The organism is Paraburkholderia monticola (assembly GCF_001580545.1).
GTDB classification, from domain to species: Bacteria; Pseudomonadota; Gammaproteobacteria; order Burkholderiales; family Burkholderiaceae; genus Paraburkholderia; species Paraburkholderia monticola.
Window position 1 is genome coordinate 172061 of record NZ_LRBG01000039.1, and the last position, 115343, is coordinate 287403.

Below are 115343 nucleotides of genomic sequence, written 5' to 3' on the forward strand. Positions count from 1 at the left end.
CCGAACCGACTGGCCCCTGCCACCCTTGAGCCGCCGCCCGACAGGATCAACCGCGCCGATGGACAAAACCACCGAACTGAAGAAGGCCAAGCGTACGCCTCTATTGCTGCTACTCGCGGCCGCCTGTGTTTTCGTCGTCACCGCGTTCCTGCCGCGCGGCCTGTGGGTCGACGGCATCAAGGCCGTCGCCGAGGCCGCGATGGTCGGCGCACTCGCCGACTGGTTCGCGGTCGCCGCGCTGTTTCGCCGGGTGCCGATTCCGCTCGTGTCCGGACACACCGCGATCATCCCGCGCAACAAGCACAAGATCGCCGACAACCTCGCGCACTTCGTGCAGGACAAGTTTCTCGACGTGCCGTCGCTGGTCGGTCTGATCCGCCGGCACGATCCGGCGCAGACCGTCACCGTATGGCTGAGCGAGCCGGCCAACACCGCGCGCCTCGGTGACTACGTCGTGCGGCTCACCGGCGGCATCCTCGACGTGGCCGACGACGCGCGCATCCAGAACTTCATCAGGGACGCATTGCGCGACGTGCTCGCGAAGGTCGATCTGTCGCAATCGCTCGGCGCGATACTCGACACGCTGACGCGCGACGGCCGTCATCAGGAACTGCTCGACACCGCGATCGATCAGGTGATCGCGGTGCTGCGCGAGGCGCCAGCGCGCGAGTTCATCGCCGCGCGCATCGTCGAATGGGTGAAGGGCGAGTATCCGACGATGGAGAAGTTCTTGCCGTCAGCCTGGCTCGGCGACAAGGGCGCCGAAGCGATCGCGAGCGCGGCGAACCGTATGCTCGAACAGGTCGCGCAGAACCCCACGCACGAGTTGCGCGACAAGTTCGACGCGGCGGTGCAGAAGCTGATCGTGCGGCTGAAGACCGATCCGGCTTTCCTGCAGCAAGGCGAAGCGCTCAAGCGCTATCTGGTCGAAGGCGAGGCGTTCAGCGCTTACGTGAAGGACATGTGGGGCGACCTGCGCGCGTGGATCAAGCGCGACCTGACGAGCGCCGACTCGGCGCTGCATGCGCGTGTCGCCGCGATGGGCCAGTGGGTCGGCCGCGAACTCGCGCGCGATCCGGCGCTGCGGCAATCGCTGAACGATCACCTCGAGGAAGCGGCTCGCGCGATGGCGCCGGACTTCGCACAGTTCCTCACGCGCCATATCAGCGATACCGTGAAGAACTGGGACGCACACGAGATGTCGCGGCAGGTCGAGTTGAATATCGGCAAGGATCTGCAGTACATCCGGATCAATGGGACGATCGTCGGCGGATTTATCGGCTTGTTGCTGTATGTGAGTTCGCTGTTGATGGAGATGGTGCGGGTGAAGGTGGGGTAGCGTGCTTGAGTTGTATTAGTCGAGACGCGACTCGACGGTCATCGTCACATCGGGGAGCGAGCGGGTATTCTCGGGGCGAAGGGGGTAATCGACCCTTTGCTGCCGATCGCTATGTTGCGACCCGTGCGGCGTGTTTCGAATATACAGCGACCGCTCAAGCGTCGGTCAACGTGTCGGCCGCCACCAACGTTCCGGCCAAGGACTCGTAAGCACCAAGGAATTCCGGTCCTGCCCCAGTTGCGTCGGAAGCGGATCTTCAAGCCATCGATTTCGATGAATTCCACACTCTCGATGCCTGGCGGTTCAGTCACATCAGGTCCTGGCATCCGATGTTGTCGTGAAGGGGGCACTCTGTTTCATTCGATCCCATCTTCCGCCGAGCGCTCAGAACATCGTATTCGTGTTGTTGGCCGTTTCCGGCACCGGCTGCAAAACATCCCAGTGCTCGACGATCTTTCCGTCAGCATCGAAACGGAAGATGTCAACGCCCGCAGTTTCCTTGCCGCCCCAGTCCAGATAGCGCACGTGAATGAAAGCGAGGTCACCGTCGATCGCAGTGCGCTTGACCTCGCATGACACCTTGCCGACCTGCTTGATATAGCTGGAGATGAAATCGGTGCCATCCGGAAACATCGGGTTGTGCTGAATATATGGTCCAGCGACCAGGCCCGGTAGCAACTCGGACTCGCCCTTGTTGAAAACGCGCGCGTAGATGGTATTGATTGCGGCTTGAATCTGTTCTCTGTTCATGGTCTCGCCTCTGGAGGTTGCCTCTCTTCCATTGAAGTCGCTCTGATGAAGACGATCAATATCAATCCATCCAGAATGCATGTCGATTCGTCTCATTCTGCTATGATGAAGTCATGGAAGCATTGAACGGGTGGTTGAAAGCGGTTCGCGCTGATGGCCTGGTGCTGGTACGGACGCGCGTGGCTGGCCCGTGGGGATTCGCGGTGAAATCTCGCGATGCCGTGGTATTCCATTTCGCGGCGGAAGGTCATGCATTCGTTCGTCAATCTGGCGCCGAAGCGATGGAATTACGCGCAGGTGAATTGGTCCTATTCCCGCGTGGCAGTGCGCATGAAGTCGTGCATTCGAAGCGAGGCAAGGCCATTCCGCTCGATACCTTTCTGGCCAGGCACGATGGTGTCGTTGACCCTGATCCCAAAGCCACCACGCTCATTTGCGGCCAGTTCAACCTGGATCAGCATTTGGCGCTCCCCGCATTGCGGGCGCTTCCGCAGGCCGTGTTGCTCCGCGCCGGGATGGAACCCGGCTATTCCCCACTGAGCGATACGCTGCGCATGCTACGTAATGAAGTTGAGACACCGAACTTTGGCAACCATATCGTCGTGCGGAATCTGCTCTCTTCCCTGTTCGTCTACTTGATGCGCGAATGGGCGGATGCTGCTTCCCCTGCAGATAATGATTGGTTTTCGGCCTTGCGGTCGCCGCAAATGACGAGGGTCCTTGCGCGGATACACGAATCACCCGAACGTGCCTGGACACTGGAGGAACTTGCCAAAGAAGCCACGTTGTCGCGTGCTGCTTTCGCCCGCAATTTCTGCGCCCTGGTGGGCGAACCACCTCATCAGTATCTGACGCGTTGGCGCATGGGCATTGCTGCACAGTTGCTGGAGGAAACCGAGCTACGCCTTGGTGAAATCGCGTCGCGCGTTGGCTATGGGTCGGAATTCTCTTTCAGCCGCGCATTCAAGTCGGCACGTGGCGTCTCGCCGATTCAATACCGCCGTGAACGGCAAGGCTACATGGCAACCGGCGGGCACGAGCTTTGATCGGTTGCGCCGTAGTTTGCTTCAAAGCGGCCGTTCAGCGCCGAAACCGCCGGCGCTATCTAGCATCCCGAGTCACGTATCGGATTCACAGATTTTTCAAACAGTGAATCGACATACTCGCCAAGCTCAGGCATTGGCTTCACTCCTACCCGGACGAAGCCAAGCGACTCATAGTAAGCACAGAGCTTGGTGTTTCTCGCGTCGCAGCCGAGCCGGACAAAACGTCGGTTCAGAATGCTGACCTGGTTGGCGCACCAATCGATCATGAAACTGCCAAGTCCACGGCCGTTGAAGCCCTTTCTCACGGAAAGTCCATGCACATAGCCGGCGATTGGTTCTTGAGGTCCCCAAAAAGCTTCATCATCCAAATCCAGAGAAAACGTCCCCACCGGCATGCAGTCGTGTTCGACAACGTACACCGCTCTTCGCGAAAGACTGTTCAGCACCCATCTTTCGGAAAAGCCGTCTCCGTCCTTGCCCCATGCATAATCGCCATGGGCCACCTTGTTCGCATGCGCGTCGTTTCGGATCTGCGTAATAAGCTGGACGTCTTCTGCTGTTGCGCGGCGAATGCTTGTTGAGATCATCGCTTGTGGCTCCATTAGTTCGCGATGCTATCCCCCAGTTCTAAATCAGCTCGGCGACGCGTACGATAATCAGCGCGGCCGGTACGAGCATTATTTGCGCACACAGGGTCCCGAGAACACGCGCCCCAGCAAGCGTGGTAATAGCTCGCCGAAAGCTATTCTCGGAGATCCGGCCTTCGATAACGTCGTCCGTCATGACGGAAACCTGCGGGTCTATGACCACTGCTAACACGACAGTCGCAAAAGCGTTAAGCGCTATCACCATGCCGGAGACCCCGGCACCGCTCGCTAGCTGGGAAATGTTTTGCCGTGACGGCACCCGCGCGCCGTCCCGCAGATAGTTGATACCGCCGCGGCTGAAAATGTGGAGCACAAGGCGCGGCAATGAACGATTGGTCTGAAAGTGCTCCACAGCACGACTGAAATATCGCTGAAACGTTGGGATCAGCAGTGCGCCGACCACGCTCGCCGCAGAGGCTGTAACCAGAAAGAGACGAAAATCATCGAGCAGGCCACCCTCAAGATGCTGGGTGATATCAAGTTCTACGCGCTTAGCTATGAATGGCCCTTGCTAACTGATCATTTCCAGCCACGGGTACCTGTTTCATCGGCACCAGCGGAGCGAGGAATTGCTCGAAGTGTGGCAACCAAATAGGAATTGAAGTGGCGACGGCAAACATGCCGTGGCCGTTCTTTCCGAAGGGCGGTTCGACAATCATTTGTCCTTTACCGCCTGCCGCCTGAAACGCCGCGAACCAGCTCGCTACGACTTCGGGCGCAAAGTACATATCGTTTTGAACGTAGTGCCATAGTACGGGCACTCGGGTTGTCGACGCGAATTGACCGATCGTGTTCGCCATCTGCTGCGGGTCACACGGCATGCCCGGATGTTTCGATGGGTTGCCGCCGCGACCACCCGAAAAATTGACGACCGCGACGAGACCCTTTGGTGCATAGCTTGCTGCCGCCAGAGATGCGAATCCGCCGGCTGATTGCCCTACCAGAACAACGTGGTCCCGATCCACTTGGGGCAAGGTCTGCGCATAAGCGACAGCGGCGAGCACATCCTGCGCTGCCTGCTTACCCGCAGCGGCGTAATCAGGATGCCGACAAGACCCTGCGTCCTCCTCGTCTGTGCCTCCTGTGGCTCCGTAGCCTCGGCGGATCGGCACAATTACTGCGAAACCGAGTTCGACAAATGTCCGAATCTGCGGCAACTCGCGATAGCGGCCGACCTTCGGGCGGTCAAGCGGATCAGGTGGACTACCGTGACTCAAAACAATCAAAGGAAACGGTCCGGGGCCATCAGGCATATAGGTTGTCGCGATGATGTCACGTTCGTGATCACCAAAGAATCCATGCTCGGTCATCGGCACCTTGACGACCGTCTCGTGGAGATCCGTTGCGATAGGTTGGGACTCGTCGGCAGCCTGCACAAGACTGAAAACAGAAGTGATCAATGCGCCTGAGATCATTAATTTGGTCAGACGGACGAGAATCTGATTTCGGCGAGTGACTGGTCTCATGTGTTATTTCTAATTAACCTTGCGTTAAAATTTTCTTTTCTCGCGGCGTGGTCGATTTCAGCAAACATTGTGGACGATTTGACCGATGATGTCGATTGACCGCTTGTGGCTGATCTGCGCCTGACGCGGTCGGCCCTGAACGCCCCGTTGCCGACGCTCAAGCCGCTTACAGCGCTAACGGCAGGTACGAGAGAACAACGGTTCCCTGTCACTCCTGGCACCGTAACTCCGGACCGGAAACTCCGCCGCGCGGCACGCTCCGCCTAGACTAAGCATTCGCTCTGTGACAACTCACCGCACGCGGCCATTCGTCAGGCTCTCATACTGAAAGCGTTCCGAAAGACCAGCAATAAGACCTACCAAAACTCAGCGAGCTTCTCGGGCAATAGGAATGTTTATTGATCTCGTATGTGAAGGCCTCGCCATGAAACCATTTGAACCGCTGGGACTTACCGTCACTCTCGCTCGCCCTGGTCCTTCCGCCGCGCACGCAGCGGTCGATATCGCCACGACGCCGAACGACGCAGGAGGCTTCATCGAACTTTTCGACGGAACCTGGGACGCCAGGAACGCCGCGATGTTCAGCAGGATCTCTAAGGCGGGCAGCCTACTTCACTAACTTGTAGATGTTGATGTCGCGCAGCGTGTGCTATGAAGGGGCGAAGAGTGGTCAGCAGGAAAAGGAAGCCGTCGGTCGATCACGGACTGCTGGATGCGCCGTGGTGGGTTTCGGCGTTGCTGGCACTGGCGAGCTACGTCATCTTTAACGCGGCTCTACCGGCAGCTATGGCCTCGAATTCCGTCCTGCGCGGCGAGGTCACGATGAGTCTCTTTGCATGGGCTCCGGTAACGATGTTTGCCTTTCTTGGGCTGCTGGCCTATCTGCGTGCCCGGAAGCGTCAGGTGGCGCCCGATTCTGCGCCGGGCGCCGTATGGCCCTTGCGCAAGGAGCCTACTCTCCGTGGTGTCCGCACGCGCGTACTCTTCACGAGGCTCAATTCGAATACAGCAGGCCAAATCGATGAAGCCAGCTCGGCGTCGCGTGCGAAGCCCACAGAATGGACCATCGACGCTATCAGACAACTCGAATGGAAACGATTTGAGATGCTGTGCGTCTGGTACTACGAGGCCATGGGATTCACCGTCAAGAGGGTGCCGTATGGTGCTGATGGCGGTATCGACGCCACCCTATACAGGGATGGGCGGGAAGCGCCGATTGCGGTCGTCCAGTGCAAAGCATGGCGGACCCCTGTGAAGGTGGACCCAGTGCGGGCTCTTGGCGGGGTCATGCATTCGAAAAAGGTGAAGCACGGCGTCTTTTGGTCACTAGCAGGATTCATCGGCCGACCAGTTCGGGACTATGCCTCTCAGGCTGACATTCTACTGGTGGATGGCGCAGGCATTGTCGACCGTATTCGTGCCCTGGAAGCCGGCAAACAAGCAAAGCTGCTTACGCTGGCGTTTGAAGGCGACTACCAGACGCCAACTTGTGTGGCCTGCGGCGTGAAGATGGTAGAACGACAGGGAAAGGCCGGATCGTTCTGGGGCTGTCGCAACTATCCCAAATGCAAGGTCACTATGGGGCGTGCGGCGCAAGTTCCAGGTCAGGGGCGGATTTAGTTCAAGCGAATCACTGACTCCTGAGTGGGCCGGACACTTGAATGTTCACGCGACGGTGCAAACGAATGACACCTCCTGGCCGGCTGCGGAAGAACACTCACTTATCGGTCGTAAGTATCAGGCGTCAGATCCAGCCATCAGAAGCGTCTTTCTGAAATGCGTTCCTATGGCAGATCCATCCGCGGCGCGTCGTTCACGTCCCCGACTCGGGCAAGGACGCGCGCATAGTCCTCCGGCGTGTCCATATCGAGCGCGAAACGATCATGGGCGGCGGCATGGATGAAGACCTCGTCCGGATGCTCCGCGATCAGCTTGCGGCATCCCGGATTCACGTGACCGCTCGCGACTTCGGCCGCAAAGCTTGCGGAAAACACCACCGGGTTGCCGCGTCGCCCGTCGACGAATGGCACCAGGATCGAGCCGCGCGGCATCGCGGCGAACGCGTCGATCAACTCGCGATAGTCGGCGGTCTCCAGCAGCACCTGATCGGCCAGACACACCATCACGAGATCGCAGGGCGCGCTGAGCGAGGCCACGCCGACGGCGACCGAGCTCATCTGCCCTTCCTCGTAGCGTGGATTGCCGCGGAACGTCACCGGCAGCCCGTCGAGCGCGTCCATGACCGCCCGGCCGCCGTAGCCGGTGACGACCACGATTTCGACTGGCCCCGCTGCCGCCAGCGCGCTCACGGTGCGCCGGACGGCCGGCTGACCGCCGACCGGCAGCAGCAGCTTATGCCGGCCCTGCATCCGCGACGACAGCCCGGCGGCAAGCACGACCGCCGAAAATGTCGGCGACGCGCGCTGCACGTCATGCGTCCCTGCGTCGTTCACGTTTTCTCCAGATGGGCTTGGCCCCGCACGATCGCCAGATACCTGGCGGGCAGGCGGTCGAACTCGAGCTTGCAGCCGTCACAGCAGAAATAGAAGCGCTCGCCGCCATAGTCGACCACATGCTTTGCCGACGCGATGTCGATCGCCATCCCGCACACGGGGTTCAGGTAACGCGCGGGCGACGCGCCAGCCGGATCGGCGGCTTCGCACGGCGACAAGGGCGGCACCGTTTCGCCACGGACATCGGCCAACGAATCGGCCAATCCATCGGCTCCGGCAGCGGCGGCCTCCTCCAGTTCGCCGCGCAACGCAACGAGGCCCGCGACCGCACCCAACGCGATCTCTTGCGGCGTGTGCGCGTGAATGTGCGGCCCCGCGGGCGCATGCAACGCCGCCATTCGCTCCGCCGCGATGCCGCGCAAACGCATGGTGTCGCGCAGCCGGTCCGCTTTGCGCTGGCTCGCGACCAGCAGGACCGCGGCGGCCGTGCTGCGCAACGCGGCTTCGAGCGCCTCTTCGTCGCCGTCGCCCTGCGTCGCGACCAGAATCAACAAGGGCTTGAGCGCATCGAACGCGGCCACGTCGAAACCTTGCAGGACGCGCGGCAGGCTCAACGCCGCCAATGGCGCGGTCAGATTCGCCGCCGCGTACACGCGCAAGCCCACCCGCTGCACCAGCACACACGCTTCGAGCGCGGTGGGCGCCGAGCCCAGCACCAACACCGCCGGCGCGGGCAGCGTCGGTTGAATGAATAGTTCGAGCGCGCCATTGCTCGCACACGGCATCGCATGCGCTTCGACGTCGGCTTCCGCCCGGCCGGGCTCGTTGCTGATGCGTATGCGCTTCGGCCGGCCCGCGCGGATCGTCCGTTGCGCGGCCTCGATCACGATCGCGCGCGAGCAGCCGCCGCCGATCCAGCCGTGCAGCGCGCCATCGTCTTCGACCAGCGCCTGGGCGCCCACCCATGTCGAAGTCGGCGGCGCCGCGCGTATCACGGTCACGACGGCGAATGGCCGCGCCTGTTCGATCAGCCGTTGTTCGAGTTGGAGAAGGGTCTCGGTGCTCATCGTAGAACGCTCATTGCAAGACCGTCAGCACTTGGGGCAGCACCCGCTCGAGGCTCGCCAGATCACGCGCGCCGGCCAGCAGGTCGATATAAGGCAGCGCCGCCTGCATTCCGGCACTGGCCGGCGTAAAGTCGGCACGGCTCGCGAGCGGATTGAGCCATACGAGACAGCGGCAACGGCGCCGCAACGCGGCGAGCGCTTGCCGCAGGCGTTCGGGCTCGCCGGCGTCATAGCCATCACTGACCATCACGACCGCCGTGCGCGAATGGAGCAGCCGCCTCGCGTGCTGCTGGTTGAATTCATCGACACTGTCGCCGATGCGCGTACCGCCCGCCCAACCCGCCGACAGCAACTGCAGCCGCTCCTGCGAACGCCACGGGTCGGGGTCGCGCAACGCCTGCCCGATGCCCACCAGCCGCGTGTGGAAGATGAAGCAGTGCACGTCGGAAACCCGCGCGCTCAGTATGCGGGCGAGTCGCAGATAGAAAAAACTGTACAGGCTCATTGAGCGGCTCACGTCCAGCAGCAGCACGATGCGCGGCCGCAGCCGCCGCTTGCGGCGCCAGCCGAGATCGAGCGGCAGGCCGCCATGCGACACGCTGCGGCGGATCGTCCACGCGATATCGATCGTGCGTCCGCTGTTCGCGCGCCGTTCGCGGCGTACCGAGATGCCCTGCAGGCGCTGGACGAAACGACGGATCGCCGCGTCGATCGCGAACAGTTCGTCGGGCTGATGCAACTGGCGGAAATCCGCATGCGCCAGCGACTCTTCCAACGCGGCACCCTGCTCGGCCGTCTTGCCGTTGGGCTGCGCCGCGCTGTCCGCGTGCCTCTGCGCGAGTGAAAGCGGCGTGCCTTCGCTATCGTCGAGCGCTCCCGCGTGCCTTGCCGCGTCGATGCGGCCCGCGCCGCCGGTCCGCGTTTCGACCAGACTGCGCCGGTTCGGCACGAAAAAGTAAGCGTCAAACAGTGCGTCGAAGCGCCGCCACTGCTGCGCATTCGAGCACAGCAACGCGCGCAGGCTCCAGCGCAGCACCTCGCTGTCCAGTTGACCCATGCGCAGCGCAACGTCCATCGACGCAGCCACGTCGCTGCTGGTGACGCGGAAATCATTCGCGCGCAGCCAGCCGGCAAAACCCGTGTAGCGGGCTACCAACGCCTCCTCGAGGGTCGCGGGCGAGCGGCGTCGCGCGGCGGCGCAGTCGATGCCGGTCAGCATGACGCCACCAGTCTTTCGACGACGGGCCGGGCGAGGCCCGCCTGATCCTCACGGGTTTTGACCAGCGCGGCGAGCGAATCCATGATCCGATCGACGCCGTCCGCATCGATCGAACTGACGCCGAGGCGCAGCAATGCGGCCACCCAGTCGAGCGTTTCGGCGAGCCCCGGCTTCTTCTGCAAATCCATTTGCCGTACCGACTGGACGAATTCGACGATCTGCCGCGCGAGCTTCTCGGGCACGTCGGGAACCTGGCTGCGCACGATCAGCAACTCCTTTTCGAAGCCCGGATAGTCGACGTACTGATAAAGACAGCGACGCCGCAACGCATCGGAGATCTCACGCGTACCGTTGGAGGTCAGCACGACGAACGGCCGCTCGACGGCACGGATCACGCCCAGTTCCGGTATCGACATCTGGAAGTCGGACAGCAACTCGAGCAGGTAGGCTTCGAACGCCTCGTCGGTGCGGTCGATCTCGTCGATCAGCAGCACGGGCGCTGGGGTCGTCGTGATTGCTTCGAGCAGCGGACGCTTGAGCAGATAGCGCTCGGAGAAAATATCCTGTTCCTTGTCCGGAATCGGCCGCTCGTCCTGTTCCAGCAGTTTGATCGCAAGCAACTGGTGCTGGTAGTTCCATTCGTAGAGCGCGGCGTGCGAGTCGAGACCTTCGTAGCATTGCAGGCGAATCAGCCGCGTATCCAGCAGCCGCGCGAGCGCCTTGGCGACCTCGGTCTTGCCGACGCCGGCCTCGCCTTCGAGCAGCAACGGCCGGCGCATTTCCATCGTCAGCAGCAGGGTCGCGGCAAAGCTGCGCTCGCAGATGAAGCCTTGCTGCGCAAGCTGGCCCTGCAGCTTGACGACGTCTTCCATGCGGTCGCTGGCCATGATCGTCGTGCGGGCTCAAGCCGTCTTGCGGGAGAACAGTCCGCGCAACCAGTCGCGCACGACGGCCCACGCGAGCGCGAGGCCATTCAGTTCGGGAGGCGGCGGGCTGGGGTCCGGCGCGACTGCATGCGGCTGCGGTTGCGGTTGCGAGCCCGTCTCGCCCGGCGCGGCGCTCGCCGGCACCGCGCCGGGCTGTGGCTGCATGCCTTGCAGCCGCGTCGCGAAGTTCGCCACGAATTGCTTGAGCATCTGCTCCGACACGGGGCCCATCAGCCGGCCACCGAGCGAAGCGGCCTTGCCGCTCATCGTGACCTCGCTCTTGCCTACCAGCTCGCAGGCCTCGCCGCTGGCTTGCACGGCGGCGACCAGATCCATCGACGCCGCCGAGGTGCCGGACGTATCCGCGCCCTTGCCGATCAGATGCAGGCTGCGCGCCGCGGCGTCGAGATCGACCACCTCGATATCGCCTTTGAACGACATCACAGCCGGCCCGAGCCGGACCGTGATGGTCCCTTTGTAGTGCGTCGCGTCGACGCGTTCGGTAATTTTCGCGCCAGGCATGCAGCCGGCCACGGCCTCGATGTCCTGCATCAGTTGCCACGCGTTATCCACGGTGGCAGCCAGCGGAAACACCTTTTCGAGTACGACTTTCATCGAGCCACCCATTGCATCCAGGTACGTGCGCCCCTGCTTCGGGGACCCTCGGCACCGCGGCTTTCGCGTCGCCGGCGCACTGTTGCGATCACTGCCGCGCAAGCCCCAACGCGCGGCATTGCTGCCAGACGCGATAGGCGTTGTGCGGCATGTTCATATGCGTGACGCCCAGATGGGCGAACGCATCGACCATGGCCGCCGTAAAGCACGGAATGGAGCCGACGTGCGGTGACTCCGCCACGCCCTTCGCGCCGATCGGATGGTGCGGCGACGGCGTCACGGTGAAGTCGGTCTCCCAGTGCGGCGTTTCGACCGCCGTCGGCACGAAGTAGTCGAGCAGCGTGCCGCCCAGCAGATTGCCGGATTCGTCATAGGGCAGCTCCTGCCCCATCGCGACCGCGAATCCCTCGGTCAGGCCGCCGTGGATCTGGCCTTCGATGATCATCGGATTGATCCGGGTGCCGCAATCGTCGAGCGCGTAGAAACGGCGTACCTTCGTTTCGCCGGTAAAGCGGTTCACCTCCAGCACGCACACGTACGCGCCGAATGGGAAGGTGAAGTTAGGCGGGTCGTAATAGTCGACCGCTTCGAGGCCCATTTCCATGCCTTCGGGTACGTTGTTGTAGGCCGCCCACGCGACTTCCTTGAGGGTCTTGAACTGGCCCGGCGAACCTTTGAGCACGAAGCGGTCGAGATCGAACTCGACGTCGCCGGGACTCGCTTCGAGCAGATGCGCGGCGATCTGCCGGGCCTTCTCGCGAATCTTGCGCGACGCGCGCGCGACCGCGGCGCCCGCGACCGGTGTCGAGCGCGACCCGTAGGTGCCGAGCCCGTAGGGCGCGGTCGACGTGTCGCCTTCTTCGACGGTGATCACCGAGGCCGGAATGCCCGCCTCGGATGCGATGATCTGCGCGTAGGTAGTCTGGTGGCCCTGGCCTTGCGTGATCGTGCCCATTCTCGCGATCGCCGAGCCGTCGGGATGCACGCGGATTTCGCAGGAGTCGAACATGCCCACGCCGAGGATGTCGCACATCTTCGAGGGCCCGGCGCCGACGATCTCCGTAAAGTTCACGACGCCGATGCCGAGCAGCCATTCGGCATCCGGGTCCGCGCGCCGCGCCGCCTGCTCGGCCCGCAGCGCCGGATAGTCGACCGCCGCGAGGACTTTCTTTAACGCCGGCTCGTAGTCGCCGGAATCGTATTCGAGCCCGAGCGGCGTCGTATACGGAAACTGTTCCTTGCGGATGAAGTTGCGCAGGCGGATTTCGGCCTTGTCGATGCCGAGCTTTTGCGCCAGCACGTCGATCATCCGTTCGATCAGATAGACGGCCTCCGTGACTCGGAACGAGCATCGGTACGCGACACCGCCCGGAAACTTGTTGGTATAGACCCCGTCGACCGACACGAACGCATTCGGAATCGCGTAGGACCCTGTACAAACATGGAACATGCCCGCGGGCCATTTGGTCGGGTCGGCGCAGGCGTCGAACGCGCCGTGATCGGCGGTCACGTGCACGCGCAGCGCCTTGATGCGGCCGTCGCGATCGGCCGCGAGTTCGCCGGTCATGTGATAGTCGCGCGCGAATGCGGTGCTGCTGAGGTTCTCGGCGCGCGACTCGATCCACTTGACCGGCCGCCCCAGCACGATCGACGCGACGATCGACGTCACGTAGCCCGGATACACACCGACCTTGTTGCCGAAGCCGCCGCCGATATCCGGCGAGATGATGCGGATCTTCGATTCGGGGATCGTCGAGAGCAAACCCACCACCGTACGCACGACGTGCGGCGCCTGCGAGGTGATATACACCGTCAGATCGCCGCGCGCCTTGTCGAACGACGCGACGCAGCCGCACGTTTCGAGCGGGCACGGATGCACGCGCGGGTACAGCATGGTCTGCTCGACCGTGACCTCGGCGTTCTCGAAAACGCGGTCGGTCTTGTCCCGGTCGCCGATCTGCCAGGTGAAGATGTGATTCGGATGTTTGCGCGCACCATGCGCGCCGGCCTGCTTGTCCTGAATGTCTTCGCGAATCACCGGCGCGTCGGCGGCCAGCGCCGCGAGCGGATCGACCACCGCCGGCAATTCCTCGTACTCGACTTCCACCAGTTCCGCGGCATCGGCGGCCACATAGCGGTCGTCGGCGACGACGAACGCGACCTCCTGATTCTGGAAGCAGACCTTTTCGTCGGCCAGCACGGCTTGCACGTCGCCGGCGAGCGTCGGCATCCAGTGCAGCTTGAGCGGCTTCAGGTCGTCTGCGGTCAGCACCGCGTGCACGCCCGGATGCGCGAGCGCGCGGGACTTGTCGATCTTCTTCACACGTGCATGCGCATAGGGACTGCGCACCATGACGCCGAACAGCATGCCAGGCATTTTCACGTCGTCGACGTAGGTGCCCTTGCCCTGGATGAAGCGCGGATCCTCGCGGCGTTTGCGCGAACAGCCCATGCCCTCCAGCGCGGCGAGACGGTCGAGATTGGTGTCGAGGTTGCCCATCACGTTCTCCCGGTCGTCAGTGAGTATCTGCTGTCATCAGCGGATGCGATGTTTCCACCGCTTCGCCCCGCAGCTTGCGCGCCGCGTATTGCACCGCCTTCACGATGTTCTGATAGCCCGTACAGCGGCATAGATTGCCGGCCATCCAATAGCGGATCTCTTCGTCGCTCGGCGAGGGGTTTTCATGCAACAGGCGATAGGCGCGCATCAGCATGCCCGGCGTACAGAACCCGCATTGCAGCCCGTGCTCCTGCATGAAGCCCTCCTGCAGCGCATGCAGTTCGCCGCCTTGCGCGAGGCCTTCGACGGTCTGCACCTCGGCGCCTTCGGCCTGCACGGTCAGCAACGTGCAAGACTTGACCGACATGCCATTGAAATCGACGGTGCAGGCGCCGCAATGAGACGTCTCGCAGCCGATATGCGGTCCGGTGTGCAAACACTTTTCGCGCAACGTATGGATCAGCAGTTCGCGCGGCTCGACGATCACATCGGTCTGCTTGCCGTTCAGGTTGAACGACACGACGGTTTTATTGCTCATCTCACTGTCTCCAGCAACAGATTTCAGTGTGCGGCCCGCGCGTAAGCGGTCGTCAGGGCGCGGCGCGTCATCTCGCCCGCCATCGCCGTCTTGTAGTCGATGTCGCCGCGCAGATCGGCGACCGGCGCGCAGGCCGCCATCGCGAGACGCGCGGCTTCGGCGAGCGCCGGTTCGTCGAGCGGCTTGCCCTGCAGGTACTGCTCCGCGTCGCGCGCTCGCAGGGCCGTGTCGGCGACATTGGTCAGCGCGATTCGCACGGCGCTGAGCGTTCCCGCGCTCGTGCGCAGCGTGACAGCCGCCGCCGCCGTCGCGAAGTCGCCGGTCTTGCGCTTGAGCTTCGCGTAGCAGGAACCGGTGCCCGCCGCCGGCGTCGGAATGCGGATTTCCGTCATGATTTCGCCAGGCTCGAGCAGCGTCGCGTAGGTGCCGAGAAAAAAGTCGTCGGCCGACACGATGCGCTCGCCGTGTTCGCCCATCAGCACGAACGATGCGTCGAGCGCCATCATCAGCGCGGGGTGGTCGTTGCCTGGATCGCCATGCGACAGGTCACCGCCCAACGTGCCGCGGTAACGCACCTGGGGATCGGAAATCTGCCGGGCGCCTTCCACGATCAACGGACAGTGGGTCTGCAGTAGTTCAGACCAGATCAACTCGTTTTCGGTGGTCATCGCGCCGATGCGGATCTCGCCGCCGGCTTCCCGAATGCCTTTGAGTTCCGCCAGTTTGCCCAGATCGATCAGATGAGCGGGCTCGGCGAAACGCAGCTTCATCATCGGCAGCAGACTATGGCCGCCAGCCAGCACCTTCGCCTCCGCGCCGTATTCGTTGAGCAGCGCGATGGCTTCCGGCAAGGTCTTTGGAGCGTGGTATTCGAACGGGCGCGGGATCACACTGGCCTCCTTGTCGTCATGCGCCAGCGAGCGGGCGCCTCAGCAACGTGATCAAGGATTTCACAATGCATCGCAGCAATTCAACGCGATTTCCCGAACGGTGGCTCATGTGCGTCAATCACCGGAAAACGTACATGAAACCCGGCCTCGCGCCACCGTCCCGAGCCGTGAGCGGCGCGCTGATTTCGACGGGTGCCGCGGGATTTCCATGCCGGTTGCCCGAATGGCGGGTTTACCTGCGTGAAGGCCCTGGAAATTTGCGCGAAAATCGGTAAAGGTCTACCCGCAACGCCCCTCCGCCATAGAGCATGGACAGCCCATGAAGACAGGAGACGCAACGTGAAACCTTCCGAGCCCCTGGCCACGCCGGCGCCCGAACGCCGCGCGGAAACGTTCCAGCACAAGCTCGAGCAGTTCAACCCGGGGATTGTCTGGCTCGATCTGCAGGGCCGGGTGACGGCGTTCAACGACGTCGCGTTGCAGATTCTGGGGCCGGCCGGCGAACAATCGCTAGGGGTCACGCAGGACAGTCTGTTCGGCATCGACGTCGTGCAACTGCACCCGGAAAAGAGCCGCGACAAGCTGCGCTTCCTGCTGCAGTCGAAGGACGCGGGAGGCTGTCCGGTCAGGTCGCCACCGCCGGTGGCGATGATGATCAACATCCCCGACCGGATCCTGATGATCAAGGTATCCAAAATGACGGGGGCCAGGGGCGCCTGTGGCACCTGCATGATCTTCTACGACGTCACCGATCTGACCACCGAGCCGTCTCGTCAGCCGGCGGGCGGCAACACGGCTTTGCCGCGCCGCCTCTTCAAGATTCCCGTGTACCGGAAAAACCGCGTGATCCTGATCGATCTGAAGGACGTGGTGCGTTTCCAGGGTGACGGTCACTACACGACGATCGTCACGAAAGACGAGCGCTATCTGTCCAATCTCTCGCTGGCCGATCTCGAACTGCGCCTCGACAGCAGCGTCTATCTGCGGGTTCATCGCAGCCACATCGTGAGCCTTCAGTACGCGGTCGAGCTGGTGAAGCTGGACGAAAGCGTCAATCTCGTGATGGACGATGCGGAACAGAGCCAGGTGCCGGTCAGCCGTTCGAAAACCGCGCAACTGAAGGAACTCCTCGGCGTGGCGTGAGATGCCGGGTGCCACATCTGCCAGGCTATGCGCCCAACCCGGCTATCCAGCCTTTGATGGCGTCGCCGGAAAGGCCGCTACTCCTCCATCCGATATGGCCGTCTGGTCTGACGATCCATAGGGAGCCACCGTCCGCTCGAAACGCGGCAGCGAATTCGCCCGACGTGTCGGTTAGTACCGTCAAGAAATCGGATGTTGGTACTTCGCAGCCGGATGCCGTGATGAGAACGGCGGTCGAGGCTTCAGGCAACGAAGTTGATAGAGCGTGGTAATTTTCGATGCAGTCATCGTATTGCTCTTTCCTGTCGATATAACCGACGAGCGTATGTTTGCCACGACCGACGAACTCATGCAGTCGCCTCGGATGCCCAACGAAGCGTTGTGCCAATGCATGCACGTCCGGCAATCGGTCTCCTGGCGCTGGTAAGGCCGGATCGGTGTCAGGGCTGAGATCGCAAACGACTGAACTATCCCGATAGGAAATCAGCAATTGCGTCTCACGCATCGCTGGATTCGCTGCTTGCCGCGCCAGCACCGCATTGAGTGCCGCACTTGTCGACTTGACCACGTCAACGCCAACCGGATGCCGCTCTTCGTGATAGCTGTCCAGCAATGCAGAACCCGCGAGCCCTTTAGCGACGTACGCCAGCTTCCAGGCGAGATTGTGCGCGTCCTGCAGGCCGGTATTCATGCCCTGTCCGCCCACTGGCGGATGAATATGCGCGGCGTCGCCAGCAATGAACAACCGGCCGCGCCCATAGGCCGACGCGATACGATGACTTACGCGGTAGACCGACGACCAGCGCATCGACGACAGGCGCGTTCCCTCCGGCAAAGAAGGCAGCAGCAGGCTGCGCATGGTTTCGAAGTCCGGCGCCCCAACGCTGGCAAGTGACGACGCGCGTCCCTCGGGTACGATCATCGAGAGCCGATAGCGCCTGGCGGAACCATGCACGGGCACGGCCGCGACGCTCACCTTGGCCCGCTCCGAATCGGTCCATTCGAACCGATACATGGGCCCACGAGGACACGACCAGTCGACATCCACATCGGCGAGAGCAAAGGTCTGCGGATATTGTTCGCCGTCGAAACCCAGGCCCAATCCTGATCGAACCTTGCTGTGCGCGCCGTCGCAGCCAACCAGCCATTTACACCGCACAGTGAGTGGTTCACCCCGCGCTCCTTTCACAAGCGCCGAGACCGCGTCGCTCTCCTCGATGAAGCTATCCAGCTCATATTCGTAGTTTACCTGACCGCCGTGGGTTGCGAATACGGCTTCGAGCAAACGCTCCGTCTCGTGTTGCGCGAGCGAAAGAGAGCCGTAGGGCAACCCCTCCTGCGGCACCTTTACAGAGCGCGTGGGGACCATCATGCCGTCGACCCAGGTTTCCACGCCGGTCAACCATGTGCCCGCCTCGATGGCACGATCAATGATGCCGAGATCGTCGAAGATTTCGAGCGTGCGCGCTGTAATGCCGAGGGCCTTGCAGAAAAATCCTCGACTCGCCATCTTGTCGATCACCATCACCGAGATTCCATCACGTCTCAATTCGGTGCCAAGCAGCAAGCCAACCGGGCCAGCGCCAACGACGAGCACGTCTACATCTTCCATGTCTTGCTCCTGATCGTCCGTTATGGATCTGGCGAGACGGACACACGTGGAGATGGAACTGCGAGGTCTGTAGAACGAAATGCTAGCGGCCGACTTCACCGATCGCATTCGCGATCCGCGAACGACCCGCATCCGAGAACGCACATCAACGGATCGGGGCGCGGAGATAGCTTCCGGATTGTCGACGATTCAGAACTCGATGTCGACTGGCCGCTCATGGCCGAACCCGCCCCAACGCGTCATGCCCGGCTCAGCCTCGCGCGCGGCACCTCGATCACAGCAGAGGAAGCATTAACCTGATGTGCTCCGCAAATGCAGCCGTCAGCAGCGACGGACGCTCGCGCAAGAACTTCAGGGAGATGCCGACCGTGGGTAACGGCGGAAGCCCCGAATCGGCATTGAGTACGCGGAGATCCGGCGGGACGGCAGTCTCTGTCATGACGGCAAAAGCCTGCCCTGAACGAACCAGCGCAGTGAGGCCAGAAAGACTGCTGCTCGCGTAGGCGATGCGGTATGCCCTGCCGGCGCGTTGCAGCGCTTCGCAAGCGGCCATGTGGTCAAGCGTGTCCGGATCGGAGAGCGCCAGCGGCAGTGGATCGAAATGAGCGGAATCCATCCCCGGATAGCCGATCCAGACCAACTGCTCGCGGCGGATGATATCGTCGTTCGCATCGCCTTCGGGCAGCGAGATCATCGCGAGGTCCACTGCACGCTTCTTCAGTTGTTCGAGCAACCGTGGCGTGGGGCCGCAAACGACTTCCACGATCGCTTGTGGGTGCTGGCTCGAGAACTGCCGCAGCAACGCAGGGAGGAACACGGCAGCGTAGTCGTCGGGACAGCCGAAGCGTACGCTGCCGGACAGCCCCTTCCCGCACAGGTCAGCCATCGCTTCATCATGCAGCCGCAGAATGCGTTGAGCGTGGATCAGCAGGCGCTCGCCGGGCTCCGTCAGCACCACGCCGCGACCGGTGCGCTGAAACAGCGGCTGATCGACGATTTCTTCGAGCCGCTTCATCTGCTGACTGAGCGCGGACTGGGTCCGGCCGATCCGGCTGGCCGCGCGACTCAGCGCCCGCACGTCGGCGATGACGGCAAATGAACGCAACAGATCGATCTCGAGCGAAAGACTCAAGGTATTAGCCCCCCTTCTATCTCGCATCAGAACTATTCGATTCTATAAAATCAGAGCGCCGTCTAGACTGCAAGTCATTCCCGTCACTTGCCAGGAGATGCACCGTGTCCCGAAACAACGACGCAACGTTTTGGCACAACGCCAGACAGCACCTCATCCGTTATGGCGGCACGTTCGCGCCGATGATCATCGAGCGCGCCCAGGGCAGCTTCGTCTACGATGCGGACGGCCGGGCAATCCTGGATTTCACCTCGGGGCAGATGAGCGCGGTGCTCGGACATAGCCACCCTGAAATCGTGTCGGTCATCAACGAATACGCCGGCAAGCTGGACCATCTCTTCAGCGGGATGCTCTCGCGACCGGTCGTCGAACTGGCGACGCGCCTTGCCGACATCACGCCCGACGGGCTCGACCGGGCGCTGTTGCTCAGCACCGGTGCGGAGTCGAACGAAGCCGCCATCCGGATGGCGAAGCTGGTCACCGGCAAATATGAAATCGTCGGCTTTGCACAGTCCTGGCATGGCATGACGGGGGCGGCAGCGTCGGCGACCTACAGCGCGGGACGCAAGGGCGTCGGGCCCGCTGCCGTCGGCTCGTTCGCGATCCCCGCCCCGTTCACGTACCGGCCGCGTTTCGGAAGCAATGGCGCGTACGACTACCTGGCGGAACTGGACTATGCGTTCGACCTCATCGATCGTCAGTCCAGCGGCAGCCTCGCAGCCTTTATCGCGGAGCCGATTCTCAGTTCCGGCGGCATCATCGAACTTCCGGAAGGCTACATGGCGGCGCTCAAGCGCAAATGCGAGGAGCGCGGCATGCTCCTGATCCTCGACGAGGCGCAAACCGGAGTCGGGCGCACGGGCACGATGTTCGCGTGCCAGCGCGACGGCGTGACGCCCGACATCCTCACGTTGTCGAAGACGCTCGGTGCCGGCTTGCCGCTGGCGGCGGTCGTAACTTCTGCCGAGATCGAGGAGCGGGCCCATGAACTGGGCTACCTGTTCTACACGACCCACGTGTCCGATCCGCTGCCCGCCGCGGTCGGTCTACGGGTGCTGGACGTGGTTCAGCGCGAAGGACTGGTCGAACGTGCGAACGTTATGGGCGAGCGGCTCAAACGGGGCCTGCTGGATCTGATGGAGCGCTTCGGCTGCATCGGCGACATTCGCGGGCGAGGATTGCTGCTGGGTATGGAGATCGTCAAGGACCGCCATACGAAGGAGCCCGCCGATGAGCTTGGCGCAAAGATCACCCGGGAGTGCATGAACCTCGGGCTCAGCATGAACATCGTGCAGTTGCCCGGCATGGGCGGTGTTTTCCGCATTGCGCCTCCGCTGACCGTACTCGAAAGTGAGATCGACCTTGGTCTGGAGTTGCTGGGGCATGCGATTCAGCATTCGGTCTAGCCGGTTTGGGAGCCGTCTTTCATTGAGGCGGCGCTGGCACCAGTCCGTACCTGGACATGATAGCGATCAGCATTGCGACGTCGGTTGCCTTGCCTGCATCGATTGCTGCAGCGACCTCGCGGAAATACTGAGCCCCGATATCAGGGGTATTAACGATAAGCGCGCGGGTCGTCTGAACATGAGGGTTGCTGAAGTGATGGACCGATCCGCGCGGAGTGTGCATCCATTCTTCTGGCGTCAGATCCCGGACGACTCCATCCACGGAGTACCGAAGAACGCCTTCCAGAACATAGACGCACTCTTCGTTGTTTGTGTGGCTGTGAGGTGGCGGAACACGTGAGCCTGGCGGCACTGTCAACTCGAACACGCCCATCCCTCCTGTGCTGGCTCCGTCGATCAGGTATCGGATAGTCAACTCGCCAATTCGGATCGGCTCAATTGCCCCTGCTGTATCTACAGTCATTGCCGTCCCCTCGTGGTGGAAGATTTGCGGGCTTCCGGACACCGCAAGTGTATGTCACGAACGTGCTACTCGCGATCGGCGCATCAACGCAGGCGCGGGTATCCGGCAGAGGTCGAATCGTCTGTCGATAGAGTGAACCCGCAAGAGCGATGAACCCCCGGTCTCGTTGGATCCAACAGGAAACCGGATCCACGTTGCACTGTGCGTTAGCGCACGTTTGAAATCAATCTGAAAGCCTACCCTACTACGCGTTCCGTTGGTTCGTCGCGGGTCCGTTTCGGGAGCAATGATGCCAAGCACACCACGCATGGAGCCGCAGGCGTCGGCGGCTGTCGACACTCAGCGAGTCGAGCCGACCCCCGAGCGGCTGCTCCAGTTGGGCATGGGCTTCTGGGCTTCCAGGACGCTGCTGTCCGCAGTCGAGCTCGACATGTTCACGCGCCTCGCGAGCGGGCCCCTCGATGCCGCGCAAATGGCCGGCGCCCTCGGACTTCATCCACGGGGCGCCCTCGATTTTTTCGATGCTCTGGTCGCGTTGAATGTGCTGCAACGCGAGGGCGGAATGTACGCGAATACACCGGACGCCGAACTGTTTCTGGACAAGTCGAAGCCCAGTTATGTCGGCGGATTGCTGGAGATGGCCGCCACGCGCTTGTACCCGTTCTGGGGTTCGCTGACCGAAGCCCTTCGCACCGGGCAGCCGCAAAATGAAGCGAAAGCGGGAGGAAATCCGTTCGACGCGATCTATCGCGACGAACAGACTCTACGCGGCTTCCTCAAGGCGATGAGCGGAGTCAGTCTGGGCGCGGCGAAAGCGATGGCGCAGAAGTTTCCGTGGAAAGACTATGGCACGTTCATCGACATCGGCGCCGCACAAGGCGGCTTGCCTGTGCAGATAGCGCTCGCCCATCCGCACCTGACGGGTGGCGGCTTCGACCTGCCGATCGTGGGCCCGGTGTTCGACGAGTACGTGAGGTCGTACGGACTGCAGGATCGGCTGACTTTCTACCCAGGCGACTTCTTCAAGGACCCGTGCCCGACAGCGGATGTGCTAGTGATGGGGCATATCCTCCATGACTGGGACCTTGGGCAGAAGCGCAAACTCCTCGCGAAGTGCCATGCGGCGCTGCCTCCCGGTGGGTGCCTGATCGTCTATGACGCGGTTATCGACGATGAGCGCAGGCAGAATGCGTTCGGCCTTCTGATGAGTCTGAACATGCTGATCGAAACACCCGGCGGATTCGACTATACCGGCGCACAGTGTCGTGAATGGATGAGCGAAGCCGGCTTCACGCAGGTGCGCGTCGAGTCGCTTACGGGCCCGGATTCGATGGTGATCGGAATCAGGTAGAAGCGCGCAGCGCATCGGCCGCGTTGGCTCGGCGAAGCCATTTCTCCCCCGGGGCTTCTGCGCGTTCTCCTCCCCGCATCAGCTCGCGGGCCCCGCCTCCATCAGCTTGCTGACGTGCTGCTTGAAGCTTGGCAACAGAAGCCTGTTTGCATAGCCGCTGAGGTGATCGCCATCGAAGACGAGCGGCCGGCCGTCGGCTGTGTGCGTCAAGCAGACCGAATCTGGGCACAGTGGTGGCAACGGGTCCCATACGCTAACTTCGGGGACCGCCTGCTTGATGTGCGCATAGGATTCGAGCACCGGCGCCCGCAAGGCTTCCAGATCCGCACGGGCGATGTGGTCGCCGCCGGAACAGATGGGATTGTCGCGATTGAACCAGTCCGAGCATCGGAACGGCTGGCTCCGAAACTCGGGTGTCGGCCCCTCCAGGATGACCTTCGCCCCTTTGGCTGCCAGTTTCTGCAGGATCGGAATGGCCTCTCGCACGCCGTCTACCCGGCTTTTCACGGCCTCTGGACCAAACATGTAGCTCCAGGCGCTCGAGTCGTCGAAGCGGGCCCACTCGTCGGACAAACGTGGCAGCCGCAGCGAAGGCATGAAGACCACGTCACCGGGCCTGACATGCTCCTCGATTTCAGCGATTGCCGCATCCATCGCCGGCGCACAGTTCGCCACCTCCTGTTGTTTGCGCGGCAGCAGAACAATGAACGGACAGCCTCCATTGTTGTACGCGACGACCTTCACGCCGGTATCCCGGGCGAATTCACGCAACATCCTGTTGTAGGCCATCGCGTGCGAATCGCCGATCACGTACAGGCGCCCGTGATAGGTTGCCGGAAGCGAACATCCCGCGCGGGTATATGTCCATACGGGCTCCCCGTTCAGCTTCGACCTGTTCCACGTGTCCAGACATCCGTCATTGCTGGGCTCGAGGGGGCGGCTCGGATACCAGTCGTCGGCACGTTGTGCCACCACGCTCAGCGACATATCCAGCTTCAGCTGGGCTACCTGAATGCCGCCCCACAACAGCGCTCCGCCCGTCAGCGTAGCCAGGCCCACACCGACGACAGCGGGACGCCGCATGCCTTTCAGGACCGCCGAGCGTCGCACAGGATTCTCGACGTAGTACCAGGACGCTGTCGCCAGCACGAAGGTCAGTACGGCCGCGAGCACGCGCCAGACAGTCGCATCGATCCCGGTCGTCCACCGCAGCAGCACGATCACAGGCCAGTGCCAGAGATAAAGCGAATAGGAGATCTTGCCGACGAAAGTCACCGCTGGTGAAATGAGCAGCCTGTGCAGCCAATCCCCCGGCGCTCTTCCATGCAGCGCGTACAGGACGCCAAGTGTGCCGGCAACCGGCAGCAGCGCTCCCGGAAAAGGAAGCAGCTCCGCGCGCAAGACCATGAAGCCGACCGCAAGCAGCACCAGCGAACCAACGAGCAACGCCGTCGAACCCAGCGTCCGATTGCGGTCGATCACACCGAGCGGGCGCTTCGCGAGCGCGAGCAACTGGTATAGCAGGATACCGGATGCCAATTCCCAGAATCGCCCTGGAATCAGGTAAAAGTTGAGCCCGTCATTTCGCTTCGAAAGCCACCATGCGGCCAACACGGACAGCGCGAGCGCGCCGGCGAACAGCGCAACGCAAAGCGTCTTTCTCGGACGTTTGCTCACCCACATGAAGAAAAGCAACGGAAAGATCAGATAGAACTGCTCTTCTACGCCAAGCGACCAGGTATGCAGGTACGGGTTGAATTCGACGCGTGGCGAAAAATAGTCATCACCGGTCACCGCGAGCACCACATTGCTCAACCCAAAGAAAGCAGCCAAGCCGGTGTATTTGTTGGTATCGCTCAGCCACGCGTTCGGGATGAACAGTGCTGAAAACAAGCCGGTGACCAGCAGGCACACCACGAGCGCTGGCACGATCCGCTGCACTCGACGCGCATAGAAATAGAACACGAAGCGCGAAAACTGCATCGATTCGAGGTTTCCAACGGATGCGCTGACGACGAACCCGGAAACCACGAAAAAGATGTCGACCCCTGTAAGCCCGCCGGGTAACCACCGCGCACCCAGGTGATAAACGATGACCGACAGCACCGCGACCGCACGCAAACCGTCGATGTATCCCGCGTGCACGGGACGGGTGAGTTGCGGCGCAGTAGTAGCCTTATCGCGTGAATTCATGGCATGAGAGCTAATGAGGTCGGTCGGAATCCGTGGACGCCTACGGGCTTGGCAGCGATCCTGTTCAAGTAGAAACGCTGCGTGAAAACCGCGAGAACAAGATTCTGGTAAGCGTGCGCGCAATATCGGCTGCCGCAGTCTGTGGGGTGAATCAGACCGGCCAGCGGTCGGTGCGACTCGACCGCCCGAAACACCGCCTGCATCACCTCTCGATCAATAACCAGAAAAAGCGAAGGTGTCGTTGCCCTTTCTCTCGTTTGTTTTTGCGTTCGATTGTGACGTAAAAAAATTTAGGGAAATGTAAGGCCCGCGATGTATTTGGTGCGCTACCCCTCAGAAGCGATAAGAACCGATCTCGCCCTCGCGTGCAGCAGCTTTCAAAACTCCAAGGCGATGCTTTCGAAACGCCACCGTACAGCCTTCTATAAGCGCGACACTACGTGCTATGGCATGACAGCTCTGTTCGAAATCACACAAACGCCCGCTCTTCGATGTCTACTCGAAAGTGTTATGGCGCAATGTCCCGCGTTTTCGACTGATCCTCCAAACCGCCTACAATTCCGGCATATGTCTTGCTGACGACCCATGCTCCGCTCGGCCGTCAACACGCCCCAACCGGAATTCTCTCTTCACATGAAAATATCGCTACCGCCGCCGCATGGACGGCCCAACCGCGTCTACCCGCCGGGCACGCCGGGCCTGCATGGGCTCGTCTCCCTGATCACCGGCGTCGTGGTCGTGTGCGGGCTGTACTTCGGCCGCGAGGTGCTGATTCCGATCACCTTGTCGGTGCTGCTGAGCTTCCTGCTCGCGCCGCTCGTGCAGATGCTGCGGCGTCTGCACATGGGCCAGTTGCCGTCGATCTTCATCGCGGTGCTGTTCGCTCTCGCCTCGCTGCTCGCGGTCGGCGCGCTGATCGGCGCGCAGCTCGTGCAGCTCGCGGGCGCGCTGCCGCAGTACCAGGAAGCGATCGAGCAGAAGATCGAAACCGTGCAGGAAAAGACCGTGGGCCGCGCCGATTCGCTGATGAGCAGCGCGGCCTCGGCGCTGCAGCGCATGGCGCCGGTGCGCCCCGCGCCGCCACGCCCGACCGGTCGAGCCGCGCGCAATGCGCCGCAGGTGCCGCAACAGGTCGAGGTGCACGAACCCGCGCCGACGCCGGTGCAACTCGCGCAGCGCGCCCTGACGCCCGCCATCGCGCCGATCGAGACGACCTTCATCGTGCTGGTCGTGACGATCTTCATCCTGTTGCAGCGTGAGGATTTGCGCGACCGTCTGATCAGCCTGTTCGGCTCGCGCGACCTGCACCGCACGACCACCGCGATCAACGACGCCGCCGGCCGCCTGTCACGCTATTTCGTCGCCCAGCTCGGCGTGAATCTGAGCGCGGGCGCCCTCATCGCGATCGGGCTCGCGATCATCGGCGTGCCGGGCGCGCTGCTGTTCGGCGTGATCGCCGCGTTACTGCGCTTCGTGCCGTACATCGGCATCTGGATCGCGGCGATCCTCGCGGTGTTTCTCGCGGCCGCGATCCAGCCGCAATGGACCATGGCCGTCCTCACGCTGATCCTGTTCATCGTCGTCGACGTGGTCGCCGGGCAGATCGCCGAGCCGCTGCTGTATGGTCATCGCTCCGGCCTGTCGCCGCTCGCGGTGGTCGTCGCGGCGATTTTCTGGAGCTGGCTGTGGGGGCCGATCGGCCTCGTGCTGTCGACCCCGCTCACGCTGTGCGTCGTCACGCTCGGACGCTACGCGGACCGGCTCAACTTCCTCACCGTGCTGCTCGGCGATCAACCGGCGCTGACGCCCGCGCAGAATTTCTATCAGCGCCTGCTCGCCGACGATACCCACGAGGCGATCGTGCAGGGCGAGCGGCTGTTGCGCGAGATGTCGCTGATCGACTACTACGACAAGGTCGTGCTCGAAGGCCTGCGGCTCGCGCGCAACGACGCGCTGCGCGGCGTGCTGATACCCGACCAGTTGCAACGGATCAACGACTCGCTCGTCGATATCGTCGAGAACCTCGAAATCGCCGACGGCCTGCGCGATACGCTGTCGCCTGTCGAACCGGCGGACACCGGTGGCGCGCTGCTTGCGGGCGCGCCGGACCCGGCTGCACCGGGCACGGAGCGCTACGGCAGTGATGCCCTCACACGCTCGCCAGCGCCGGATGAGACGGGCAAGGCGGCGGTGCTGTGCGTGCCGGGCCGCGGCTCGTTCGACGAAGTGACGACCGCGATCGCGGTGCAACTGCTGAACCGCCAGGGCTTCGCGCCGCTGATGGCGACCCACTCGGGTTATCGCAGCGCGCACCCCGACGAGCCGAGCTTCAAGGACGCGTCGATCATCTGCATCGTGTCGCTCGACGCACCCGAGTCGCCGCCGTATCTGCGCAACATGCTGCGGCGCACGCGCGAATGGCGGCCGCGCGCGACGCTGGTCGTGGGCGTCGGCGAAACGCTGGAAAACAACATCGAACTCGATGCGGCCGGCGCACTGCATGCGTCGCCGACGTTCCGGGCGATGATCGAGGCATGCCGCGCGGCGACGAGCGTGCAGGCCATGCGCCAGCCGTCGCAAACGGCCGGCGCGAACTGAGGCCGCGAACTGACGCCGCGGACTGACGCCGCGATAGCCTGAGCTGGGCCGGTTCAAGAAACCGCGAGGTTGCGTAAGCGCCTCGCGGTTTTTTTCGCGCTCGTGCACGGCGTTGTACCCAAAATGAGGACAGCCGTGCGCGCACGCTGCCGCATACTGCGCCGACAACGCAAGAAAACCGGAGACACGCATGACCCGCTCGTTCAAACCCTATCCGTTTGCGCCACGCCGCTATCCGGCCGCGGTGCCGCCGCTCGTCGACGGACGCGATCGCGAGACGCGCGCCGTCGCGATCGTCGGCGGCGGCCCGGTCGGCATGACGCTCGCGCTTGCGCTCGCGCGCCAGGGCGTGCGCTCGGTGCTGATCGAAGCCGACGACAGCGTCTGCACCGGCAGCCGCGCGATCTGCATCTCGCGACGCAGCCTCGAGATTTTCAAGCGGCTCGGTGTCGTCGAAGGCTTTCTGCAAAAGGGCCTGGCGTGGACCGGCGGGCGCAGTTTCTACCGCGACACGGAGGTGTTCCGCTTCGCGATGCATCAGGACGACGAGCAGTCGCTGCCGCCGATGATCAACATCGCGCAGTATCAGATCGAACAGTTGCTGCTCGACGAGATCGAACGGCACGCGGAGCTGATCGACGTGCGCTGGCAAACGCGGGTGACCGGCATCGAACAACGGCCGCAAGGCGGCGCGACGCTGACGCTGCGCAGCGCCGCGGCTGCCGATCCCGACGGCACGACCTGGAACATGGACGCGCAGTGGGTCGTCGCCTGCGACGGCGGACGCAGCACGATCCGCGACCTGCTCGGGCTCAAACTCACCGGCACGACCTACGAAGGCCGCTACGTGATCGTCGATATCGAGCTCGACACCACGCGCGCGACCGAACGGCTAGCGTACTTCGATCCGCCGTCGAATCCGGGCTCGACCGTGCTCGTGCACAAGCAGCCCGACAACGTGTGGCGCATCGACTACCAGCTGCGCGACGACGAAGACCCGGACGCCGCCGTGCTGCCGGAAAACGTGATGCCGCGCGTGCAAAGCGTGCTCGACTCGATGGGCGAAACCGGCGCGTGGTCGCCGATCTGGATCACGATCTACAAGGCCAATGCCTTGACGCTCGAACGTTATCGGCACGGCAACGTGCTGTTCGCGGGCGACGCCGCGCATCTGGTGCCGATCTTCGGCGTGCGCGGCGCGAATTCCGGCATCGACGACGCCGACAATCTCGGCTGGAAGCTCGCTTGTGTGATCAAGGGGAACGCGTCGCCGGCGCTGCTCGATAGCTATAGCGACGAACGCGTGTACGCGGCGCGCGAGAACCTGAGCTACGGCATGAAAAGCACCGAATTCATGGCACCGCCGACCTTCGCGTTCGATCTGCTGCGCACTGCCGTGCTCGGGCTCGCCGAGCGGCATGCGGCGGTGCGGCCGCTGATCAATCCAAGGCAGACGCATGCGATCGCGTATCGGCAATCGCCGCTGAACTTCGTCAGCGACAGCGCCGATGCGTTCGAGCGCGGTCCCGCACCTGGCACGGTGCTACCCGAATGCCGGCTGCACAGGCAAGCGGACGATGGCGCGCGCACCGGCATTCATCTCACCGATCTGCTCGGGCCGTGCTTCACGGCGTTGCTCTTCGACGCCGAGCGCGCTACCGACGCCGACGCGTGGCAGCAACTGCAACACACGCTGACCAGCAAGGGCATTCCGTTCAACGTGATCGAAATCGTCACGGCCGAAACGCGATCCGCCACCAGCCTCGATGCAATCGACCCAACCGGCCGCTTGCATCAGATGCTCGATGCACAACCCGGGACCGTCTATCTGATCCGACCGGACGGCCACGTGCTGGCACGCTGGCGCAACGGCAGCGCGGCGGCCGTACAGCACGCGCTCGACGCCACACTGACGAAGCAGAATTAACGCGCAAGGACCACTCACATCATGACCGATAGCGATCTCGACCTCGTCTATACGACGCTGTGCAACACGCTGACCCTGGAAGGCGAAGCGCAGGCGTCGTTATATCTGGCGCGTCTCGCGTTGCTGTGCCTGACCGAACTCGATGACCCGCGGCGCGCGTTGTCGTTGATCGAAGCGGCGAAGCTGCCGGTTGCCGCCGCGGCCTAGCCCAGCTGTGGGGAAACGGGATTCGGTGGGCTTGCGCGGGGTTCCTGCCTGAACCCAAACGCCAGCGAACATTGCACACAGCAGTTTTTTTGCGCTGTTATGCTTGAGAACTTTCCATCGATATCGGGCCGGCCCCCGCGCTTGCGCACTGCGCAAGGCGCTTCGATCGCAAGCGGGTTACGCGGCATGTTTCACTCTTCTGAATCGCATGGAGTATCGCGATGCTACGCACGTTCACCCAACTCTGCCAGCCAGCCAACAAGGCGCTGCTAGTGGCCGCCGACGAAGGACACGCGACGCTCACCGGCAGCGGCACCTATGCGATGCCGTGGCACTGGCACGACTGCCTGATGTTCATTCTGCCGAGTCACGGCGCCGTCGAGCTTTGTCACGAAGACCGTCGCGCAGGCACGTGGGTGTCGCAGGATCGCTTCGCAGTCGTACCCCAGGGGCGCGCGCATCAGACTCGCGCCGGGTGCGCCACTCACACCCATGTTGCCCTGTACGTGACGGGTGACGCCTTGCACAAACTCGATACAGGAGTGGGCTCACTCAGCGAATTCCGACGCCGCACGCGCACGCCCGTTCTCGTGCGCCGGACCGCGGCAATCCGCTCGCTGCAAGAACTCTCGCTGCGCAACGACATGGGCCCATACGGCGGCGCGGCCACGCGCCAGGCGCTGTCGGCGGCGTTGCTGATGCAATGCATCGGGAAAGTCATCTCCGGCAAAACGGAGCCGGGGGCCTCGCCGCGCGAGCACGGCATGGCGCTCGTCGCCGATCTGAAAGCCTTCGTGACTCAACATGCCGACCAGGACATTCCGCTCGACGCCCTGGAAGAGCGCTTCGGCATTTCCCGCCGTCACATCACCCGGCTGTTCCGTGAAGGCACCGGTGTCTCGATCGGCGAATTGCAGCAGCGCACGCGCTACGAAAACGCCTGCCGGCTGCTCACCGACACGGACCTGCCGATCGGCGAAGTGGCATTCCGCGTCGGCTTTGAAAGCGGCGCGGCGCTCGCCCGCGCGATGCGCCGCATCGGCGGCCATTCGCCCTCCGAGGTGCGCTCGAAGATGGCCCGTTCGGTCAAAAGTTAAGGCCCGCTCGAACGCGCGGCGCGGCGTCGATCCCCGTAAATTGACCGGATGGAAACACATCCCCGGTCAAGCGGGGCTCACACCGCCATGTCTTCACGACACCAGGTCGAACTCGTCAGCGTTTTCGCCGCCGGTCCCGGCGGCGGCAACCCGGCGCCTATCGTCGTCGATGCCGCCGGCATGTCAGACGCCGAAATGCATGCCGTAGCACGGCGCTACGGCCACGAAAGCGGCTTCGTTCTGCCCGCCCCGCCCGGCTCCAACTGCGATTACGAATTTCGCTTCTGGGTCCCGAATCACGAGATGTCGATGTGCGGCCATGCCACCGTCGGCGCAGCGTGGTTGCTTCATCAGAGCGGGCGCGTGCATCGTGACCAGTTGACCGTCCAGACGCGCAGTGGCCAGGTCGGGATCCGCATCGCGGACTGCACGGCCGAGAGCGCCGCCGTCGAAATTTCTCAACCCGTGGGCCGCATCGAGCCACTGCCGCAGCCGCAAGCAGGCCGCGACGAGATTCTCGACGCGCTCGGCATCACCGAGGCGCAACTTGCGCCGCTGCCGATCCAGAATGCCTGCACCAGCCGCGTCAAGACGCTGATTCCGCTCGCCAGCCCCGCCGATCTCGACGCGCTTCGGCCGCGCTTCGAGAAAATCGAGGCGTTGTGCGAGAAGATCGGCTCCACCGGTCTCTACCCCTACGCAAGCTTCGACGCCAGCAGGCAAATCTTCGATGCCCGGCAGTTTCCGCGCGCCTCCGGCTATCCAGAAGACGCGGCCACGGGAATCGCGGCCTCCGCGTTGTCGTTCGGTCTGCTCGCCAATGGCATGGTGGAAGCGTCCACGCGAACCATCACGATCCGCCAGGGACGCGCGATGAAACGCCCGTCGCAAATCTCGGTGCGCTTCAGCTTCGAGGCCGGTGCCGCGTCCGGCCACCCGAACGGCTGCTGGCTCGGCGGACCGGTTCGATTCGAGACGCACGTCGGGGCGCCATCATGACGACCGATATCGCTGATCGGATCGCGCAACTGGGCATGACGCTGCCGCCCCCGCCATCGCCGCGTGGCGCTTACATGGGCGTCGTGATCCACGCCGGCATCGCCTACGTCAGCGGCCAGGTCAGCCGTGTCGGCGAGCAAATCATCGCCGGGCCAATCGATCACGGCACCTCACCCGGCCTGATCCGCGATGCCGCGCGGACCTGCGTGCTGCGTGCGCTCAGCGCGCTTGTCGCGGCGCTGCCGCCCCAGACCACGGTCGAACGTGTTCTGTTCCTGCGCGGCTTCGTCAATGCCGTGCCTGAGTTCGTGAACCACAGCAAGGTGATGGACGAAGCCTCGTCGCTGCTGCATGAAGTCTTCGGCGAAAGCGGGCGGCATGCGCGATCGGCGCTCGGCGTTGCCGGCCTGCCCGGCGGCGGACTCCTCGAAATCGAACTCACTGTCGCGCTCGCCCACGAGTCTCCGTCACGCGGACAAGAGCGCATTGGGAGCGCCGACGAAGCCGGCCCATAGCGCCACGACGCACGTCAAAACAGGACGCTGGGCCGGCGCTGAAGCCGCCTCCGTCCGCACGATCATTCACCGTGGAGGAAACCATGAATCGCCGTGAACTGCTGCAACTCGGCCTCGCGGCCGGCCCTGCTGTCCTGTTGTCCCGCTCCGTCTGGGCGGCCGACGCCGAACTGGTGGTCGGCTCCAACGTGGGCGCCCCGCCGTTCGCATTCAAGCAGGGTGACGGTTACTCGGGCTTCGACGTCGAGGTTTGGGCTGAAGTCGCCAAGGGACTGAACCGGAAATGGCGTTTGCAACCGATGGAGTTCGGCGCGCTGATCCCGGCACTTCAGACGCACAATCTCGACGTGATCGTCTCGCAGCTCTTTATCAAACCGGAGCGCCAGCAGGTGATCGATTTTTCCACGCCGTACTATAAAAGCGGCCTGATTGCGCTGACACGTATCGACAACACCACCATCCACACACCTGCCGATCTCGCTGGCAAACACATCGGCACCGAAACGGGCACGGTTGCGGTGGCGTACATCAAGGATCACATCAAGGACGCCACGCTCGAGCAATTGCCGAGTATCAACAATGCCCTGCTGGCACTGGAAGCGGGCCGCACGGATGTGGTGGTCTACGACAAGCCACAGTTGCTGTATTACGCCAACACCGCCGGGAAAAGCAAAGTCAGGGTGATCCTGCCGCCGCTGGAGGGGCTCGATGTCGGCATGGGCTTCCAGAAGGGCAGCCCGCTGGTCGCAGCGGCCAATCTTCAGCTCGCCGCCATGAAGGCCGACGGCCGCCTTCAGGCGATCAACAAGAAATGGTTCGGCGAGGGGTCGGCATGAGCTTTGACTGGGCGGCTGTCGTCGCCGCACTGCCGGACCTCCTGGAGGGTCTCAGGCTCACGCTCCTGATCGCTCTGGCCGGGCTGGCGGGAGGCATCGTGCTCGGCATCCTGGCCGGCGTGACGCTGACCTACGGCAGCCGGCTCGCAGCGGCGCCGGCGCAGGTCTATGTGGCCTTGATTCGCGGCACACCGATCGTGGTGCAGGTGATGTTCGTCTATTTCGCGCTGCCGATCATGATGAATATACGCATCAGCGCAACCAGCGCCGCCATCATCACCTTGATCGTCAATTCCGGCGCGTATAACGCGGAAGTCATCCGCGGCGCGCTCGACAGTGTGCCGGGCGGATTGCGCGAGGCCGGGCTGGCGATGGGCCTGCGCTTTCACAGTGTGCTGGCGCATGTCATCACACCCATCGCCTACCGGCGCGCGCTTCCGGCGATGGGCAACCAGTTCGTCAACCTGGTCAAGGACACCTCGATCTTTCTCGTCATCGGCGTTGGAGAACTGACCCGTCGGGGCCAGGAAATCATGGCGGAGAACTTTCGGGCGGTGGAAATCTGGACTGCGGTGGCGCTCATCTATCTGCTCGTGATCAGCTTGCTCGCGCTGAGTCTGCGAGTGCTCGAACGGAGAGTCCGTCTGCCATGAGCATGATCGAATTCAAGCAAGCCACTAAACGTTTCGGCCAGCATGTCGTCCTGCAACCCCTCGATCTCGCCATCGAACGCGGTGAAGTGGCCGTCATCGTCGGGCCTTCCGGGTCCGGCAAATCGACGATGCTCCGCTGCATCAACGGACTGGAAACCATCAGTTCCGGCGACCTGCGCGTCGATGACATCAGCGTGCTGGGTTCCAAACGCGACGTCAGGCGCATCAGGCTCGAAGCGGGCATGGTATTCCAGCAGTTCAATCTGTTTCCGCATCTGACGGCGATGCAGAACGTCATGTTCGGCCCGATCCGCGCACGCGGTCAGAGCAAGTCCGAAGCACGCGAGATCGCCGGCGCGCTGTTGCAGAAAGTGGGGCTTTCGGAGCGCATGCATCACTACCCGTCACAGCTTTCGGGCGGTCAGCAGCAACGCGTGGCGATCGCGCGGGCGCTTGCCGTCCAGCCGAAGCTGATGCTGTTCGACGAACCGACTTCGGCACTCGATCCGGAATTGCGCCAGGAAGTCCTCAAGGTCATGCAGACGCTCGCCGGCGAGGGCATGACGATGGTCGTCGTCACGCATGAAATGGGCTTCGCGCAGCGCGTGGGTTCGCGTCTGCTCTTTATGGAAGCCGGCCACGTCGTACACGACGGCAAGCCCGTGGAGATGCTGTCCACGCCGCCGGGCGAGCGCTTCCGCGAGTTTCTTCAGCATGTTCATTGATGTGCGTGCAATTCACGCTCGTACGCCATAGGAGTCTGCAGTCAACATGATTTCGTCGCACTTTGAAAACGACTACGGCTTTCGCCGGGACAGTGTCCGGCACGACAACTGGCGAGAAGCACCATGGAATGTCTGGGCCTTTCGCCATGTCCACGAGATCATCCCCACCGCGCGAATCGCTGCCACGCAGGGTCTTGCCGAAGAACCCAAAGCCAGTGCCGACGCGCTGACCGAGCATCAGTTCGTGATCCACGGTGAACGCCGTACGGTCGCGTCGATCCTGCGGCAGACCTCGACCGATGCCATCACTGTGATGCGCTCCGGACGTTTCATCGCCGATTTTCATGCGCCGCACTTTACGCTGCAAAGCCGCCATATTCTGTTTTCGGCCAGCAAATCAGTCGCGGGGCTGCTCGCCGGGATGCTCGTCGGTGACGGGCTTCTTGACCCGGACGCGCCAGTGGCGCAATACGTGCCGGAACTCGCGCGATCGGCCTTCGGCGATGCCAGCGTCAGGCACGTACTGGATATGCGGACCAGCCTCGAGTTCAACGAGGACTACCTCGATCCGAATGGTCTCTATGCGCGCTATCGGCGGGCCGGACTGCTCGATCCGCGCCGCGTAGGGGAGCCGCCGGAGACGGTGATCGACCTGCTCGCCTCGCTGCCCAAAGGCGCGGGCGAGCATGGTGGCCCGTTCCATTACTGCTCGCCGAACTCGGACGTGCTAGGCCTCGTGATCGAGCGTGCCTCCGGCCAGCGCTACGCCGATTTCGCGGCCACGCGTTTATGGCAACCGCTAGCGTTACGGCAGGACGGTTGCATCACGGTGGACATCGCCGGCACTGCCCGCTCGGGTGGAGGCCTCTGCATGAGCGTGCGCGATCTGGCGAGGATCGGCGAACTGGTGCGTCTGGGCGGGACGGTTGGCGGACGTAGGCTGATACCGGCGGACTGGATGACCGATACGCTCACGGGCGGCAGCGCGGAGGCATGGAGACAAGGAAATTTCTCGGACTGGCTACCGAACGGCAAGTACCGCAACAAGTGGTATCAGGTGGGTAATGCCAGCGGCGCGTGCTTTGCTATCGGCATTCATGGCCAGTGGCTCTATGTCGATCCACTACGCGAGACGGTAATCGCCAAATTTTCGTCGCAACCCGCTCCGACCAACGACGAAGTCAAGCTCCTGAATCTCGCACTGTTCGAAGCGATTGCGGCGATGGGGTGAAGTAGGTCAGTCCGTTGCAGCAGTTGGCATAGCGCGCACGTCGACCAGCGCCGGTTCCTTCCTACCGTTCGTCCACAGATGGCCGCGAGTGTGTACTGGCGCGCCTGAGCGACGTTTTTGACGCGGGGCGTGCGCTAACGACCGATGAGGCCGCTCACATATTCGGATAGTTCGGGCCGCCACCGCCTTCCGGCGTGACCCACACGATGTTCTGCGTCGGGTCCTTGATATCGCAAGTCTTGCAGTGCACGCAGTTCTGCGCGTTGATGACGAGCCGCTCGTTGCCTTCGTCGTTCTTCACGAACTCGTACACGCCGGCCGGGCAATAACGCGACTCCGGTCCCGCATAGGTCTGCCAGTTCACGTTGACCGGCACGGTCGGATCTTTCAGCGTCAGGTGCGCCGGCTGATTTTCCTCGTGATTCGTGTTCGAGATGAACACCGAAGAAAGCCGATCGAACGTCAGCTTGCCGTCCGGCTTCGGATACGTGATCGGCTTGCATTGCGAAGCCGGCTTCAGCATCTCGTGATCGGAATGCTGATGATGCAGCGTCCACGGCACATTGCCGCCGAGCAGCTTCTGCTCGAGACCGACCATCAGCGTGCCGAGGTAGAGACCCTTGCTCATCCACTGCTTGAAGTTACGGGCGCGATACAGCTCGGTATGTAGCCACGAAGTCTTGAAGCTCTCGGGATAAGCGGTGAGTTCATCGCTGGTGCGTCCTGCCTGCACGGCGTCGAACGCGGCGTCGGCCGCGAGCATGCCGGTCTTGATCGCCGCATGCGAACCCTTGATGCGCGACGCATTCAGGAAGCCCGCATCGTCACCCACCAGCGCACCGCCCGGGAACACCAGCTTCGGCAACGACAGCAGGCCGCCGGCGGTGATCGCGCGCGCGCCGTACGACACACGCTTGCCGCCTTCGAGAATCGCGCGGATCGCCGGGTGCGTCTTGTAGCGCTGGAATTCCTCGAACGGCGACAGATACGGATTCGAATAGCCGAGGCCGACCACGAAGCCCACCACGACCTGGTTGTTGTCCATGTGATAGAGGAACGAGCCGCCGTACGTGTCGTTCTCGAGCGGCCAGCCGGCCGTGTGCATGACCAGACCCGGCTTGTGCTTCGCCGGATCGATCTCCCACAGCTCCTTGATGCCGATGCCGTAGACCTGCGGATCGACGCGGTCACGCAGCTTGAACCGCTCGTTCAACTGACGGCCGAGGTGGCCCCGCGCGCCTTCGCAGAACAGCGTGTATTTCGCGTGCAGTTCCATGCCGAGCTGGAAGTTCTCGGTCGGCTCGCCGTCCTTGCCGATGCCGAGGTTGCCGGTCGCGACGCCCTTGACCGAGCCGTCCTCGTGGTAGAGCACTTCGGCCGCCGGAAAGCCCGGGAAAATCTCGACGCCGAGCGCCTCGGCCTGCTGACCCAGCCAGCGCGTCACGTTTGCGAGGCTGATCACGTAGTTGCCGTGATTCTTGAAATTGTCCGGTAACGCCCAGGTCGGCACGCTCTTCGAGCCGGTTTCGGTCAGGAACAGGAAGCGGTCTTCGGTCACGTCGACCGTCAGCGGCGCGCCTTTTTCCTTCCAGTCCGGGATCAGCTCGGTCAGCGCGCGGGGGTCCATCACCGCGCCCGACAGGATATGCGCCCCAATCTCCGAGCCTTTTTCGAGTACGCACACGCCAAGCTCGACGCCCTTTTCCGCGGCGCGCTGCTTCAGGCGAATCGCCGCCGACAGGCCCGCAGGGCCGCCGCCGACGATCACGACGTCGTACTCCATCGACTCGCGTGCGACGACGATCTGATCCTCACGGATGGTCGGGATTGACACTGCGCCGGTCTCCAATGTTTTTGAATAGATGAGAAACAGTAAGCTCGCCTCGTCTCGGCCAGCATTCAGCCCTGCAACGCAAGCGAACCCGGCGCGCTGGGTGAATTCGGCATGCGCGCTGAGTCCAGCGTCGGACACCTCGCTTGCGGAGGGAATACGGACCACGAACCGTCGTCGTGGCGGAAGAAAAAAATCGATAATTCGCCGCTCGCGCGCTGCGACGCCACGCACACATAGCGCCACCGGCTCGCCCGCGAGTGACTGAAATGCGTCACGCGCGCCCGCACGCCCGAGTCGGGCCCAAGCCACTTTTCCACCAGACGGCGTAACGATGTTTGCCGGGTATTCACCGCCCCTCCTCTCGCGCAAGCTGACACGGATGCGAACCGCGACGATCTTCGGCCGAAGGTCTCGGACCCCGGCTGAATTGCGATCGCCTCGTCACTTCGAGCCATCACGGTAAGGCAATGCCCTCGCCGGACCACCACCCCGGACGGGTAGAACCACCGTCGCGAGCACGCGGGCGACAAAACCGCACGACCTGCCATCCGGACGCACAAGGTTTTCCCTGGCCCACCTGTTGCGGGTGGTTGCCCGCCTGCCCGTGCCCCTTACCGTGGCGCTTCAAAGTCCGTTTCACCGGCCGCGACAACGAAGCCCACCGTGAACGGATCGACAGGAGACAACCCATGACCGCTTCACCCGATTTCCAGGCAAAGTCCGCGTGGACGATGACCGTGATGTTGACGGGACTCGCCCTCATCAATTTCCTGGACAAGATCGTGCTCGGTCTGGTCGCTGTGCCGTTGACGGCTGAACTGCATCTGTCGCCGGAACAGTTCGGGCTGGTCGCTGGCAGCTTCTTCTGGCTCTTTTCCATTTCGACGGTCCTCGTGGGCTTCCTGTCCAACCGCTTTCCGACCCGCTGGTTATTGCTGGCGATGGGTCTGAGCTGGGCGGTGCTCCAGTTGCCGCAGGCCATGGCGACGAGCGCACTGGGGCTTCTCATCTGCCGCGTGATGCTGGGTGCCGCCGAGGGTCCAGCGTTTCCGGTCTCCGTGCATGCGTTGTACAAGTGGTTCCCGGACCGCAAACGCAATCTGCCGGTCGCCATCATCAACCAGGGGGCGGCCGTCGGCATGTTGCTGGCGGGCCTGCTGATTCCGCTCGTCACGAGACAGTGGGGATGGCGCATGAATTTCCTGCTGCTAGGCGCGATAGGCGCGACCTGGAGCGTTCTGTGGGCGTGCTTGGGACGCGAAGGAAGCCTGACGCACCAGCAGGCGGCAGCGTTCGCGCGAACCGAGACGCCACGGCTCCCCTACCGGCGAATCGTCACGGACCGGTCGGTGCTCTCGGTGTTCGCACTCGGATTCACGGCTTACTGGACGTTGGGCCTGAGCCTGACGTGGATACCCAGCTACTTCGAAAAGGGGCTCGGCTTTACCGGTGTCGAAGCGGGCCGTTGCTTCGCCGTCGTGGTCGCCACCGCGACGCCGGTCAACGTGGGCCTGAGCTGGTTATCGCAGTGCCTGCTCGGACGCGGGGCGAACACACGCAAGGCGCGTGTTCATCTGATCTGTCTGTCGGCGGTGGCGGGCGCGCTGTTGTATATCGCCCTGATGCTGCTTCACTTGCCGCCGCAGCAGAAAGTAGGGCTGCTCGCGCTTGCATGCGCGCTGCCGACTTTGAGTTTCACGCTGGCTCCCGCGCTGCTCGCTGAAATGGTCCCCGACAGCCAGCGTGGATCGCTCGTCGCGATCCACACGGCACTCGCAAGTCTTGGCGCCGCGTTCGCGCCAGCCGTGATGGGCCGAATCCTCGGGGCCTATGGCGGCGGTAGCCATGCCTATGAACTCGGCTTCATGGTCAGCGCCGTGCTGCTGATCGCGGCCTCTCTCGCCGCCCTGCGCTGGCTGCATCCAGACCGTTCGCGCAAGACACTCAATCATTTTTCTACGCAGGCCGCGGCTTGATGACCGCTCGCCAATCGAGCGGCGATAAGGGCAACGGCCGCCGTCCGGACGCAATCCCTTCCTGAACAGAGACGCAATGATCAGAACTGGCAACGACGCTCACAACACGACGAGCGCGGCAGAGTATGACTACATCGTGGTGGGCGCAGGCTCCGCCGGCTGCGCGGTGGCCGCCAGACTCGCCGAGGACCGGTCGGCCACGGTAGCGCTGCTCGAGGCGGGCCCGCACGACCACCATATGAGCGTGTGGGTGCCGATCGGACTTGCATCGACTGTGCAAAAGGCCGGCCCGCGCAACTATGCGTACTACACGGAACGCCAGACGGGCCTTGGCGGACGCCCCTCCTATCAGCCGCGAGGACGCGGACTGGGTGGCAGTTCTTCGATCAATGGCATGGTCTATATTCGCGGACATCGCAACGACTACGACGAATGGGCGAGCCTTGGTTGCACGGGCTGGGGCTACGACGACGTGCTGCCCTATTTCCGCCGCAGCGAATGCAACCAACGCCACGCCGGACGCACCGACGACCGGTGGCATGGGGGCGATGGTCCGCTCCACGTCAGCGATCTTCGTACGCCCAACCCGTTCTCCCATCGTTTCGTGGAAGCCGCCCTGCAAGCCGGATTGCCACTGAACACGGACTTCAATGGCGAGGAGCAGGAAGGCGCGGGCCTGTATCAGGTGACGCAGTTCAATGGCGAACGCTGGAATGCCGCGCGTGCCTATCTGCATGGCGGCAATGCAAAAGATCCGCACCTGAATGGAGGTCGTCCGAACCTCGTTGTGCGTACGGATACCCAGGTATTGCGTCTTGTCATCGAGGGCAAACGCGCGCACGGCGTCAGAGTCGTACGTGCCGGTGTCGAGCAAACGCTGCGGGCCCGGCGCGAAATCGTACTCAGTTGTGGCGCGTTCAATTCGCCGCAGTTGCTGATGGCATCGGGCATCGGTCCGGGCGAACATCTGCGCGGCCACGGTATCGGGGTCGTACAGGATCTGCCCGGGGTTGGCGAAAACCTGCAGGACCATCTCGACGTGATCGTCAACAAACAGGTCAGGTCTCGTGATCTTTACGGCTATTCGGCGGGCGGCCTGCTGCGGCTCGCTACCGGCATGTTGCGATATCGGCGCGATCGGACCGGCATGGTCAGCTCCAATTTTGCGGAGGCAGGCGCCTTCGTGAAGAGCCGCCCCGAACTGGCCATCCCCGATGTGCAGCTAGCCTTCGTTCTCGCGCTACTCGGCAATCGCAATGTGGCCAAACGCAGCAAGCTCGGACACGGCTATTCCTGCCACGCCTATATCCTGCGTCCCCAGAGCCGCGGTCACGTGCGTCTGCGCAGCGCGGACATGCGCGACACGCCGTCGATCGACCCGCGCTTTCTGTCAGTGGAGGCCGACATGGACGCCCTGGTTGCCGGTGTCAGGATCGTCCGACGGATCTTTGCGCAGCCGGCGCTGGCCGAAGCGGGAGGCAAAGAAATGCTGACGGACGATTTCGGACCTGGCGATTCCAACGAGGAAGCGATCCGCGCATTCGTGCGCAGCCACGCCGACAGCGTCTATCACCCGGCCGGCACGTGCAAGATGGGGATCGATGCAATGGCCGTAGTCGATCCGAGCCTGCGCGTGCGTGGCATTGCAGGCCTGCGGGTGGCCGATGCGTCGATCATGCCGACTTTGATCGGCGGCAACACCAACGCGCCCGCCATCATGATCGGTGAGAAAGCCGCCGATCTGATCCGCGCTGACAATCGCTAGCTCGTTGCGCCGCGTGCACAAAATCTGGCAAACGCAATATGCGTCCGCCTGTGAAACCGCCCCAACCGCGGCGCACCCCGCGTACCGCGACCTATACGGGCCAAGACAAATGGAGAGATGACATGCAAGCAACAGAGATCGCGGCCGATTCGACGGTGGCGCACCCAGACTCCGACGCCTGGCCATTCGCCGTCGAACGCTATACGCCCACGATCGGCGCGGAGATTCGAGGCGTCGATCTGCGCGATCCGCTCGATGACGAGACCTACGCCGCGCTGCGCCGCGCACTGTTGAGGTTCAAGGTGCTGTTCTTCCGCGACCAGGACATCAGCCCGGCCCAGCATATCGCCGTGGCAAAACGATTCGGTGAACTGGAGATTCATCCTGCGTTTCCGCGTCATCCCGAGCATCCCGAGCTGGTGATACTCGGGCGCAACGATACGAAACGGGGCCGCGAGAATCTATACCATTCCGACGTATCCTGGCGCGAGATCCCGTCGATGGGCTCCATGTTGCGATGCGTGCAATGCCCGGAGGTGGGTGGCGACACCATCTGGATCAACATGGCGGCGGCCTACGACAATCTGCCCATCGATGTGAAGGCGCGCATCGCCGGACTCAAGGCGGTTCACGACTTCCTGCCGCTATTCGGCATAGCCGTTCCTGAAGACCAGCACGCGGCGATGCGCGCGAAGTATCCGCCCGTCGAACATCCGGTCGTGCGAGTCCACCCCGAAACCGGCGAGAAGATCCTCTACGTCAACGAGGCGTTTACCACGCACCTGTCGAACTACGGCCAGTTGACCGCTCAGCAATATCGCATCGGCTTCGACTACAAGCTCGCCGAGATGGACCTGCTGCAGTACCTGTTCCGCCAGGCCCAGGCACCGGAATATCAGGTTCGCCTGAAGTGGCGTCCCAACACGATCGCCTTCTGGGACAACCGCTCGTGCCAGCACTACGCGGTGCAGGATTACTTTCCGGCTCCGCGCCACATGATGCGTGCGACCGTGATCGGCGATCGTCCGCTCGCGGGCTGAGTTCGATGCGCACCGAAGAATCCGAGGAAACGAAATGAAAACGCTGAACACCTTCTACATCGGTGGCCAATGGGTCGAGCCGTCGGCAGCCAGCACGCAGGCGGACATCGTCAATCCGGCCACCGGGAGGCTGACCGGACGACTGACGATGGGCACCACCGAAGACGCGGACCGTGCCGTCGCGGCCGCGCGGGCTGCATTTCCGGCGTGGTCGGAATCGAGCCGCGCCGAGCGGGTCGCGTTGCTCGAACGGATCATCGAAGGCTACCGGGCACGCCTGGACGATATCGCTGAAGCGGTCCGCATCGAGATCGGCGCGCCGATCACACTGTGCAAGCAACTGCAGGCAGCGATCGGACTCGCCCAGCTTCAGGCTGCGCTCGACACGCTGCGCCACTTCGAGTTCGAAACCCAGTACGACAAGAGCTACGTGCGCCGCGAAGCAATCGGCGTCGCGGCATTGATCACGCCGTGGAACTGGCCGTTGAACCAGATCGCCGCCAAGGTCGCGCCGGCACTCGCCGCAGGTTGCACGATCGTGCTGAAGCCTTCCGAGATCGCGCCGCTCGATGCTGTCATCTTTGGGGAAATCGTGCACGAAGCGGGCGCGCCGCCCGGCGTGTTCAACATGCTCTTCGGCGACGGGCCCGTGGTTGGCGCGCGCCTGTCGTCGCATCCCGAAGTGGACATGGTGTCGATCACCGGATCGACGCGTGCAGGCGTCGAAGTCGCGATCAGCGCCGCGCCCACGGTCAAGCGCGTGGCGCAGGAGCTCGGCGGCAAGTCGCCGCTGCTGATTCTGGATGACGCCGACCTGCGCGCGGCGGTGACGAGCGGCGTGGCCCAGTGCATGGTCAATTCCGGACAGACCTGTGTCGCTCCGACCCGCATGCTGGTGCCGCGCGAACGCTACGACGACGCCATTGCGATCGCCGCGGCGGTCGCCAATGGAATCGTGGTTGGCGATCCGGCGGACCCGGCCACGAAAATGGGCCCGATCTCCAATCGCGCGCAATACGACAAAGTGCAGCAGATGATCCGCGCCGGTATCGAGGAAGGTGCGCGGGTGGTCGCGGGTGGCCTGGGCAGGCCCGACGGACTCACGCAAGGTTTCTACGCCCGCCCTACCGTCTTCGCGGATGTGCGGAACGACATGAAGATCGCGCGCGAGGAAATCTTCGGACCGGTGCTCGTGATGATCCCATACGACGGCGAAGAACAGGCCATTGCGATAGCCAATGACACGGAATACGGCCTCGCAGCCTACATCGCCACGAGCGACACCGGGCGTGCGCGCCGGGTGGCCGCGCGTCTGCGGGCGGGGTCGGTACGAATCAACGGGGCGATGCTGGACATTACGGTCCCGTTCGGCGGCTACAAGACGTCGGGTAACGGACGCGAGTATGGTCGCGAAGGCCTGGCCGAGTTTCTGGAATGCAAATCGGTGACCGGCTGACGGGTTGAACAAAGGGCCTGCTCACGAATCGTGAGCAGGCCCCAGTGCATTTGCGGCAACGCTTGAACTGCCTTTTTACAACGTCGATAACGTCAACGCGTTGGTCACCGAGGTCACTCCCTCGACGCCTTCAGCAGCCTGAGTCGCCAGACCGACTTGCGACTGTTCGGGTACCGTTCCTTCCAGCGTCACCGCTCCGTTATGCGCGCGCACCGTGATGGTGGTGGCCCTGAGCCCTTTCGTCCTGCTCAACGCGCGCACCACGCTTTTCTGCAGCGCGCGGTCGGCGGCCTTGCCGGCTTTCGCATCCGACGCATACGGCCGCGCGGAGGCGGCGTCCGCCCCGCTGCTCTGCGCGTAGGCGTCGAGCGACGCCAGAACGAGCAGCGCCCCGCCCATCAGCCTGAAAACCTTGCCTCGATTCATTGATGTATTCCCCTTGTCATGTTGGACCGTTCAACCAGCGTCGACGCCGCCACGCGGCGTCTTGCCGATCACGCTTATGGTCGTCAGAAGCGATGCGTCATACCAAGCACCGCGAGAATCTGCTTCGAACCACTCGCGACACCTGTTACCCCAGGCCAGCTCATGTTCGCGCTGCCGTTGTTCTTCAGATAGCCGGCCCGCATGTAAAGGCTCGTACGCTTGGACAGACTATGGTCGACACCCACCTGGATCCCGGGCGTGTTGTCGTGAACGCCTCGCACATCCCGAGCGATGCCGGCGATCGCGATCACGTCCGCCGGCGTGGCCTGAATCGTCGCGCCCAGTTCCATGATGCTGTACGAGTGGACCAACGAAGCAAGCGGCAACCGGACCGCGGGTGTGATGGCGACCACCGCGCCAGGCGGCGGATCCTTCGGTCGGTTATACGAGTAGTTGAACTGAAAATTAACGATACCAACGCGGTAAGCGAGAGCGCCCGAAAAGTGCTCCGTTGCCATCAGATCGAAGCTGGTCAGCAAGGTCGGCGCGGTGGGTACGAGCGGCGCGGTCTCCTGCGCGCCATGCTGATACTGATAGCCGACGCCCGCGTAGAAGCCGTAGCCCGAATAGTTGGCCGCCACGTCGAGCATCGCGCCGGAGCGAACCGGCACGGGTTGGGTCACGGTGGCAGGCAGCCCGTACATGGCGTAGACGTGTATGCCTCTCATATCGGGCGACGTGTACACGATCGAATTGCTGGTGCGCCCGGATACGTACTGTGTGGCCAGCGTCGAGCGGTCGGTTGCGCCGGCGAGGTCCGCTGCCGCCAGGGGTGACAGCACCTCGTTGCCGCGGAACGGGTCGGTGAAATAGACGGCCCAGAAACTCGGCTGATACTGACGGCCGAAAGTGAGCGATCCATAGGTGTCGTGCCTCAGTCCTACCCACGACTGCCGGTAGAACATCGCCGTCGTGTCTGCAAAAAACGCTCCGTTATTGATGTTGTAGCCGTTTTCAAGGGTGAACACCGCTTTCAGACCGTTGCCAAGGTCTTCGACCCCTTTCAGGCCGAACAGCGAACCGGTTGACCCGCCGCTTCGTAGGGAATACGAATGATTTCCGCCGTTGTCCAGGTACTGGACAAACGTGTCCGCCACCCCGTATAGCGTCACGCTCGACTGCGCGGCCGCCCCCCCGGCGGCCAGTATCAACGTTGCCCCACAAATGCCCTGACTCATGAAACGCATGCATGTCTCCTCTTTGTGATTGACGTGTCCGACGGACACGGGTCAAGCCAACTCATGCAGATGCACACCGGAACGACGCCCGGCCCATAACCGTGCCGGTCGTTGCGGGCTCATATTGCAGGGACGTCCAGGCAGATCACCTACCCGAACAGAGGGGGGACGGGAATACCCCGAGCGATGAGCCGCACAGCGGCGCCCTGCACGCCCCCCCGACGCAGGGGGCGGATGGAGTTGCTCGTTCCAATAGGCTCGGTGATATCGAGCACTAACGATCAATCACTCACGAGCACTCAACGGCGGGCGCGCGAGCGCATCGCCCACGCGAAATCCAGACCATGAATCATTACGACGCGCCACTACGGGACATGAAATTCGTCATCAACGAACTGGCGAATCTGGAGGCGATCGCCTCATTGCCGGGCTACGAGGACGCCAGCATCGAAACGGTCGACGCGATCCTCACCCAGGCAGCGAAATTTTCCAGCGAGGTCATCGCGCCGATCAATCAGGCAGGCGACATGCAGGGGTGCGGTCTCATCGAGAATCACGTCAGCACGCCAGCGGGTGTGCAGGACGCGTATCGCGAGTTCGTCGCGGGGGGATGGAACGGCTTACGGTTTGCGCAGGAATATGGCGGGCAAGGTTTGCCTTCGCTCGTCGCCGGCCCCGTGTTCGAAATGATCGCGGCTGCCAACATGGGCTTCTCGCTATGCCCGATGCTCACGAGCGGCGCAATCGAAGCGCTCTTTCTGTGCGGCTCGGACAGCCAGAAAGAGACTTACCTTCGTCCGCTGATCGAGGGCCGCTGGACCGGCACGATGAATCTGACCGAGCCACAGGCCGGCTCCGATCTCGGCGCCGTGCGCACGCGCGCGGTCCCCGACGGCGAATGCTTTCGGCTGTTCGGGCAGAAGATTTTCATTACCCACGGCGAGCACGATCTTGCGGAAAACATCGTGCATCTCGTACTGGCGCGGCTGCCCGGGGCGCCCGAAGGCATCAAAGGGATTTCGCTATTTCTCGTGCCGAAGTTCCTGGTGAATGCCGACGGCTCGCTCGGCGCACGCAACGACGTGCGCTGCGTAGCGCTCGAACACAAGCTCGGCATTCACTCGAGCCCGACCGCCGTCATGGCGTATGGCGATCGTGACGGAGCAGCCGGTTACCTGGTCGGCGAAGCCAATCGCGGCATCGAATACATGTTCATCATGATGAACGAAGCCCGCTACGCGGTAGGCCTGCAAGGCGTGGGCATCGGCGAGCGCGCGTATCAGCAGGCCCTCAGCTATGCGCGCGAGCGCATCCAGAGCAAGGACGCCGCCATGCCCCGGGGCGACGCTGTGCCGATCATCCGGCATCCCGATGTGCGTCGCATGCTGATGACCATGAAGGCGCTGACCGAAGCCAATCGGGCTCTCGCCTATGTGATCGCGGCCGCGAATGACGAGGCGCATCGTTCGCCGGACCCGGAAACACGCACACGCTCGCGCGCGTTCGTCGAATTCATGACGCCGGTCAACAAGGGCTGGGCCACCGAGGCTGCGATCGAAGTCACCCACCTGGCGGTTCAGATTCACGGCGGAATGGGCTTCATCGAGGAGACCGGTGTCGCGCAACACCTGCGCGATGCGCGGATCACGACGCTCTACGAAGGCACGACCGGGATTCAGGCGAACGACCTGGTTGGCCGCAAGACCGCACGCGACGGCGGCGCAGCAGCGCGAGCCGTGGCCGCCGCGATGCGGGCGGACATCGACGAACTCGCGCGCCACGACGACCCGCACGCGATGACGATATGCCAACGCCTTCAGCACGCCGTCAATGCGTTCGAGGCCTGCGTCGACTGGATCGTCGCAACCTATACGCACGACCCGAAAACCGTGCTGGCCGGCGCGGTGCCCTTTCTCAAACTGACCGGGCTGGTCTGCGGCGGATGGCAGATGGCGCGCGCAGCGGCTGTCGCATTGCGCCGCCTGAATGACGGCGACAGTGACGCGCGCTTCCTGCGCGAGAAGCTCAACACGGCGCGCTTCTATTCCGACCAACTGCTCGCTCAGGTGGACGGGCTGCGCGCGATCGTGATCGACGGCGCAACAGCCGTTCTGGATTTCGACGAGAGCCCGGCCTGATTGCCCATCCATCAATCGATACATTGCTTTCCGCAAGCGAGATACCTATGTCTGCCATCCCATTGAATACCTCGGCGCGGCGCCTCGTGCATACCCGCCGTGTCGAGTGCAGGGGCTTCGAGCGCGCCGACGGTCTGTTCGACATCGAAGGCCGCATGCGCGACACGAAGGCCGACGACGCCGATCTGCTCTTCAAGACCGTGCCCGCCGGTTCGCCGATTCACGACATGCGCATCATCGTCACGATCGATGAGAAGCTCATGATCCATCGCATCGACGCCTATAGCGACGCCGCGCCGAGCCGCTTCTGTGCGGAAATCAATCATGCGTATCGCAGTCTCGAGGGCTTGAGCATCGGCGCGGGCTTCATGAAGGAGGTCAAGCACCGGCTGAGCGGGTCGAAAGGCTGCACGCATCTGAGCGAACTGCTCGGGCCCATCGCCACGACGGCGATCCAGACCTTGATGGGCTGGCGCAAGGTCACGGCCGCCCCGAGCGAGGCCAATGGAGCAGCACACGCCGCTCCACCCCATCCAATGACCGACACCTGCCACGCATGGCGCGCGGACGGCGAGGTCGTGCAATTCGCAGCGCGGCGCAAACACGAATCGACGCAAGCCGAAGCGCGCACTGCCGATGCAAAGTGCGCTGCGGAGCGCAGCTAATCCGGAAAGAAACTCCCCCTGCGAGCCCTGAAAACACGACGTATGCTGCGCTACAATATGCCGATTATCATTTCGTCCTTTGGCCCTCGCGGACGAGACGCGAAGCCGAAGCGCGCAAGGCGCAGCTCACGATGCCGCAGAAATCCCCACCCGCGGACCCGCGCCGCTCCCAACGCGGCACCGCAGAATCCCGAGCTGATCCACGTTTGATTCCACCACGCAATCCTGCCCGCGTCGTTGCGCGAGAACGTCTGCTGACCCAGTTGCTCGATGCGCGGCGCAAGCGTTGTGTCGTGCTCCAGGGGCCCGCCGGCTGCGGCAAGACGAGCCTGCTGATCGCGTGGCGCGAAGCCCTGCTTTCGCTCGGCTTCGATATCGCGTGGCTCACGCTCGCAGCGGAAGACAACGAACTCACGCACTTTCTCGACTACCTCGTCGCGAGCCTCAGCCAGGTCGATCCGGCCATGTGCCATGAAGCGACGCTGCTAGGCGGCCGTGGCATGGACGACGAAGCGGTCGAACGCACGATCATCGCCCTCGTGCGCGGCATCGCCACCCATTCGAACGACGTCGTGCTGGTGCTCGACGACCTGCATCACGTCACCAACGCGCGCAATCACGAAGCCTTGCAATGGCTGCTCGATTACGCTCCGGACAATCTTCATCTCGTGCTGGTCTCGCGTGCCACGCTGCCGCTCTCGCTCGGACGTCCGCGCGACCAGGGCCTCGTGCTGGAACTGGACATGCGCGATCTGCGCTTCACGGGCGCCGAATCCGAAGCGTTTCTCAAGGCCCAGTTGGGCGAGATCAGCCAGCGCGACGCACGCCACATGCACGAACTGACCGACGGCTGGGTAGCGGGACTGCAACTCTTCGCGATGCGCCTGAAACGCAAGAAGCAAGGCGCGACGGATCCCTCATCCGCCGAGCCACCCGCGAATGCCCAGCTTCTGGATGCACGCGGTTTTGCCGCCTATTTCGAGCGTGAAGTGCTGTCGCGCCTCGCGCCTTCCGAGGTGGAACTGCTGGTCCGCATGGCGAGCTGCACGCGCGTGTGCGCATCGTTGTGCGTCGCCCTGACCGGCGCCGGCCAGTCTCCCGCCGAGGTACACGCGTTACTGACGAGACTCGAAAGCGACAACCTGTTCATCGCACCCATCGAAAGCTCAGGGAGCGAAACATGGTATCGGCTGAACCCGCTCTTTCGCGAGGCGCTGCTCGAGCGCTTTCGCGCGCGCGGCGAACTGCATCAGCGCGAGGTGCATCTGGCCGCGTGGGCGTGGTTTCGCGACCACGAGCAGCCTGACGATGCCGTACGGCACGCATTGCTCGCGGGCGAATCGGCCGCGGCGGCCGACCTCGTCCTGCGCGTCGCGCGCACGATGCAGATCAGAGGCGACCTGCGCAAGCTGGTGGGGCTGATACGCCTGCTGCCGCTTGCCGAAGTGCAGGCGCGTATCGGCCTGCGGCTGTGGATGGTGCATCTGCAACTGTACGCGCGCGAATTCGACGCCTGTGCCGAGGCCATTGCGCGTTTGCAAGCCGATATCCCGGACAGCGATACGCATTCGCGCTATCGCCTGATCCTTCTGAGAGCCGCCCTCGCCTTGCAGCGCGACGACCCCGACCAGGCAATGGCGGAGTTGCCGCAGATGCTGCAAATCCCGGCTCACGCCGACACCCTCGCCGTGGGCGGCCGCAACAATCTGCTCTCGTGGATTTACATGCGACGCGGCGAATACGAAGAGGCGCGGCGCGTGCAGAGCGAGGCGCCGCAACTTCTCGTGGACGGCATGCCGCTCGCGGGCACCTCGGCGGGGATGCTGAACGGCCGCTGCATTGCCGGGTTCAGCTATGCGCTGGAGGGCAAGTTCATCCAGGTCGAGCGCATCAGCCGCGACGTTCTGTTCGAGGCCGATCAGCTCGGCAGCGCCGCCGCCGAAGCAGCCTGCTTCGCCGCGGCGCTGCTCGGTGAAGTGCTGTACGAATTCAATCACCTCGAGGCCGCGCGCAAGCTGCTGGAAGACCGCGTAGACGTACTCGAACGTGTGTCCATTCCAGACTCGGTGTTACGGGTGTTAACCGTGCTTTCAGCGGTGCATTGGACAGCGGGTCATCACCTCGATGCGTTCGCCTACCTCGAGCGACTCGAAGAGTACGCGACGCAATACGGTTTGCAACGGCTGATCGCTCATAGCCTGGCCGCGCAAATCAATCGCCATCTGTTGAGCGGTCAGTTCGACTCGGCGGAAGCGAGCCTCGCGCGACTCGACATGATCGCGGCGCGGGTCCCCGTGCCCCCCGCCGTGACCGCACCGGGCACCGCCGCGGAAGTTCACGCGATGGCCGAGGGCGCGCGCATCAACTGGTGTATCGCGCAGGAAGATTTCGACGGCGCCGCGTTCCGTCTCGAAGCGCTGATTCCCTTCTGCGAGGCACGGGGCTGGCAACGGCACGTTGCGCACTTCCAGATGCAGGCCGCCGTGGTCGATGCGCGGCGCGGCCGGACCGACGCCGCGCGGGCAGCGGTGCTCGCCGCGTTGCGCCGGGGCCATCGGCTGGGTCTGGTGCGCAGCCTGCTCGACGCCGATCCCGGCGCGCTGGATCTGATCGTCACCGTGGTAAACAGCGAGGCGCACGATCCGGTCTTGTCCTTCTACGTGAATCGGCTACAGGCCGCGCAGATGGCGACTTCGGCACTGCACGCACAGCCGTCGGCGAAAACCGGCAAGCGCAGCGCGCCGCCCACTGGCGCCGAGACCTTGAGCGAGCGCGAGGCCCGGGTTGTCGGTCTGCTCGCGCAGACCTTGCCGAACAAGAAAATTGCCCGCACGCTCGGCATCTCGCCCGAGACGGTCAAGTGGCATCTGAAGAACATCTACGGCAAGCTCGGCGTGACGAGCCGCGACGAAGCCGTGGCCCGCGTGCGCGACCTCGAACTGGGTACGCCGCCCGTTGCCGGCGACGAAGCAGGCTGACGCAACCGCGTTTCGCACGCACTGCTACGCTCCTTGCGCTCACGCCACCCGGCTCGGGTGGTTCGCTACGGCGTACGAGCCACTATCCTACGAATGAAGGGGTCGCGCGCAATCGTCGACGACAGGCACACCTCATAAAACAACGCCGGTGCGCACCCTGGCGCGCACTGAAGCTCAGGAGACAAGCGTAATGACTACGCTCATGGCTAGTGAATCCACGGTAGCCCCTTACCGTCCCGTACGCTTTCCGGAACGGCGGCCGATCGTCGAGCGCCGCGCCGACGGCACGCTGACGCTCAGTTCGTCCAGCCCGCCCCCTGACATCGCGCAGAACAGCTTCGCGGATTTCATTCCCGAATGGGCCGAGCGCCAGGGCGATAGTCCGGCGTTCCGCGAGCGCGATCAGAACGGCGCGTGGCGTTCGATCAGCTGGCGCGAACTGTGGCAGCAAGTGCAAACGGTTGCGGCTCACCTGCTTGAAATGGGCCTCGGCCAGCAGCGGCCGCTCGTGCTGCTCTCGGGCAACTCGATCGAGCAGGCCGTGGTGCTGCTCGCGGCCGAGTACGTCGGCATCCCCGCCGCACCGGTGTCCCCTGCCTATTCCACGCTGAGCAAGAGCTTCGCGCGCCTCAAAGGCGTGCTCGAACTGGTGCCGCCAGCCGCCGTGTTCGTGCAGGACGCGACGCAGCTCGAACGCGCGCTCACAATCGCCGAACTGGCCACCGCGCCAGTGATCGCGGTCCGCAACGTCCAGCCCGCACAACACGCGTGGGCCGATCTTATTGCCGCCGATCTGACACCGGCCCGCGTGGCCACGGTGGCGGCGGCGCACGCGACGATTCGCAAGGATCACACCGCACGCATCCTCTTCACGTCGGGTTCGACCGGAACGCCCAAAGGCGTGCCGCTCTCCTATGGCAACTTCAAGGCGGTCGCCGCGTACTACGCCGACAACCTCGGCTGGATGCGCGAAACGCAGCCGGTATTCCTCGACTGGCTGCCGTGGCATCACGGCCTCGGCGGCGTGCTGAACATCGGGCGCTCGATCCAGTTCGGCGCGACCCACCATATCGACGACGGACGGCCGTTGCCTGGCATGATCGAGCGCACCGTGCGCAACCTGCGCGAAGTCTCACCGACGGTTTTCACGAGCGTTCCTTCGGCCTGGGCGGTGCTGGCGCAGGAGCTGGAACGAGATCCGGTGCTGGCCCGGAGCCTCTTCGCCGACGTGCAGTATTTCGGCTACGGCGGCGCGAGTCTGCCGACGGACGTATGGCATCGCATCCAGCGCGTAGCCGTCGACACGATCGGCCAGCGCATCGTCTTTTCGACGGGCCTCGCCTGCACCGAGACGAGCGGCATGGGCACCTACTGCGGGTGGCCCTCGAACGACCTCGGCAACATCGGCGGCCCGGTGCCGGGCTCGGAGGTGAAGCTCGTCCCGCTTGAAGGCGGCGACGGCCGCTACGAGATTCGCATGCGTGGCGCGAACGTATTCGGCGGCTACATCGGCAACTCGACGCTCACCGCCGCCGCGTTCGACGACGAAGGCTACTTCCGGCTGGGCGACGCGGTACGCCTCGCCAATCCCGACGATCCGGCCCAGGGGCTGCTCTTCGCCGGCCGGGTGGTCGAAGACTTCAAGCTGATGAACGGTACGTGGGTTCGCACCGGCGCCGTGCGGCTCGGTCTGCTCGATCAATGCGCGCCACTCATTTCCGACGCCGTGATCTGCGGCCACGACCATGACTATCTCGCCGCACTCGCGTGGCCGAACGTTGCCGCCTGCCGGCGTCTCGCGCCCGAGCTCGCCGAGCTTGACGCGGCTGCGCTAGCCGGGCATCCCATCGTCGTCGCCGCGCTGTGCGAACGCCTTGCCGCCCACCTGGGCGGTGGCGCGAGCCGCACCATCGAACGTCTGATGCTGATGGCAGAGCCGCCTTCGATCGACGCCAATGAGATCGCCGAAAAGGGCTACGTGAATCAGGCCGTCACGCGCGCGCGCCGTGCCCATCTGATCGAGCAGCTCTACCACAGCGAACCGGCAGCGCATATCGCCCGCGCGCGATAACGCCATTTCAGAACTCACGTCGCATTCATTTTCAGGAACTTAGTTATGCAGATTACACGTACTGTCTTTCGTGACGATCATGAAATGCTGCGCACCACGGCGCGGCGTTTCCTGGAACGGGAATGCACCCCAAAACAGACGGAATGGGACAAGGCCGGCCGGGTCGATCGCGAAACGTGGCTCAAGGCTGGCCGCGAAGGTCTGCTATGCCTCACGTTGCCCACCGAATACGGCGGCGGCGGCGGCGACTTCGGCCACGCGGCGGTACTCAATGAGGAAATCAATCGCGCCGGCCTGAGCGGCCTCGGCTTCGGCGTGCACTCGGACATCATTGCGCCGTATATCGCGCGCATCGGCAGCGAAGAGCAAAAGCAGCAATGGCTGCCGAAGGCGTGCAGCGGCGAATCCATCCTGGCGATCGGCATGACCGAGCCCGGCACCGGCAGCGATCTGAAGGCAATCCGCACCACCGCGTTGCGCGACGGCGACGAGTACGTCATCAACGGCAGCAAGACCTTCATCAGCAACGGCCTGAATGCCGACCTGATCATCGTCGTCTGCAAGACCGACCCCAGCGCGGGTGCCAAAGGCGTCAGCCTGATCGTCGTCGAAGCGACCCGCGAGGGATTCCGCCGCGGCCGCAAGCTCGACAAGGTCGGCATGCATTCGCAGGACACGGCCGAGCTGTTCTTCGACAACGTCCGCGTGCCGGTGAGCAACCGTCTCGGTGAAGAGGGCAAGGGATTCGCCTATCTGATGGGCGAGTTGCCGCAGGAGCGTCTCTCGATCGCCATCGGCGCCGCCGCAAAACTGGAAGCCTGTCTCGAACACACGATCAACTACGTGAAGGACCGCCGCGCCTTCAATCAGACCGTGTGGGACTTCCAGAACACCAAATTCAAGCTCGCCGACATCAAGGCGCAAGCCACCGCCGTGCGGCTGTTGGTCGACCACTACCTCGCCGAGCACGTGCGCCGGCGTCTGACGCTGGAAGAAGCGGCAATCGCCAAGCTGTTCGCGACGGAATCGCTCGGCAAGGCGCTTGACGACATGGTGCAGTTGCACGGCGGCTACGGCTACATGCTGGAGTATCCGGTGGCCCGCGCGTTCGCCGATGCACGCGTCAACCGCATCTATGGCGGCACCAGCGAGGTCATGCGCGACCTCATCTCCCGCAAGCTGTAATTCGAACATCCCATACCAAGGAGCAGTGATATGACTCGTAACGTGTTCGTCGCCGGTGTCGGCATGATTCCATTCAAGAAGCCGGGCACCAGCGCCCCCTACGATGTAATGGGCGCGGGCGCCGTGCGCGAAGCGCTGGCCGACGCAGGCATCGATTACGCCGACGTGCAGCAAGCCTACGCGGGCTATGTCTACGGAGATTCGACCTGCGGTCAGAAGGCGCTGTATCACGTCGGCATGACGGGGATTCCCGTCATCAACGTGAACAACAACTGCGCGACCGGTTCGTCGGCGCTCTTTCTCGCGCGCCAGGCAGTGCAAAGCGGCGTGGTCGATTGCGCGCTGGCGGTGGGCTTCGAATTCATGCAACCCGGCGCGTTGTCCTCGAAGTGGAGCGATCGTGCGCCGGCGCTCGAACGTGCGCTGAATCTGGTCAACGAGTTGGTGGACCGCACCGATCTGCCGGGCGCGATTCGCCAGTTCAGCGGCGCGGGCCGCGCCCACATGGAAAAGTACGGCACGAAGCTCGAGACGTTCGCGAAGATTCGCGCGAAGGCGAGCCAGCACGCGGCGCGCAATCCGCTCGCCGTGTTTCGCACCGTCGTGAGCCCGGAAGAAGTGCTGGCCTCGCCGATGATCTGGGAAGGCGTGCTCACGCGCCTGATGGCATGCCCGCCGACTTGCGGCGCCGCTGCCGCGATCGTGGTCTCTGAAGAATTCGCGCGCAGGCGCGGCCTGCGCACCGACGTGATGATTGCCGGCCAGTCCCTGACCACCGATCAGCCCAGCACCTACGACACGCGCGACATGATTCGCGTGGTCGGCTTCGACATGACGCGCGCCGGCGCGAAGCTCGCGTACGAGCAGGCCGGTGTCGGCCCGGAAGACATCGACGTGATCGAACTGCACGACTGCTTCGCGCAGAACGAACTGCTGACCTACGAGGGCCTCGGCCTGTGCGCGGAAGGCGAAGCGGAAAAACTCGTCAACGACGGCGACAACACGTATGGCGGCAAGTGGGTGGTCAACCCGTCGGGCGGCCTGCTTTCGAAGGGACATCCGCTTGGCGCCACCGGTCTCGCGCAATGCTACGAGCTGACGCATCAGTTGCGCGGCACGGCGGAGCAACGCCAGGTCGAAGGTGCGAAGGTCGCGCTCGCCCACAACCTGGGGCTCGGCGGCGCGTGCGTGACCACGGTGTACAAGGCCGCCTGATGTGCCGCCGCTTCCAACGGAGTGTTTGAGATGATCGATAAAAAGCACATCGGCAAAGTGATTCCCGCGTTTCGTACGGTGGCCGAAGCGGGCCGGCTGCGGTTCTTCGCCAAAGCGACCGGCGAAACCAATCCAGTCTACTTCGACGAATCCGCCGCTCGCGATGCGGGCCATCCGGGTCTGCCCTTGCCACCCACCTTCCTGTTCTCGCTGGAACTGGAGCAGCCGGACAGGCGCTGGCGCGACGAGATCGGCATCCAGGTCGCGCGGATCCTGCATGGCGAGCAGTCGTTCACGTATCACCGGATGGCTTATGCCGGCGACGTGCTGCTGTTCGAATGCCATATCGCCGACATCTATGACAAGAAAGCCGGCGCGCTCGATTTCGTGGTGCGCGAGACCCGCGTGACGAACCAGAACGGCGAGCATGTCGCCGATCTGCACAGCGTGCTGGTCCACCGCAACAGCTGAGGAGACACGAATGAGCATTCTGTTCGACAACGTGAAAGTGGGCGACACGCTGCCGCCGCTGACGCTCGCGCCCATCGACCGCACCACGCTGGCGCTGTTTGCCGGCGCGTCGGGCGATCACAACGCCGTCCACATCGACCTCGACTTCGCGCGCCGCAGCGGCATGCCCGACGTGTTCGCGCACGGCATGCTGTCGATGGCCTATCTCGGCCGTCTGCTGAACGCATGGGTGGACCAGCGCCAACTGCGGCAGTTCGGCGTGCGCTTCGTCGGCATCACGCATCTCGGCCACCGCATCACCTGTACGGGCCGCGTCGTCGAGAAGTTCGAGGCGGACGGCGAGCGCCGCGTGAAAGTGGAAATTCAAACGGCCAATCAGTATGGCGAACCGCGCGTTCTCGGCGACGCCGTGATCGCCCTGTAAATGAATCAATCAAGGAGACAAGGAAATGGGAAAGCTTGACGGTAAGGTAGCGCTCGTCACCGGTTCGGGGCGCGGCATCGGCCGTGCGATCGCCGAGAAACTGGCGAGCGAAGGCGCGCGCCTCGTGATCAACGATCTCGACGCCGACCCGGCGCACGAAACGGTCGAAGTTTTGAAGAAGATGGGCACGGATGCCGTCGCCTGCGTGGGCAACGTGGGTGCACCGGACTTCGCGGACCGCTTCATCAACACGGCGATGAGCACGTACAAAGGCATCGACATCATCGTCAACAACGCGGGCTATACGTGGGACGACGTGATCCAGAAGATGACCGACGAGCAGTGGTACGCGATCATCGACTGCCACATGACCGCGCCGTTTCGCATCCTGCGTGCCGCGTATCCGCACGTCAAGGCGCTGCACGCCGCCGACAAGGAAGCCGGCCGCGACGTGTATCGCAAGATCGTGAACATCTCGTCGACGTCCGCGCTCAACGGCAATGCCGGGCAGATGAACTACTCGTCGGCCAAGGCCGGTGTGATCGGCATGACCCGCGCGCTGTCGCGCGAATGGGGGCGCTTTAACGTCAACGTCAATTGCGTCGCGTTCGGTCTGATCCACACACGCATGACGACCGCCGACGCCCATGCGGGCGCAACCGTGAATATCGAAGGACGCGATATCCGCGTGGGGGTCAATCCCGAGGCGCTCAGGATGCACGCGCAGCGCAATCCGCTCGGCCGTGGCGGCACGCCGGAAGAAGCGGCAGGCGGCGTCTACCTGTTCTGCTCGCCCGAGTCGAACTACATCACCGGCCAGACCATCGCGGTCGCGGGCAATCTGCAGTAATGCGCGAAGGCCCGGCGGTAGTCCGGGGCTTCTCCTTCGCTGGCATGCCTCGATACGCATGCCAGCGTTTTCGTCTGCGGCGTCGGGCGCATATGTTTCGATCCGTGCGCCCTCGGCGTGCTCGAAGTGTTCGACGCGAACGTCGCGATGACGGCACGAACGGGTATTCACAGGTGTAGCCGCGATGAAAAAAGGGCATCGCTGCGCGATGCAGCGATGCCCTTTCGCCTGTCCGGAGTCGATGGAACGCGTCAGAGCGCGTCGACCAGTTGCGGCACAGCGTCAAAGAGATCGGCATGAAGCCCGTAATCGGCGATGCTGAAGATCGGCGCCTCCGGATCCTTGTTGATCGCGACGATCACCTTCGAATCCTTCATCCCGGCCAGATGCTGAATCGCACCTGAGATGCCGCATGCCACATACAGTTGCGGCGCGACGATCTTGCCCGTCTGACCGACCTGCCAGTCGTTCGGCGCGAGTCCCGCGTCGACTGCCGCGCGGCTCGCGCCGAGCGCGGCGCCGAGTTTGTCGGCGAGCGGCGTGAGGACCTCGGCGAATTTCTCGCTGCTGCCGAGCGCGCGGCCGCCGCTCACGACGATCTGCGCGTCGCCCAGTTCCGGCCGATCGTTCTTTGCAACCACACGCTCGATGAACGCGGACAAGCCGCTGTCGGCCACCGGCTCGACCTTGTCGATCCGCGCCGCGCCGTCTTCGGCCGCTACGGCGTCGAAGCCCGTCACACGCACGGTCAGCACCTTCAGCGGATCGCTGCTTTGCACCGTCACCAGCGCGTTGCCGGCGTAGATGGGGCGCTGGAACGTGTCGGGGCTCACCACCCGTACGATTTCAGAGACCTGCGCCACGTCGAGCAGCGCCGCGACGCGTGGCGCGACATTCTTGCCCGCACTGGTGGCGGGAAACAGAATGTGGCTGTAACCCGTGGCGAGCGCGACAACCTGAGCCGCGCAGTTTTCGGCGAGACCGTTGGCGAGATGCGGCGCGTCCGCATGCAGCACGCGCGCTATGCCGGCGATCGCGGCGGCGGCTTTGGCTGCGCCCTCTGCCTCATGTCCGGCAACGAGCACATGAACCTCGGCGCCGCATTGCAGCGCTGCCGCCACCGTGTTCAACGTGGCCGTCCTGATCGAAACATGGTCGTGTTCAGCCACGACCAGCACTTGATTGGTTGCTGTCATATCGATTCCCTCAGATGACTTTGGCTTCGTTCCGGAGCTTCTCGATCAGCGCCGCGACGTCGGGCACCTTCACGCCTGCGCTGCGCCCAGCCGGCTCGGCCGTATCGAGTGTCTTCAGACGCGGCGCGACATCCACGCCGAGGTGATCCGGCGTCACGACATCCAGCGGCTTCTTCTTCGCCTTCATGATGTTGGGCAACGTCGCATAGCGCGGCTCGTTCAGGCGCAGGTCGGTGGTAACCACCGCTGGCAGCTTGAGGCGCAATGTCTCGAGTCCTCCATCGATTTCACGTGTGACGTCCGCGCAATCGCCGACCAGTTCCACCCGGCTCGCAAATGTGGCCTGGCCCATGCCCGCGAGCGCAGCCAGCATCTGCCCAGTCTGGTTGCAGTCGTTATCGATGGCCTGTTTGCCGAGGATCACCAGTTGCGGTTGCTCCCTGTCGACCAGCGCCTTCAGCAGTTTCGCGACGGCGAGCGGCTGCAGCTCGGCATCCGTTTCGACCAGAATGCCGCGATCCGCGCCGATCGCCATCGCGGTGCGCAAGGTCTCCTGACAGGCGTTCGTGCCGCACGACACCGCGACCACTTCGCTCACCACGCCCTTCTCCCTCAGACGAACCGCTTCCTCGACCGCAATTTCGTCGAACGGATTGATGCTCATCTTGACGTTCGACAGATCGACGCCCGTGCCGTCCGACCTGACGCGAACCTTGACGTTGAAATCCACCACGCGTTTGACCGCGACCAAAACTCTCATCTGTTGTCTCCTGAACCCAACTCTTTTTTCCGATGATGCTCAAGCTTCAGGCCGGTAACCCAGACCCTGTTCGCGCATGCGTTCGAGCGCGGTCTCGTCGAAGCCCCAGTCGCGCAACGCGGCGAGGCCGCCTTCGCCGCGCTGTGGCGCAGGCTTGGCGATCGTCGACGGCGTCGCCGAAAAACGCGGCGCAGGCGCGGGCTGCACCACGCCCGACACCTCGACGAAGCTGCCGCGAGCACGGTGCTGCGGATGCGCCGGCGCTTCCGAGAAACTCAGCACCGGCGCGACGCACGCGTCACTGCCGTCGAACACCGCGCACCATTCGTCGCGCGTTCGCGTGAGAAACGCCGCGGCAAATCGTTCCCGCAATACGGGCCAGCCGCTTCGGTCGTGTTGTCCGGGCAGGCCTGCATCCGCGAGACCGAGCTTGGTCAGTAGCTCGGCATAAAAGCGCCCTTCGACCGCGCCGACCGACATGTACCCGCCATCACGCGTGCGATAGCTGTCATACCAGGGCGTGCCGCCGTCCAGCAGATTGCTGCCGCGCTCCTCCCGCCAGTTGCCCGACGCGAGCAGCCCCCAGATCACCGAGCCCAGCTGCGCCGCGCCTTCGATCATCGCGGCATCGACCACTTGCCCCTCGCCGCCGCGCTGAACGTTGAACAACGCCGCTACGACGCCCAACCCCAGCAGCATGCCGCCACCACCGTAGTCGCCCACCAGATTCAAAGGGGGTACCGGCGGCCCGTCGGCGCGCCCAATGCCGGACAGGACGCCCGACAGCGCGATGTAGTTGAGGTCGTGGCCCGCGCGTTGCGCGAGCGGACCGGTCTGCCCCCACCCAGTCATGCGGCCGTACACGAGACGCGGATTGCGAGCCAACGCGGCTTGCGGCCCGAGCCCGAGGCGCTCCATCGTGCCGGGACGAAATCCTTCGATCACGACGTCGGCGCGCGACATCAGATCCAGCGCGGCCTCGGCCGCGCGAGGTTCTTTCAGATCGAGCGTGACCGAGCGGCGCCCGCGCCCGGTGACGTCCGCACGCTTGCCGTTGGTCTTCGGCCCCAGGTCCTGCGGCGCAAGCGGCCGGTCGATACGCAATACGTCCGCGCCCATGTCGGCGAGCAACATGGCACCGAACGGCCCTGGGCCAATGGCCTCGAATTCCAGCACGCGAATACCGCTCAAAACACCCATCGTCCCTCCACGCTCTGATTTGCTTGACGGTGAAGCTTGCCCACCGTCTCTGGCCGGCAATGATCCATGCATCGGCATTGCCTCAGTGGAAGTAAGCCAGAATGCGCGGTGATCCGGACCACCCCGGCCGGGTGGCGGGTCGCATCAGTTGACGGCGCGCGCCTTGTCCGCCCAATACGGCGCGCGGATTTCGCGCTTGAGAACCTTGCCCGCGCCCGACAACGGCAACTGATCGCGAAACTCGACCGTTTTCGGGCACTTGTAGCCCGCGATCGCCTGGCGGCAATGTTCGCGCACCTCTTCTTCGGCGAGCGTCGCGCCGGGCTTGCGCACGATCACCGCGTGCACGGCTTCACCCCAGGTCTCATGGGGAATACCGATCACCGCGCACGCGGCGACAGCCGGATGGCGGACGATCACGTTCTCCACTTCGGCGGAATACACGTTCTCACCGCCGCTCACGATCATGTCCTTGATGCGGTCGACGATGTAGAGATACCCCTGGGCGTCCATATACGCACCATCGCCGGTATGCAGCCAGCCGTCGCGCAAAGCCTGCGCGGTCTCTTCGGGCCTGTTCCAGTAGCCCGCCATCACGTTCGGCCCGCGCACGACGATCTCGCCGACCGTGCCGCGCGGGACTTCGTTGCCGAGCGCGTCGACCACTTTCACCATCAGACCCGGCAGGCCGCGGCCGATCGAGCGGTACAGGCCGCTCTTGCGTCCCGCCTCGTCATGGTTGGCAGGCGGGTTGGCCGACACGCTCGGACACGCCTCGGTCATCCCGTATGAATGCGCGAGCTCGACGCCGGGCAACGATTCGATCACCCTGTCCAGCAACGTTTCCGGAATCGGCGACGCACCGTACGTGAGCCGCTTCAGGCTGCTCAGATCGGTGCGCGCGAAGTCAGGATGATTGAGCACCGCCTGGATCATGGTCGGCACGAGTAGCGTTTCGCTGACGCGTTCGTTGCCGATCGCCTCGAGCACGTCGCCGGCCTCGAAGGCGGGAATGACGACGTGCGCCTCGCCGGCGATGAACTGCACCAGTGCGCGCCCGAGTCCCGCCGCATGAAAGAACGGCGCTGCGTGCAGCACGGCGCTATCGGGCAACGGCGCGGACTCGGCAATCCGCATGAGGGACGAGCACCAGATGTTCAGATGCGTCTGCATCACACCTTTCGGAGAGCCGGTCGTGCCGCCGGTGTACATGATGCAGGCGAGGTCCTCGCCACCACGGCCGAGGTCCGGCATGGGCGCCGCGGCCGCGATCAAAGCGTCGAACGGGAGCATGCCGGCTGGCGCATCGCCGTCACCCGCATGAATCAGGATTGGCGCGGTCCGTGCAAGCGCGCTAACCCGTCGCGCGATATCGACGAAATGGTCGTCGACGATCAGGATTCGGGTATCGCAATCGTCCAGCGAATACCCGATTTCCGCCGCGCTCCAGCGGGTGTTGACTGGATTCAGAACGCCACCACCCCACCACACGCCCATCACGTATTCGAGGTAGCGGTCCGAGTTGAGTGAGAGCATGCCGACCCGATCTCCGTGGGCCATACCGAGACCTCGCAAGGCAGCAGCGAGGCGCGCCACGCGATCGGCGAACTGGCGGAACGTCTGCCGGCGTCCCTTGAAGGTCAATGCCAACCGGTCCGGATTCTGCTGCAGCGAGCGATGCAGCCCTTGAGTCAGATACATGCTTTGTCTCCCTGCTGTGTTTGACTCTGCGAGCGTGTGCGAAATCGGCTGCCGGACCCAGCGAGACGATGCCGATCTCGACATCGCCATCCCCGTACACGCGTTCAGGCGTGCGCGACCAACGTTTCGCGAACGCGTTCGCACGCCGGGCGATCTGTGGCCACTCTATCCATGGAAGGCGGGCGGGCGCTTCCCAATGAACGCGGCAACGGCTTCGCGATGATCGGCCGTCTGATGCGAGAGCGCCTGATAGGCCGCCGACATTTCCAGCAGCGTATCCAGGCGGCAATGCATGCCTTCGCGCAGCAGCCGCTTCGCGAGCCGCACCGCGTGGGGCGGATTGGCGGCGATCGATCGCGCGAGACTGTGGGCGGTCGTCAGCAACGCATCGTGCGGCACGACGCGCGAGACGAGATTCCATTCGAGCGCCTGTTGCGCATCGATCGTCTGGCCGGTGAAGGTCAACTCCGCCGCGCGCGACAAACCGATGATGCGCGGCAGCAGCCACGCCCCACCGTCGCCGGGAATGATGCCCAGCTTGACGAAACTCTCGGCGAATTTCGCGCGCTCGGAGGCGATGCGGATATCGCACATGCAGGTCAGATCGAGGCCGGCGCCGATCGCCGCGCCGTTGACGGCGGCGATGACCGGCACTTCCAGATTGAACAGTGCCAGCGGCAGTTGCTGAATGCCGCGCCGATAGTCCTGGCGGATCTCCATGCCGGGTATGCTGCCCGACGCATGCCGCTCCATGTCGTGGATATTGCCGCCCGACGAGAACGCCGTGCCAGCCCCCGTCAGGATCACGGCACGCACGGAACGGTCTGCTTCGATCCGCCCGATCGCCGCCAGCAACTCCGCCACCGCCGTGTTGCCGGTGAGCGGATTGCGCCGCTCCGGTTCGTTCAACGTCAGCGTGACGATATGCTCGTCCTGCTCGTAGGTCAGATATTGGTTCATGGGATGTCTAATCGTCTCCGCTGCTGTATAGGTTTGCTGCTCACGCGGCCGCGCTATAGGGCGCGGTTCGCGCGAAGTCCACGATCGTGCCGTGCTCCTGCGCGAGAACCGCGATTCCCACCATGCGATGCCAGAACGCTTCCGAGCCATCCGCGATGCGCCATTCGTGCAGCCGGCGCGTGTAGAGCTGGAGATCGTATTCGGCGGTGACGCCGATCGCGCCGTGCAGCGCATGCGCCGTCGATGCAATCAACGGCACCGCCGCGCTGGTGCGGGCTTTGGCGATTGCCGTCGCGAGCCGTTCAGGCACGGCGCCCGCGCCGCCGAACCCCAATCCCGATGCCATCCCGGCCGACGCCACATGCTGGGCCATCACGCTCAGCTGATGCTGGACCGCCTGGAATTTGCCGATCGATTTGCCGAATTGCGAGCGATCGTTGCAGTACTGCAGTGTCATCGCGAACACGTGATCCATCGCGCCTGCGATAGCGGCCGCATGGATCGCCGCGCTGAACAGCAGCACCGCCTCGCCGTTCGTACCGAACGTGGCGGGAACGGCGTCGGGACGCCAGACGAGCGTCCCGCAAAAACTTCCGCGCACACCGCTCGGCTCGCGCGCGGCTAGCGTCGCGTCCAGCAAAAGCAGATCGCCATCGACATTGGCCAGCACGTGATCGCAGGTCATGCCGAACTGCACCTGAGGTGCTTCCAGTGAATCGTCTTCGCGACGGCGGCAAGCGCCCGCGAGCGTCGTCATTCCGACCGGTGTCGCAACCCCGGTGTCGCGCAACAGCGCTCGCGCAGCGATGCTCTGCGCTAGCGGCACTGGCACAGCGTAGCGCCCAAAAGCCCTGAGAACCGGCTCGACCGCCGACAGTGACAGGCCAGCGCCCCCGGCACTTTCCGGGCTCAGCAATTCCAGAAATCCGGCTTCCTCGACCGCATTCCAGATCGACGCGGCCGGGCCGCCGTTCTCGATTGCGCGGATCGCCTCGGGCGTGGCGCAATCGTCCAAAATAGCTTCAATGGCTTCGGTGAACATGCAGGTCTCTTTCCTGGTCCAGAGGGTTAGCGCAAGCCAAGGCCACGCGCGATCATCCCGCGCAGCACTTCGCGCGTGCCGCCGCGCAGCGAAAACGTCGGCGAGATCTGGCTGAGGTAGGCCACCGTGCGATATAGCTCGGGATCGATGGCCAGCGCGGGGTTCGCGCCAAGCGCGGCTTCCAGTTGCGCGGGAATGGCCTGCTCGAACTCAGTGCCGATGTCCTTGACGAGCGCGGCCTCCACGATCGGGGTTTCGCCGCGCGCGAGTCTCGCCGTGACCGCGATCGACAGACCGCGCAGCGTGGCCAGTTGCGTAGCGAAGCCGCCGAGCAACGCGAGGTCGGCGTCGCTCGCGCCGTGGCGGCGCAACTGCGCGCGCCAGCAGTCGAGCAGCACGACGCTCGAATAAAGCCGCTCCGGGCCGCTGCGTTCGAACGCGAGCTCGGCCGTCACCTGCTGCCAGCCGGCGCCCTCGTCGCCGATCAATGCATCGTCGGCGAGCAGGACGTCATCGAAGGTGACCTCGGAGAAGTGAGCGTCGCCGGTGAGATCGACGATCGGCCGCACGCTCACGCCCGGCAGCGACAGATCGACGATGAATTGCGACAAACCCTTCTGACGGTCCTCCGGCACACCCGACGAGCGAACCAGCGCAATCATGTACTGGCAATGCTGTGCGTTGGTCGTCCAGATCTTGCGCCCACTCAGACGCCAGCCGCCGTCACAGCGCACCGCCCGCGTGCGTACGCTGGCGAGATCGGAACCCGAGTCGGGCTCGCTCATGCCGATGCAGAAGAACGCGTGCGCGGCACAGATGCGTGGCAGGTAGGAGTCCTTCTGCGCCTCGGTGCCGTAGCGCAGAATCAGCGGACCGCTTTGACGGTCGGCAATCCAGTGCGCGGCGACGGGCGCGCCCACCGCCAGCATTTCCTCGACCAGCACGAAGCGGCGAAACGCGTCCATGCCCGCGCCGCCGTAACTGGCCGGCAGCGTCAGCCCAATCCAGCCGCGTGCGGCGAGACGCCGGCTGAACGCCGCGTCGAAGCCCATCCAAGAGCGCGCACGAACTTCGGCGGGCGCGGGCGGCAAGTGTTCATCGAGAAACTGCTTCACCTCCGCACGAAAGGCCTCAGCCTCGGCGGGGAGCGCCGTCAGATGGAAAGCATCCAGCAGGTTGTTCACGTCTCACTCCAGATTTTCTAGTGGTCGCCTCGGCGCCAGCCGCTATGCATCCGCGCGTTTCGCCAGCCGGGCGTAGCGCTCGCGCAGACCCTGCTTGTACAGCTTGCCGGTCGGTAGACGCGGCATCGTGTCGATGAAGTCGATCGATCGCGGCACCATGTATCGCGCGACCCGTGTGCGCAGATAAGCCAGCAGTTCTTCCGCGAGCGCGTCCGACGGCGCGACGCCTGGCGCCAGTTCGACAATCGCCTTGACCTGCTCACCCATCTCAGCGTCGGGCACGCCGATGACTGCCGCGTCGTGCACGTCGGCATGCACCGCGAGCGCGTCTTCGATCGCTTGCGGATAGATGTTGACGCCGCCCGAAATGATCATGAACGCCTTGCGATCGGTCAGATACAGATAGCCGTCGCTGTCGACGTGACCGATATCGCCGACCGCCGTCCACGTGGGATGACGCGGGTGCTGTGCGGCACGCGTCTTGTCGGGATCGTTGTGGTAATGAAAAGGCAGCTGGTCGCGTTCGAAATACACGGTTCCGGTTTCACCCGCCGGCAGCTCGTTGCCGTCGTCGTCGCAGATATGGATCACACCCAGCAGCGCGCGGCCGACCGAACCAGGATGGGCGAGCCACTCTTCGGTATTGAGCGTGGTCACGCCATTGCCTTCGGTGGACGAGTAGTATTCCTCGATGATCGGCCCCCACCAGTCGATCATCTGCCGCTTGATCTCCTGCGGGCACGGCGCGGCTGCGTGGATCGCCAGCCGATGGCTCGACAGGTCGAACGCATTGCGCACCGTGGGGCCGAGCCTGAGCAGCCGGATCAGCATCGTCGGCACCCACTGGCTGTGCGTCACGCGATAGCGCTCGATGGCCCGCAACGCTTCGAGCGGATCAAACTTCTCCATGAACACCACGGTGCCGCCGCCGAATTGCGTTTCGATCCCGTAGCCGAGCGGCGCGGTGTGATAGAGCGGCGCTGGCGACAGATACACGGTTTGCGCATCGAAGCCATAGCGCTCGAACTGCGGACGACGCGCGGAGCCGGAGCCTTCCGTGGCGCGCCCATGCGACTGCGCGCGAATGATGCCCTTGGGATGGCCGGTGGTGCCCGAGCTGTAGATCATCATCGCGCCGAGCCATTCGTCCGCAAGCCGCGTCGCCGGGTAGCGCTGCATCACCGCTTCGTAGCTGTCCCAGCCGACGATAGTGCCGTCGACCATCAGCCGCAGGCGGCACGTCGGCATCATGTCGCTCAGTTCGGCGGCAAGCTCGCGCAGCGCGTACGAGCTGACCACGACTTGCGCGTTGCTGTCCGCGACAATGCCGGCCGCTTCCGCGGCGGTCAGAAAGCGGTTGACCGGTGTGATCATCAGGCCCGAACGCAGCGCCGCCCAACACACCTCGAAGCAGCGCATATTGTTTTCCAGCACCATCGCGATGTGATCGCCGCGCCGCAGACCCATCGCGTACAGACATTGCGCGAAGCGGTTGGAACGCTCGTCGAGGTCGCGATAAGTCAGCACATCGCCGCTCGTGCAGTTGATCGCGGCGGGTTTTTCCGGCGTCAATTCCGCATGGTCGCCGAGGTACTTCGGGGTTCTGATCATCCACAGACTCCTGCAATGCGAGACGGTTTAGAGCGCTTACGCCACCGTTGCCGGAATCTCGCCGGAGGTCAGCGCGTTCGGCTCGGCCTGTTCCACCAGCCCCGGTATCAGCATGCCGAGTTCGGCCGCGTCCCAGCGCCCGTCCTTTTCGATGCGCGGACCCGCGCTCCAGCCTTCGGCCACCGTGATACGACCGCCGCGCACTCCGAACACCCGCCCGCTGATGCCGCTCGACGCATGACTGCCCAGCCATGCCACCAGGGGCGCCACGTTGCCGGCGTCGAGCGGATCGAAACCGGGTGCGGCGCCCGCGGTGAATTCATCGCGCCGCGTCGCGAAGATGTCTTCGGTGAGGCGACTCATCGCGGTGGGATAGATCGCGTTCACGGTCACGCCGTAGCGTTCCAGTTCACGCGCCGCGATCACCGACATCGCCGCGACGCCCGCCTTCGCAGCGCCATAGTTGGCCTGGCCGGGGTTGCAATACAGCCCCGAAGACGAACTCGTGTTGATGAGCCGCGCCGCTCGCGCACGACCGGCCTTTGCCTCGTCGCGCCAGTAGGCGGCAGCGTGACGCGACGGCGCGAAGGTACCGCGCAGATGCACGCGAATCACCGAGTCCCAGTCTCCCTCGCTCATGTTGGCAAGCGTGCGATCGCGCAGAATGCCAGCGTTGTTGACCAGCACGTCGAGGCCGCCGAAAACGGCAATGGCCGTGTCGATCATATTCTTCGCACCGTTCCAGTCGGCGACGTCGTCGAAGTTCGCGACCGCCTCGCCACCGAGCGCTTCGATTTCGGCGACCACCTCGAGCGCGGGGCCGCTCGCCGAGCCGGAGCCGTCTCCATTGCCGCCCAGATCGTTGACGACGACCTTCGCACCTTGACGGGCGAACTCCAGAGCGTATTCACGACCGAGGCCGCGCCCGGCGCCGGTGATGATGACAACGCGGTTCTTGCAAAGCTGCTGCATGGAAAATCCTCCGTGCTTTTTGGCGTATTGAGTTTTCACGAGGCGCGACGCCGCACCTCCCTTACCCCGAAGTCAGTGCTTGCCGTACAAGGTCACCACGCACGCGCCGCCGAGGCCAAGGTTGTGCTGAAGCGCAAGCGTTGCGCCCTCTACCTGCCTCTGCCCGGCAGTGCCACGCAACTGATGGGTCAGCTCGTAGCATTGCGCGAGACCCGTCGCGCCCAATGGATGCCCCTTTGAAAGCAGGCCGCCGGACGGATTGATCACCACCTTGCCGCCATACGTGTTGTCGCCATCGCTGACGAACTTCTCCGCGCCGCCTTCCGGACAGAACCCAAGCGACTCGTAGCAGATGACCTCGTTGTGCGCGAAGCAGTCGTGCAACTCGCACACGTCGATATCTTCCGGTCCGATTCCGGCTTTCTCGTAGACCTTGTTCGCGGCCGAGCGCGTCATGTGCGTGCCGACATAATTGAGCATCGACGGCGGATCGAACGACGCGGGCGGATCGGTGGTCAGCGCCTGCGCGACGATCTGCACATCCGTGCGCAGGTTTTGTTTCTTCGCGAACCGCTCCGAGACAAGGATCGCCGCGGCGCCGCCGCACGTCGGCGGACAGGCCATCAGGCGGGTCATCACGCCGGGGATCAGTACGGTATCGTTCATCACGTCTTCGGTCGTCACCTGTTTGCGGAATAGCGCGAGCGGATTGTTCGCCGCGTGGCGGCTCGCCTTCGCGCGCACCGCCGCGAACGTTTCCATGCGTGTGCCGTAGCGCTGCATATGCTCGCGCCCCGCACCGCCGAACGTGCGCAGCGCTTGTGGCAGATGCGCGAGGTCGGCGGTCAGGTCGTGCATGATCGGCACGAAGCGCGCACGCGTCACCGGCCGGTCGTCCCAGTGCGACTTCAATGCGCCAGCCTGCATCTGCTCGAAACCGAGTGCGAGGACACAGTCGGCATCGCCGTTGGCGATCGCCTGGCGCGCGAGATAGAGCGCGGTCGAGCCCGTCGAGCAATTGTTATTGACGTTGACGATCGGGATGCCCGTCATGCCCACTTCGTACAACGCGGTCTGCCCGCACGTGGAGTCGCCGTACACGTACCCGGCGAACGCCTGCTGCACGAGGTCGTACGCGATGCCCGCATCGGCCAGCGCGCGGCGCGTCGCTTCGGCACCCATTTCGGTGTAGCTCTGGCTTGCGCCCGGTTTGGCGAACTGGATCATTCCGACGCCCGCCACCAGTACTTTTTCGCTCATGATGCTGCCTCAAAAGGTAAGGAGACTTAAAGTTTGCGCGAGATCAGATCGCGCAGCACCTCGCTGGTCCCACCGAAGATGCGCGTCACGCGCATGTCGGCGAAAGCGCGGGCAATCGGATACTCCAGCATGTAGCCGTAACCGCCATGCAACTGGACCATTTCGTCGATGCACTTCCACATCGCTTCGGTCGCGAACAACTTCGCGATGGCCGCTTCCTGCAGCGTGAGCTTGCGCTCCATGTGCTCGCGAATGTAGTAGTCGACCAGCGTGCGGACCGCGACGGCTTGTGCCTTCACATCGGCCAGCTTGAATTTGGTGTTCTGAAAGTCCCACACGGTCTGATTGAACGCGCGGCGGTCCTTCACGTATTGCAGCGTCAGTTCGAGTTGACGCTCCAGTTTCGCGGCGCAATACACCGCGATGATCAGGCGCTCTTGCGGGAGTTCTTCCATCAGGTGGATGAAGCCGCCGTTCTCGTTGCCGATCAGGTTGCTCGCCGGGACGCGCACGTTATCGAAGAAGAGCTCGGCGGTGTCAGCCGCGGCCTGCCCCACCTTCTCCAGCTTGCGGCCTCGGCGAAAACCCGCGCGATCGGTTTCGACCATGATGAGACTCACGCCCTTCGCCCCAGCGGACGGATCCGTCTTGCAGACGACCACCACCATGTCGCAATTCAGGCCATTCGAGATGAAGGTCTTGCTGCCGTTGATGATGTAGTCGTCGCCGTCGCGTACCGCGGTGGTACGGATCGATTTCAGATCGGAACCGGTGCCGGGTTCGGTCATCGCGATCGCGAGGATCTTCTCACCGCGGCAGATCGGCGGCAGCCAGTTGCGTTTCTGCTCTTCCGTGCCGAGACGCACGATGTAGGGTGCCGTGATATCGGAGTGCACGGAATAGCTGAAGCCCGACACGCCAGCACGGTGCAACTCTTCCGCGACGATCGCCGAATGACCGAAATCACCGCCGCCACCGCCGTATTCCTCCGGGACGGTCACACACAGCAGACCTTCGCGGCCGGCCTTCAGCCAGGTTTCACGATCGACGCAACCCGCTTCGTCCCACTGAGCCTGACGCGGCAGACACTCGCGTTCGAAGAAACGTCGCGCAGTTTCACGCAGCATCTCGTGATCCTCGCGATAGACATTACGCTTGACTTCCACCGCACGCTCCTCATCGATTGAATGCGTTGGCAGCGCGGACCGCTTGCATCGGCCGGCTACCTTGATGAACGCATTGTGCGTGGCGGGCGGGGGAAGCGAGCCTACCCCCGTGGAGTGGGATGGGCAGGCAGATGAGCGCGCGTGAGAAGACCGCTAGCGCGCGCCGGCGTCGCGCATTCTTGCGACGGCGCCGTCGCGGCCCGTCACTTCCAGTTTTCTGTAGATGTTCTTCAAGTGCCACTTCACCGTATCGAGCGACACGTCCATCACACGCGCGATCTTCTTGTTGGGCAGCGCGAGCGCCAGCAGAGCGAGCACTTCGTTTTCGCGCTCGCTGAGCGACTGGATCGGCGCGTGAGTCGCGGTCGTTTGCGGTTCGACAGGCGCAATTGCCGATCCGGCGTCGCACAGACGTTGGGCATAGAAGGCCAGCACGGGGTCGAAGTTCGGCTCCGCCGGCAGACCGGCGAGGATTTGCCGACCTTCGCCGAGTTCGTCCAGCAGGCTGCGCATCAGCCCCAGCCGGTGGCCCACACGCAATGCTTCGACCAGATGTTCACGCGCCACGCCATCGTTGTGGCGTCCCCTCTCGGCAATCGACATCTGCAAGCGCAGTCCGACCACGCGACACCACCGTCCTCCCGCCTCGGACAGCGCGTGCAGGGGCGTCAGACGGCTCATTGCGCCGTCGAAGTCGTTCTGGTGCAGGCACATGCGAATGCGCGCGAGATCGGCGCAGACCCGGATTTCCCAGGCCGTGCTGCGCACCGCGCCGGCATACCGCGAAGCCAGCGCTTCGCCGCGCAACAGCGCCGCTTCGGCTTCGTCAAGTCTGCCTTCCTCCAGCAGCCAGCGCGAGCGCAAACACAGTGCGTTGGCAAGGAGCCGATCGACTCCATGACGCTTCGCGTGGTCTTCGAGGCGTTCGAGGCAGTCGAATGCCTCCAGCTTGCGGCCCGCGAACCAGTGCGCGCGGGCAAGCACCACCAGCGCTCGCAAGACGGTGTCGGGAATCGACACACGCTCGAGCACGTCAATGCGTTCGTCCAGCAGTCTGAGTGCAGCATCGACATCGTTCAGTTCGTAAAGCGCCTCGCCGAGCAAGGCCGCCGCCATACACGCGATACCGACGTAGGCCGGACCCTGTTTCTCCGCTTCGGCCAGCACGTCGCAAAACACTCGCTCGGCAAGCAGGACCCGCCCTTGCGCGGCGTGCGTCATGCCGCCCATGCAACGGCCGAGCAGGATGCCACGCGGCGCGGCGCCATGCGGTGCCCCCTCCTCCAGCACCTTGCGAGCCTGTTCATATTCGCCACGATGAATGAACATCCACGAAAGGATATTGCCGCGACCCACGCGGGTGAAATCGTCGGCGTCCGCAGGGACGCGCTGCAACTCGGGCAACAACGCCACGACCGAATCCGTGTCGTCGCGCTGTAGCGCGAGGCCGCCTCGAAGCAGCGCGAGCGCGTAGCGCTGACGCGGGTTCGGCAACTTGCCGCGCGATGCGATCTGTTGAATGCTCTGCATGAGCGCGTCGGTTTCGCCCGCATACATTTGCAGATAGGCCGTGATCACGCGCAGATCGAAACGCTCGGCGATCTGCGCCGGAGGCAGTCGGCGCATCAGGCCCGCAAGCTGACGGAGCTCACCTCGCGCGAGGAGGTCATGGGCGCAACCTTCCACGAGGTCGGCAGCAGCCTTGGCGTTGTCCGCCAGAACGGCATGACGCACGGCTTCGTCGACAAAACCGTGCGTACTGAGCCACTGCCAGGCCACCGCGTGCAGTTCACGCAATTCCGCTGCCGGCAGCGCGGTGGCCCGGCCCTGCAGAACCTCTCGCAGCAGGGGATGCAGGCGATACCAGGTTTCGCCGTCCTGCCCCGCACCAAGCTGGGTGATGAACAGATTGTCGCTTTCCAGACGAGCGAGCCGGTAGGCGACTTCTCCGACGGTGCCGGGCTCCTGCATCAAGCTCGCACAGAGGCGCGCGCAAAACCGTTCGCAAAGCGCCACGCGAGTGAGCAGAACAAGGTCTTCGGGGGCGAGGCGGACCAGCACTTCGCGTTCGAAGTAGCGGGCGAAGGTTTCGGCATCGCGCACTGTCACGGGTGCGAACGTCGCGCCTTTCCTCGTCTTCATGTCGACCGCGAACAACTGCAGGCCCGCTACCCAGCCGTCCGTGAGGTCATGCACGACGCGTGCATCCCGCCTGGCAATGTCACCGAGTTGTTCGCGCAGGAACCGCTCCGACTCCTCGGCCGAAAAGCGCAGATCATGACGATCGAGTTCCGTCACCAGACCTTGCGAGCGTAGCCGTGCCAGCGAGACGGGCAGCGCCCGCCGCGAAGCCAGCACCAGGTGAACCTGCGGCGGCGCGTAGTCCAGCAGCCAACGCAATGCTTCGACGATCCGCGGGTTCTGGAGGTAGTGAACGTCGTCGAGCATCAGGACCAGCTCGCGCTTGCGGCGAGCAATACCGCGAACGAGTGTGATCACCCAATGCTCGACTGCTGTCTCGTCGCTCTCACGGCCGACCAGCAATTCCGCTTCACGCACGATCGCCGGATCCACGCTCGCCAGGCTCGCGAGCAGACCGTGGAAGAACGCGGTCAGGTCGTCGTCCTCGGGAGCAAGCGACAGCCACGCGACATCGAAGTCCAGCGTCAGCAAGGCCTGCCTCAGGGCCAGCATCGTGCTGGTCTTGGAGCTGCCGGCCGGTCCCTGAATCACCACGCAACGCTGCCGGCGCGCTTCGAGCAGCCGCGCCATCAACGCTTCGCGGGGCACGAGTTGTCGTGCACCGCGAGGCGGAGTCAGCCTCGTGTCCGTCACTGCCTCGAAAGCGGATCTGGGCGAGACGTGCGCGTCTGCTGGGTGGTCTACGGAATCGGACATGCTGGGAAAACTGAAGAGGCCATGAAACGCGGGCAAGATCAGGCGACATGTGCCGTCGCCCAGGAACGTATTGGCCCGAGTATAGGGTTGCAACGGCGCGGTTCGGTACGATTTGGCGCGTACCCACCCGATACGGGTGGGTACGGCTCCGACGGGCGCCGCCGAACGTAACGATCCGGTCTCGAAGCCGGAGATGGAAGACCGGGAGACGGTGTTATGGGCGTCGACGAAAGCGCGTTACAGCGGTGTCGACTGTCCCCGGATGGCCTGCTGCCTTCCCCGCTTCGCACAGCTGCCGCTCGAACTGAATCTGCGCGAAAAGCGCGGCGGCCACGGTCTAATGGCGCTCATGGTCGAAGGATTGCCGGATAGTCGTGTCCCATTTCACCGACCGGACGATCCCCTGATCGGAAAACTGACTTTCTCGTTGAGCCAGGCCTCGGTCATCGCCTTGCGCGATTCGGGGGCTTTGTTATGCGACGAGTTTCAAGAGATCAACCGACCTGGTCGCCGGGACACGAACGGTCTCGGAGAAGTTCACGTTTGCACCAAACGGCAAGGTCTCGCCTTCGGTGTAGAAGAAAAGCCACCTGCCCGCGTGCTCGAAGTACGCACGGTGACGAGGGAATTCTCCGTGTCTGCCTTGGGCCGGTCCGCAGCGGAACCAGTAGGTGGTGCCATCGAGGACGCCATGCGCGATCCGACTCGACGGAACCTCATCGACACTCAAGGCTTCGAAGGCCCGCGCCGTGCCCACTTCTCCTCCTGGCAGGATGACCGTCACGTGTCCGCGAACACGATCGCGGTAGGTGCGTTCCGTGTTGAGAGGAACGCGGTCAGTCGCGCCGCCAAAGACGAATGCTGGGGTTCGAAGCAACGATCGAACATGGGACAGATGGAACGACGACGCCGAGTCTGCGTGGTGAGAAAAGTAGATGACCGTTTCCAAGATCTGATTCCCAAAGTGATTTCGTTGTGACCTCACTGACAAGGATAAGCGCAGGGGGCTGCGCAACCCTGTGACGTTCAGACGCGATCGAGTCCTCACTCTAGTTTTTAGGGGACACGCCGGCAATGGCACGCGCGAGCCATCCTCGGCGAGTGCGAAGACATCCAGTCGACCCTGCCGGCTGTCGCCCTGAGCACTACTTCCTGGGCGGCAATGGGATCCCCAACTGCGTCATGACCTGAGCGATGTGGTCCAGGCATTTCTCGACGTTCTTGTTGTGCAGGTCGGACAGCTTCGGGTCGCTGTACTTTCTCTGCTTGACTTCCAGATAGTCGGCCGCCGTCCTTAGCATTGTTTGATTCTTTTTTTTGCCGCCGTCCTTGATGAAGTCGATGATGCCGAGGTTCCACTGCCTGTCACGCTCCGAACGAAAATTGTTATTGAGGTTCTGCGTGACCGACGTTCTCAGCCGTATGTCGGTGCCTTTTTTATTGTCCGCCCAAATGGGGCGTTCACCGACCGAGGTGGCTGATGCCATCAGCACGTACTTCGTGACGTCTCCACCGGTCGCCGCGTTGGTTGGATCGTCCTGGCCGTAATAGGAGAGAAAGTCATCGTCCGTGGAGAAATGCTCGATGGCGGCCCGGCACATTTTGCAGGGCTTGAGCGTCGAATAGATCCGTGCGCCTCTCGGCAGGTTTTCGCCGTACATCAGCAGGGCGCTGGTTTCCGCGTGCAGCAATGGATGCGCACTGCTCTTCTTTCCCCATGCCAGGATCTCCCCGAGCGGGGACACGATCAGTGCGCCCACGCCGGTGTTATTCCCCAGCGATTCACCAAAGAGCAAGCGGAAGGCCGCCGAGAGATAAAGGCGATGAACGTTGTGGACACCCGTATGAGGCGCGCTCAACTCGGCCGGGGGAATGCGCTGGGTGATGTCGACGTTCGGTGACCCCATGTTGAGCGCCCCGGCCCGAAGCTCGACGTGGCCGGGCATCAACCCATGCCCCTCCTTCACTTTTAGGTGGAAGACGGTGCCCTGCTCCACGGGCGCGTTTTTTTTGAAACTGATTTTTGTGCCGGCATCCTCGTTCGTGAGCAGCCCCAGCGCAGCGGTTTCCCATGCGGTGGCGTCGTAGTCACTCTCGATAGCCTTGATCTGCCTTGGCGCGAAGCTGTTCAACAGGAGACGCATCCCCGGCGGGATGAGGTCGTCGTCCTCGGTCGCGCAATAGGCTTTGTTCCCGTGACCCTGGATCGGTACGGTGCGTGCACGGCGCATCTCTTTTCTCCAATGAGGCCGGTCGAGGCGATCGCAGCGACTCGGCATGTCGAATCTTTGCCTCGACCGATCTGATAGATCGGAGCAGCCCATAGCCTCTGTGAACGGCAGCTTTCGGCAAATCTGAAGGTCCCAGTGTCGGTCTATGCGCGTCGCATCAGGAGTCGCGACGAGACTCGTCAGCACATCAGATTGTGAGGAACAGTGCGGCCACAACCGGTCATTCACCGACATCGCCGGAATCGCCAACCACCCAGGCACGCTTCCCACCGAATCGCCCGCAATCCGCCTCCAAAGTTCTTTTTTTAGCAACGATGCTTTCGTCCTGGCCCGCTTCTTCGACGAGGCGGGAGACGGCACCATGACGTCCATGCCCTGGCACCCGCCGGGCCCCTCCGACAGGAACCGCTTTTAAATGGACAGAATTCAACGCTACCGGATCGGCGATGCGACCGTCACTCGCGTAACCGAACTGATTCTTCCCGAAGTTTCTTCCGCATTTCTTTTTCCTGACCGGGATCGCACGATCCTGACGCATGACCGGCCACGCTGGATCGGGCCTGAAAACGTGTCGGCCGACGGCGAAACGCTTGCGCTCAGCGTGCATAGCTGGATCGTTCAGACCGGCCGCCACACGATCGTGATCGATACCGGCGCGGGTAACGGCAAGCGTCGCCCGCTCAATCCGATCTTTGACCAGCTCGATACGCCCTACCTCGAGCGACTCGCCGCGATCGGCATCAAACCCGAGCAAGTCGATTTCGTGCTGGTGACCCACCTGCATGTCGATCACGTCGGCTGGAACACCGTGCGCGACGGCGAGCGTTGGGTGCCGACCTTCCCGAACGCGCAATACGTGTTCTCCGAAGCCGAATACCGGTTCTATGCCGAGGAAGAACATGTGCAAACGCCGAGTGCGGGCGTGTTCGAGGACAGCGTGCAACCCATCGTCGATGCCGGCCAGGCGCTACTGATCGACGCCGGACACCAACAGCCGCTCGACGGCTTCACGTTCCACCGGACCAAGGGCCACAGTTTCGACCATCTGTCGATCAGTCTCACGTCGAATGGCGAGCGGGCGCTGTTTGCCGGCGATGTCATGCATCACCCTGTGCAGGTCGCGAAGCCCGAGTGGAACTCCGTGTTTTGCGAGTTTCAGGACGATGCACGCGCCTCCCGTCTTTGGGCGCTGAATTTTGCAGCGGACCACGGCGCGACGTTCTTCAGCAGCCATTTTCCCGGCACCTCGGCGGGCACCGTCGGCCGTGCGGACGGTGGCTTCGTCTGGTTTCCCCGTTAAATTTCAAAAGATCATCATGAGCACCGACTCCGCGATTCAAATGCAAGATTTCATGATCCCGAGCGACACGCCGGACATCGAACTGCATATCCGCAACAAGCGGCCGGCCGGAAAATCCGATTTCGGCGAAGCGCGCACGGTACTGCTGATGCACGGCGCGACCTATGGTTCCGGCAGTCTCTTCGACACCGCCATCGGCGGCTACTCGTTCATGGATTACCTGGCGCGCGCGGGTTTCGACGTCTATGCCGTCGATGCGCGCGGCTACGGCGAATCCACGCGGCCGCCGCAGATGAACCTGCCGGCATCTCAAAGTGAGCCCTTGGGACGAACCGAATCGGGCATCCGCGATTTCACCGCGGCAGTGAACTTCGTGCTGCGTACTTCGGGTATTGCACGACTGAATCTGATCGGCATGTCGTGGGGTGGCAGCGTGAGCGGCGCCTTCACGGCCCGCAACGGTCACAAGGTACGCAAGCTCGGCCTCGTCGCGCCGCAATGGGTCAGCGACCAGCCGATCCCGCTCGATGCAGGCGGTGTACTCGGCGCATACCGCGTGGTCCGGGCGGCGGACGCTCGCGAGCGTTGGATCGGCGCAGCGCCCGTGTCGAAGCGCGACTCGCTGATCCCTGCAGGGGGATTCGAAGCGTGGCTCGACAACACCGTCGCCTCTGAACCGGATGACACGTTGCGAGCGAACCAGTCGATCCGCGCAGTCAATGGTCCGGTGCAGGATATCCGCGAATTCTGGGCGGCGAGCAAGCCCTTTTACGATCCGGGCCAGATCGAAGTACCCGTATTGCTGGTGCATGGCGAATGGGATATCGACGTGCCGATATCTCTTGCGCAGGACTATTTCGTCAATCTGACCGGCGCACCGTACAAACGTTGGCTCGAACTCGGCGAAGCCACCCACATGCTGATGCTCGAAAAGAACCGGCAGCAGGCCTATGACGCATTGGCGAGCTTCATGAGCGAGGCCGGCCCGATGGACGCCACGGTAGCGCTATGAGGCGCACCTCGCCTCGCGCGATTCACACCCGAGCCGACCATCGCTGAAGGAAAGATCATCGTGAAACCCATTGTTTATGCTGCAATTGCGGCTTCGGCGCTTGTTGTTCACGCCTTCTCGTCCGCGAGGCAAGTCAACGGTCCTAACGACGCGGCGGCAGGTTCGTCGGCAACGGCGACTTCAGGATCATCGACGGGCCGCCTCTACGCCGTGTTCGTCGATCGGCCGACTGGATTCACATTCGTCAAATTGCCGAGCGGATGGAAATTCGTTGGCGCCGTGACACATGACGACACCGTACATTTGCCACCCGGCGTTCTCACATCGGTGCTTCCGGTGAGCGGCAAGCGTTAGGCGCCGGCGAAGAACAACTGAGGACGAGCGTGCACCACATTCCGACGTACCAGCGCGGGACCGGTCATCCGGCCGACATGGGAGAATAGTCCCGCACCCGCTGGTCAGCCCGGCGATACACTGGCCCATCTACATCTGGCGGCCCATTGGCCGGTCTTTCGAATGGATAAACTCGCCGCCATGCAGGCCTTCGTCCGCGTCGTCGATGCGGGCACCTTCACGCGCGCTGCCGACCTCATGAACGTCCCGAAGTCTACGGTGACACGTCTCGTTCAAGCGCTCGAACATGAGCTCGGCGTCAAGCTTCTGCATCGCACCAGCAGGCAACTCACGCTCACCCAGCAGGGTCAGGTCTACTACGAAGGATCGATCCGCTTGCTGGACGAGGTCGGCTCGCTCGATTCGAGCGTACTGAGCGCGACGCGTTCGCCGAGGGGCAAGATCAAGGTCGAGTTGCCGGCCTCGCTGGCGTATCACGTCGTCATACCCGCACTCCCCGATTTCTTTGCACGTTACCCTGACGTGCAGGTTGAAATGAACGTCGGCAATCGCTCCGTGGATCTGATCGCGGAGAATCTCGATTGTGTATTGCGGCTTGGCCCGATCCTGAACGATTCACTGGTTGCAAAGCCGGCGGGCGCGTTACCGCTGTTCACGTGCGCATCGCCGGCATACCTCGAACGTCAGGGCGTACCTCGACACCCGGCAGATCTCGCGAAAGACCACACGGTCGTCCGGATGACATCGCCACGCTCGGGCCGCGACTTCGCGTTCCAACTGACGCGCGATGGAGCGACCACCGAGGTACGCGGATCGCACCAGATTACCGTCAATGACTCGGGCGCGGCGCTCGCCGCGGGTCTCGCCGGACTTGGCGTGCTGACGACGTATGCGTTTCTGGTCGCACCGCATCTGCAATCCGGCGCGCTGCAACGGTTGTTTCCAGACTGGCAAGGCGACCAGATTCCCGCGCACGTCGCGTATCCGGTGAACCGGCATCTCGCGTCCAAGGTCCGGGTATTCGTCGACTGGGCAATCGAACTGCTCCGCTCGATGCAAGTCGCGGGATAGCGCACAACATCGTTGGCGTCAGAACCGGTTAGATGCGATGCCATGTCCCTCCGCTACCGAGCAAGCGGCCACGTGGATCTATACTGTGGGACCTGGAGACTTCGATGACCAATCAAGAAAGACTGCATCCGCTACGTCCGTTCCTGAAGAACTGGATTTGGGAGCATGGCCGAGTCGGCACGCGATATCTGGACTGTACCGATGGCGCAATCAAGTTTGACGAAGGGAAGAAGTCGCGCTTCGCGGCCGAAAAATACCTATACGTGCCGCTCGACAAGGATGCCGACGACGACGCGTCCGTCGAAGGTCCTGCGATCCAGGAGGCGGGACTCGCCCGGTTTTTGAGGGCAGCGCAGTTAGGCAAGCCCGAAGAGGCCGGCACTATCGCCGAGGTCCAACGCGCGGTGCAGGACTGCATGGAACTCGGCCTGTTCAGCGCGTATCAGTTGGACGCCCAGGAGGCCCTCGCGCGCTATGAGCAGGAACCCATGTTCGAGGATGAGATCCGCGCCGCGGTTGTCGGCGATATCCGGCGTGTCTACACGGGCATGCGCGAACAATTGGCGCTGTACGATTTCAGTGTGCTTTACGGTCTGCCCACGCCCCTGCTCATCAGCGAGGCGCCGTTCATCGACTGGCGCGTGCGCGCAAGTCCGGCCCTTCCGTTTGTCTCGCTTCCTCTTGGGCCATACTGCCTGCTGGTGGGTGCGCCGTCGGGCCGCAGCAGCCGAATTGGCCCGGTGGTCTGGAAGTCCGCTGCGGCAATGGGTCCGTTGAAGGACCACAACCGCCAGATCGCGGAGCACGCACGGTCGTGGATCGTGGCAACCACTGACGACCAACTCGTCGCGATACAAAGCCGCTTTATTCAGGCCAGTGGCCCCGAGCCAGAGGATGCGAGGCCCTGACTGAAGCAGGCGGGAAACGCTCGGCGGCGGGCTCAACCACCGCTTCCCAATCGGAGTACCTGGAGACTACGAATCCAGCGTTGTACCGAAGACCTCCCTGAAAAACTGATAGGCGTTGTTCTCGTTGTCATAGCCCGACTCGGCGGTGTAGACGATCCGCCAGACTCCCCCATTGGCCCGGAAAATCCAGTATCGGACGTCCGGGCCGGGGGACAGGTGGACGTCGACTCGCCCTCGCCCGGCGATGACTTGACGTCCGCCTTCAAGCGTCTCGCTGGCCGTGCCGAGCAACGGGTAAGTCGGGTCATTGACCGAGCGCAGCGCGTCCAGATAGCTGGCAGGCGCGTTCTTCTCCGGGTCGGGAATGAAACGAATACCGACTGCTTCGTGGCTGCTCGTGCATGTGTCCTCGACGAGATGACACGCAGACGCATAAGCCCAAGGATTGACCTTGCTGAGCAGAAGCGGATTCGCTTCCCATAGACCGCTAAACTGTACCGATCGCCCCGTGACGGGATTTACCCAAACCATCGGCCCGTTCGGCTTCGCACCGACGGGAGCTTCATCGCCACGAGTCGACACGAGTATCGATTCGAAGAATCCTTGCGCATTGCGCTCCGCATCGGGATTCGCGACTTTCGACAGATAGAGGACTTCCCACCGACTGCCGCTGCCCTCGAAAATCCAGGCGCGCGCGAACTTTTCCCCGGAAGCGCTGAGGTAGCCGGTCAGACCGGGAAGACCGCCTGAATTGGCATTGTCCGTGTGTACCGCGCCCGCTCCGGTCCCCTCCCAGACGGTACGTCCGCCGACAGTCACCTTGTCGAACCGGACAATCGGAGGATACGACCGGCTATCCGGTCCAGCGGCCAGCTCCCGGTCAGAGACAGGGCCCACGTTGATGGCGGCAACTTCACCGCTTGCCGACTTGAACACCCACGCATATCGCTGCCCCTCGAGGGACGGATGCTCACGCCAGCGGTCGTCGAGGTCCGACGGTAGCCCGGAAATCGGGTTGGTCCAGCTTCCGGGCTCCATATCGGACGACTGCCCGAGTGAGGGATTCGGGTTAGCTGGGACGGTGGACGCCGCGGGATGCACTGCCTCGTGCTGCACCGCACGCACGAGTGTGATCGGATCACTACGTGGGGTCGTTCCGTATTCCGTCGCCACTGCGAGGATCGCCAAGACAGCCATCGAGCCCCAGACGGTCTTCGCGACCTTGCCCGCCACTCTGCCGCTCCGCGCTACCGGCTCCGCCTCACGCTGGTTCTTTGCCGCCGCCTCCCTCGCACGACGCTCCCGTGCGGCCGCTTCAGCCGCACGCTTACGCCTTGCTTCAAATATCTTTGCATCAGGCTTTGCGCTCGCGGCGCCCTGCTGTTTGCTGCTCGACTTCGCCTCGTCATTGAGCAGCTTCGCATCGTACCTGGCACGCGCAGCCGGGTCACTTAGCACCGCATAGGCCTCGTTGATGATTTCCATGATCCGCGTCGTATCGCGGCCAGGATTCTTGTCCGGGTGAAACTCGTGGCTCAGTGCGCGATATGCCGCCTTGATGACACCGGCCGTCGCGTTGCGCGTTACGCGCAGGTTGTCATAGTGTGTGTGCATCGCGGGTGTGGACTGGTCGCCTACCCCCGCCCGATGGGGGTGTGGTATTTACGGCAGCGCGCGGCGTGCCGCAGTTGGCAACTCCGGATTTCCGTACGAAGTCGACGAAGGGCACGCCCGTTTCGATTATGCCCACGACGACGTCTTGCGCAACACTCGACCGGTCCCTTGCGTGCGTTACCACTCCAAATTCCGCCAGCCGGGCGGTTCCACCGGACTTTTCCATACACCGGCTGAATCCGTCTGCCGATTACAGCCGCTCGACATGGCAGCGCAGGATTTGCTCTCGCTAACCCTGGGGCACTAGCGAACGCGGCCGGAGCGCCTGGAACGCGATCCAATCTGAGCAAGCTCTTTGTCAGCAAGCACATAGTCGCTACGGTTATGCAGACGAGACAGGGCGAGGTCCAGAAACGCTCGTACGCGCTTGGGCTGAGCAGCTCGGCTTCCGTAGTACACGTGCAAACCGATGTGCGCGCTCATATGCTTCAGGAGAATTGGCGCCAGTCGCCCCGCACGAATGTGGGGTGCCGCCGAGTAGCTCGCGAGCTGACCGATGACTCGCCCCGCGAGCACGGCTTGCAGTTCCAGTTCCGCATCGTTCGTCGCGAACGCGGGAGACATCTGGCGATATTCGAGCTTGCCGTCCACGCTCAGGTACCAGGGCGCCACCTTGCCGGTGGCCGAATGTCGGTAGACGCTGCAGCGATGCGCAGCCAGCTCATCGAGTGTCGATGGCGTGCCGTACGCTTTCAGGTAGCTGGGCGCCGCGCAGACGATCATCTGGATCGGGAACAGTTGTCGACCGATCACGCCCTCGCCGGGCGACGCCCCGATCCGGAACCCGACATCGACGCGATCCAGCACCCAGTTGCCGATACCGTCATCGAGCTGGACATCCGGCTGAATACCGGGGTGCTCCCGGCAGAATTCATCCAGCACCGGCATTAGGATCGCGGCAAACGACGATTTCGGCCCGACGATCCGCAGCGGCCCCGCAATCTCATCCTTGGACTCTCGCGCCAGGGTCAGCGCTCTGTCCAGCGCCGCCAGGGCGGGCTGTGTGTTCTCGAGGAACCGTTGGCCTTCCTCGGTGAGAGCGAGACTGCGCGTCGTCCGGTGTAACAGGCGCACGCCAAGACGCTGTTCCAGCTGCGCAATGGCCTGACTGGCCGCCTGGGGCGTGACGCCTTGAGCCAGGGCAGCCTGCCGGATGCTGCCGAGTTCCACGGCTTTGGCAAACGTCGCGATGGCCTTGAAGTCATTGACGGGCATGGTGAACTCTTCTGTTCAAGCGCGGACGGAACCGTTGCGCAGGCTACCGAGTATCAATCAGGAGTTGATACTGGTGCAAGGCGAAATCGTCTATTCAGTTGAAACTGGGGCGCATAAAGTGACGGACGAGGGGCGATTGCCCCATGTCATCGACGCTCGCCACCAAAGGATCGAACATGCAAGACGTGACCCTGAACAATGGAATCAAGATGCCGATCGTCGGGTACGGTGTCTTTCAGATCGCCGACGCGGCAGAATGCGAGCGCTGCGTCGTGGACGCGGTGCAGGCGGGCTATCGCCTGATCGACACGGCTGCGTCGTACAAGAACGAGGAGGCCGTCGGACGAGGCCTGAAACGGTGCGGCGTCCCGCGTGACCAGCTTTTCGTCACCAGCAAGCTGTGGGTCGAGGATGCGGGTTATGAACGCGCTCGCGTGGCCATCGACAAATCGCTGAAGCGACTCGATCTGGATTACCTCGACCTGTTCCTGATCCATCAACCGTTCTCGGACGTGCATGGATCGTGGCGAGCGATGGAGGAAGCGTATCGCGCCGGCAAGCTGCGGGCGATCGGCGTGAGCAACTTCCAGCCCGATCGCCTCATGGACATCACGGCGTTCAACGAAGTGAAGCCAGCCGTCAACCAGATCGAAGTCAATCCTTTTCACCAGCAGGCTGAAAGCGTCGATTTCATGCGCGAGCTCGGCGTGCAGCCGCAGGCGTGGGCGCCCTTTGCCGAAGGCCGGAACAACCTGTTTCAGAACGAGCACCTGGCGGCCATCGCTCAACGCTACGGCAAAACCGTTGGCCAGGTCGTGTTGCGATGGGTGGTTCAGCGTGGCATCGTCGCGCTCGCGAAGTCCGTACGGAAGGAGCGAATGCTGGAAAACCTGGCCATCTTCGACTTCGAACTGTCAGGGGAAGACATGCAGCTCATCGCAACGCTGGAGACCGGCACCAGCAGTTTCTTTTCCCATCGCGATCCGGCAATCGTGAAGTGGATGAGCGAACGAAAACTTGGCCTGTGACGCACGATCGGAAAGTCTTCGTCGCCGACCCGTCGCACCATCACATGCGAATCACATCCATCACCGTCTTCTTCTTGTCCTTGAACTGATAGATCGTGATCGCCGCATCCTTCAGATCGCCGTGCGGATCGAATGCAATTTTGCCGATCACGCCGTCATACTGCGTGACGGGCATCGCGGCGAGAATCTTCTCGCGGTCAGTCGAATTGGCGCGCTTCATCGCGTCGTAGATCACGTAGACGGCATCGTAGGCGAACGGCGCGTACGCATCGATCGGCACCTTGTAGCGCGCCGTGTAGCGACGGTCGAACTCCTGCCCCTTCGGCATCTTCGACAGCGCGAGCCCCGCTTCCGAACACACCACGTTGCCGATCGCATCGCCCGCGAGGCTCACCATCTTCTCCGTGCAGGCGCCGTCGCCGCCCAGCACGCTCGCCGTCATGCCGAGATTCGCGGCCTGCTTCGCGAGCGGGCCAGCCGTTGCGTCGGAGCCGCCGTACATGATGACGTCGGGCCGCAAGCCCTTGATCTTCGTGAGGATCGCGCGGAAGTCGGTGGCCTTGTCGTTGGTTGCTTCGCGCGTGATGATCGTGCCGCCGTTGGCCTTCGCCGCCTTCGTGAATTCATCGGCGAGCCCTTGTCCGTATGCCGTCGAATCGTCGATCACGGCAATTCGTTTCGCGTGCAGCGAATTGAGCGCGTAGCGTGCGAGCGCCGGCCCTTGCAACGCATCCGTCGCGACGACGCGGAACGTCGTCTTGTAACCCTGCTGCGTGTAGGCAGGGTTCGTCGAGCCTTGAGAAATCTGCACGACCTGCGCCTCGCTATAGATGCGCGACGCCGGAATCGATACGCCCGAATTGATATCGCCGACCACGGCCACCACGCCGTCGTCGACCAGCTTCTGCGCGACCTGCGTTCCCGTGCGCGGGTCGGCCGCATCATCCTGCGAATCGAGCTGCAAACGCACCGGCTTGCCGCCGATCACCGGATGCTGACTGTTGATCTCATCGATGGCGAGGCGCGCAGCGTTTTCGCTGTCCTTGCCCATGTTCGCGAGTTGTCCGGTGAGCGGCGCCGCGTGGCCGACCAGCACGACAGCGGGAGTGGCATCGGCGGCGTGGGCCGATGCCTGTATGGCGGCCAGCGCGACGACGCCGGCCAGAGAGCGGAAGTTCTGTTTCACGGGCTGCCTCACATCGGTTATGAAATTGAATGAGCGCTATGGGTTGGATCGCGCCTGATAGCCAGTATTCGTTCGCCGCCATTGCGCGTCCAACGAGAAATTCTGTTTGCAGCCGATAAACAAAGCTTATGCAGTCGCGCCGTTCGCGCTGTGCCGTAGCAAGACTTCGACGCTGCGCCCGATTGAGAGAATCGATGCATCGGCGAGCGCCGGTCCGCAGATCGACAGGCCCACGGGCAGCTCGCCTTCGCGATGGCATGGCAGCGTCAGCGCGCAACCGTCCATGAAGTTGACGACGCTGGGATTGCGCAGCACTTTCGCGTTCGTCGTGAAGAAGGCTTCGTCGTCGTTTTCGACCTGCACAATGGCCGGCGGTACGACTGCGACGGTCGGCATCAGCCAGGCATCGAAGCGCGCGAGCCTTGAGCGCGAGTCGCGCACGAAGCGTTCGCGCGCGGCCAGCAGGTCGATATAGTCGGCGGCGCTGCGCCCTTCGCCGACGCGCAAACGCTTCAGCACGCGCGGGTCATACGCGTCGGCGTCGCGTGCGACGTGCTCGCGGTGCCACGCCCACGCCTGCGCGGCCGTGACGCCCGCGAGCGGATAGCGTCCCGCCACCTCATGCAGTTCGGGAAACGCAAAGCGCTCGACCGTGGCGCCCGCGCGCTGCAACATGCCGATAGCGCGATTGAAGGCGGTGCTCACCGTGTCATCGAGATCGTCTGCTACATAGTCCGACGTCACACCGAGCCGAAGTCCTGCGAGCGGCCGCGGCGCAGTATCGAGCGCTTGGCCCGACACGATGCCGTCCATCAACACACAACAGTCAACGCTGCGCGCAATCGGCCCGACCGAATCGAACGATGACGAGAGCGGCACGGTACCCTCGAGCGGCACACGCCGCGCGGTCGGCTTGAACCCGACCAGTGCGCAGAACGCGGCAGGAATGCGGACCGAGCCGCCGGTATCGGTGCCGAGCGCGGCGACGACGTGTCCGAGCGCAACGGACACCGCCGCGCCCGAACTCGACCCGCCGGCAAGACGCTTTGCGTGCGCGGGATTCATCGGCGTGCCGTAGTGAGGATTCAGGCCGAGACCGGAGAACGCGAACTCACTCATATTGGTGCGACCGACGAACACCGCGCCCGCTTCGCGCAAACGCGCGACGGCCGCGGCATCGCGCACGGCGGGCGCGGCGTCGCGCAGGATTCGCGATCCCGCTGTCGTCACCTGTCCTTTGATGTCGAACAGATCCTTCACCGAAACAGGCACGCCCGCCAGCGCCGAGGGCACATAGCCACGCGCGCGAAACGCGTCGCTGGCGTCGGCGGCTTCGCGCGCCGCCAGGCGGTCGATCTGCGTGTAGGTCGCGCCGCCGCGCGCAAGATCGGCGTCGATGGCCGCGAGACTCGCGTCGAGCAGTTCGCGGGCCGACAGGTTTTTCGTCGCGAGCGCCTTGAGGGATTCACGGAGGGTGCGCATCGCCATCACTCCGTATGCGCGAGCGCATCGACGGAATAACGATGCCGCAAGCTGCGTCCGAGTACGGGATCGTGCAGTTCCAGTTCGTAAGCGTGAGCGGACGTCAGCGCGCCGAGCACGGGCTGTGTGCCGCAGAACAGCACGGTCTCGGGAATCATCGACGTCGCGCCGAACGCCCGCCGGATCAGCGCTTCGGGATGCATCAGCCGCGCAAGCGTGCCTTCCTGATAACGGATGCGCTCGCCGCTCTCATCGATGCGCCAGCTCCGCGCGATCAGCGCGTCCCAATGCGCGGCAACGTCCGCATAATGCCAAAGCGTTTTGCCGAGTGGCTTAGCGCACATCTGCTTCGACACGGCTACGTCATAGCCTTCCACCTTGCGATCCGTATGATCCGAACCGATGCCGACCAGCAAGCCGTCCGCCTCCGTCTGCACCAGCACGACTTCGACTTCGCCTGACGAATGCTCGCCAATCACTTCGATGCTGCCCGAGGTCGTCAGCAACGCCGGCGCGACTTCATAGAAACACGGCACGGTAGACGGCCTGCGCACGCCGATCGCTTCCAGCTCGCGAATGTGATGCTCGACCTCGGCGGCATCGCGTCCCGCCCAGCCCGCAATCACGAGACGGCTCGCGTTCACCTGAATGGCCCGCCCGCCCTGGATTTCACATGACACGTTCTTCATTGCAGCGCCCTCTGTTTTGACGATGTGTTTGCCCTTCATCACCGGGCATTCGCTGCAAAGTTTTGGCGCGCGCGGCAGGCGTGTCCAACAAATTAATGTTGTCGCGCGGCTGAAAATTTTCTTGTCACGTAGGGCGCAACGCGGCGCTACACTGAGCCATTCGTGCTTGCCTCGTCAGGGTTGTGAATGAATCTGCGATTTCTGGAAACCTTTGTCTGGCTCGCACGGCTGCGCAGCTTCCGGCTGACCGCCGAACGCCTGCATGCAACCCAGGCCGCCATTTCGAGCCGCATTTCCGCGCTGGAACAGGAACTCGGCGTGCGGCTGTTCGAGCGCGGCCCGAAGGAAGCGACGCTCACACAGGACGGCACCAAAGCGCTGCCGTTCGCCGAACAGATGCTGAAGCTGAATCAGGCGATGCTCGCGAGCGTCGGCGATCGATCGAAGGTGTCGGGCCTGCTGCGGCTCGGCGTGATCGAATCGATCGTGCATACCTGGTTGCCCGATTTGCTGAAACGGGTTCGCGACGAGTATCCGAATCTCGTGATCGAACTGACCAGCGATACCTCTGCGAATCTTTCCGCGCAACTCGCAAACGGTCATCTCGACGTCTCGTTTCAGACCACGAGCGTCGCCGGCGCGGATATGACGAACGTGCCGCTCGGCAGTCTGCCGATGCGCTGGATGGCGAGCCCCGCGCTCAATCTTTGCGCGCAGGCGCTGACCGAAACCGAACTCGCCGCGTATCCGGTCATCAGCTTCGCGCGTCATTCGCCGCCGCATGAATTTCTTGCCAGCCTGTTCGCAGCTAGCGGCGATGTGCAGGTGCAGATCAACTGTCTTTCGTCGGTGGCGGCGATCATCCGGCTGGTCGTCGACGGATTTGGCATCGCCGTGTTGCCGCCCGCGTTCGTGATGCGCGAACTCGAAGCCAGCCAGTTGCAGTTGCTGCAAGTCACGCATCGCGTGCCCGCGTTGCCGCTCGTCGCCGCCTATCGACGCACGCCCGACAGCCTGCTTGCCGAGTCGATCACCCGGCTCGCGCTGAACGTCGTGCTCGATTTCAGCCTGAAACATGGGCCCGAATTCGCCTTGTTCCCGCCATCGGACGACGCCATCGCACACGCCTGAGCGATCCATTCATCGATACGAGTACGCCGACATGCTGACCGCACTTTGCATTGCTATCGAACCGCTCGAAGCCCATCGCTGCGAGCCCTATGGCTGGCTGCTCGGTAATCCCGTGCGCACGGATGGCGACGCGCCCGCGTTCGTCAGCCCGGCATCGGACTTCTGGCGCGAGCATCTGTTCGACACCGGCACGGATGGAAAAACAGAAATACTGTGGGTCGTGTACCGCAATCGCAACGCGGAGATTGCGTCGCTCGAACTGCATCGTCTGACGCAGCAGGCGATCGTGCCGTTGACGGCGCCCGTCGTGCACATCGTCGCGACGTCGCTGGAAGATGGTGAGCCTGATCTCGCGTCGCTACGGGCATTCGAGATTCCTGTCGGCAAAGGTCTGTGCATGCGGCCGAACATCTGGCATGCAACGCGTGTCATCAATAGCGAGGCCACCTGCCTGATGCTGACACGCCCTTCGACCACCTACGATCTCGTCGTCCATCTGAAGACGGGCGCGCCAGCTTGCGAAAGCGTCGTCAGGTCTATCGACCGTCGTACGCTCGAATTGGGTACGTCTTGAGCAAGCGGGCGCACGCATGCTTGCTAGTCGCTGACTTTCAATAGCGTCGGATCGTTGCGATACACATCGGGAAACATCCGCTTCAGCTCACTCACCTTCGGCAAATCGTTTATCGCGATGTACGGGTAGTCGGGATGGTTTGCGAGGAAGTTCTGATGGTAGGCCTCCGCCGGATAGAACCCCTTGAAGTTCTCCACGCGCGTGACGATCGGTCCTGAGAACACATGCGCCTTCTCCAGTTGCGCGATGTAGGCCTGTGCAACGCTACGCTGCTCTGGATTGGCCGGGAAAATCGCCGAGCGATATTGCGTACCGTGGTCGGGTCCCTGATAGTCCAACTCGGTGGGGTCATGTGCCACCGAGAAGAAAATCTGCAACAACCGTCCGTAGGTGATCTGAGTCGGGTCGTAGGTGATCTGCACCGACTCCGCGTGTCCCGTGTCGCCTTCGCTAACGGTTTCATATTGAGCGGTCGCGGCCGCACCGCCCGTGTACCCCGCGGCGACCTGTTTCACGCCCCGCACGTGTTCGAATACACCCTGGACACCCCAGAAGCAGCCACCCGCGAACACTGCCGTTTCGCTATGCGCTGCTCCGACTTTTTCATCCAGAGTGGGCGCTGGAATCCTGATCGCGCCTTCAGCCGAATTCGCGATGCGCTGCACCGCGAAGACGCTCGCCGCAATGGCGACGCAACCGGCTAGTCGGGTAAAGACTGCACGCCTGCTCCGGGGAGTCTGGCGAGTAAAGATCGTGTACATGATGTCAGTCCTGCAAAGAGGGGTTGATTCACGTCGCCCGGCCTCGATCACCCGAACGTAAATGCATACGCTTGCACGCCGGGATCCAGAAACTCGATCGAGAACGTGTGATCCGCGACATCGCCGGTTTGTCGAACGAGCTGGTAGAGACGCTGTTCGGTCACGGTGCCGCTGCCGTCAGCAGCGATGTCGGTGCCGTGCGCGGCGCCCGGTGCAGCGCCATCCACACTCACGCGGAAGCGAACCGGCTTGCCGTCCTTACCCGGACCCAGCACGAGATGCAGATCGCGGGCATGAAAGCGATAGACGATGCGCCCGGACGCGGCCGCAAGCGTCGCGTGTTCGGCGCCCACCTCCCACGCGCCGACGAGCCCCCAGTCGTTGACGGCCGGCTGCGACGGCGCCGCATAGGTGCGCACCTTGTCCTGCGCCTCACCGCCGGGCGACGCGAAATTCTCCGCGCGCTCGTAGCCGATATAGGTTTCCGGCGAGCGCATATTGGCATTGTCGGCCGCTGCCTCCACGCCTTGCGCGCCTCCGCCCGCGATGCCGAGCGCGACCTTCGACGCGCCCGGATGACCCGCCTCGGCCAACAGCTGCTGAATCACCTGTTCCGATTCCGCGTAGTCGCCTTCGCCGAAATGGTGATGGCGAATCCGCCCTTGCGCATCGATGAAATAGTGCGCCGGCCAGTACTGATTGTTCAGCGCGCGCCAGATCGCGTAGTTGTTGTCGATGGCGACGGGATAGTCGACGCCGAGATCGTGGGTGGCCTTTTTGACGTTGTCGATATTGCGCTCGAAGGCGAATTCCGGCGCGTGCACGCCGATCACGACGAGGCCCTGATCCTTGTATTTCTGCGCCCACGCCTTGACGTACGGCAGCGAACGCAGGCAGTTGATGCACGAGTACGTCCAGAAGTCGACCAGAACGACCTTGCCGCGCAGGTCTTGAACCGAGAGCGGCGGGGAATTCAACCATTGGACGGCGCCATCCAGCGTCGGCAGCACGCCTTCGACGGGCAACGGAGCCGCTCCCGCCGGCGTGGCATGCGCGGCACGCATCATCGCGCCGGAGTCGACGGCATCGGCGGCGGGCCTGGCGGTCATGACGGCATCATTGCCCGCTGCATTGCCCGGCGAATTGCCCGACGAATTGACCGGCGTCGCAGCGGGCGAAAACCGGTCCACGAGTCTCTGTTCGATGCCGCCGGTCGCGACGGTCGAGACACGCGCCAGCACGCCCGTGTCGAGGCCGAGCGCAATCGCCACCACGCCGCCCAGCATCGCCACACCGATCCCGCGGCGGATCCATTCGCCTGCGCCGAGCGAGCGCTTCATCGCCGTAAACACCCGTCCGCCGATCAGCAGCGCCAGCGCGAGCGAGGTCGCGGCACCGGCCGCATAGGCCAGCAGCAGCAGCGTGGTGCCGACGCTCGCGCCGCGCAACGCTGCGCCGGTCAGCACCAGGCCGAGAATCGGACCGGCGCACGGCGCCCACAGCAGCCCGGTCGCGACACCCAGGAGAAATGACGAGCCTGTGCGAACCTGCCCGCCGTCGCCCTGGGCAAAGTTCGACAGGCGATTGCCGGCGCTCACCAGCGGACGCATCAGATGATCCGCGAAGCGTGGCAGCAGCAGCGTCAGTCCAAAGACGGCGAGCAACGCGATCGCGAGCCAGCGGCCGTACTGGTTGGCCTGGGTGACCCAACCGCCCCCTACCGCGGCCAGGGTCGCGACGATGGCGAACGTCAGCGCCATGCCTGCGAGCAACGGCAGTCCGCTGCGCAGGAACGGCTGATCGGCGCGCGCGAAAACGAACGGCAATACCGGCAGGATGCACGGACTGAGTATCGTGAGGGCGCCGCCGAGATAGGCGAGAACGATGAGTAGCATGTCGGTTTCCGGTATGGCTGCCGGTCGCTGGGTAGTGGAGGGAAGAATCGCCGGATGGCGCGGGCGTTCAGGTGGCGGCGGGCGTGAAATTCATCGCCACGCCGTTCATGCAATAGCGCAGTCCCGTCGGTGCTGGACCGTCATCGAACACGTGACCGAGATGGCCGCCACAGCGCCGGCAGTGGACCTCGTTGCGCGTCATGCCGAACGATCTGTCTTCGCGCGTCGCCACGGCGTGTTCGAGCGGCGCCCAGAAACTCGGCCAGCCTGTGTGGCTATCGAACTTCGTGCGCGACGCAAACAGATCGAGCCGGCAACCCGCGCAGCCGAACACGCCCGCGCGGTGCTCGTCGTTCAGGGGACTGCTAAAAGGCCGCTCGGTGCCTTCCTTACGCAACACCAAATACTGAGACGGCGTCAGCAACTGACGCCATTGCGCGTCCGTATGCACCACTTCGAAGCTGCCGGCCGGCTCGCCATCCGCCACCGGGGCGGCCGCCAGCGGACGCCAACGGCTTATCGCCGCCAGCGCCGCCATCGCTGCCCCACCTGAAAACAGGAATCGCCTTCTGCTTTGCATGACGAGCTCCTTGACGCGAATCAGTGGAAAGTGGCGCCATACTAGAGCCGCGACGATGTCGAAGTCCTCACGAAAAGTTAAATTAAATGTGATAACTCGCCGCCCGGAAATTTTGCACAATGGAGCAACGGCCGCTTTTGGCGGCGCCCATCTTTCCAATGCTCTGAACCTCGCTCTCACGCGCGTCTAAAGCCCTCCATGGACCATCCCAAGCGCATCCTGATCGTCGAAGACGACGTCGACATCGCCAACGTGCTGAGTCTCAATCTGCGCGACGAGCGCTACGAAGTCGTCCACAGCGCCGACGGCAACGAAGGGCTGCGTCTGCTGGAGCAAGGCGGCTGGGACGCGATGATCCTCGATCTGATGCTGCCCGGCGTCGATGGTCTGGAGATCTGCCGGCGCGCCCGCGCGATGGCGCGCTATACGCCGATCATCATCACCAGTGCGCGTTCGAGCGAAGTGCACCGGATTCTCGGCCTCGAACTCGGGGCTGACGACTACCTGGCCAAGCCGTTCTCCGTGCTCGAACTGGTCGCGCGCGTCAAGGCGTTGCTGCGGCGCGTCGAAGCGATGGCGAAAGACTCGCGCATCGATGCGGGCAGTCTGCACATCGGCGGCCTGACGATCGATCCGCTGACCCGCGAGGCGAGCGTCGACGGCAAGCCCATCGAACTGACGCCGCGTGAATTCGACCTGCTCTATTACTTCGCGCAGCATCCCGGCAAAGTGTTCTCGCGGATCGACCTGCTCAACGCCGTGTGGGGCTATCAGCACGAGGGCTATGAACACACCGTGAATACCCATATCAACCGGCTGCGCGCCAAGATCGAGGCCGACCCGTCCGAGCCCGAGCGCATCCTGACGGTCTGGGGGCGCGGCTACAAGCTGGCTGGCCCGGACGACTCGCCGGCGCGCGCCGGCACATCTCGGGACGCGCCGTGAACCTGACACTGACGCAGCGGCTCTCGCTCGTTTTCTCGATACTGTTGCTGGCGTGCTGCGGTGCGTCGGCGTGGCTGCAGATCCGTTCGAGCAAGATGCACGAACAGGAAGTCGTGCAAAGCCTGTCGCGCAGCGTCGCCGACGATATCGCGCACAGCACCACGCTGATGGACGCGAACGGCCTGCGGCCCGACGCGGTGCGCCAACTGTTCGGTCAGTTGATGAGGGTCAATCCGAGCGTCGAGGTGTACCTGCTCGACAATCAAGGGCGTATCAAGGGCGACGACGCCCCCACGGGCCACGTCAAGCGCACTCAGGTCGATCTCGGGCCGATCCGGCAATTCATCGCCGGAGAAGCGTTGCCGATCCTCGGCGACGATCCGCGCAACCTCGACGGGAAAAAGGTGTTCAGTGCGGCGCCGCTGCAACTGAAGGGCCAGCAACCATCAGGTTATATCTATGTGGTCCTGCTCGGTGAGGAACACGATGCGCTCGCCGCACGCGTGGCCGCCAGCTCCGTTTTGCGCACTACGCTGTGGTCGATGGCGCTGGTCGCGCTGCTCGGCCTGATTGCGGGCCTGATGGCATTTGGCCTGATCACGCGGCCGCTGCGCAGCCTCACCGAAGCCATGCGCCGCTTCGACGCCGACGGCGAGCCGGACACCCAACCGGCCGTGCCGCGCTCGGCGCCGGCCGGACAGCGCGACGAAATCGCCGTGCTCGAAGCCACGTTTGCGCAGATGGCGAACCGCATCGGTGTGCAGTGGCGTGCGCTAACGAGACAGGACCAGCAACGACGCGAGTTGATCGCCAATATTTCGCACGACCTGCGCACCCCGCTCACCTCCTTGCACGGCTACCTCGAGACCCTGTCGCTCAAGGCCGACACGCTCAGCGACACCGAGCGCAAACGCTATCTGGCGATCGCGCTGGCACAAAGCGTCAAGGTCGGGCGGCTCGCGCAATCGTTATTCGAACTGGCCCGGCTCGAACACGGCAACGTGCAACCCGCGCTCGAGCAATTCTCGCTGGTCGATCTGGTGCAGGACGTTTTCCAGAAATTCGAACTGCCGGCCGAGGCGCGGCACATCCGGCTGCGAGCGGGCATTCCGCCGCGCCTGCCGGCCGTCTGCGCCGATCTGGGGATGATCGAGCGCGTGCTGACGAACCTGCTCGACAATGCGATCCGGCACACGCCCGCCGACGGCGAGATCACCGTCGATCTCGCGCACAAGGACGGCCGGGTATCGATCACGGTCAGCGACACCGGTCCCGGCATTCCAGCGGAGCAGCGTGAAGGCATGTTCGAACGCCCGTTCAGCTCGGGCGGCACGCGCCGCGGCGGCGGACTCGGGCTGCTGATCGTGCAGCGCATGCTGCAATTGCATCACAGCCAGATTCGCCTGCTCGAAGGTACAGGCCCCGGCACGACGTTCTGCTTCGATCTGCCGACAGCGGAGAAGTCGGGGGCTTCCAGCGTCCCGCTCTGACTGGGTATTCGCCCATGCGTCGAGGCGACGTGACTCCACCCTCACCGCTTCGGATACAACCCCAACGTACTCGCATGCAGGCGCGCGAGGCCGAGCAACGCATCCGTATAAGGCGTCGGCACACGCGTGAGCTGCCCCAACTCGCGCACCGCGCCGACCAGCGCATCGAGTTCGACCGCCTTACCCGCCTGCACGTCCTGCAGCATCGACGTCTTCATCGCGCCGAGCTTCAGCGTGACCGCGTGACGATCGTCGGGTGCCTGGTCGATCGGGATACCGAAGCGCGCGCCGATTTCCTTCGCCTCCAGCATGATGTGCGTGACGAAGCCGCGCACGAGTTCGTCTCCGAGGATCCGGTCGGTCGTCGCGCCGGTGATCGCGCTGACCGGGTTCATCGTCATGTTGCCCCATAGCTTGAACCAGACGTCGCGCTGGATCTGCGCCGAGGCCGTCGCATGGAAGCCCGCCGCCTGCAGCAGCGCGGCGAGCAGCTCGACGCGCTCGCTCGGCTTGCCCGAGGCCTCGCCGACGATCAGCCCATTGCCCTGGTGATGCCGGATCACGCCGGGCGCGTCGATCAGGCAGCTGGCATGCACGACGCAGCCGAGCGTCTGCGCGGCCGGAATCGCGGCGGCAATCGCACCGTCGGGATCGATCGTCTTCAGGCGCTGGCCCGCCAGCTCGCCGCCGAGGCCGTCGCAGAACCACCACGGCACGCCGTTCATCGCCGTCAGCACGACGGTTTCCGGGCCGAGCAGCGGCTTGATATGCGCGGCCACCGCCGCCATCGCCGGACCCTTCACCGCGATCACGACGAACTCCTGCACGCCGAGGTCGGCCGGTTTGTCGCTCGCCTTCACCTGCTCGGCGTAAATCACGCCGCCTTCGATGAGCCGCAGACCATGCTGGCGCACCGCATCGAGCGTCGCGCCGCGCGCGACCACGCCAACCTGATGCCCCGCCTGCGCGAGCTTCACTCCCATCCAGCCGCCGATCGAGCCGGCGCCGTAGATCGCTACTTTCATCGCCTGAATCCTTGCCTGTTGCTGTGTTTATTGCCGCGCCGCTTTTCGCAGGGTTTCGATCATTGCCGGTAGCTCGCATCGATCCGATCGACCCGCCGCACTAGCGCGTCGAACACGTCCTGCCCGGCGCCGTGGCGCGGGTCGAACTGCAGCGCGTCGCGCGAGCAGCGCATCGCGATCTCCTCGGGCACCGGCCGCGCGCGGCCCATCGAGAACGTCGCCATCTGGATTTCGCAGGCGCGATTCAGCGTCCATAGAATCGCGAAGGCCTGCGGCAACGTGCGGCCCCACGATAGCAGACCGTGATTGCGCAATATCACGGCCTGTTTGTCGCCGATATGCGCGAGCAGCCGCGGTCCCTCTTCCGCATGAATGGTGATGCCCTCGAAGTCGTGATACCCGATCCGATCGTGCAACTGCGCGCTATAGAAGTTGGTCTGCTGCAAACCCTCTTCGAGACAGGCCACCGCGACACCCGCCGTGGTATGCGTGTGCATCACGCAGTGTGCGTCGGGCAAGCCCTCGTGAATGGCCGCGTGCACGACGAAGCCGGCCGGGTTCACCGGATACGGCGAGCCGTCGAGCACGCGCCCGTGGGCATCGATCTTCACCAGATTGCTCGCGGTCACTTCGCTGTAGTGCAGCCCGAACGGGTTGATCAGGAAGTGCCGCTCGGCGCCGCTGACGCTGTCGGGCACGCGCAGCGTGATGTGGTTGTAAATCATCTCGGTCCAGCCGAGCAGATCGAAGATCCGGTAGCACGCGGCGAGTTGCACGCGCGCCTGCCATTCGTCCGGATGCATCGTCGCCGATCTGGGCGCGCTTGCCGGTTGCGCTTCGAGGGTCGTGGCCATCGTCAGTGTCTCCATGATTGTCGTTGTGGCGGCACGCCGATGCGTGCCGCCCATCGCTATTCACCCGTGCTGCGACAGCGGCCGACCCGCCGGCCGACGTCAGGCGCCCGTCACCACCGCCGCGATCGACGACGCGACATAGTCCGCGTTGCGCGCGTTCAGGCCCGCGACGCACATGCGGCCCGAGCGCAGCACGTACACTGCGTATTCGTTGCGCAGAAGTTCGACCTGGCTCTCGGACAGCCCCGTGTAGGTGAACATGCCGCGTTGCGCGACGTAGCGCGCGCGCATCACTTCATCGACGCGTCCGGCGAGTCCGGCGTGGATCACGTTGCGCATCGCCAGAATGCGCTCGCGCATCGCGCCGAGTTCGGCTTCCCACGACGCGCGCAGCGTCGAGTCGGCCAGCACGTTGGCGACGAGGCGCGCGCCGTGCGTGGGCGGATTGCTATAGTTCGCGCGCACCGCCGACATCAGCTGGCCGGCCACGCGGGCGGCTTCGTCGGCGCTCTTGCAGACCACGCTCAACGCGCCGACGCGCTCGCCGTACAGCGAGAAATTCTTCGAGAACGAGTTCGCGACAATCAGCGGCACGTTCGCGTCGGCGAGCAGACGCACCGGCGCGGCGTCTTCTTCGAGGCCCGCGCCGAAGCCCTGGTAGGCCATGTCGACGAACGCAATCAGCTTGCGGCGCTGCAAAACCGGCACCAGTTCGGCCCATTGCGCCGGGCTCAGATCGACGCCGGTCGGGTTGTGGCAGCACGCGTGCAGCAACACGACGCTCTTTTCCGGCAGCGCGTCGATCGCGGCGAGCATTTCGGCGAAACGCAGGCCGCCCGTTTGCGGGTCGTAGTACGGATAGGTGTTGACCGTGAGGCCGGCGCCTTCGAACACGACGCGATGGTTTTCCCAGCTTGGGTCGCTGATCCACATCTGCGAGCCGGGGAAGTAGCGCTTCAGGAAATCGGCACCGACCTTCAGCGCGCCCGAGCCGCCGAGCGTTTGCAGCGTCGCGATCCGGCCTTCGGCGCGCGCCGCGCTGTCGGCGCCGAACACGAGCGCCTGCGCGGTGTCGCGATACAGCGGCAGACCGGCCATCGGCAGATAAGAGCGCGGGCCGATCGCGTCGAGCAGCGCGGTTTCGGCGCGGCGCACCGCGTCGATCACCGGCAGCTTGCCGGCGTCGTCGAAATAGATGCCGATGCTGAGGTTGACCTTGTTCGGCCGGGGGTCCAGCTGAAAGTCTTCGTTCAGGCTCAGAATCGGGTCGCCCGGATAGGCGGGAATATGGTCGAACATGACGGGTCCTTGAAGACGGCCTCTGAAGGCCTGTTGTAGCGGTCGTCCGCGCGGCGCCCGGACGACAGGGCAAACCTCAAGTCTAAGCGGGTTTGCCGGGCTAAGTCGACCGGCACGAGTGTCGACCGGCGGCGCGCCGCGCACAATCAATCGATTTTTCACGATTCGTAAGTTTTTCTTTAGAATCGATCGTATGCCCCTGACCCGCGTCACAATCCGCCAATTCGAAGCGTTTCTCGCCATCGTCGATCTGCACAGCATCGGCGCGGCGGCGCAGCGGCTCGGGCTGACTTCGTCGGCGGTGAGCCAGTTGCTGGCGGAACTCGAAGCCGAGCTCGGCTTCCGGCTGTTCGATCGCACCACGCGGCGCGTCGCGCTGTCCAGCGCGGGGCAGGACTTTCTGGCCTCGGCCGAATCGGTGCTGCGGCACGTGCGCGCGGCCGCCCAGTCCGCCGACGATATCCGCAACCGCGCCGCCGGCATCGTGCGGGTCGGCGCGCCGCTCGTGATCGCGTCGACCGCGTTGCCCGCGGCGATCGCCGAGTACGCGCGCGACAAGCCGAAGGTCGTCGTGCGCATCTGCGATACCGAGGTCGAACAACTGGTGGAGCGCGTCGAGAGCGGCGACATCGATCTCGCGATCGGCCCGGACCGGCAAAGCGGCGCGCGCGTGCGCTGCGAGCCCGCGTTCGCGAGCCCGTGGGTCATGTGGTGCTCGGCCACGCATCCGCTCGCGGCGCGCCGCCGCGTGCAGTGGCCGCATCTGCGCGACGTGCCGATCGTCGCGACCGGCCGCGACCACGAACGTGCGGTCGATCAGATGCGCGCCAATCTGCCGGTGGAGGCGCGCATCGTCCCGGTCGAGGTCGTCGACAATGTGACCACCGCGTTCGGTCTCGCCGCGCAGGGGCTGGCGGTGACGCTCGCGCCAGCCTATGTCGCGCCGCTCGCGCGCACGTTCGGGCTCGTGATGAAGCGCATCGTAGACCCCGAGACGATTCGTGAAGTGTGTGTGTATCGCTCGACCGAGCGTGCGCTGTCGCCATCGGCCGATGGCTTCGCGGATTTCGTGATGCGCTGGTTGAAGCGCTGGGATCGGGAGACCCAGGCCGAGGCGCGGGGTAAAAGGGCTTGAAGCGGGCTTGAAGCGGGCTTGAAGCGAGCCTGACGCCCGCTTCGGCACCGATGCGGCTAAGGTTGCATACACAGCGCGAACAGTTGCCGCTGATTCGAAATCCCGAGCCGCGCATACGCACGCTTCTGATACGTGACCACGCTCGCTGGCTTCACGCCCATCTGCCCGGCGATCTCGGCGGCGCTCGCGCCTTCGAGCGTGCCACGCAGCACGTCGAGCTCGCGCGGCGTCAGCGCCGGACACACGCGCCGCACGCGCGCGAGCATCGCCGCACCGGCGCCCTGCTGATGCTGCCCGTTCAGCGCGTAATGGCCCTTCGCCGCATGCGCGAACAGCGGCGCGACGCCTTCGATCCGCTCCAGTTCGCCCGGCGCGAATACGCCGTACGCGCGGTCGCGATACAGGTTGATCGACAGCCACACGCCGTCCACCGGCCGCACCAGCAAGGACAGCCGGTCCGACACGTTCGGTTGCGCGTAGCAGGCCGCGCGATACGCTTCGTTTTCGATTTCGTCGCCGCGCTGCTGATGCAGCACCAGTGCATCGCGCGGGGCCGTGTGCACGCCGGGGTTGGTCGAGCCGATGATCGCGCGATTGCCGTCGAGCGCATAGAAATGCGCGGCGTAGCGCTCGGCGACCTCGCGCAGATAATGCCCTCCGCGATGATCGGCCGCCGACAAAGTACGCGGCCGCGCCTCGAACTCATACGCGAAGACCGTGCACTGCGACACCGGCAGCGACAGCGACTCGCCAACCGTCTGCAGAATGCTCGCGGCGAGCGCGTCGGTGTCCGGGTGGGAGATCGCCATGACGAGGTCGGTGGCGCGCGCGGTGCTGATCTGCCCGCTGCGCTGCGGTGATGCAAGGCGCCAGGAACGCATGATGAAAGTCGGTATCGCGCTGCGTGAATTCGGTTGCGGCAAGCGTAGCACAGCGGGTGAGCCGCGCCGCTCTACCCCCGTGACCAACGCTTTATCGACCCGTTATCGCCGCGTGAACGCCCCGCGCTGCAATGCCACCGCCCTCGGCAATTCGATCGTGAAGGTCGTGCCCGCTTCCTCGGTGGACACGACGCTGACCTCACCGCCATGCATGCGCGTGATCTCCTGCACGATATGCAGCCCGAGCCCGAGTCCCTCGCGCGAGCGCGCGCCGTTGCCGTTCGAGACGAACGCCTTGAACAGATGCGGAAACACCTCGGCCGGGATCGTGCCGCGGTTGGATACCTTCAGGCGCACGACATCCTCGGCGTCGCCATCGACCTCGACAACGATATCGCCCTCCGGCGCGCCATGATGCAGCGCATTGCCGACCAGATTCGACACCGCCTGCCACACGAGATCGGTATCCCACGCGCCGGCCGTATTGCCGGCGCAGGTGAAGACAATCTGCCTGCCGCTCTTTTGCGACGCGAATTCGTCGATCACCGAGCGGCATAGCGTCGCGAGTTCGATCGAGCGCGGCTGCAACGGCAGACGTCCGCCCTGCAGGCGCGCGAGGTTCAGCAATTGATCGACCATCCGCGCCATGCGCAGCGAGCTGTTCTTCACGCGCGCCGCGACGGTCGCGGCCTGCTCGTCGGCCGCCGTGCGCATCAGGTATTCCGCCGACGCGAGCACCGCGCCGAGCGGCGTGCGCAGATCGTGACTGAGCACCGCCATCAGCATCTCGTTCGCTTCGAGCATCTGGCGCGTGGTCACCAGTTGCGCGGCAAGCTCGCGCTTCTGCTCTTCCAGTTGCACGAACACGTCGACCTTCGATTGCAGGATGCGCGGATCGAACGGCTTGTACAGAAAGTCGACCGCGCCCGCCTCGTAGCCGCGGAACGTGCGCGACGCGTCCTGCGCGGTCGCGGTCAGAAAGATGATCGGCACATGCGAGGTGCGCGGGCTGCCGCGCATCAGCGCGGCCAGCTCGAAGCCGTTCATGCCGGGCATGTTGACGTCGAGAATCGCCAGCGCGACTTCGTGCTTGAGCAGCAGATCGAGCGCGGCGGTGCCGGAGTCGGCGACCAGCACCGCAACGTCGGGCCGCGCGAGCAAGGCTTCGAGCGCGGTGATGTTGTGGACGATGTCGTCGACGATCAGGATGTTCACAGGTGAGTTCGTCATGGCATCGGATCAGGAAGAAGTCGGCAGCGCGGCAAGGCGCTTCGCCAGGGTTTCGGGATGGTAGATTGCGTCGGCCACGCCACGCGCGATCGCCGCGCGCGGCATCTCCGGTGAAGCGGCGCTGTCCGGCTCCTGCACCCACGCGGTGCCGCCGCACGCGCGCACACGTTCGAGCCCGTGCGCGCCGTCGTCGTTGGCGCCGGACAGCAGGATCGCGAGCAGCCGCTCGCCGTACACCTCGGCGGCCGATTCGAACAGCACGTCGATCGACGGCCGCGAGAAGCGCACCGCCGCATCGGTCGACAGCGCGACCGTACGGTCCACTTCGACCAGCATGTGATAACCCGCCGGCGCGACATGCACGCGGCCCGGCAGGATCAGCTCGCCCGCATCGGGTTCGAGCACCGGCAGCGCGCAGCGATACGCGAGCGCCGGCACCAGATAGCTCGGCGGATCGGGCGGCAGGTGCGTGACGATCATCACGGCCGGCGCGAAGCGCGCGGGCAAGATGGCGAGCAGCACCTTGAGCACCTCGATGCCGCCTGCCGAGCCGCCGATCACGACGAGATCGTAGCTTCGTGGCGCCTGCGTGGGCGCCGCGGTGCTGGCCTCGGCGCGCTGAACGTTCGAGCGTGGCATGGCGACCTCGCTAACGCTTCTGGTAAATGCGTTCGGCCGCGCGAAACTCGTCGAACGCGGGGTAATGCGGCGAAAACCGCAGGCTCTCCTTGCTGCCCAAGCCGAGAAAGCCGCGCCGCACCAGCGCGTTCTCGAACAACCCCAGCGCGCGATCCTGCAAGCCGCGGTCGAAATAGATCAGCACATTGCGGCACGACACCAGATGCGCTTCGAGGAACACTTCGTCGGTGGACAGGCTGTGATCGGCGAACACCACCCGCTCCTTGAGCGAGCCGGCAAAGCGCGCGCCGCCATACGCTGCATGATAGTAGTCCGACAGCGAACGCGTGCCACCCGCCGCCAGATAGTTCTGCGTGAAGCCCTGGATGCGTTCGAGCGCGTAGATGCCCGCCTGGGCGCGCGCGAGCGCGTCGGGATTGATGTCGGTCGCGTAGAACAGCGTGCGCTCTGTGAGCCCCTCCTCGTCGAACAGGATTTTCAGCGACCACAGCTCCTCGCCCGTGCTGCATCCGGCGACCCACACCTTGATCGACGGATAGGTGCGCAAACGCGGCAGCACGTGTTCGCGCAGTGCACGGAAATACGACGGATCGCGAAACATCTCGCTCACCTGCACGGTCAGGTACTGAAACAACCGCGAAAACTCGTTGCCGTCGCGCAGAATCCGGTCCTGCAATTGCGATAGCGTCTGCACCCCGAATTCGTCGAGCGCATGCGTGAGGCGGCGGCGCAGCGACGACATCGCGTAGTGGCGAAAGTCGTGCTGATACTTCAGATAGATCGCCTCGAGCAGCAGCCGCAATTCGATGTCGAAATCGCTGATGCGCTGCGGTGGTTCGAATGCGGACGGGGTCATCGGGTTTCTCTCTTCCGTGCTCACGCGTCGCCCCTCAGCGCTGGCGCAGCCACACGCGGCACAGCGCGACGAGCTTGTCGACGTCGATCGGCTTCGACACGTAGTCGTCGGCGCCCGCTTCGAGACAGCGCGTGCGATCGTTGGCCATCGCCTTCGCGGTCAGCGCGATGATCGGCAGATGCGCGAAACGCGGATTGCGGCGGATCTCGCCCATCGCGGTCAGACCGTCCATCTCCGGCATCATGATGTCCATCAGCACCAGATGCACGTCCGGACCGTTCTCCAGTTCGTCGAGCGCCTCGCGGCCGTTGCGCGCGATCAGCAACTTCGCGCCGAGCGGTTCCAGCACGTGCGAGAGCGCGAAGATGTTGCGCACGTCGTCTTCGGCGAGCAGGATCGTGCGGCCCTCGAAGGCATTGTCGCGTTGCCGCACGGTGCGCAGCATGCGCTGCTGCTCCGGCGCGAGCGACGACTCGACGCTGTGCAGGAACAGCGTGACTTCGTCGAGCAGACGCTCCGGCGATTTCGCGCCCTTGATGATGATCGACTTCGAATAGCGGCGCAGCCGGTGTTCCTCGTCGTCGGACAGCATGCGGCCCGTGTAGACGATCACCGGCAGCGACGCGTGCGCGGTGTTCGCGGCGAGACGTTCGAGCAGATCGTAGCCGGTGCCGTCGGGCAGCGCGAGGTCGGTGACGACGCAATCGAACGACAGCGCCGAGAGTTGCCCGAACGCTTCGGCGAGTGTGGCGACCGCGACGATTTCGGTGTTCTCGCTTTGCAGCAGCGCGCGGATGCTTTCGCGCATCGGCGCGTCGTCCTCGATCACGAGCACGCGCTTCAGGCGCTGCTGCAAGCGCGCTTCGAGGCGACGAATCGCGGCTTCCATCGTCGAGCGCGCGGTCGGCTTCAGCGTGTAGCCGATCGCGCCGAGGTGCAGCGCCTTGTCGGCGTGATCGGTGGCCGACACGATGTGGATCGGAATGTGGCGCGTCAGCGGATCGCTCTTCAGCCATTCGAGCACCGTGAGACCCGAGCGGTCCGGCAGACCGACATCGAGCAGCACCGCGGCCGGCCGCATGTCGCGCACCAGCGTGAGGCCGCTTGCGGCGTCGCTCGCATGCACGAAGTCGAAGTCGAGTTCGTGCACGAGGTCGCGCAGAATCGCGGCGAACGGCGGATCGTCTTCGACCGCGACGATCAGACGGCCCGCGCGGGTGCGGTTGTCGCGGTCGTCGGCAATCGGCGCGGCGGGGGGCTCGAAAGCGCCGGGCAGCAACGCCTCGCGCGCCGCGGCGGCCGACGCCCGGCTGGCCAATCCATTCGCCGGCGAGATCACCGCATGAGACGCGGCGGCGAGCGGCGTGTGCAGCAATGGCGCTTCGCCGCCCGCCTGCGCATTCGTGCCGACGCCGCTCATCGTCTCGCTCTGCGCAGCGGCGAGCGCTTCGCGCGCATCGCGCGGCAGCCACAGCGTGAACACGCTGCCCTTGCCGACTTCGCTCGCGACTGTGATACGCCCGCCCAGCATCCGCGAAAACTCGCGCGAAATCGACAGTCCGAGGCCGCTGCCACCATATTGACGGCTCGTCGAGCCATCGGCCTGCTGGAACGCCTCGAAGATCATGTCGAGCTTGTCGGCCGCAATGCCGATGCCCGAATCGCGCACGTCGAAGCGCAGCACGTCGTCTTCGACCGGCGCAACCGCGAGCGTCACCTCGCCGTGGTCGGTGAACTTCAGCGCGTTCGACAGCAGGTTGCGCAGGATCTGCGTGAGCCGCTGGCCGTCGGTGACGAACGTATCCGGCGTGCCGGGCAGGCGGTCGAACGCGAGACGCAAGTGCTTGGTCGCGGCGATCGGCCGGAACATTTCTTCGAGCGACTGCAGCGTCGCCTCGATCGACACCGTTTCGGGCTCGACCGTCAGTTGCCCCGCCTCGACCTTCGACAGGTCGAGAATGTCGTTGATCAGCACCAGCAGGTCGCTATTGGACGCGTGGATCGTCTCCGCGTAGCGCACCTGCTCCTCGGTCAGATTGCCGCCGCGATTCTGCTGCAGCAGCTTCGCGAGAATCAGCGAGCTGTTCAGCGGTGTGCGCAGTTCGTGCGACATGTTGGCGAGGAACTCGGACTTGTAGCGGCTCGACTGTTCGAGGCGCTCCGCGTTGGCCGCGAGATCGGTCTGCGCGCGCAGCAGATCCGACTTCTGCCGCTCCAGCCGCTGCGCGTATTCCTCCAGTTGTACGTTGGTCTGTTCGAGCTCGGCCTGCTGCGCCTCGAGGCGCCGTTGCGACTCCAGCAGCGCGCGGCCACGTTCTTCGAGCCCTTCGTTGGAGACGCGCAGTTCCTCCTGCTGGACCTGCAACTCCTCGTTCAACTGCTGCGTCTCGGCGAGCGCGTCCTGAAGGCGTTCGCGATACAGCGCCGCCTCGAGAAAATCGCCCATGCTGTGACGGATCAACTCCATGAACTCTTCGTCGCGTGGCGTCACCTCGCGCAGAAAGCCCATTTCGACGACGCCATTGACCTGGCCGTCGTTGTCGATCGGCAGGATCAGCAGATTGCGCGGCACGCCGTTGCCGGTCGCCGACGCGACCCGCACGTAATCGGGTGGCACCTCGCGCAACACCAGCGTGCGGCGCGAGCGCGCGGCCTGGCCGACCAGCGTCTCGCCCTCCTCGAAGTTGAGGGCGGCGCTCTGCTCGCTGTCGCGGCTAAAGCCATAGGTCGCGATGCGGCGCAGCGTGCCCTGCTGCCTGTCGCGCACATAGATCGCGGCGACGACCGCATCGAGATATTGGGCGAGAAAGTCGAGCATCGCGCGGCCGACGAGCGCCGCGCTGGCCTGACCGACGACCTTGTCCGCCAGCAGGCGCTGGCCCGAGCGCAACCAGACCTGCTGTTCGAGCTGGGCAGTCTGTTCGGCCTGGCGGCGCAGCACGCTGTCGTAGGTCTCGGACAGATCCAGCAGTTCGCGACGGCCCCGCCAGGCGAGCAGACCGCTGACGACGAGGCTGAACAGCAGAAACACGCCGACCAGCGTCGCCGTCACACGGCGCGTCGCTTCGATGCGCTCTTGCCGCAAGCTCAACTCGACGTCGAGAAATTCGCCGAACTCGCGCCGCGTTTCGTCGAATTCGAGCTTGCCGCGCCCCGCTGCGATCGCGGTTTCAAAGTCCTGGTTGCGGCGGCGCGCGTCGATGATCTCTTCGGCGAAGCGGCTCCAACGCTCCTGCAACCCCTTGATCTGTTTGAGGCGTTCGACTTGCGGCGGGTTGTCGGCGACCTGCTTCTGCAAAGCGTCGAGCTGTGCGGTGAATTTCGGGCCGCCGTTTTCGTACGGCACGAGGAAGCTCTCGTCGCCGGTGATCAGAAAGCCGCGCATCGACGATTCGCGATCCACCGCGAGCCGCAGCATTTCGTTGGCATCGCCGATTACACGTTCGGAGTGTTCGGCCCAGCTCATCGTCGACACGAGGTACGCGATCAGGCCGACGAACAGCACCATCGTGACGAGGCCGACGCCCAGGGGCAGCGCAAGGTTGCGACGAAGAATGCGGCGGAAACGGAGTTGATCGACGGCCTGCGATGCGGTCATTTTTTCTGTATGTGGCATGGCGAATCGGGTCGATGCGGAATATTTTTCAGGTCTGCCCACGGCGTTTATTTACCGCGATGCGACCGCCGTCATCATACAAGGACGACGCGCATCTTGTAACGGGCGCGCTGGCGTCGAGGCATGCTGGACAGGGCGTGGCGGGCCCGGCGCGAAGCACAAAAGAACCTGGCCGGCTTGCACCGGCCAGGTTCATGCATCGACGCGTCGCGCCGGGTTCAGCTGCGTTCAACCGCGCTCAGGCCGGCACCGACTCCGCCTGCGCCGCGCGCGACCACACGCGATGCTGTCCGGCGGTCTCGATGAACGCCTTCAGCACCTCGGCGGACTGCGAGTCTTCTCCTATGGCGACGCCGTCGGCTTGCGCGGGCAGTTGCGCGGCCGCGAGCACGTCGCGTCCCGCGCCCAGCGCCGCGATCGCCTTCAGATGCTTGAACGCCTCCAGCACGAAGTGCCGCGCATCGCCCGATTGCGCGAGCGTCTTCGCCCCCGCCGCGCCGCCGACGACGATCACCGCGTCGAACATGATCGACGGCAGCCCGGCGATCGTCGCGTCCGGCGCGATGCCGTCGATCGCGGCGAGTGTGGGCGCGATCAGCATCGGCGTCGCGCCTTCGCCCTTGAGCGCCTGCTGCAGCTGTTTGATCGCGGCGCCATCGGAGCCGGGCGCGGCGAGCAGCGCGATCTTGCGGGTCTTGATGCCGGGCTTCACACGATTGAGCAGGCTCAGCGCGGGCGACGTCTTTGCCCCGACCAGCTTCGCCGTGCCCTTCTTCGGCGCCGGCAGGCCGAGCCCAACGGCCACCTTCGCGGCGAGGTCCGCGTCGAAGTTCGCGAGAATCTCGTTGACCTGGCGCGCGCGAATCTCGGGCTTCGTCACCTTGCCGAGCTCGAACTGATACGCCGCCGCGATATGGTCTTTCTCCGGCTCCGACATGCTGTTGTAGAACAGTGCGGCCTGCGAGAAATGATCGGCGAACGACTCGCTGCGCACGCGAATCTTCGTGCTTTCGACGCGTTCCTGATAGCTTTCGAAGCCGCCCTCCTCGGCGGCCGGAGCGGTTTCCTTCGGCCAGCCGTCGTTCAACGAATTCGGCTCGTACGACGCTTGCCCGACATGTATCGCTTGCCGATGCATCGCATCGCGCTGATTGTTGACGAACGGACTGATCGGCCGGTTGATCGGAATCTCGTGAAAGTTCGGACCGCCCAGACGGCTGATCTGCGTATCCGTGTACGAGAACAGACGCCCCTGCAACAGCGGATCGTTGCTGAAGTCGATGCCCGGCACGATATGCCCCGGGTGGAACGCAACCTGTTCGGTTTCGGCGAAGAAGTTGTCCGGATTGCGATTGAGCGTCATCTTGCCGATCAGCTTCACCGGCACCAATTCTTCCGGAATCAGCTTGGTCGGATCGAGCAGATCGAAATCGAACTTGTGCTCATCGGCTTCCTCGACGATCTGCACGCCCAGTTCGTACTCCGGATAATCGCCGCGCTCGATCGCTTCCCACAGATCGCGGCGGTGGAAATCCGGGTCCTTGCCCGCGAGCTTCTGAGCTTCGTCCCACAGCAACGAATACGAGCCGAGCACGGGACGCCAGTGGAACTTCACGAAACGCGCTTTGCCCTTTGCGTTGACGAAGCGGAAGGTGTGGATGCCGAAGCCTTCCATGGTCCGCAGACTGCGCGGAATCGCGCGGTCCGACATCGTCCACAGCACCATGTGGGCCGACTCGGGCACGAGCGAGACGAAGTCCCAGAAGGTGTCGTGCGCTGAACCGCCGGTCGGCATTTCGTTCGGCGCTTCGGGCTTCACCGCGTGCACGAAGTCGGGAAACTTGATCGCATCCTGAATGAAGAACACCGGCATGTTGTTGCCGACCAGATCGAAATTGCCTTCCTGCGTGTAGAACTTCACCGCGAAGCCGCGCACGTCGCGCACCGTGTCGGCCGAGCCGCGCGGACCTTGCACGGTCGAGAAGCGCACGTAGACCGGCGTTTCGGCGGCCGGGTCCTGCAAGAACGCGGCCTTGGTGTACTCGCGCATCGATTCGTACGCCTTGAAGACACCATGCGCGGCCGAGCCACGCGCATGCACGATGCGCTCGGGGATGCGTTCGTGGTCGAAATGCGTGATCTTCTCGCGCATGATGAAATCTTCGAGCAGCGACGGGCCGCGCGGCCCCGCACGCAAGCTGTTCTGATTGTCGGCGATCTTGACGCCCTGATTGGTTCTCAGCGCCTCGCCTTGCGGCCTCACGCGATTGCGTTCGAGATCGTTCGATTTCGCGTCGTTCGACTTTGCTCGCCCGTTTGCCTGCGGCGTGCTCTTCGGGGTATTCGCTTTACCTGCCATGGGAATCGACTCCTTGTGTTCGGGCGCGCCGCGACGGAGGCGTCGCGGCGCGCGAACACAGAGTCAGCAAGGGCTATACCCGTGACGTCGCGGGGTTGTAAAGGCGCCGCGGCGTTGCGTCAGAACCGATAGTTGATCGATACGTCCGCGACACCCGTGGCGCGGCTGCGCGTGATCGGACTGTTGCCCGCGCTGCCGACGAGTTGCTCGAACGCGCCATCGGCGGTCGCGAACCAGTGCTTGCTGAACAGCCAGATCGCGCTGACACCGAAGCCCACCGACTTGAAGCCCGCGCTCGCGTGATACTGCGGATACTGCGAGTGCGCGGCCTGCTCCTGATTGACGCCGAACCAGCTGTTCATGTAGTTGGAGTCGGCCATCACCACGTTCGGGCCGGCGAACCAGAAGAACTTCTGCGAGCTGCCCGGCATCGGCATATAGGCGCCGAGATCGCCGATCCAGCCATTCGATCCGCCGAAATAGCGGCGGATATCGGCGCGCAACACGAGCGGAAAATTCTTCGACACGACGTACTCGCCCGCGAGCTTCAGGCCCGGCGCAAAGTTGATGTTGCCGAGGCCGTTGAGCTCCTGGGGATCGTCCTGTCCGCGTCGCCCGAGGTCATAGACCGCGGCGAGACTCATGCGCCAGTTCTCGCCCTGCGCGAAATTCACGCCGAAGCCTTCGCCGCTCGACAGAAAGAACAGATCCTTGTAACGCACGTCGATGCTCGGGCCGGCCACCACGTGATAGCGGTCGGAGCCCTCGAAGCGTGGCTGGAACGAGGTGGCCACGCCAAGGCGCAGTTGCCAGTCGGGAATGTTCTGCTGGAACATCTTCTGTAGTGGAATGCCGGCCGAGTATTGCCATTCGCCCAGCGGCGACGGCGTCTGCGCGAAGGCCCCACCCGGCACGCAGGCCATGGCGCCCAAGGTCGCGGCGACCAACGAGCTCGCCGCGATGCCGGTTCGTTTATGGCGAGACGTGGCGCCCCGCTTCTTTCTACGGCTGTTCAACACCACAAGCCTCCGATCCCGCTCGTCGCGAAGAAAATAGGTTCTCGCCCCGGTGTCCAGTGCGGACCCAAAAGCCAGGACGACCGCCGCACCGCTACTTACGGCGTGTAATTTTTCCAGTCATTGATGCGGGCTGCGCAATGCGTACGACGTCCAGCGAGCCCGCGTGATCCACGCGGTAGTGATGGCTATTGCGCGCCGTCCGCGCGCGCCACGGCGACGCGAACAATGGCCAACGGCTCATCGATTCGCAAGATATGCGCCTAGTCTGTGGAGGATTGATGACGCCCGCGCCGCAAGGCTTCACGAGCGGGCGCGTCAGACGACGAAACGGCGCGGTCCGCGCCGCTGTCCGGAGGATTATTGACCGGCTTCGACGAGCACCGGCTTCTCGCGATACAGGCTGGGGAACAGGCGCTTCAGATTGGCGATTTTCGGCATGTCGTTGAACACGATATAGGCCGAATCGGGATGCAAGGTCAGATAGTTCTGGTGATAGGACTCGGCCGGATAGAAGCCTTTGTACGGCTCCGTCTTCGTGACGATCGGCGCGGGGAACACGCGCGACTTGTCGAGCTGCGCGATGTAGCTTTGCGCGACGCGGCGCTGTGCGTCGTTCAGCGGAAAGATCGCGGAGCGGTACTGCGTGCCGCTGTCGGGCCCCTGACGATTCAGCTCGGTCGGGTCCTGAACCACCGAGAAATACACCTGCAGCAACTGGCCGTAGGTGACCTTGCCCGGATCGAACGTGACCTGCACCGATTCGGCGTGCCCGGTCTCGCCGCCGCTGACGGTCTCGTACTGCGCGGTCTCGCGCGCGCCGCCGGAGTAGCCGGACACCGCCCGCGTGACGCCGCGCACATGCTGGAACACACCCTGGACGCCCCAGAAGCAGCCGCCCGCCAACACCGCGGTTTCCTCGTGCGCGGTGCTGGCGGGGAGCGGTTCGTCGAGCGCGGGCGGCGCGATCACGACGGCGCCCTCGGCCGATAACGCAACGCGCGGCCCGAGCAGCAACGCGAGCGCCCCAGCGGCGACCAGCCACGACAACGCGGCCGCGCGTGGGCGTTTCGCGGTGCCGTCGAACGATGTAAGGGATTGCGGACTGTCGCAAGTCATGATGGTCGCTCCGGAAAAGTGCCGACGCGCACCGGCCGCGGCGCTTTTGCCGGCTGGCGCCACGTGCGGGTGTGTCGTGGCTTGGTCGCGCGGACACGGCGGTTATGACAGCATGCGCGCATTCACGGCCGGCCGCAGGCCGCGCGGCTCAAAGCGGAAACTGCGTCGTCGAGAGGATTTCCTTCAGCACCATGAACGAGCGGATCTGGCGCACACCCGGCAGGTAGAGCAACTGCTCGGCATGCAGACGGTTGAAGCTGTCGCTATCACGCGTGCGAATCACCATGAAATAGTCGAACTCGCCGGTCACCACGTGGCACTCCATGCAGCCGGCCACTTTCTGCGCGGCCTTTTCGAACTCGGCGAACGACTCGGGCGTCGAGCGATCGAGCACCACGCCGATGATCACCAGCATGCCCGCGCCGGCCGCCTTCGGATCGAGCAGCGCGACCACGCCGCGAATCAGCCCCGCTTCCTTGAGCCGTTCGACGCGCCGCAAACACGCGGGCGCGCTCAGTTTCACTTTCGCAGCGAGCGCGACGTTCGAAATCGAAGCATCGGTTTGCAACTGCCGCAGGATCGCGCGATCGATGCGGTCGAGCACGTGATGGGGCCCGGCCGACGACGTGGAGAGGGTCGCGGTCCTGTCAGACTGTTTCGATGCGGCACGAACTTTTGTTGCGCTCATTGGCGTCTGAACCAAGTTTTGTTAGGAGTGAAGCGAGTTCAATTTTCTAAAAATACGTCCAGGCCATTTTTTTCGCAAGCTCATTTCTAGCGGTTTTTCCTAACATGAACTGATGCAATTCACTCACCACGGAGCCGCGATGAACCTGCAACGATTCCCCCGCTACCCGCTCACCTTCGGACCGACACCGATCCAGCCGCTCAAACGCCTGAGCCAGCATCTCGGCGGCAAGGTCGAGCTGTATGCGAAGCGCGAGGACTGCAATAGCGGCCTCGCCTTCGGCGGCAACAAGACCCGCAAGCTCGAATATCTGATTCCCGACGCGCTCGCGCAGGGCTGCGACACGCTCGTGTCGATCGGCGGCATCCAGTCGAACCAGACGCGCCAGGTCGCGGCGGTGGCCGCGCATCTCGGGCTGAAATGCGTGCTCGTGCAGGAGAACTGGGTCAACTACTCGGATGCGGTGTACGACCGTGTCGGCAACATCCAGATGTCGCGCATGATGGGCGCCGACGTACGGCTGGTGCCCGATGGCTTCGACATCGGCTTTCGCAAGAGCTGGGAAGACGCGCTCGACAGCGTGCGCGCGGCCGGCGGCAAGCCGTACGCGATTCCCGCCGGCTGTTCGGATCATCCGCTGGGCGGCCTCGGGTTCGTCGGCTTCGCCGAAGAGGTGCGCCAGCAGGAGGCCGAACTGGGCTTCAGGTTCGACTACGTCGTCGTATGTTCGGTGACGGGCAGCACGCAGGCGGGCATGGTCGTCGGATTTGCCGCCGACGGCCGCGCCGATCGCGTGATCGGCATCGACGCATCGGCCAAACCCGCGCAAACGCGCGAGCAGATCACGCGCATCGCGAAGCGCACCGCCGAAAGCGTCGAGTTGGGCCGCGACATCACCGCGAAGGACGTCGTGCTCGACGAGCGTTACGGCGGCCCGGAATACGGTCTGCCGAACGACGGCACGCTAGAAGCGATCCGCCTGTGCGCGCGGCTCGAAGGCATGCTGACCGATCCGGTGTACGAGGGCAAATCGATGCACGGCATGATCGACAAGGTGCGCAACGGCGAGTTTCCGGCCGGCTCGCGCGTGCTGTACGCGCATCTGGGCGGCGTGCCGGCATTGAACGCGTATAGCTTTATCTTCCGCGATGGTTGATTTGATGTGGTTCAGGCGACGGGCGTCGCGTGGGGTCTAGCCGTCGGGCGTCGGCGGTTCGGCGTGCGGCCTTGCGTCAACTTTCGAGCCTTTTCTTCAGATGCTTGCGCAGAAACTCGACGAATGCGCGGATCGTGACCGAGCTTTGCCGATGCTGCGGATAGACCGCGTAGACGCCCGTCGCGGCCGGTAGGAACGCTTCGAGCACCGGCACGAGCTGCCCGCTCGCCAGCGCATCGGCGACGATGAAATCGGGGAGCCTGACGATCCCGAGTCCCGCGACGGCCGCATCGCGGATCAGATCGCCGTTATTGGCTCGCAACGGCCCGCGCACCTCGACACTCTTCACCGCACCGTCGATGCTGAACTCCCAGCTCACCACCCCGCCGTGGCCGTACAGCAGACAGTCGTGCTTCGCCAGGTCGGCCGGCGCCGCGGGCGTGCCGCGCCGCCGCAGATAGCCGGGGCTGCAACAGGCGAGCATCTTCACATCGATCAGCTTCTGCGCGATCAGCGACGAATCCGCCAGCGTGCCGATGCGGATCGCCATGTCGAAGCCCTCGCCGACCACGTCGACGGCGCGGTCGCTCAACTCCATGTCGAAGCGCACGTCGCGATGCTCGCGCAGGAACGACGCGACGAGCGGCGACAGATGCATCATGCCGAACGACATCGGCGCGCTCACGCGCAGCAGCCCGCGCGGCCCGGCGCGGCGCAGCGACATGGCCTGCTCGGCATCCTCGACCTCGCCGAGAATCCGCCTCGCGCGCTCGTAGAACTCCTGGCCCAGATCGGTCACCGCCAGCTTGCGCGTGTTGCGGATCAGCAATTGCACGCCGAGCGCTTCCTCGAGCGCCATCACGCGGCGGCTCACGAACTGCTTCGACAATGACAGCCGGTTCGCCGCGGCGGTGAAATTGTGGGCGTCGACGGTCGCGACGAAGATCCGCATGTCATCGAGCTGCATCGTATTGTCCACCCTATAGCGACAGTGTTTCCAGTTTTGTCGTGATTATAACCATCTGGATTGACCTACACTGTCGTTCATGGATCGCAGCCAAACATCTGGCCCGGATCGCACAACAAGACTCAAGGAGAAACAGCATGCTCGAAATCAGACACGCCAATCAACGTGGCCGCGCGGAACACGGCTGGCTCAGCTCGCGTCACACGTTTTCGTTCGCGCATTACTACGATCAGAAGCAGAACGGCTTCTCCGACCTGCTCGTGATCAACGACGACCGTGTCGCGCCGGCGCAAGGCTTCGGCAAGCATCCGCATCGCGACATGGAGATCTTTTCGTACGTGCTCGAAGGCGCGCTCGAACACAAGGACACGATGGGCACGGGCTCGGTGATCGTGCCCGGCGACATCCAGTTGATGAGCGCGGGCACGGGTGTCGCGCACAGCGAATTCAACCATTCGAAGAGCGAGCCGGTGCATTTCCTGCAGATCTGGATCGCGCCGGCCCAGCAGGGCACGCAGCCGCGCTATCAGCAACAGCACTTCGGCGCGGCCGACAAGCGCGGCGTGCTGCGACTCGTGCTGTCACCGGACGGTGCAAATGGTTCGCTGCAGTTGCAACAGGATGCGCGCGTGTATGCCGGACTTTTCGACGGTGATGAAACGGCGCGGCTCGAACTTGCGAGCGACCGGTATGCATATGTTCATGTGGCGCGCGGCAGCGTCACGGTGAATGGCGTCGAGCTTGGCGAGGGTGACGGCGTGCGCGTGCGTGGCGAAGAAGCGCTGACGTTCACGCAAGGCCATGATGCGGAGGTGCTCGTGTTCGATCTGCGGAACATCGAAACTTCGGCGTTGTGGGCATAAGCGCTTCACTTGCGCCGCTCTCGACCTAATCTGAACGGCGGCTCGCTGGACGAACATTTCCAGCGAGCCTCATCTGTCTATCCTTACGGGAACAATCATGCGCTACACACTGTTTGAAAACCAGAAAGACACCGTCCTTCTCGTCGCTCGCATCCTGCTGATGGTGCTCTTCGTGCTGTTCGGCTGGTCGAAACTGACCGGCTTTTCTGGCACCGTCGCTTATATGACCTCGACCGGCGCGCCCATGCCGGAGTTGTCTGCCGTTATCGCGGTGGTGATGGAACTCGTCGTAGGCGTCGCACTGCTGGTGGGATTTTTCACGCGACCGCTGGCGCTGCTGCTTGCGGTGTATACGCTCGGCACCGCGATCATTGGTCACCACTACTGGAACATGACGGGCGCGATGCAGTACGACAACATGATTCATTTCTACAAGAACATCGGAATCATCGGCGGCTTGCTGTTGTTGTGCGTGAGCGGCCCTGGCAAGTACTCGTTCGACCGACGCTGATGGCGATTGCCGTGCCCTAACGAAACAAGGCCCGCGTGCGTGCGGGCCTTGTTTCGTGCGCAAACTGAAACGGCGACCCGCGGGCCGCCGTTTGCGTCTTTCATCAACCGGATCAAACCGCTGCTTCGGCTTCCGCTTCGCTCAGCTCCACGACTTCTTCGCTGTTGCGGATCAGGTGATCGAACGCGGACAGCGATGCCTTCGCGCCCTCGCCCACCGCGATCACGATCTGCTTGAACGGCACCGTCGTCACGTCGCCGGCGGCGAACACGCCCGGCACCGACGTCGCGCCGCGTGCGTCGACGACGATCTCGCCATGCTTCGACAACTCGACCGTGCCCTTCAGCCATTCGGTGTTCGGCACCAGACCGATCTGC

At 63.8% G+C, this 115343-nt stretch carries 98 protein-coding genes and 1 pseudogene (1 of these 99 cut by a window edge); 45 read left to right on the forward strand and 54 right to left on the reverse strand.

What is annotated here, in order from left to right; genetic code table 11:
• Window positions 1-58: 58 nt before the first annotated feature.
• A complete protein-coding gene (locus tag CI15_RS31885; protein ID WP_062136743.1) occupies window positions 59-1339 on the forward strand; it encodes a DUF445 domain-containing protein in 1281 nt (426 codons plus the stop codon).
• Between the two features lie 384 nt (window positions 1340-1723).
• Here CI15_RS31885 and CI15_RS31890 read toward each other — a convergent pair whose 3' ends face one another.
• On the reverse strand, window positions 1724-2089 hold the full coding sequence (locus CI15_RS31890; protein WP_062136746.1) for a nuclear transport factor 2 family protein: 366 nt from the start codon (window positions 2087-2089) through the stop codon (window positions 1724-1726).
• 113 nt (window positions 2090-2202) lie between these two features.
• On the opposite strand from CI15_RS31890, the gene CI15_RS31895 reads away from it, so the two are divergent.
• The gene (locus tag CI15_RS31895) at window positions 2203-3135 is read left to right on the forward strand and encodes an AraC family transcriptional regulator (protein WP_075643812.1); all 933 of its coding nucleotides are present in this window, start codon (window positions 2203-2205) and stop codon (window positions 3133-3135) included.
• Between the two features lie 59 nt (window positions 3136-3194).
• Here CI15_RS31895 and CI15_RS31900 read toward each other — a convergent pair whose 3' ends face one another.
• From CI15_RS31900 to CI15_RS31910, 3 genes and pseudogenes are all read right to left on the reverse strand, one after another.
• Window positions 3195-3722 carry a GNAT family N-acetyltransferase gene (locus CI15_RS31900; protein WP_062136751.1) on the reverse strand — a complete coding sequence of 176 codons (528 nt, stop codon included), beginning with the start codon at window positions 3720-3722 and terminating at the stop codon, window positions 3195-3197.
• A gap of 40 nt (window positions 3723-3762) precedes the next feature.
• A pseudogene (locus CI15_RS31905) lies at window positions 3763-4293 on the reverse strand (lipid II flippase family protein); the annotation flags it as partial.
• Entirely contained in the window at window positions 4274-5248 is a 975-nt protein-coding gene (locus CI15_RS31910) for an alpha/beta fold hydrolase (RefSeq protein ID WP_075643814.1), read from the reverse strand. The gene CI15_RS31910 and the pseudogene CI15_RS31905, both read right to left, overlap by 20 nt.
• 391 nt (window positions 5249-5639) lie before the next feature.
• Here CI15_RS31910 and CI15_RS31915 point away from each other — a divergent pair, with 391 nt between their 5' ends.
• Together CI15_RS31915 and CI15_RS31920 are read left to right on the forward strand one after the other, a co-directional pair.
• Window positions 5640-5867 (forward strand): hypothetical protein, encoded by a 228-nt coding sequence (locus tag CI15_RS31915; RefSeq protein ID WP_062136761.1) that lies wholly within the window; start codon window positions 5640-5642, stop codon window positions 5865-5867.
• A 47-nt stretch (window positions 5868-5914) separates the two neighbouring features.
• A complete protein-coding gene (locus CI15_RS31920) occupies window positions 5915-6868 on the forward strand; it encodes a restriction endonuclease (protein ID WP_241496005.1) in 954 nt (317 codons plus the stop codon).
• Window positions 6869-7032: 164 nt separating this feature from the next.
• On the opposite strand, the gene CI15_RS31925 is transcribed toward CI15_RS31920, so the two are convergent.
• The 8 genes from CI15_RS31925 to CI15_RS31960 all read right to left on the reverse strand — a co-directional run bounded on the left by CI15_RS31925 (window position 7033) and on the right by CI15_RS31960 (window position 15456).
• Entirely contained in the window at window positions 7033-7701 is a 669-nt protein-coding gene (locus CI15_RS31925; protein WP_062136767.1) for a nucleotidyltransferase family protein, read from the reverse strand.
• Window positions 7698-8768 (reverse strand): XdhC family protein, encoded by a 1071-nt coding sequence (locus CI15_RS31930; protein WP_062136769.1) that lies wholly within the window; start codon window positions 8766-8768, stop codon window positions 7698-7700. The genes CI15_RS31925 and CI15_RS31930 overlap by 4 nt, the downstream gene beginning before the upstream one ends.
• Before the next feature lie 10 nt (window positions 8769-8778).
• A complete protein-coding gene (locus CI15_RS31935; protein WP_062136771.1) occupies window positions 8779-9987 on the reverse strand; it encodes a vWA domain-containing protein in 1209 nt (402 codons plus the stop codon).
• Window positions 9981-10874, reverse strand: coding sequence for an AAA family ATPase (locus CI15_RS31940; RefSeq protein ID WP_082814351.1), 894 nt, complete (start codon window positions 10872-10874; stop codon window positions 9981-9983). The genes CI15_RS31935 and CI15_RS31940 overlap by 7 nt, the downstream gene beginning before the upstream one ends.
• Before the next feature lie 15 nt (window positions 10875-10889).
• Entirely contained in the window at window positions 10890-11528 is a 639-nt protein-coding gene (locus tag CI15_RS31945; protein WP_062138333.1) for an SRPBCC family protein, read from the reverse strand.
• A gap of 88 nt (window positions 11529-11616) precedes the next feature.
• Window positions 11617-14028 carry an aerobic carbon-monoxide dehydrogenase large subunit gene (locus CI15_RS31950; RefSeq protein WP_062136774.1) on the reverse strand — a complete coding sequence of 804 codons (2412 nt, stop codon included), beginning with the start codon at window positions 14026-14028 and terminating at the stop codon, window positions 11617-11619.
• Window positions 14029-14044: 16 nt separating this feature from the next.
• Window positions 14045-14566: a (2Fe-2S)-binding protein gene (locus tag CI15_RS31955; RefSeq protein WP_062136777.1), complete on the reverse strand. Its 522-nt coding sequence runs from the start codon at window positions 14564-14566 to the stop codon at window positions 14045-14047.
• Between the two features lie 23 nt (window positions 14567-14589).
• Entirely contained in the window at window positions 14590-15456 is an 867-nt protein-coding gene (locus CI15_RS31960; RefSeq protein ID WP_062136780.1) for an FAD binding domain-containing protein, read from the reverse strand.
• A gap of 339 nt (window positions 15457-15795) precedes the next feature.
• Here CI15_RS31960 and CI15_RS31965 point away from each other — a divergent pair, with 339 nt between their 5' ends.
• A complete protein-coding gene (locus CI15_RS31965; RefSeq protein WP_062136784.1) occupies window positions 15796-16599 on the forward strand; it encodes a LytTR family DNA-binding domain-containing protein in 804 nt (267 codons plus the stop codon).
• A 25-nt stretch (window positions 16600-16624) separates the two neighbouring features.
• Here the strand turns inward: CI15_RS31965 and CI15_RS31970 are convergent, their stop codons facing one another.
• Together CI15_RS31970 and CI15_RS31975 are read right to left on the reverse strand one after the other, a co-directional pair.
• Complete coding sequence (locus CI15_RS31970) at window positions 16625-18211, reverse strand: FAD-dependent monooxygenase (RefSeq protein WP_062136786.1); 1587 nt, start codon at window positions 18209-18211, stop codon at window positions 16625-16627.
• A gap of 274 nt (window positions 18212-18485) precedes the next feature.
• On the reverse strand, window positions 18486-19370 hold the full coding sequence (locus CI15_RS31975) for a LysR family transcriptional regulator (protein ID WP_062136788.1): 885 nt from the start codon (window positions 19368-19370) through the stop codon (window positions 18486-18488).
• A 77-nt stretch (window positions 19371-19447) separates the two neighbouring features.
• Here CI15_RS31975 and CI15_RS31980 point away from each other — a divergent pair, with 77 nt between their 5' ends.
• Complete coding sequence (locus tag CI15_RS31980; protein ID WP_062136791.1) at window positions 19448-20749, forward strand: aspartate aminotransferase family protein; 1302 nt, start codon at window positions 19448-19450, stop codon at window positions 20747-20749.
• Window positions 20750-20768: 19 nt separating this feature from the next.
• Here the strand turns inward: CI15_RS31980 and CI15_RS31985 are convergent, their stop codons facing one another.
• On the reverse strand, window positions 20769-21212 hold the full coding sequence (locus CI15_RS31985) for a cupin domain-containing protein (protein WP_062136794.1): 444 nt from the start codon (window positions 21210-21212) through the stop codon (window positions 20769-20771).
• A gap of 307 nt (window positions 21213-21519) precedes the next feature.
• Between CI15_RS31985 and CI15_RS31990 the strand changes: the two genes are divergently transcribed.
• The gene (locus CI15_RS31990; protein ID WP_241496006.1) at window positions 21520-22563 is read left to right on the forward strand and encodes a methyltransferase; all 1044 of its coding nucleotides are present in this window, start codon (window positions 21520-21522) and stop codon (window positions 22561-22563) included.
• 78 nt (window positions 22564-22641) lie between these two features.
• Here CI15_RS31990 and CI15_RS31995 read toward each other — a convergent pair whose 3' ends face one another.
• Window positions 22642-24756, reverse strand: a complete 2115-nt coding sequence (locus CI15_RS31995) for an acyltransferase family protein (protein ID WP_062136797.1) — start codon at window positions 24754-24756, stop codon at window positions 22642-22644.
• A 633-nt stretch (window positions 24757-25389) separates the two neighbouring features.
• On the opposite strand from CI15_RS31995, the gene CI15_RS32005 reads away from it, so the two are divergent.
• From CI15_RS32005 to CI15_RS32050, 10 genes are all read left to right on the forward strand, one after another.
• Window positions 25390-27354, forward strand: a complete 1965-nt coding sequence (locus tag CI15_RS32005; protein ID WP_062136803.1) for an AI-2E family transporter — start codon at window positions 25390-25392, stop codon at window positions 27352-27354.
• 190 nt (window positions 27355-27544) lie between these two features.
• A complete protein-coding gene (locus CI15_RS32010; protein WP_062136805.1) occupies window positions 27545-29281 on the forward strand; it encodes an FAD-dependent oxidoreductase in 1737 nt (578 codons plus the stop codon).
• Between the two features lie 21 nt (window positions 29282-29302).
• Complete coding sequence (locus CI15_RS32015) at window positions 29303-29488, forward strand: hypothetical protein (protein WP_062136807.1); 186 nt, start codon at window positions 29303-29305, stop codon at window positions 29486-29488.
• Window positions 29489-29709: 221 nt separating this feature from the next.
• Window positions 29710-30585, forward strand: a complete 876-nt coding sequence (locus tag CI15_RS32020; protein WP_062136810.1) for a helix-turn-helix domain-containing protein — start codon at window positions 29710-29712, stop codon at window positions 30583-30585.
• Window positions 30586-30672: 87 nt separating this feature from the next.
• Entirely contained in the window at window positions 30673-31584 is a 912-nt protein-coding gene (locus tag CI15_RS32025) for a PhzF family phenazine biosynthesis protein (RefSeq protein ID WP_062136813.1), read from the forward strand.
• A gap of 35 nt (window positions 31585-31619) precedes the next feature.
• On the forward strand, window positions 31620-32099 hold the full coding sequence (locus CI15_RS32030; protein ID WP_420915891.1) for a RidA family protein: 480 nt from the start codon (window positions 31620-31622) through the stop codon (window positions 32097-32099).
• Window positions 32100-32182: 83 nt separating this feature from the next.
• A complete protein-coding gene (locus tag CI15_RS32035) occupies window positions 32183-32935 on the forward strand; it encodes a transporter substrate-binding domain-containing protein (RefSeq protein WP_063910607.1) in 753 nt (250 codons plus the stop codon).
• Window positions 32932-33588 carry a glutamine ABC transporter permease GlnP gene (gene glnP, locus CI15_RS32040; RefSeq protein ID WP_062136819.1) on the forward strand — a complete coding sequence of 219 codons (657 nt, stop codon included), beginning with the start codon at window positions 32932-32934 and terminating at the stop codon, window positions 33586-33588. The genes CI15_RS32035 and glnP overlap by 4 nt, the downstream gene beginning before the upstream one ends.
• Window positions 33585-34313: a glutamine ABC transporter ATP-binding protein GlnQ gene (glnQ, locus tag CI15_RS32045; RefSeq protein ID WP_075643815.1), complete on the forward strand. Its 729-nt coding sequence runs from the start codon at window positions 33585-33587 to the stop codon at window positions 34311-34313. Before glnP ends, glnQ begins: the two co-directional genes overlap by 4 nt.
• Window positions 34314-34359: 46 nt before the next feature.
• Window positions 34360-35544, forward strand: a complete 1185-nt coding sequence (locus CI15_RS32050) for a serine hydrolase domain-containing protein (RefSeq protein ID WP_062136822.1) — start codon at window positions 34360-34362, stop codon at window positions 35542-35544.
• Window positions 35545-35698: 154 nt separating this feature from the next.
• On the opposite strand, the gene CI15_RS32055 is transcribed toward CI15_RS32050, so the two are convergent.
• Complete coding sequence (locus tag CI15_RS32055; protein ID WP_062138343.1) at window positions 35699-37327, reverse strand: electron transfer flavoprotein-ubiquinone oxidoreductase; 1629 nt, start codon at window positions 37325-37327, stop codon at window positions 35699-35701.
• Window positions 37328-38067: 740 nt separating this feature from the next.
• On the opposite strand from CI15_RS32055, the gene CI15_RS32060 reads away from it, so the two are divergent.
• From CI15_RS32060 to CI15_RS32075, 4 genes are all read left to right on the forward strand, one after another.
• Window positions 38068-39354, forward strand: coding sequence for an MFS transporter (locus CI15_RS32060; RefSeq protein ID WP_062136825.1), 1287 nt, complete (start codon window positions 38068-38070; stop codon window positions 39352-39354).
• A 76-nt stretch (window positions 39355-39430) separates the two neighbouring features.
• Window positions 39431-41119 carry a GMC family oxidoreductase gene (locus tag CI15_RS32065; protein WP_062136828.1) on the forward strand — a complete coding sequence of 563 codons (1689 nt, stop codon included), beginning with the start codon at window positions 39431-39433 and terminating at the stop codon, window positions 41117-41119.
• Between the two features lie 122 nt (window positions 41120-41241).
• Window positions 41242-42159, forward strand: a complete 918-nt coding sequence (locus CI15_RS32070; RefSeq protein WP_062136830.1) for a TauD/TfdA dioxygenase family protein — start codon at window positions 41242-41244, stop codon at window positions 42157-42159.
• Between the two features lie 34 nt (window positions 42160-42193).
• Entirely contained in the window at window positions 42194-43615 is a 1422-nt protein-coding gene (locus tag CI15_RS32075) for an aldehyde dehydrogenase family protein (protein WP_062136833.1), read from the forward strand.
• 75 nt (window positions 43616-43690) lie between these two features.
• On the opposite strand, the gene CI15_RS32080 is transcribed toward CI15_RS32075, so the two are convergent.
• Together CI15_RS32080 and CI15_RS32085 are read right to left on the reverse strand one after the other, a co-directional pair.
• Complete coding sequence (locus CI15_RS32080) at window positions 43691-44041, reverse strand: BON domain-containing protein (protein WP_062136836.1); 351 nt, start codon at window positions 44039-44041, stop codon at window positions 43691-43693.
• 83 nt (window positions 44042-44124) lie between these two features.
• Complete coding sequence (locus CI15_RS32085) at window positions 44125-45288, reverse strand: porin (RefSeq protein WP_062136839.1); 1164 nt, start codon at window positions 45286-45288, stop codon at window positions 44125-44127.
• Window positions 45289-45623: 335 nt separating this feature from the next.
• Between CI15_RS32085 and CI15_RS32090 the strand changes: the two genes are divergently transcribed.
• The 9 genes from CI15_RS32090 to CI15_RS32130 all read left to right on the forward strand — a co-directional run bounded on the left by CI15_RS32090 (window position 45624) and on the right by CI15_RS32130 (window position 57276).
• On the forward strand, window positions 45624-47417 hold the full coding sequence (locus tag CI15_RS32090; RefSeq protein WP_062136842.1) for an acyl-CoA dehydrogenase: 1794 nt from the start codon (window positions 45624-45626) through the stop codon (window positions 47415-47417).
• A gap of 47 nt (window positions 47418-47464) precedes the next feature.
• Complete coding sequence (locus CI15_RS32095; RefSeq protein ID WP_062136845.1) at window positions 47465-48082, forward strand: DUF2889 domain-containing protein; 618 nt, start codon at window positions 47465-47467, stop codon at window positions 48080-48082.
• Between the two features lie 131 nt (window positions 48083-48213).
• On the forward strand, window positions 48214-51060 hold the full coding sequence (locus CI15_RS32100) for a winged helix-turn-helix domain-containing protein (protein WP_062136849.1): 2847 nt from the start codon (window positions 48214-48216) through the stop codon (window positions 51058-51060).
• 190 nt (window positions 51061-51250) lie between these two features.
• Window positions 51251-53131, forward strand: a complete 1881-nt coding sequence (locus CI15_RS32105) for a feruloyl-CoA synthase (protein ID WP_062136853.1) — start codon at window positions 51251-51253, stop codon at window positions 53129-53131.
• Between the two features lie 45 nt (window positions 53132-53176).
• Window positions 53177-54316 (forward strand): acyl-CoA dehydrogenase family protein, encoded by a 1140-nt coding sequence (locus CI15_RS32110; protein ID WP_062136856.1) that lies wholly within the window; start codon window positions 53177-53179, stop codon window positions 54314-54316.
• A 30-nt stretch (window positions 54317-54346) separates the two neighbouring features.
• Window positions 54347-55531 carry a lipid-transfer protein gene (locus tag CI15_RS32115; protein WP_062136859.1) on the forward strand — a complete coding sequence of 395 codons (1185 nt, stop codon included), beginning with the start codon at window positions 54347-54349 and terminating at the stop codon, window positions 55529-55531.
• A gap of 30 nt (window positions 55532-55561) precedes the next feature.
• Entirely contained in the window at window positions 55562-56002 is a 441-nt protein-coding gene (locus tag CI15_RS32120) for a MaoC family dehydratase N-terminal domain-containing protein (protein WP_062136862.1), read from the forward strand.
• A 10-nt stretch (window positions 56003-56012) separates the two neighbouring features.
• Entirely contained in the window at window positions 56013-56426 is a 414-nt protein-coding gene (locus tag CI15_RS32125; RefSeq protein WP_062136865.1) for a MaoC family dehydratase, read from the forward strand.
• A gap of 25 nt (window positions 56427-56451) precedes the next feature.
• Window positions 56452-57276: an SDR family NAD(P)-dependent oxidoreductase gene (locus CI15_RS32130; RefSeq protein WP_062136868.1), complete on the forward strand. Its 825-nt coding sequence runs from the start codon at window positions 56452-56454 to the stop codon at window positions 57274-57276.
• 251 nt (window positions 57277-57527) lie between these two features.
• Here CI15_RS32130 and CI15_RS32135 read toward each other — a convergent pair whose 3' ends face one another.
• The 12 genes from CI15_RS32135 to CI15_RS32190 form a co-directional block, all read right to left on the reverse strand.
• Window positions 57528-58472 (reverse strand): electron transfer flavoprotein subunit alpha/FixB family protein, encoded by a 945-nt coding sequence (locus tag CI15_RS32135; protein ID WP_062136871.1) that lies wholly within the window; start codon window positions 58470-58472, stop codon window positions 57528-57530.
• 10 nt (window positions 58473-58482) lie between these two features.
• Window positions 58483-59232, reverse strand: coding sequence for an electron transfer flavoprotein subunit beta/FixA family protein (locus CI15_RS32140; RefSeq protein WP_062136874.1), 750 nt, complete (start codon window positions 59230-59232; stop codon window positions 58483-58485).
• A 39-nt stretch (window positions 59233-59271) separates the two neighbouring features.
• A complete protein-coding gene (locus CI15_RS32145; RefSeq protein WP_062136876.1) occupies window positions 59272-60432 on the reverse strand; it encodes a CaiB/BaiF CoA transferase family protein in 1161 nt (386 codons plus the stop codon).
• Window positions 60433-60576: 144 nt separating this feature from the next.
• A complete protein-coding gene (locus CI15_RS32150; protein WP_062136879.1) occupies window positions 60577-62133 on the reverse strand; it encodes an acyl-CoA synthetase in 1557 nt (518 codons plus the stop codon).
• A 165-nt stretch (window positions 62134-62298) separates the two neighbouring features.
• Complete coding sequence (locus CI15_RS32155; protein WP_062136881.1) at window positions 62299-63093, reverse strand: crotonase/enoyl-CoA hydratase family protein; 795 nt, start codon at window positions 63091-63093, stop codon at window positions 62299-62301.
• A gap of 40 nt (window positions 63094-63133) precedes the next feature.
• Window positions 63134-64135 (reverse strand): acyl-CoA dehydrogenase family protein, encoded by a 1002-nt coding sequence (locus CI15_RS32160; RefSeq protein ID WP_062136885.1) that lies wholly within the window; start codon window positions 64133-64135, stop codon window positions 63134-63136.
• 26 nt (window positions 64136-64161) lie between these two features.
• Window positions 64162-65319: an acyl-CoA dehydrogenase family protein gene (locus CI15_RS32165; protein ID WP_062136888.1), complete on the reverse strand. Its 1158-nt coding sequence runs from the start codon at window positions 65317-65319 to the stop codon at window positions 64162-64164.
• A gap of 42 nt (window positions 65320-65361) precedes the next feature.
• Window positions 65362-66930, reverse strand: coding sequence for an acyl-CoA synthetase (locus CI15_RS32170; protein WP_062136890.1), 1569 nt, complete (start codon window positions 66928-66930; stop codon window positions 65362-65364).
• A gap of 36 nt (window positions 66931-66966) precedes the next feature.
• A complete protein-coding gene (locus tag CI15_RS32175; protein WP_062136893.1) occupies window positions 66967-67902 on the reverse strand; it encodes an SDR family oxidoreductase in 936 nt (311 codons plus the stop codon).
• Window positions 67903-67974: 72 nt separating this feature from the next.
• Window positions 67975-69162, reverse strand: coding sequence for a lipid-transfer protein (locus CI15_RS32180; RefSeq protein WP_062136896.1), 1188 nt, complete (start codon window positions 69160-69162; stop codon window positions 67975-67977).
• Window positions 69163-69188: 26 nt separating this feature from the next.
• The gene (locus CI15_RS32185) at window positions 69189-70328 is read right to left on the reverse strand and encodes an acyl-CoA dehydrogenase family protein (RefSeq protein ID WP_062136899.1); all 1140 of its coding nucleotides are present in this window, start codon (window positions 70326-70328) and stop codon (window positions 69189-69191) included.
• A gap of 153 nt (window positions 70329-70481) precedes the next feature.
• Window positions 70482-73118, reverse strand: a complete 2637-nt coding sequence (locus CI15_RS32190; protein ID WP_479494857.1) for a winged helix-turn-helix domain-containing protein — start codon at window positions 73116-73118, stop codon at window positions 70482-70484.
• A gap of 301 nt (window positions 73119-73419) precedes the next feature.
• On the opposite strand from CI15_RS32190, the gene CI15_RS32195 reads away from it, so the two are divergent.
• Window positions 73420-74205, forward strand: a complete 786-nt coding sequence (locus tag CI15_RS32195) for a hypothetical protein (protein WP_062136903.1) — start codon at window positions 73420-73422, stop codon at window positions 74203-74205.
• Between the two features lie 166 nt (window positions 74206-74371).
• On the opposite strand, the gene CI15_RS32200 is transcribed toward CI15_RS32195, so the two are convergent.
• Window positions 74372-75457 (reverse strand): Bd3614 family nucleic acid deaminase, encoded by a 1086-nt coding sequence (locus tag CI15_RS32200; RefSeq protein WP_062136906.1) that lies wholly within the window; start codon window positions 75455-75457, stop codon window positions 74372-74374.
• 415 nt (window positions 75458-75872) lie between these two features.
• Between CI15_RS32200 and CI15_RS32210 the strand changes: the two genes are divergently transcribed.
• The 5 genes from CI15_RS32210 to CI15_RS32225 all read left to right on the forward strand — a co-directional run bounded on the left by CI15_RS32210 (window position 75873) and on the right by CI15_RS32225 (window position 80102).
• Window positions 75873-76757, forward strand: a complete 885-nt coding sequence (locus CI15_RS32210) for an MBL fold metallo-hydrolase (RefSeq protein ID WP_062136911.1) — start codon at window positions 75873-75875, stop codon at window positions 76755-76757.
• A gap of 16 nt (window positions 76758-76773) precedes the next feature.
• Window positions 76774-77769 (forward strand): alpha/beta hydrolase, encoded by a 996-nt coding sequence (locus CI15_RS32215; RefSeq protein WP_062136913.1) that lies wholly within the window; start codon window positions 76774-76776, stop codon window positions 77767-77769.
• 60 nt (window positions 77770-77829) lie between these two features.
• A complete protein-coding gene (locus CI15_RS37195) occupies window positions 77830-78123 on the forward strand; it encodes a hypothetical protein (protein WP_153041241.1) in 294 nt (97 codons plus the stop codon).
• A gap of 162 nt (window positions 78124-78285) precedes the next feature.
• On the forward strand, window positions 78286-79194 hold the full coding sequence (locus tag CI15_RS32220; RefSeq protein ID WP_062136917.1) for a LysR family transcriptional regulator: 909 nt from the start codon (window positions 78286-78288) through the stop codon (window positions 79192-79194).
• A 104-nt stretch (window positions 79195-79298) separates the two neighbouring features.
• Window positions 79299-80102, forward strand: a complete 804-nt coding sequence (locus tag CI15_RS32225) for a hypothetical protein (protein WP_062136920.1) — start codon at window positions 79299-79301, stop codon at window positions 80100-80102.
• 66 nt (window positions 80103-80168) lie between these two features.
• On the opposite strand, the gene CI15_RS32230 is transcribed toward CI15_RS32225, so the two are convergent.
• Together CI15_RS32230 and CI15_RS32235 are read right to left on the reverse strand one after the other, a co-directional pair.
• Window positions 80169-81716, reverse strand: a complete 1548-nt coding sequence (locus CI15_RS32230) for a J domain-containing protein (RefSeq protein ID WP_062136923.1) — start codon at window positions 81714-81716, stop codon at window positions 80169-80171.
• Between the two features lie 303 nt (window positions 81717-82019).
• Window positions 82020-82991: a LysR family transcriptional regulator gene (locus CI15_RS32235; protein WP_062136926.1), complete on the reverse strand. Its 972-nt coding sequence runs from the start codon at window positions 82989-82991 to the stop codon at window positions 82020-82022.
• Window positions 82992-83167: 176 nt separating this feature from the next.
• On the opposite strand from CI15_RS32235, the gene CI15_RS32240 reads away from it, so the two are divergent.
• On the forward strand, window positions 83168-84019 hold the full coding sequence (locus tag CI15_RS32240; RefSeq protein ID WP_062138348.1) for an aldo/keto reductase: 852 nt from the start codon (window positions 83168-83170) through the stop codon (window positions 84017-84019).
• Between the two features lie 40 nt (window positions 84020-84059).
• Here CI15_RS32240 and CI15_RS32245 read toward each other — a convergent pair whose 3' ends face one another.
• From CI15_RS32245 to CI15_RS32255, 3 genes are all read right to left on the reverse strand, one after another.
• Complete coding sequence (locus tag CI15_RS32245; RefSeq protein WP_420915892.1) at window positions 84060-85205, reverse strand: branched-chain amino acid ABC transporter substrate-binding protein; 1146 nt, start codon at window positions 85203-85205, stop codon at window positions 84060-84062.
• Between the two features lie 126 nt (window positions 85206-85331).
• Window positions 85332-86687, reverse strand: a complete 1356-nt coding sequence (locus tag CI15_RS32250) for an amidase (protein ID WP_062138350.1) — start codon at window positions 86685-86687, stop codon at window positions 85332-85334.
• Window positions 86688-86692: 5 nt separating this feature from the next.
• Window positions 86693-87376 carry a DUF2848 domain-containing protein gene (locus CI15_RS32255; RefSeq protein ID WP_062138352.1) on the reverse strand — a complete coding sequence of 228 codons (684 nt, stop codon included), beginning with the start codon at window positions 87374-87376 and terminating at the stop codon, window positions 86693-86695.
• A 186-nt stretch (window positions 87377-87562) separates the two neighbouring features.
• On the opposite strand from CI15_RS32255, the gene CI15_RS32260 reads away from it, so the two are divergent.
• Window positions 87563-88507, forward strand: a complete 945-nt coding sequence (locus tag CI15_RS32260) for a LysR family transcriptional regulator (RefSeq protein ID WP_062136932.1) — start codon at window positions 87563-87565, stop codon at window positions 88505-88507.
• 31 nt (window positions 88508-88538) lie between these two features.
• Window positions 88539-89081, forward strand: coding sequence for an ureidoglycolate lyase (locus CI15_RS32265; RefSeq protein ID WP_062136935.1), 543 nt, complete (start codon window positions 88539-88541; stop codon window positions 89079-89081).
• 23 nt (window positions 89082-89104) lie between these two features.
• On the opposite strand, the gene msrA (CI15_RS32270) is transcribed toward CI15_RS32265, so the two are convergent.
• The 3 genes from msrA (CI15_RS32270) to msrB all read right to left on the reverse strand — a co-directional run bounded on the left by msrA (CI15_RS32270) (window position 89105) and on the right by msrB (window position 92317).
• Window positions 89105-89842 (reverse strand): peptide-methionine (S)-S-oxide reductase MsrA, encoded by a 738-nt coding sequence (msrA, locus tag CI15_RS32270; RefSeq protein ID WP_062136937.1) that lies wholly within the window; start codon window positions 89840-89842, stop codon window positions 89105-89107.
• A 47-nt stretch (window positions 89843-89889) separates the two neighbouring features.
• Window positions 89890-91737: a cytochrome c biogenesis protein DipZ gene (locus CI15_RS32275; RefSeq protein WP_062136940.1), complete on the reverse strand. Its 1848-nt coding sequence runs from the start codon at window positions 91735-91737 to the stop codon at window positions 89890-89892.
• A gap of 67 nt (window positions 91738-91804) precedes the next feature.
• The gene (gene msrB / locus CI15_RS32280; protein ID WP_062136943.1) at window positions 91805-92317 is read right to left on the reverse strand and encodes a peptide-methionine (R)-S-oxide reductase MsrB; all 513 of its coding nucleotides are present in this window, start codon (window positions 92315-92317) and stop codon (window positions 91805-91807) included.
• Window positions 92318-92515: 198 nt separating this feature from the next.
• On the opposite strand from msrB, the gene CI15_RS32285 reads away from it, so the two are divergent.
• Window positions 92516-93262 (forward strand): response regulator transcription factor, encoded by a 747-nt coding sequence (locus tag CI15_RS32285; RefSeq protein WP_062136946.1) that lies wholly within the window; start codon window positions 92516-92518, stop codon window positions 93260-93262.
• The gene (locus CI15_RS32290) at window positions 93259-94752 is read left to right on the forward strand and encodes a sensor histidine kinase (protein ID WP_062136948.1); all 1494 of its coding nucleotides are present in this window, start codon (window positions 93259-93261) and stop codon (window positions 94750-94752) included. The genes CI15_RS32285 and CI15_RS32290 overlap by 4 nt, the downstream gene beginning before the upstream one ends.
• 41 nt (window positions 94753-94793) lie before the next feature.
• Here CI15_RS32290 and CI15_RS32295 read toward each other — a convergent pair whose 3' ends face one another.
• The 3 genes from CI15_RS32295 to CI15_RS32305 all read right to left on the reverse strand — a co-directional run bounded on the left by CI15_RS32295 (window position 94794) and on the right by CI15_RS32305 (window position 97930).
• Window positions 94794-95777 (reverse strand): 2-dehydropantoate 2-reductase, encoded by a 984-nt coding sequence (locus tag CI15_RS32295; RefSeq protein WP_062136949.1) that lies wholly within the window; start codon window positions 95775-95777, stop codon window positions 94794-94796.
• 59 nt (window positions 95778-95836) lie between these two features.
• Window positions 95837-96631 (reverse strand): class II aldolase/adducin family protein, encoded by a 795-nt coding sequence (locus CI15_RS32300; protein ID WP_062136951.1) that lies wholly within the window; start codon window positions 96629-96631, stop codon window positions 95837-95839.
• A gap of 99 nt (window positions 96632-96730) precedes the next feature.
• Entirely contained in the window at window positions 96731-97930 is a 1200-nt protein-coding gene (locus tag CI15_RS32305; protein WP_062136953.1) for an amino acid aminotransferase, read from the reverse strand.
• 193 nt (window positions 97931-98123) lie between these two features.
• Here CI15_RS32305 and CI15_RS32310 point away from each other — a divergent pair, with 193 nt between their 5' ends.
• On the forward strand, window positions 98124-99065 hold the full coding sequence (locus CI15_RS32310; RefSeq protein WP_062138354.1) for a LysR family transcriptional regulator: 942 nt from the start codon (window positions 98124-98126) through the stop codon (window positions 99063-99065).
• Window positions 99066-99121: 56 nt separating this feature from the next.
• On the opposite strand, the gene CI15_RS32315 is transcribed toward CI15_RS32310, so the two are convergent.
• The 9 genes from CI15_RS32315 to CI15_RS32355 form a co-directional block, all read right to left on the reverse strand.
• Window positions 99122-99946, reverse strand: coding sequence for a helix-turn-helix transcriptional regulator (locus CI15_RS32315; RefSeq protein ID WP_062136956.1), 825 nt, complete (start codon window positions 99944-99946; stop codon window positions 99122-99124).
• A 102-nt stretch (window positions 99947-100048) separates the two neighbouring features.
• Window positions 100049-101176: a hybrid sensor histidine kinase/response regulator gene (locus CI15_RS32320; protein ID WP_062136958.1), complete on the reverse strand. Its 1128-nt coding sequence runs from the start codon at window positions 101174-101176 to the stop codon at window positions 100049-100051.
• A 9-nt stretch (window positions 101177-101185) separates the two neighbouring features.
• On the reverse strand, window positions 101186-101815 hold the full coding sequence (locus CI15_RS32325) for a chemotaxis protein CheB (RefSeq protein ID WP_062136961.1): 630 nt from the start codon (window positions 101813-101815) through the stop codon (window positions 101186-101188).
• 10 nt (window positions 101816-101825) lie between these two features.
• Window positions 101826-102671 (reverse strand): CheR family methyltransferase, encoded by an 846-nt coding sequence (locus CI15_RS32330; protein WP_062136964.1) that lies wholly within the window; start codon window positions 102669-102671, stop codon window positions 101826-101828.
• A gap of 34 nt (window positions 102672-102705) precedes the next feature.
• Window positions 102706-106269, reverse strand: a complete 3564-nt coding sequence (locus CI15_RS32335; RefSeq protein WP_062136967.1) for a response regulator — start codon at window positions 106267-106269, stop codon at window positions 102706-102708.
• 256 nt (window positions 106270-106525) lie between these two features.
• Entirely contained in the window at window positions 106526-108652 is a 2127-nt protein-coding gene (gene katE, locus CI15_RS32340) for a catalase HPII (protein ID WP_277621334.1), read from the reverse strand.
• Window positions 108653-108765: 113 nt separating this feature from the next.
• Window positions 108766-109665, reverse strand: coding sequence for a MipA/OmpV family protein (locus CI15_RS32345; RefSeq protein WP_062138356.1), 900 nt, complete (start codon window positions 109663-109665; stop codon window positions 108766-108768).
• 357 nt (window positions 109666-110022) lie between these two features.
• On the reverse strand, window positions 110023-110781 hold the full coding sequence (gene msrA / locus CI15_RS32350) for a peptide-methionine (S)-S-oxide reductase MsrA (protein WP_062136974.1): 759 nt from the start codon (window positions 110779-110781) through the stop codon (window positions 110023-110025).
• A 148-nt stretch (window positions 110782-110929) separates the two neighbouring features.
• Entirely contained in the window at window positions 110930-111469 is a 540-nt protein-coding gene (locus CI15_RS32355) for an Lrp/AsnC family transcriptional regulator (protein ID WP_062136977.1), read from the reverse strand.
• A gap of 139 nt (window positions 111470-111608) precedes the next feature.
• Here CI15_RS32355 and CI15_RS32360 point away from each other — a divergent pair, with 139 nt between their 5' ends.
• Window positions 111609-112625 carry a 1-aminocyclopropane-1-carboxylate deaminase gene (locus tag CI15_RS32360; protein WP_062136980.1) on the forward strand — a complete coding sequence of 339 codons (1017 nt, stop codon included), beginning with the start codon at window positions 111609-111611 and terminating at the stop codon, window positions 112623-112625.
• Window positions 112626-112701: 76 nt separating this feature from the next.
• Here the strand turns inward: CI15_RS32360 and CI15_RS32365 are convergent, their stop codons facing one another.
• A complete protein-coding gene (locus CI15_RS32365) occupies window positions 112702-113592 on the reverse strand; it encodes a LysR family transcriptional regulator (RefSeq protein WP_062138358.1) in 891 nt (296 codons plus the stop codon).
• Between the two features lie 137 nt (window positions 113593-113729).
• Here CI15_RS32365 and CI15_RS32370 point away from each other — a divergent pair, with 137 nt between their 5' ends.
• Both CI15_RS32370 and CI15_RS32375 read left to right on the forward strand, forming a co-directional pair.
• Entirely contained in the window at window positions 113730-114455 is a 726-nt protein-coding gene (locus tag CI15_RS32370) for a pirin family protein (protein WP_062136983.1), read from the forward strand.
• Window positions 114456-114552: 97 nt separating this feature from the next.
• Window positions 114553-114966 (forward strand): DoxX family protein, encoded by a 414-nt coding sequence (locus CI15_RS32375; RefSeq protein WP_062136985.1) that lies wholly within the window; start codon window positions 114553-114555, stop codon window positions 114964-114966.
• Window positions 114967-115078: 112 nt separating this feature from the next.
• Here CI15_RS32375 and ahpF read toward each other — a convergent pair whose 3' ends face one another.
• Window positions 115079-115343 carry the final stretch of an alkyl hydroperoxide reductase subunit F gene (gene ahpF, locus CI15_RS32380; protein WP_062136987.1) on the reverse strand. The gene runs 1328 nt beyond the window's last position, so only the last 265 of its 1593 coding nucleotides appear in the window; its start codon lies off the right edge, out of view; it ends in the stop codon at window positions 115079-115081.

Coding starts and splice junctions, on each gene's coding strand:
- CI15_RS31885 (WP_062136743.1), top strand. CDS start 59: ATGGACAAAACCACCGAACTGAAGAAGGCCAAGCGTACGCCTCTATTG.
- CI15_RS31890 (WP_062136746.1), bottom strand. CDS start 2,089: ATGAACAGAGAACAGATTCAAGCCGCAATCAATACCATCTACGCGCGC.
- CI15_RS31895 (WP_075643812.1), top strand. CDS start 2,203: ATGGAAGCATTGAACGGGTGGTTGAAAGCGGTTCGCGCTGATGGCCTG.
- CI15_RS31900 (WP_062136751.1), bottom strand. CDS start 3,722: ATGATCTCAACAAGCATTCGCCGCGCAACAGCAGAAGACGTCCAGCTT.
- CI15_RS31910 (WP_075643814.1), bottom strand. CDS start 5,248: ATGAGACCAGTCACTCGCCGAAATCAGATTCTCGTCCGTCTGACCAAA.
- CI15_RS31915 (WP_062136761.1), top strand. CDS start 5,640: ATGTTTATTGATCTCGTATGTGAAGGCCTCGCCATGAAACCATTTGAA.
- CI15_RS31930 (WP_062136769.1), bottom strand. CDS start 8,768: ATGAGCACCGAGACCCTTCTCCAACTCGAACAACGGCTGATCGAACAG.
- CI15_RS31935 (WP_062136771.1), bottom strand. CDS start 9,987: ATGCTGACCGGCATCGACTGCGCCGCCGCGCGACGCCGCTCGCCCGCG.
- CI15_RS31940 (WP_082814351.1), bottom strand. CDS start 10,874: ATGGCCAGCGACCGCATGGAAGACGTCGTCAAGCTGCAGGGCCAGCTT.
- CI15_RS31945 (WP_062138333.1), bottom strand. CDS start 11,528: ATGAAAGTCGTACTCGAAAAGGTGTTTCCGCTGGCTGCCACCGTGGAT.
- CI15_RS31950 (WP_062136774.1), bottom strand. CDS start 14,028: ATGGGCAACCTCGACACCAATCTCGACCGTCTCGCCGCGCTGGAGGGC.
- CI15_RS31955 (WP_062136777.1), bottom strand. CDS start 14,566: ATGAGCAATAAAACCGTCGTGTCGTTCAACCTGAACGGCAAGCAGACC.
- CI15_RS31970 (WP_062136786.1), bottom strand. CDS start 18,211: ATGGAAGATGTAGACGTGCTCGTCGTTGGCGCTGGCCCGGTTGGCTTG.
- CI15_RS31975 (WP_062136788.1), bottom strand. CDS start 19,370: ATGCGAGATAGAAGGGGGGCTAATACCTTGAGTCTTTCGCTCGAGATC.
- CI15_RS31985 (WP_062136794.1), bottom strand. CDS start 21,212: ATGACTGTAGATACAGCAGGGGCAATTGAGCCGATCCGAATTGGCGAG.
- CI15_RS31990 (WP_241496006.1), top strand. CDS start 21,520: ATGGAGCCGCAGGCGTCGGCGGCTGTCGACACTCAGCGAGTCGAGCCG.
- CI15_RS31995 (WP_062136797.1), bottom strand. CDS start 24,756: ATGAATTCACGCGATAAGGCTACTACTGCGCCGCAACTCACCCGTCCC.
- CI15_RS32005 (WP_062136803.1), top strand. CDS start 25,390: ATGAAAATATCGCTACCGCCGCCGCATGGACGGCCCAACCGCGTCTAC.
- CI15_RS32010 (WP_062136805.1), top strand. CDS start 27,545: ATGACCCGCTCGTTCAAACCCTATCCGTTTGCGCCACGCCGCTATCCG.
- CI15_RS32015 (WP_062136807.1), top strand. CDS start 29,303: ATGACCGATAGCGATCTCGACCTCGTCTATACGACGCTGTGCAACACG.
- CI15_RS32020 (WP_062136810.1), top strand. CDS start 29,710: ATGCTACGCACGTTCACCCAACTCTGCCAGCCAGCCAACAAGGCGCTG.
- CI15_RS32025 (WP_062136813.1), top strand. CDS start 30,673: ATGTCTTCACGACACCAGGTCGAACTCGTCAGCGTTTTCGCCGCCGGT.
- CI15_RS32030 (WP_420915891.1), top strand. CDS start 31,620: ATGACGCTGCCGCCCCCGCCATCGCCGCGTGGCGCTTACATGGGCGTC.
- CI15_RS32035 (WP_063910607.1), top strand. CDS start 32,183: ATGAATCGCCGTGAACTGCTGCAACTCGGCCTCGCGGCCGGCCCTGCT.
- glnP (WP_062136819.1), top strand. CDS start 32,932: ATGAGCTTTGACTGGGCGGCTGTCGTCGCCGCACTGCCGGACCTCCTG.
- glnQ (WP_075643815.1), top strand. CDS start 33,585: ATGAGCATGATCGAATTCAAGCAAGCCACTAAACGTTTCGGCCAGCAT.
- CI15_RS32050 (WP_062136822.1), top strand. CDS start 34,360: ATGATTTCGTCGCACTTTGAAAACGACTACGGCTTTCGCCGGGACAGT.
- CI15_RS32055 (WP_062138343.1), bottom strand. CDS start 37,327: ATGGAGTACGACGTCGTGATCGTCGGCGGCGGCCCTGCGGGCCTGTCG.
- CI15_RS32060 (WP_062136825.1), top strand. CDS start 38,068: ATGACCGCTTCACCCGATTTCCAGGCAAAGTCCGCGTGGACGATGACC.
- CI15_RS32065 (WP_062136828.1), top strand. CDS start 39,431: ATGATCAGAACTGGCAACGACGCTCACAACACGACGAGCGCGGCAGAG.
- CI15_RS32070 (WP_062136830.1), top strand. CDS start 41,242: ATGCAAGCAACAGAGATCGCGGCCGATTCGACGGTGGCGCACCCAGAC.
- CI15_RS32075 (WP_062136833.1), top strand. CDS start 42,194: ATGAAAACGCTGAACACCTTCTACATCGGTGGCCAATGGGTCGAGCCG.
- CI15_RS32080 (WP_062136836.1), bottom strand. CDS start 44,041: ATGAATCGAGGCAAGGTTTTCAGGCTGATGGGCGGGGCGCTGCTCGTT.
- CI15_RS32085 (WP_062136839.1), bottom strand. CDS start 45,288: ATGCGTTTCATGAGTCAGGGCATTTGTGGGGCAACGTTGATACTGGCC.
- CI15_RS32090 (WP_062136842.1), top strand. CDS start 45,624: ATGAATCATTACGACGCGCCACTACGGGACATGAAATTCGTCATCAAC.
- CI15_RS32095 (WP_062136845.1), top strand. CDS start 47,465: ATGTCTGCCATCCCATTGAATACCTCGGCGCGGCGCCTCGTGCATACC.
- CI15_RS32100 (WP_062136849.1), top strand. CDS start 48,214: ATGCCGCAGAAATCCCCACCCGCGGACCCGCGCCGCTCCCAACGCGGC.
- CI15_RS32105 (WP_062136853.1), top strand. CDS start 51,251: ATGACTACGCTCATGGCTAGTGAATCCACGGTAGCCCCTTACCGTCCC.
- CI15_RS32110 (WP_062136856.1), top strand. CDS start 53,177: ATGCAGATTACACGTACTGTCTTTCGTGACGATCATGAAATGCTGCGC.
- CI15_RS32115 (WP_062136859.1), top strand. CDS start 54,347: ATGACTCGTAACGTGTTCGTCGCCGGTGTCGGCATGATTCCATTCAAG.
- CI15_RS32120 (WP_062136862.1), top strand. CDS start 55,562: ATGATCGATAAAAAGCACATCGGCAAAGTGATTCCCGCGTTTCGTACG.
- CI15_RS32125 (WP_062136865.1), top strand. CDS start 56,013: ATGAGCATTCTGTTCGACAACGTGAAAGTGGGCGACACGCTGCCGCCG.
- CI15_RS32130 (WP_062136868.1), top strand. CDS start 56,452: ATGGGAAAGCTTGACGGTAAGGTAGCGCTCGTCACCGGTTCGGGGCGC.
- CI15_RS32135 (WP_062136871.1), bottom strand. CDS start 58,472: ATGACAGCAACCAATCAAGTGCTGGTCGTGGCTGAACACGACCATGTT.
- CI15_RS32140 (WP_062136874.1), bottom strand. CDS start 59,232: ATGAGAGTTTTGGTCGCGGTCAAACGCGTGGTGGATTTCAACGTCAAG.
- CI15_RS32145 (WP_062136876.1), bottom strand. CDS start 60,432: ATGGGTGTTTTGAGCGGTATTCGCGTGCTGGAATTCGAGGCCATTGGC.
- CI15_RS32150 (WP_062136879.1), bottom strand. CDS start 62,133: ATGTATCTGACTCAAGGGCTGCATCGCTCGCTGCAGCAGAATCCGGAC.
- CI15_RS32155 (WP_062136881.1), bottom strand. CDS start 63,093: ATGAACCAATATCTGACCTACGAGCAGGACGAGCATATCGTCACGCTG.
- CI15_RS32160 (WP_062136885.1), bottom strand. CDS start 64,135: ATGTTCACCGAAGCCATTGAAGCTATTTTGGACGATTGCGCCACGCCC.
- CI15_RS32170 (WP_062136890.1), bottom strand. CDS start 66,930: ATGATCAGAACCCCGAAGTACCTCGGCGACCATGCGGAATTGACGCCG.
- CI15_RS32175 (WP_062136893.1), bottom strand. CDS start 67,902: ATGCAGCAGCTTTGCAAGAACCGCGTTGTCATCATCACCGGCGCCGGG.
- CI15_RS32180 (WP_062136896.1), bottom strand. CDS start 69,162: ATGAGCGAAAAAGTACTGGTGGCGGGCGTCGGAATGATCCAGTTCGCC.
- CI15_RS32195 (WP_062136903.1), top strand. CDS start 73,420: ATGGAAGACCGGGAGACGGTGTTATGGGCGTCGACGAAAGCGCGTTAC.
- CI15_RS32200 (WP_062136906.1), bottom strand. CDS start 75,457: ATGCGCCGTGCACGCACCGTACCGATCCAGGGTCACGGGAACAAAGCC.
- CI15_RS32210 (WP_062136911.1), top strand. CDS start 75,873: ATGGACAGAATTCAACGCTACCGGATCGGCGATGCGACCGTCACTCGC.
- CI15_RS32215 (WP_062136913.1), top strand. CDS start 76,774: ATGAGCACCGACTCCGCGATTCAAATGCAAGATTTCATGATCCCGAGC.
- CI15_RS32220 (WP_062136917.1), top strand. CDS start 78,286: ATGGATAAACTCGCCGCCATGCAGGCCTTCGTCCGCGTCGTCGATGCG.
- CI15_RS32225 (WP_062136920.1), top strand. CDS start 79,299: ATGACCAATCAAGAAAGACTGCATCCGCTACGTCCGTTCCTGAAGAAC.
- CI15_RS32230 (WP_062136923.1), bottom strand. CDS start 81,716: ATGCACACACACTATGACAACCTGCGCGTAACGCGCAACGCGACGGCC.
- CI15_RS32235 (WP_062136926.1), bottom strand. CDS start 82,991: ATGCCCGTCAATGACTTCAAGGCCATCGCGACGTTTGCCAAAGCCGTG.
- CI15_RS32240 (WP_062138348.1), top strand. CDS start 83,168: ATGCAAGACGTGACCCTGAACAATGGAATCAAGATGCCGATCGTCGGG.
- CI15_RS32250 (WP_062138350.1), bottom strand. CDS start 86,687: ATGCGCACCCTCCGTGAATCCCTCAAGGCGCTCGCGACGAAAAACCTG.
- CI15_RS32255 (WP_062138352.1), bottom strand. CDS start 87,376: ATGAAGAACGTGTCATGTGAAATCCAGGGCGGGCGGGCCATTCAGGTG.
- CI15_RS32260 (WP_062136932.1), top strand. CDS start 87,563: ATGAATCTGCGATTTCTGGAAACCTTTGTCTGGCTCGCACGGCTGCGC.
- CI15_RS32265 (WP_062136935.1), top strand. CDS start 88,539: ATGCTGACCGCACTTTGCATTGCTATCGAACCGCTCGAAGCCCATCGC.
- msrA (WP_062136937.1), bottom strand. CDS start 89,842: ATGTACACGATCTTTACTCGCCAGACTCCCCGGAGCAGGCGTGCAGTC.
- CI15_RS32275 (WP_062136940.1), bottom strand. CDS start 91,737: ATGCTACTCATCGTTCTCGCCTATCTCGGCGGCGCCCTCACGATACTC.
- msrB (WP_062136943.1), bottom strand. CDS start 92,317: ATGCAAAGCAGAAGGCGATTCCTGTTTTCAGGTGGGGCAGCGATGGCG.
- CI15_RS32285 (WP_062136946.1), top strand. CDS start 92,516: ATGGACCATCCCAAGCGCATCCTGATCGTCGAAGACGACGTCGACATC.
- CI15_RS32295 (WP_062136949.1), bottom strand. CDS start 95,777: ATGAAAGTAGCGATCTACGGCGCCGGCTCGATCGGCGGCTGGATGGGA.
- CI15_RS32300 (WP_062136951.1), bottom strand. CDS start 96,631: ATGGCCACGACCCTCGAAGCGCAACCGGCAAGCGCGCCCAGATCGGCG.
- CI15_RS32305 (WP_062136953.1), bottom strand. CDS start 97,930: ATGTTCGACCATATTCCCGCCTATCCGGGCGACCCGATTCTGAGCCTG.
- CI15_RS32310 (WP_062138354.1), top strand. CDS start 98,124: ATGCCCCTGACCCGCGTCACAATCCGCCAATTCGAAGCGTTTCTCGCC.
- CI15_RS32315 (WP_062136956.1), bottom strand. CDS start 99,946: ATGCGTTCCTGGCGCCTTGCATCACCGCAGCGCAGCGGGCAGATCAGC.
- CI15_RS32320 (WP_062136958.1), bottom strand. CDS start 101,176: ATGACGAACTCACCTGTGAACATCCTGATCGTCGACGACATCGTCCAC.
- CI15_RS32325 (WP_062136961.1), bottom strand. CDS start 101,815: ATGCCACGCTCGAACGTTCAGCGCGCCGAGGCCAGCACCGCGGCGCCC.
- CI15_RS32330 (WP_062136964.1), bottom strand. CDS start 102,671: ATGACCCCGTCCGCATTCGAACCACCGCAGCGCATCAGCGATTTCGAC.
- CI15_RS32335 (WP_062136967.1), bottom strand. CDS start 106,269: ATGACCGCATCGCAGGCCGTCGATCAACTCCGTTTCCGCCGCATTCTT.
- msrA (WP_062136974.1), bottom strand. CDS start 110,781: ATGACTTGCGACAGTCCGCAATCCCTTACATCGTTCGACGGCACCGCG.
- CI15_RS32355 (WP_062136977.1), bottom strand. CDS start 111,469: ATGAGCGCAACAAAAGTTCGTGCCGCATCGAAACAGTCTGACAGGACC.
- CI15_RS32360 (WP_062136980.1), top strand. CDS start 111,609: ATGAACCTGCAACGATTCCCCCGCTACCCGCTCACCTTCGGACCGACA.
- CI15_RS32365 (WP_062138358.1), bottom strand. CDS start 113,592: ATGCAGCTCGATGACATGCGGATCTTCGTCGCGACCGTCGACGCCCAC.
- CI15_RS32370 (WP_062136983.1), top strand. CDS start 113,730: ATGCTCGAAATCAGACACGCCAATCAACGTGGCCGCGCGGAACACGGC.
- CI15_RS32375 (WP_062136985.1), top strand. CDS start 114,553: ATGCGCTACACACTGTTTGAAAACCAGAAAGACACCGTCCTTCTCGTC.